Here is a 113,272-nt window from a genome sequence, read left to right as displayed (position 1 = left end):
CGCCGCGCGCTGGCAATTCTGGATCGACCGCGGCGGCACCTTCACCGACATCGTCGCGCGCCGGCCCGACGGCTCGCTCGTCACGCACAAGCTGCTGTCGGAGAATCCCGAGCAGTATCGCGACGCGGCCGTGGCCGGCATCCGCCACCTGCTCGGCCTCGCCGACGGCGAGCCGATCACGCCCGAGCGCGTCGACATGGTGAAGATGGGCACGACGGTCGCGACCAACGCGCTGCTCGAACGCAAGGGCGAACGCACCGCGCTCGCGACGACGCGCGGCTTTCGCGACGTGCTGCGCATCGCGTACCAGAACCGGCCGCGCCTGTTCGATCTCGACATCGTGCTGCCCGATGCGCTGTACGAGACGGTCGTCGAGGTCGACGAGCGGATCGGCGCGCACGGCGACGTCGTCGTGCCGCTCGACGCGCAACGCGCGGAAGCGGCGTTGCGCCGCGTGTTCGAATCGGGCGTGCAGGCGCTGGCCATCGTGCTGATCCACGGCTATCGCTACACCGCGCACGAGCGCGCGCTGGCGGACCTCGCGCGCCGGATCGGCTTCACGCAGGTGTCGGTGTCGCACGAGGTGTCGCCGCTGATGAAGATGGTGTCGCGCGGCGATACGACCGTGGTCGACGCGTACCTGTCGCCGATCCTGCGCCGCTACGTCGAGCAGGTCGCGCACGAGATGCCCGGCGTGAACCTGCAGTTCATGCAGAGCAGCGGCGGCCTGACGCGCGCCGACGCGTTCCAGGGCAAGGACGCGATCCTGTCCGGCCCGGCCGGCGGCATCGTCGGGATGGTGCGCGCCGCGCGCGCGGCCGGTTTCGAGCGCGTGATCGGCTTCGACATGGGCGGCACGTCGACCGACGTGTCGCACTACAACGGCGAATTCGAGCGCGTGTTCGAGACGCAGGTGGCCGGCGTGCGGATGCGCGCGCCGATGATGAGCATCCACACGGTCGCGGCCGGCGGCGGTTCGGTGCTCGGCTTCGACGGCGCGCGGCTGCGCGTCGGGCCCGAATCGGCCGGCGCGAACCCGGGGCCGGCCGCCTACCGGCGCGGCGGCCCGCTGACGGTGACCGACTGCAACGTGATGCTCGGCAAGATCCAGCCCGATCACTTCCCGCGCGTGTTCGGCCCGCATGCGGACCAGCCGCTCGACCGCGACGGCGTGGCCGCGAAATTCGCGGCGCTCGCCGACGAGATTCACGCGGCGACCGGGCGGCGCGACACGCCCGAGGCGCTGGCCGAAGGGTTCCTGGAAATCGCGATCGGCAGCATGGCGAACGCGATCAAGAAGATCTCGGTGCAGCGCGGCCACGACGTGTCGCGCTACGTGCTGACGACGTTCGGCGGCGCGGGCGGCCAGCACGCCTGCGGCGTGGCCGACGCGCTCGGGATGACGCAGGTGTTCGCGCATCCGCTCGCGGGCGTGCTGTCCGCTTACGGGATGGGGCTCGCCGACCAGACCGCGATGCGCGAGCGCGCGGTGGAAGCCGTGTTGTCCGATGAATCGTTGCCGGCGCTGAACGCGGCGCTCGACCGGCTGGCCGACGACGCGGTCGGCGCGCTGCTCGAACAGGGCGTGGCGCCGGAGCGCATCGCGACCGAGCGGCGCGTGCACCTGCGCTACCAGGGCACCGATTCCGCGCTCGACGTGCCGGCCGGCAGCGTCGCCGCGATGCAGCAGGCGTTCGAGGCCGCGTACCGGCAGCGCTATGCGTTCCTGATGCCCGGCACGCCGCTGGTCGCCGAGCTGGCATCGGTCGAGGCGATCGGCCGCTCGGATGCGCCGGTCGAGATCGCGCCGCTCGTGCCGCGCGACACGGGCGCGGCGCCACGCGCGCACAGCGCCGTGCGTTTCCATTCAGGCGGCCAATGGCACGACGCGGCGCTGTACGTGCGCGACTCGCTGCTGGCCGGCGACACGATCGACGGCCCGGCGATCGTCGCGGAGAAGAACGGCACGACCGTCGTCGAACCCGGCTGGCGCGCGCAGATGACCACGCAAGGCAACCTCGTGCTGACGCGCACGACGCCGCTGCCGACGCGCCGCTCGCTCGGCACCGATGCCGATCCGGTGCGGCTCGAGATCTTCAACAACCTGTTCATGTCGATCGCCGAGCAGATGGGACTGCGGCTGCAGAACACCGCGTATTCGGTGAACATCAAGGAGCGGCTCGACTTCTCGTGCGCGATCTTCGACGGCGACGGCAACCTGATCGCGAACGCGCCGCACATGCCGGTGCATCTCGGCTCGATGGGCGAGAGCATCCGCACGGTGATCGAGCGCAACCGCGGCCGCATGCGCGACGGCGACGTGTTCATGCTGAACGACCCGTATCACGGCGGCACGCACCTGCCGGACGTCACCGTCATCACGCCGGTGTTCGCGGACGGCTCGGACACGCCGCTGTTCTACGTCGGCTCGCGCGGCCACCATGCGGACATCGGCGGCACGACGCCGGGCTCGATGCCGCCCGATTCGACGCACATCGACGAAGAAGGCGTGCTGATCGACAACTGGCAGCTCGTGTCGGCGGGCGTGCTGCGCGATGCCGACACGCGCGCGCTGCTCGCGTCGGGCCGCTATCCGGCGCGCAACGTCGAGCAGAACATGGCCGACCTGCGCGCGCAGGTCGCGGCGAACCAGAAGGGCGTCGACGAGCTGCGGCGGATGGTCGGGCAGTTCGGCCGCGACGTCGTGCTCGCGTTCATGGGGCACGTGCAGGACAACGCGGAAGAAGCGGTGCGGCGCGTGATCGGCGCGCTGCAGGACGGCGCGTATCGCTATCCGCTCGACAACGGCGCCGAGATTCGCGTCGCGATCCGCGTCGACCGCGCGGCGCGCCGCGCGGAGATCGACTTCACCGGCACGTCCGCGCAGCTCGACAACAACTTCAACGCGCCGAAGGCCGTCTGCATGGCCGCGGTGCTCTACGTGTTCCGCACGCTGGTCGGCGACGACATCCCGCTGAACGCCGGCTGCCTGAAGCCGCTGACGGTGATCGTGCCGGCGCGCTCGATGCTGAACCCCGAGTATCCGGCGGCCGTGGTATCGGGCAACGTCGAGACGTCGTCGGCGATCACCAACGCGCTGTACGGCGCGCTCGGCTGCGTCGCATCGAGCCAGGGGACGATGAACAACTTCACGTTCGGCAACGACCGCTACCAGTACTACGAGACCATCGCCGGCGGCAGCGGCGCGGGCGACGGCTTCGCGGGCGTCGGCGCGGTGCAGACGCACATGACGAACTCGCGGCTGACCGACCCGGAGGTGCTCGAATGGCGCTATCCGGTGCGGCTCGACTCGCATCGGCTGCGCGCGGGTTCCGGCGGCGCCGGGCGCTGGCGCGGCGGCGACGGCGCGGTGCGGCGGATCCGCTTCCTCGAGCCGATGACCGCGTCGATCCTGTCGAACAACCGGATCCACGCGCCGTTCGGCGCGGCGGGCGGCGAGGCCGGCGCGCTCGGCCGCAACACGATCGAGCGGGCGGACGGCACGGTCGAGACGCTCGAGCATATCGGCCGCGCGCAGATGGCGCCGGGCGACGTGTTCGTCGTCGAAACGCCGGGCGGCGGCGGGTACGGCGCGGCGGGCTGAGCGGCAGGGGGGCGCACGCGGAAAGCGGTGCGGCGGGGCGCCCGCCGCACCGCATTCTGTGGATTCCGGGCGGCGATCGCACCGGTTCCATGCATGCCGCTGCATCGGTCGCGCAGTCCGCCGATATATTCGCTCGCGCCGATCGACGCGATGTTGCAACAGCGCTGGGAATAAGGGCGCGCATTCACGCACGAACGGCAACAAGAATCCCGATTCCGCGCGCGGCGCAATGCGATCCGACCCCGCCGCAGCGCCGTGCCGACACATCGCTGCCGGGATGCCTCGATTTCCCGCAAACCGCCGTCCGGCGGGGCGCTCCGGCGATTCCACCGGCCGGGTTCGACGCGTTCGCGACCGGCTTCGTGCCTCCCGCCGATCACGAAAAATCCGTCATGCCAACCGAGTTCCAATTCCTTGACACCCCGTTCCAAATGTGAGTGCCAATCTTCTTCGTCATTTGATAAGATGGGTTCCATCATTCGTTTGGAAAACCTGCGCGCGAGATGCGCGAACGCCGGTTCGCATTGGTTGGAAACAAGTACGGAACGAGGGCCACTGGCACGGTCATCACGACTGCCCCACCGGGTACGCGCACTGCGCGCCCGGGGATCGGGGGCGGCCGGCTCGCCTCCGTCTACACTGTGCGTTTTTTCTGGATCGGGGCGTGTCCATGGATGACGAAAACGATCGCGCCGTGCTCGAAGCGCATCTCGGTACGCATAGCCCGTGCTGGCGGCTCGGCAGCGACAGCAATGCACTCGAGCTGGCCGCCGTTCGCGGCCTGACCAATGTCGCGGTGGCACTGACCGGCGAGCAGGCCGCGCGGATCCGCGCGCTCACCGGCGTCACGTCGCACCTCGTGCTCGAACTCGCGCTGTTCGGCGATCCGGTCAGCCTCCATCTGGTCGGCAGGAAGGTCGACACCGCCAATTGGGCCGGCACCGCCTCCGCCTATTCCGATACCGCGTCCGTCGCTGGCGACCTCGCGCACGGGCTCGCGTTCGCCGAGCAGGTCGTGTCCGAGGTGAATTCGCTCGTCGTGATCCTCGACCGCAACGGCATGGTGCAGCGCTTCAACCGCCTGTGCGAGGAAGTGACCGGCAAGCGCGAGGTCGACGTGATCGGCCGCAGCGCGTTCGAGCTGTTCATGAGCCCCGACCAGGGCGCGCAGTCGCGCAGCAACATCACCGGCTTTTTCGCGAGCAACCGGGCGTTCGAGGTCGAGCGCTACATCAACACGGTCAACGGCCCGCGCCTGTTCCAGTTCCGCAACAAGTTCGTGCAGAGCGGCAGCGGCGCCGACGAGCAGTTCCTGATCTGCTCGGGCGTCGACGTCACCGAGGAGCGCAACGCGCAGCAGCGGCTCAGCGAACTCGCGAATTCCGACGTGCTGACCGGCTTGCCGAACCGTCATGCAATCAGCGAGCGCATCCGCGTCGCGCTGGCCGCGGACCGCACCGACGTGCGCGGCCAGGTCGGCATCCTGTTCCTCGATCTCGACAACTTCAAGCGCGTCAACGACCACTACGGGCACATCACCGGCGACCGCCTGCTGCAGGACGTGTCCGCGGTCATCGGCGGCTGCCTGCCGTCCGGCGCGACGCTCGCGCGGCTCGGCGGCGACGAATTCCTGGTGCTGTTCGAGCACGGCACGCGGCCGCTGCTCGAGGCGACCGCGCAGATCATCCTCGAGCGGCTGCGTACGCCGATCCACCTCGGGCTGGTGGAGGTCTACACGAGCTGCTCGATCGGCATCGCGATGTATCCGCAGCACGGCGATTCGCTCGAAACGCTGATCCGCAGCGCCGACACCGCGATGTACGTCGCGAAGGAAGAGGGCAAGCATACGTACCGCGTGTTCTCGCTGGAGATGAACCAGAAGGTCGCGAAGTACATGTGGCTCGACACGAACCTGCGCAAGGCGCTCGAGGAAGAGCAGTTCGTGCTGCACTACCAGCCGGTCGTCGACATCGCGACCGGCGACGTGCACGCCGTCGAGGCGCTGATCCGCTGGCAGTCGCCGGATCGCGGGCTCGTCGCGCCGATCGAGTTCATCCGCTTCGCCGAGGAATCGGGGCTGATCGCGCCGCTCGGGCGCTGGGTGATGCGCACCGCGGCCGCGCAGGCCGCCGCGTGGAAGGCGAAGGGGCTCGACGTGCGGATCGCGGTGAACGTGTCCGCGCGGCAGTTGCAGGACATGAACATCGTCGATCAGTTCGCGTCGATCCTCGACAGCGCCGGGTTGAAGCCGAGCCTCGTCGACATCGAGCTCACCGAAAGCAGCTTCATCGAGGACGAAGAAGCGGCGCACGAGCTGATGAAGCAGTTCCGCCAGCTCGGCGCGGAGGTTCACCTCGACGATTTCGGCACCGGCTATTCGTCGCTGTCGCAACTGTCGCGGCTGCCGCTCGATTCGATCAAGCTCGATCGCAGCTTCATCACGGGCATCGACCGCAACCCGCGCTCGCAGGCGCTGGTGCGCTCGGTCGTGTCGCTCGCGCGGGCGCTGGGTTTCTCGGTGGTCGCCGAGGGCGTCGAGACGCACGCGGAAGCCGAATTCCTGAAGCAGATCAACGTCGACCACGCGCAGGGTTTCTACTTCGCGCGGCCGATGCCGGCCCAGGCCTTCGAGGCCTGGCTCGCGGAAACCAGAAAGCTCAGGCTGATCGCCTGAGCCTCCCCGCATGACGGGCGCCGCCGCTTGCGCGGCGGCGCGCCGTTCACGTCACACCGTGCGCAGCTTCGACACGCGCCGGTTCTGCAGCATCACCAGGCGTTCCATGTACGCGAGATCCTTCGGCTCGATCGTGAACGCTGCGTGCACCCATTCCTCGGTGATGTCCATCAGCTCGGAACGCGTGAGATGGAACACGCGTTCGCGGGCGCGCAGCATCGCGCGGATGCCGTTCAGCTTCGGCTTCATCACGTCGATGAAGGTGCGTGTCGCGAGATATGCGTCGCCCGCGTCGAACGTCTGGTCGATCAGCCCGCGATCCTCGTACCACTCGGCAGCATGCGCCTCGCCGGACGAGATCAGCGCTTCCGCGAGCCCGCGGTCCGCCTTGCGCGCGACCAGCGAATAGCCGCCCATGCCCGGGAACAGGTTGAACGCGATCTCGGGGAAGCCGAGCTTCACGCCCTTCTGCGCGAGCATGTAGTGGTGCGCGAGGGCGGCCTCGAAGCCGCCGCCCAGCGCGCTGCCCTCGACCATCGCGATCGAGATCGCCCCGGTGCCGAAGCCCGTGTAGATCTCGTATACGCCGTCGATGCACGAGCGCGCGTAGGCCATCAGCTGGTCGCGGCGGCCGCTGCGGATCGCGTCGACGAAGAAGCTCAGGTCGCCGCCGACGTTGAACAGCTCGGGGACGAGCGAGCCCGTCACCCAGAAGTCGAACGGCAGGCCCGAGTCGCGTGCGACGCGCGCGAGATGGATGATGTCGGTGACGAGTTGCTGGTTGAAGCACGGCCGCGGCTCCGATCGCAGCATCATCCACATGACGTTGCGGCCTTCTTCGTAGAACGCGGTCAGTTGCGTGAGTTCGCCTGCTTCGTAAAACGGACGGCACGCCGGATGGGATTGGAGTTGCATGGTATGTCCTCGAGAGATGTGGTTTTTCAGAGACCGACGCGGCCGGCGACGTGGAAACCTGCCCCCGCACGGCGCCGGCCGCGAGGCACCGCCATTGTTGCGCGCGCACAAATGTCGAATTGCGGGGAACAACGCATGACGGGGGCGCGGGCGGGTATCGCGTCCGGCGCGAACCGTGCGGGTCATGCGGGTGATGCGAACGATGTGGTCGATGTGATCGCCCGGCGGGAGAACCGTGATGAGAGGTGGGCGGGATCGGGCCGGTGGTCGTCCGGGGCGGTGAAGGCAGCGAAGGCAGCGAAGGCGGTGAGGGCGGTGAGGGCGGTGAGGGCGGCCGCGATGACGATGCCGTGCGCGATCCGCGCGATCCGCGCGATCGGCCGGCGGGCGGCGGGCGGTACGGGCACGCCGCTTCGGCCGACGCGCGGCGTGCCGGCCGCTTACGCGGTGAAAGCGACGCCGTGCCGCCGACCGCGTCTCATGGATTGTGCGGACTGGTGCAGCGGCCGGGCGTCGGCTAGCTTTAGAAGATGACGCCGCCGCGCCCGGCGTCCCGGGAGGGGACCGTGACCGCATTCCAGAAGATGTGGCAGCTGCTCGTCGGGAAGCCGCTGGACCCGCTCGATCCGCGCACGCGCCATGCGATCGCGGTGACGCCGTTGCTGGCCTGGGTCGGACTCGGCGCGGACGGCCTGTCGTCGTCGTGCTACGGCCCGGAGGAAGCGTTCCTCGCGCTCGCGCACCACACGCCGCTTGCGCTGTTCCTCGCCTGCGCCACCGCGGCGACCGTGTTCATCATCGCGCTCGGCTACAACCAGGTGATCGAGCTGTTCCCGACCGGCGGCGGCGGCTATCGCGTCGCGACCTCGCTGCTCGGGTCGAAGCCGGGGCTCGTGTCGGGCGCGGCGCTGCTGGTCGACTACGTGCTGACCGTCGCGACGTCGCTCGCGAGCGGTGTCGACGCGTTCTTCAGCCTGCTGCCGGTCAGTGCGCAGGCGTTCAAGCTCACGACCGAGATCGTGCTGATCCTGCTGATGACCGGGCTCAACTTCCGCGGGATGCGCGAATCGATCATGGTGCTGCTGCCGATCTTCATCGGCTTCGTCGTGCTGCATTTCGGGCTGATCGTGTACGGCGTCGCGGTGCACGGCAGCGCGCTGGCGACGATCGTGCCCGACGCGGTGCACGAGGCGCACGGGATGTCGCAATCGCTCGGCGTGTTCGTGATGCTCGCATTGCTGATGCGCGCGTTCTCGCTCGGCGGCGGCACCTATACGGGCCTCGAGGCGGTGTCGAACAACGTGAACATGCTCGCGGATCCGCGCGTGCCGAACGGCAAGGCGACGATGTGGTACATGTCGACGTCGCTCGCGTTCACGGCCGGCGGCATCATCCTGCTGTACATGCTGTGGCACGCACGGCCCGTCGAAGGCGAGACGCTCAACGCGGTCGTGTTCGGCAGCGTGATCGATCATCTCGGGCTCGGCTCCGCGTTCGCGCGCCACGCGCTGCTCGCGGCGGTGCTCGCGTTCGAGGCAGGGCTGCTGCTGGTCGGCGCGCAGACGGGTTTTCTCGACGGGCCGGCGGTGCTGTCGAACATGGCGTCGGACTCGTGGGTGCCGCGCCATTTCCGCGACCTGTCGACGCGCCTCGTGCGGCAGAACGGCATCATCGTCGTCGGCCTGTCGGGCCTGCTGATCCTGCTGTGGACGCACGGCAGCGTCGACGTGCTCGTCGTGCTGTACAGCATCAACGTGTTCCTCACGTTCAGCATGTCGCTGCTGGGGCTGTGCACGTACTGGTGGCGCCATCGCAGCGAGCGCGGCTGGTTCAAGCACTTCTTCCTGTCGGCGCTCGGGTTCAGCGTGACGTCGACGGTGCTCGTCATCACGCTGATCGAGAAGTTCACGGCCGGCGGCTGGCTCACGGTGCTCGTGACGAGCGCGGTGATCGCGCTGTGCGTCATGATCAACCGCCACTACGCGTACACGCGCGCGCAGCTCGCGAAGGAAGACGCGCTGTTCTCGGGGCCGCCGCAGGCAGTCGACGAGGCGACGGCGCCGGGCAAGCCCGACCCGTCGCAGCCGACCGCGGTGCTGCTGGTCGGCAAGCATCGCGGCGCGAGCATGCATGCGCTGCTGTGGGTGAACCGGCTGTTTCCCGGGCACTTTCGCAACGTGATCTTTCTCGCGGTGGGCGAGGTCGATGCGAAGGCGTACGACGGGCATGAGCATCTCGAGCGGCTGCGTCACACGATCACCGAAGCGCTCGACTATTACGTCGCGCACTGCCGCCGCAACGGCATCGCGGCCGACTACCGGATCGCGTTCGGCACGAACCCGGTCGTCGAATTCATGAACCTCGCGTCGTCCACGCTCGATGCCTATCCGAACGCGGTGTGCTTCGCGAGCAAGCTGATCTTCAGGCGCGTGAATTTCCTGACCGCGTGGCTGCACAACCAGACGCCGGTCGAACTGCAGGCGCGGCTGCACGTCGAGGGCAAGCAGATGGTGCTGCTGCCGATGAACGTCGGGTAGCGATGCACGCGGGAGACGCCCGCGCACGCCTGGAAACGATTCAACATGACGTGGCGCGTCAGAACGTTCAGTATCCGAAAGCTATTGCCCGTTTTCCCGGAAAGATTTGATAAGATGCGCGCGCTTCGACGCCATCAACAGAACGACAAATCCTTTCCGAGGGGCTCAATGAAGAACGCAGCATCGTCCGTATTCCATGTCGCGCGCCGTGGCCGCCACGCACTGTTCGCCGCCGCGCTGCTGTCGCTTTCGTCGCTGGCGAGCGCTGGCGGCGACAAGCCGGGTGCGAAAGATCATCCGTTGCTCACGCGTTTCGCCGGCGCGACCATCACCGCATATTCGCAGACGCCGTTCGACGAGGCGTTCCTGCCGAACCAGCCGATCGACGACGAGAGGACCGCCAAGGGCCTGAATCTCGAAGGCAAGATCACGCGGATCTCGTACGCGATCGACGGCGGCCGGTCGACGCTGGAAGTCGAGCGCAACTATCTCGACGCGCTGCAGAAGGGCGGCTTCCAGATTCTGTTCCGCTGCACGGCGGAGCAGTGCGGAAAGAGCGGCGGCAACGACTTCCAGAGCGTCGTGATCAATTCCGGCCGGCTGCGGCAGGCGGGCGGCGGCGACGCGAACTTCGGCGACAAGCACCGCACGATCCTCGCGAAGCTGCCGCGAGCGTCCGGCGATGCGTATGTGTTCCTGCACATCATGGACAATTCGGCATCGAACAAGCGCACGCTCGTCTACGAGGAAGTCGTCGAAGTGAAGCCGATGCAGACCGGGCAAGTCAAGGTGCTCGATTCCGGTGCGCTGCAGAAGGGCCTCGCCGCGACGGGCAAGATCGCGCTGTACGGCATCTACTTCGACACCGACAAGGCGCAGGTGAAGCCCGAGTCGAAGCCGCAGCTCGACGAGATGGCGAAGCTGCTGACGGCGAACCAGGCGCTGAAGGTGTACATCGTCGGCCATACCGACAATCAAGGGCAGTTCGCGCACAACGCCGACCTGTCGCAAAAACGTGCGGAGGCCGTCGCGCAGGCACTGGCGACGACCTACAAGATCGCGCCGGCGCGGCTCGTCGCGAAGGGTGTCGGGTCGCTGTCGCCGGTTGCGTCCAACGGCGACGACGCCGGTCGCGCGCAGAACCGCCGCGTCGAACTCGTGCAGCAATAACGCACGCCGGACCGGGCGCACGCGCTGCGCGAACGAACAGGGCCGCGGCAACGCGACCGTGACGGGCGATGTGACGCCGACGCGCTACGACCTCAAGGGGCAATTGCACGGGCAGCATGCACAGGCCGGCGCATACACGCTCGCGTGGACGTGGCGCGGCAAGCGCGTCGGCGATTGCCATTGAGCGCAACGACGCTCGACGCGCAAGCCGCCGGACCGCGAGCGCCCTTCTGCGCCCGTTGATGTCCTCGAGAAACATGTGCCGCCATTCCGGGGCTGTACGCTTGAAGGGGCTCGACGTGCGCGGCGCGCTTTCCGCTTACGAATGGTGATGCGTATGCGAGCGTGCCGAGCGCTGCGACGAGCGGTGCAGCAGCCGGTCGCGCGTGCGGTCGCGGCTGCGCCGTTCCGCGAAGAACAGCACCGCGAACACGAGGACCGCGAGCATCAGGATGATCGCGACGATAGCGTTTTCCATGTCGCCTCCGGCAGGTAGGGGCCGGTGCCGGTCGTTCCGACCCCGGGCCGCGAACGCGCACACGGCGCAGCGGAAACGGGGGGCAAGAACGAGGGCCAGGCCGCGTTCGCGTCAGCATCGGCATCGCTTCGATCAGCGCGATTCCGAGCCGTGCCCGATCGCGGCGCCGACACGTTCAGGATGCCACCGTTCGAGATGCAGCGCACCGATCGGGATCACGCCCGGCAGCGCGAACGCGATCACGAGATAACCGATTTCGAACTCGTGTCGATCGGCACGATGTCTCCATCCCCATGTCGGCGTGTCGAATTCACCCGATCGTCATGCGTTTCGGCGACCTCGCGCGCGCGCGTTACGCGCCCAAATAATATGTCGCGACATGACATAAATGGCGATCGCGCGGCCAGCAGGGCGCGAAAGTGCGACAGTCATGCCTGCATGACGCATGCGCGCTTCCTCGTGCGCCCGGTGCATGGCGGCGCGGGCCGCCGCCCCGTGGCTTGACGCTCGCGGGCACGTCACCCACACTGGGTTGAACGACGGGGCGCGGCGCGCGCCAATGCGTGCCCGTTGCGTCCCGACCTGAACACGAACGCGCGGAGAGCTTCGACGTGGTGCGTTTTCCGTTCCGATCGACCGGCAGGCTGCCGGGTCGCGCCGCAACGCTCGCGGTTGCCGTGACCGCGATCGCGCTGGCGTTCGTGCGTCCCGCGTTCGCCGACGCGGGCGACGCCGCGCCCGTCACGCTCGTCAGCGACGTCCATGTATTCGTGATCCAGCACGACGGCTCGCTCGACGAGGACGACGATTCGACACTGCGCGCGAACGATGCGAACGGGATCGATGCGATCGCGCAGCGTTACGTGTGGTTCGACAAGAACCTCGAGAAGGTCGACCTGGTCGCGGCCGAGACGATCGATCGCGACGGCGTCGCGCATCCGGTCGGTCCGGAAGGCATCCGCGATGTGCAGGAGCCGCGCTCGGCCGGCGCGCCGACGTTCCAGGACGGGCTGCTGCGCACCGTCGTGTTTCCGGGCGTCGAAGCCGGATCGAGCACGCGCATCGCGTTCCGCAAGTCGCGCACGAAGCCGGTCAACGCAGGTTACTTCGGCTACTACGTCGAACCGTCGCGTGAGCCGGTGGAGAACCAGCGGCTGATCTTCGACGTGCCGGCCGACATGCCGCTGCATGCGGACGCACGCGGTTACGTCGCGCTGCCGCCGGTGACCGCGAACGGCCGCACGCGCTACGCATTCGAATACCGGCACGGCACGTACGACCGGATCGAGAACGGCTCGGTCGGCTATCCGACCTACGGCGACCGGCTCGTGGTGTCCACGCTACCCGACTACGCGGCGTTCGCCGCGCGCTACCGCAACGCGGCCGTCGACCCGGGCGCGAACGATCCGGCCGTCGTGCAACTGGCGCGCGCGCTCACCGCCGGCACCGCCGATCCGCGCGATCGCGCGCGCGTCCTGTACGACTGGGTGCAGGCGAACGTGCGTTACGTCGCGCTTTTTCTCGGCGAGACGGCCGCCGCGCCGCACCGCGTGACCGACATCCTGCGCAACCGCTACGGCGACTGCAAGGACCACGTTGCGCTGTTCGGCGCGTTGCTCGCGGCGGCCGGCATCCGCAGCGAAGCGGTGCTGATCAATCTCGGCTCCGTGTACACGCTGCCGTCGGTGCCCGGTTACGGCGGCGGCGCGATCAATCACGCGATCACGTGGCTGCCCGATCTCGGCGTCTACGCGGACACCACGACGGCCGGCATCGCGTTCGGCTACCTGCCGCCGATCGTGATGGACCGGCCGGCGCTGCTCGTCGACACCGGCGTGCTGTCGCGCACGCCGGCCACGCAGCCGAAGCACCGCGCCGCGCGCGTGGAGATCGATGCCGCGCAACCGGGCGCCGCGCGGTTTCATGCGCGCGTCGAGGACGACGGCTGGACCGCGGAACTCGAACGCACGCTGTTTCGCCGGGCGGCGCCCGACCGCATCCGGCAGCTCGCGAACGAACGCCTGCGGCAAAGCGGGCTGCGCGGCCGCGCGCAGATCGCGACGAGCGATCGCCGTGCGACGGACGGGCCGTTCGACGTCACGTATGCCGGCACGCTCGATCACTTCGTGTGGCCGGACGGCACGACCGCCGTGCCCGCGCTGTCGAGTCTCACGGGCGGCATCGCGACGCAGGTCGAGGGCTGGCTGGCCGAGCCCGTGCGCACGCAGCCGTGGGCATGCATCGGCGGCACGTTCGACGAGACCGGCCAGGTCGCGCTGCCGGCCGACGTCGCGGTGACCGACCTGCCGGCCGATACGGCCGTGCACGACCGTTTCGTCGAGTTCACGTCGCATTACGTATTCGATGCGGCCGCGCACGTCGTGCAGGTCACGCGGAGGATGAAGGCCGAATTCGGCCGCCAGGTCTGCACGCCCGACGAGTTCACCGCGCTGCGCGCGTCGCTCGAACGCATCGAACGCGATACGCAGGCGCAGATCGTCGTGCGGGCCAGGCAACGTTGAAGGTCGGGCGCGGCGCACGCGGCGCCCGGTGCAATCGCGCGTGCGGCCGAAGCCGGCCGGCGCGCAGGAGAGGAACATGACGGAACGGGAACACAAGATCGCCGACCTGTCGAAGGAATTGCTGGGCCGGATCGTGCAGGGTGCGGTGACGAACGGCGCGCCGGTGGATGCGCAACAGTGCGCGGCGCTGGCCGTGGAGTGCGCGACGGCGCTGATCGACGAGCTCGACGCGCGCAGCGGCTGAACGGAATCGTCACGCGCGGCGGCCGATCGTGCGATGCCGGGGCGACCCGGCAGGCGTTCGCTGCGCCGTGCGTTGCGCGTGACGCGTTACACGTCACGCATCGGCGTGCGTGTCGCCTTCGGCACGCACCGCGCCCGGCGGCCTGCCGACCACGCGCTTGAACGCGCGGCTGAACGCGGCGAGCGACCCGTAGCCGAGCCGGTACGCCACCGCTTCGATCGTCTCGCCCTCGCGGGCGATCCACTGCGCGGCGAGCCGCATCCGCAACTCGGTCAGGTAACGCACCGGCGTCATCCCGGTGGCCGCGAGAAAGCGCTCGGCGAATACCGAGCGCGACACGCCCGCTTCGGCGGCCAGTTCCGCGACGCTCCAGTTGCGCCCCGGATCGCGATGCAGCGCGACGATCGCGCGGCCGAGCTTCGGCTCGCGCAACGCCTGCACCCAGCCCGTCGCGTCGCCGCATCCGCACTCGACCCAGCCGCGCACGATGAACGCGGCGACCACGTCCGCGAGCCGTGCGAGGATGCCCGCGAAGCCCGCGCGCGCGGCGCACGATTCGCGTTCCATCGCGTCGAGCATCGGGCGGATTTCCGGGTAGCGCGCGAGCAGCGTGCCGACGTGCATGAATGCCGGCATCGTCCCGACGAGCGGCTGCATGCCGCCGAGATCGAGCTCCATGCACGCGCTGAAGATCAGCGTATCGCCGGCGGCCGGCTCCGTCGCGGCGCACGTCGTCGCGCCCACCGACGCGACCGTGTCGCAGATCTTCGCGGCCGCGAAGCCGCCGATCTCGCGGCACGGCGCGTCCGGATCGGACAGCAGCGCATGCGTGCGGCCGTGCGGCAGCAGGATCGCGTCGCCGGCCTCGAGCCGCACCGTCGTGCCGTCCGCGTCGCGCAGCAGCACGGGCCCGCGCCCGACGAAATGGAACTGCGCGCGGCCCGGCGCATGGCCGAAGCTCAGCCCGAACGGCCGCGGCACCTGGATCCGGCGGTACTGCACGCCGCTCAGGCGCATTCCCAGCAACAACTCGCTGACGAGGTCGTGCGTGTCGGGAATCGGGGGCAGAAGCGGCTCGGACATAGCGAGATTCGGACGATCGATCAACAAGAACGGATTGTATGTCATAGACCGTCCTGCCGCTGTTCCTTACGATACGCCCTCATCAGTACTTTCCCTAACCGACACGGAACCCCGCATGAATCCCGGAATCTCCTCGGCCGCTTCGACGGCGGCCCCCCGTGAACCGGCCTGGGGCGCGGTATTCGCGATGACGCTCGGCGTGTTCGGCCTCGTCACCGCCGAATTCCTGCCCGCGAGCCTGCTCACGCCGATGGCCGACAGCCTCGGCGTGACCGAAGGCGTGGCCGGCCAGGCCGTCACGGCCACCGCGACGGTCGCGCTCGTCACGAGCCTGCTGATCTCGGCGCTGACGCGCACGATCGACCGCCGGCGCGTGCTGCTCGCGTTCTCGGTGCTGCTCGTCGCGTCGAATCTCGCGGTCGCGTTCGCGCCCGGCCTGACGACGCTGCTGATCGGCCGCGTCGTGCTCGGCGTCGCGCTCGGCGGCTTCTGGACGATGGCGACGGCCACCGCGATGCGGCTCGTGCCGACCGCGATGGTGCCGCGTGCGCTGTCGATCATCTTCAGCGGCGTGGCGGTCGCGACGATCGCGTCCGCGCCGATGGGCAGTTATTTCGGGCACCTGATCGGCTGGCGCAACGTGTTCCTGATCGCGGCCGGGCTCGGCGCGCTCGCGTTCGTGTCGCAGGTCATGACGCTGCCGTCGATGCCGCCGAGCGGCACCACGCGGCTGCGCACGCTCGTCGACGTGCTGCGCCGGCCGACCGTCGGCCTCGGGATGTTCGCGACGATCCTCGTGTTCACCGGGCATTTCGCGTTCTTCACGTACCTGCGGCCGTTCCTCGAGCAGGTGGCCGGTGTCGGCGTGAACGGGCTGTCGGCGATCCTGCTCGGCTACGGGATCGCGAACTTCGTCGGCACGTCGCTCGCCGGGCGCGTGCTCGAGCACCGGCTGCGGCCGATGCTGATCGGGATGCCCGCGCTGATGGTCGTGCTCGGCGTCGCGCTCGTCGCGCTCGGCCGCGCGCCGATGATCGACGCGGTGCTCGTCGCGTTGTGGGGGATGGCGTTCGGCGGCGTGCCGGTCGCCTGGTCGACGTGGGTCACGCGCACCGTGCCCGACGAAGCCGAGAGCGCGGGCGGGCTGATCGTCGCGGCGATCCAGCTCGCGATCGCGACGGGCGCGGCGGCCGGCGGCGTCGTGTTCGACGCGAACGGCGCGGGCGGCGTGTTCCTGGGCGCGGCCGCGGTGCTGGCCGTCGCGGTCGCGACGATCGTGACCGGCGTGCCGAAGCGGGTTGGCGTGGCGCCGGCGCTGGCCGAGTGACGGATTACGGCACGCCGATGCGCGCGATCGCGCATCGGCTAGTGGCGCGGCGAGGTCGCGCCAGTCGTGCAACAGCCGGCCCGGTTCATGCGGCGTGGCGTGGCCGAATCGACCGTATCAAGCGGATAGCGGGACAGGACGCCGCCTGGGCGATGTGCGCCGCCGGCATGGCGGCGCGACGCCCGAAGCGTGCTTTCGGCATCTGCTCGCTGTCGATGAAACCGCCGGAAACCTACGCGCTGCGGCTCGCGACCGTCATCGACGGCGCGCTCAGCAGCGGGCAGGCACTGCATGCGCACGGGCCCGTGCGCTTCCTGCAGGAATGCGCGCAACTGCTGATGCGGAAGAAGGGCCGGAAGTGAATGACGTGACGCGCCGCTTCAGCCGCGCGTAGCCGGATCCTCCGACAGCGCGCGCAACTGGCCGCGCAACACATCGACTGCTTCCGGCGCGAACGGCCGTTCGATCTCGGTATGGGTCTGCTGCCAGAGCGGGAACGCTTCGGCCAGCAACTGATGACCGGCCGGCGTGAGTTCGAGCAGGCGGCTGCGCTTGTCGTCCGGATCCGTCGTGATCGTGAGCAGCCCGCGCCGCTCGAGCGGCTTGAGCGCGGCGGTCAGCGTGGTGCGATCCATCGCGAGCAATGACGCGACCGATTTCATCGCGGCCGGCTGCGGCCGGTTCAGCGACATCAGCAACGAGAACTGGCCGTTGGTGAGATCCAGCGGACGCAGCACATCGTCGAAGATGCGCGCGAGATTGCGCGCCGCGCGCTGCATGTGCAGGCACAGGCAGCAATCGCGCACCATCAGCGTCGTTTCGAAAGGGAGCTTTTCTTTGCGTGCCATGTTGCAATTGTGTTGATATCAACCTACTGTGTCAAGGGCGAGGTGCGGTAGCCCGCCGTGCCTGCCATCGGACGGAGGAAGCATGAGTGCTCAACAGCAGTTGTATCTCGCGGTATTCCTCGGCAGCAAGGATAGCCCGGGCATGAAGGCGTGGATGGCGTTGCCGGAGGACGAGCGGCGCACGCGGGAGCGCGAAGGGATCGCCGCATGGCATGCGTGGGTCGAGCGGCATCGCGACGCGATCGTCGAGCCCGGCGGGCCGCTCGGCAAGACCAAGACGATCGGCAAGGGCGGCGTGACGGACACCGCCAATGCGATGAGCGGCTTCACCGTCGTGCGTGCCGCATCGCACGACGCGGCCGCCGCGCTGTTCGAGGGCCATCCGCATTTCACGCTGTTCCCGGGCGATGCGATCGACGTGATGCCGGTGCTCCCGGTACCCGGCATGTGAGCGGCGACAGGCGCTGCATGCGTGGGCGAAGCGGCCGAAGTGATCGAAGCGTTCGAAGCATTCACATCATTCGAAGCACTCGAAGCATTCGAAGCGGCCGATTGGCCGTCGCCTGCGCGCGGCGATTTTTCCCGACATTATCGATGGAGACATTGCGATGAAGCTTTACGGATTCGCCGGCACGCGCACGCAACGCGCGCTCTGGGGGCTCAAGGAACTGGACGCGGATTTCGAGTTCGTGTCGGTCAACCTGCTAAAAGGCGAGCACAAGCGGCCCGAATTCCTGCGCCTCAATCCGGCCGGCAAGGTGCCCGTGCTGGTGGACGGCGACCTCGTGATTCCCGAGTCGGCCGCGATCGTGCTGTATCTCGCGGACAAGTACCCGGAGAAGGCGCTGCTGCCCGTCGATCTCGCTTTGCGCGCGCAGGCCTATCGATGGGTCATGTTCGCGGTGACGGAGCTTGAACAGCCGTTGTGGCGGATTACGCGCCATTCGTTCCTCTATCCGCCGGAAAAGCGCTCGCCGGCCGATATCGAGCTGGCACGCGAGGATTTCGCGACGATGGCCGCGATCCTCGACAGGCATCTCGAAGGGCGCGAATTCATCGTCGGCGACACGCTGACGGTGGCCGATTGCGTGACGGTCTACCTGATCGACTGGGCGAGCGAATGCCACCTGATCGAACCATTCCCGCAATTGCGTGCGTACCTCGAGCGGCTTTATGCGCGGCCGAAGGCGCCGCAGCGGATCGCGGACGCACGCAAGGCGGCGTGAAGCGGCGGTCGGTCATGTCGACGGGCGTGATCGATCGCGGCCGCGCGATCTTGCGGGCTTGCGGTTACGCCACCGCGTCAGGCGCACCCAGCGCGCGACACAGCACCGACAAGTCGCGAACGGTCAGATGCGGCGACGGGGCACGATGCGCAGCATGCTCAGCTTGCGCCCCTGCGTGACGCACGACCCACGCTGCCTGAAGCCCCGCATTCAACGCGCCGACGATATCGAGGTGAAAGTCGTCGCCGACGTGCAGCAGCTCCGCCGCCGGCACGCCGAGCGTCGCGGCGGCTGCATGGAAGATTTCCGGCTCGGGCTTCGCGAACCCGAACGCACGCGCGCTGAGCGTTTCACGGAAGAACTCGCCGCCGCCGGTCAGTTGAAGGTCCGCATTGCCGTTCGTCACCGCGATCAGCGGAAACCGCGCGCTCAACCACGCGAGCGCCGGCAATGCATCGTCGAAGAACTCGACCTGGTTTCGCGCCGAATAGAACACGTCGTAGGCGCGGTCGGTCAGTGAGACGTCTTCGTTCGCGCGCTGCAACGCCAGCCGGATCGATCCGATGCGCAACGCGCGATAGTCGCCGACGAGATCCGGCCGCGAGCGTTCGTATTCATCGCGCAGTTGGGCCAGCGTCTGCGACGTCGGCAGCACGCTCGCGGTATCGGGTGCGTGCGCGATCAGCCACGCATGCAGCGACGCCTCGGCCCGTGCGACGGAAGGGCCGAACGGCCATAGCGTGTCGTCAAGATCGAACGAGATGGCGGAAACTTTGGATAGACGCATGGCGATGGAAGATATCACGCCGTTGCCGTTCACCACGGCCACGGGATCGAGCGTCCCGTGCCGCGCTCGACGGCCTGCCGATACAGGAAGCGCGCCACGGTCAGGTCCTGCAGCGCGAGCCCCGTCATGTCGAATACGGTGATCTCGCCCGGCGAGCGATCGACCGACACGGTCCCGGCGAGCACGTCGCCGATTTCGGTGCGCGGCAGATCGGGCGCCCATTGGCACTCGCCGATGCCACGCGCCTGCTCGTGATCGTCCACGAAAATGCGCGCGCGCTGCAGCAAGCCTTCGGGAAGCTCGCGCTTGCCCGCGGTGTCCGCGCCGACGCAGGTCAGGTGGGTGCCGGGCTGAACCGCGTCCGCATCGAACAGCGGGCCGCCGCCCGGCGTGGCCGTGATGACCACGTCGCTGTCGGCCACCGCATCGTTTCGGTCGCGTGCGACGCGGATGTCGCAGCGTTCGCGGAATGCCGATTCGAACACCGCGTCCGCTTCGCCGCGCGCGTTCACGTACTGCACCGCGCACCGTTGCGGGAGCAGCCTGAGCGCACGGTCGAGCTGGACGCGCGCCTGCACGCCGGTGCCGAACACGCAGATGCGCGTACTGTCGCGGCGGGCCAGCGCCTGCAGGCCCAGGCCGCCGGCCGCACCGGTCCGGGCGGTGGTGATCGCGTTGCCGTCCATGATGCAGAGCGGGCGGCCGGTGGCCGGATCGAACAGCGCGATCGTCGCCTGGTGCGGCTCGCCGCCCAGGCTGCGATTGCCGGGCCAGAATCCGGCCGCCTTGAAGCCGAGCAGATCCTGGCTCGCGACGTCGCCCGACTTGATGCCGAACACGCCGCCGGTATGCAGCTTCTCGCGCACGACCGGGAACACGCGCCCCGCGCGTTGGCTGTGCAGCACGAAGGCTTCGCGGACCGCCGCCATCACGTGTTCGGCTTGAAGGGCCGGTTCGACGACATCCCGGTCGAGAAGAAGGAGGTGGGCGTCTGTCGGCATGGTGGGGGAGCCTGTCGGATGCAATGTGAAACGCGGTTTTATAGTTTGTATAGAATTGGACAAATAGTCAATGTCGGGAGGGCGGTCAGTCGGTCGCGCGCGGCGGCCGGTTGCGTCGCCGGACGTCGGCGTATCAGTTCGCCGCATCGGCGAACGCCACCGCGCCGCCTCTGCTTACCACCCATAGAAGCGCGGCCAGCTCTGCACGATGCCGTCGTCGCCCAGCGCCTGGTATTCCGGATGTTGCGCGCCGGTCGCGCACGCGTGGTTCGGCAGGATCCGCAAACGGGTCCCGATCGGAAACCGCTTCGCGATATCCGTGTCCGGCGTCCCGATGCGGGACACGATGCCGTGCTCCTGATTGGCCGCGCTCATCACGTACTCGCCGAGCACGTCACCGTCTTCGCTACACACCTGCCCGTAGCCGAAATCCCGCGCCTGCCGCTGCGTGCCGCGATCGCGGCTCATCGCCATCCAGCCCGCGTCGACGATGACCCAGCCTTTTTCTTCCTGGTGCCCGATGACGGTGGTCAGCACCGACAGCGCGATGTCGGACAGCGCGCACACGCCGACGTTGTGCATCACGAGGTCGAACAGCACGTACACGCCCGCGCGGACTTCGGTCACGCCGTCGAGACGCTCCGCGGACAGCGCGGTCGGCGTCGAACCGATGCTGACGACCGGGCAGGGCAGCCCGGCGGCCCTGAGGCGCTCCGCGGCGTGCACGGTCCGGCTGCGCTCCTGTTCGGCGATCGCGACCAGCGCGTCGCGGGTGTCGTATTCGTAGCTGGAGCCGGCGTGCGCGAGCACGCCGCCGAGCGTCATGCCGCCGTCGACCAGCGCGCGGCCGACGTCGATCAGCAGGTCGTCGTCGGGGGCGATCCCCGAGCGATGGCCGTCGACATCGACCTCGATCCAGACTTCGAAGCGCTCGCCGTGCTCGCGCCCGAACGCTGCGGTCGCATTCGCGGCCTGCAGGCTGTCGGCGACGATCTTCAGGTCGCAGCCCTGCCGGCGCAACGCGAGCGCCTGGCCGAGCTTCGCGGGAATCATGCCGACCGCGTAGACGATGTCGCGCACGCCGCCCGCGAAGAACTGCTCGGCTTCCTTCAGCGTCGATACCGTGATGCCTTGCGCGCCGGCCGCAACCTGCGCGTCGACGACGTGCTGGCACTTGGTCGTCTTCACGTGCGGCCGGAACCTGACGCCGAGCGCGTCCAGACGCGCCTGCATGCGCGCGATGTTGTCACGCATGCGGCCGACGTCGATCAATGCGGCGGGGGTGTTGAGAAGGAGGGGAATGCCCATGATGCGTTGCCTCGGTGGATTGCCGACAGCGAACACAGTAGGGCGTTTGGCGCGCAGCGTGTTTAACGCATGCCAAATCGAGCATTAAGCAGCATTTAATCCCGGGACCGCGCTCATGCCTTGCCGCGCCACGGCGGCGGAGCGAGGAATTGCGTCGCGGCTTCGAGGAAAACCCGCTGCCGCGCGGAGCGGCCCGTGCGTGACGGCAGCAGCGCGGTCACGGGCGCGGGCGGCAAATGCCAGTCGGGCAGCAGCCTGACCAGCTTGCCGTTCGCCAGCAGCGGCGCGACGTCCCACTCGGAGCGCTCGACGATGCCGAGCCCGGCCAGTGCCCAGTCGGTAATGACGGTGCCGTCGTTCGACGACAGCGCGCCCGTGACGCGAATCACCGCCGATCGTCTGGATTCGCCCTTGCCGTCGCCGGCTTGCGAGAAGCGCCAGCGCGGCACGTCCTCGTCGTTCTCGCGCAGGCACAGGCAGTCGTAGTGCGCGAGGTCGGACGGATGGTCCAGTTGCTTGATGCGCCGCGCGTAACCGGGGCTCGCGCACAGGAAGCGCTCGTTGGGCGCGAGCGGATAGCCGATCCACGACGACGACTTCAGGCTGCCGACATGGATGACCACGTCGGCCCCCGAAGCGCTGGTCAGCGGACTCTCCGACAGGTGCAGCGAGATTTCGAGCTTCGGATGCGTGCGTTGCACGTCGCGCACGATCCGCGCGACGTACTTGCGTCCGAAGCCGAACGGCGCGACGACGCGCAGCGTGCCCTGCACGTCGCCGTGATCGCCCGCGATGTTGCCCGGCAGCGCGTCCACGCGCTCGAGAATCTCCACGGCTTCCCGATAAAGCCGCTGACCTTCGTCGGTCAACTCGATCCCTTTCGGCTGCCGCACGGCGAGCCGGACGTCCAGCCGCGCCTCCATCCGCTGCAGGCGGATCGTGACCGCGGGCGGGGTGAGGTCGAGCAGGCGCGCGGCGGATGCCAATGAACGCGACGCGCCGATCGCGCGCACGAGGCGAAGGTCGTCGAGGTCGAGCATTGCGTGTCCTTTAATGCTGGCGTTGCCGGGCATTAAACATCACATTGCATGAAGCATGTAGCGCTACGCCGCCGCGGTCCCCATGCGGGGGCATGCGTTTCACGTCGCGCGCCCGAATTCGCGCGATTTTGGGGTGAAGGCGGTACGCCGCCGCAAGCCGCGCTGACGCGCCGCAACATCGCGGCCGACACCCGGCCGACCCCCGATAGCCGGCAGTCCGATGCAATCCGGCGCGGCGCAAAACCCGCGCGCCGCTGTGTTCTGTCCCCCAACTTCTGCCCGGTTCGCCCGCCACAGGGCAAAATACGGGTTTTCCGCACCCGAGAGGGCGCGCCCGAATCACGCGCCGGGCGGCGGCAGTGCGCATTCGCACGCCGCCGCCGGGCGCCCAGGCAAGCTGCTCGCCGTGTCGCGAGCCCACAGGAGTCCAGACCCCATGCCCGAATCCAACCTGTCCTTCTTCGGCCGGCTATCGCTGGCCGTCGGCACGTTCTTCTCCGTGATCGGCAACCGCGAGTTCGCGGCCGGCGTGCTGCGCGTGCGCGACGGCGCCCCGGCACCGGTCGCGCCGGCGCCCGTTGCGCCGGCCCCCGCGGCGGCCCCGGCACCCGCGCCCGTGAAGGCGCCGGCCCCCGAGCTGCGCGAAGCGAGCCCGCAAGCCGCGCTGCAACTGCTCGGCCTGCTGCAGCGCGATGCGCGCTTCATCGACTTCGTCGAGGAAGACATCGCCGGCTACGCGGACGCCGACATCGGCGCCGCCGCACGCCTCGTGCACGACGGCTGCCGCGCCGCGCTGCGCGAGCATTTCACGATCGTGCCGGTGCGCGACGAAGCCGAAGGCAGCCGCGTGACGCTGCCGGCCGGCTTCGACGCGACGGCCGTGCGCGTGACGGGCAACGTGGTCGGCGCCGCGCCGTTCACGGGCACGGTCAGCCACCGCGGCTGGCGCGTTGCCGACGTGCGCCTGCCGAAGCTGACGGGCAGCCACGACGCCTCGGTGGTCGCACCGGCGGAGGTGGAACTGTGAACGATCCGCGCTATTCGATCGGTATCGACCTCGGTACGACCCACTGCGCGCTGTCGTACGTCGACAGCGCCGCGAGCGACGGCGAAACGATCACGCAGCAGGTGCTGCCGATCGCGCAGCTGACCGCGCCCGGCGCGCTGGAGTCGCGCGACCTGCTGCCGTCGTTCCTCTATCTTCCGCATGAAAGCGAGCTGACGCAGGGCGACCTGACGCTGCCGTGGACGGCCTCGCGCGCGTTCGCGGTCGGCGAGATGGCGCGCACGCGTGGCGCCGGCACGCCGATCCGCCTCGTGTCGAGCGCGAAGAGCTGGCTGTGCCACCCGGGCGTCGATCGCCGCGCGGCGATCCTGCCGAGCGATGCGCCGCCGGAAGTGGCGCGCGTGTCGCCGCTGGAAAGCTCGATCCGCTACCTGACGCACCTGCGCGAAGCGTGGGACCACGCGCATCCCGACGCGCCGTTCGCCGACCAGGACGTGACGGTCACGATCCCCGCGTCGTTCGACCCGGCCGCGCGCGAGTTGACGGCCGAGGCCGCACGCGCCGCCGGCTATTCGCGCATGACGCTGCTGGAAGAGCCGCAGGCGGCGCTCTACAGCTGGATCCAGAAGAGCGAAGGCGGCTGGCGCAAGCAGGTGCAGGTCGGCGACCTGATCCTGTGCGTGGACGTCGGCGGCGGCACGACCGACCTGTCGCTGATCGCGGTGGTCGAGCGCGACGGCAATCTCGAACTGCATCGCGTGGCGGTCGGCGAGCACATCCTGCTCGGCGGCGACAACATGGACCTCGCGCTCGCGCACGTGGTCGCGCGCAAGCTCGCGCAGCAGGGCACGCAGGCCGACCCGTGGCAATTGCGCGCGCTGACCTACGCGTGCCGCTCGGCGAAGGAAACGCTGCTGTCCGACCCGACGACCGACGCGGTGCCGCTCGTCGTGCCGAGCCGCGGCTCGAAGCTGATCGGCGGCTCGATCCGCACGGAACTGACGCGCGCGGAACTCACGCAGACGATTCTCGAAGGTTTCTTCCCGCAAGTCGACGCGGCCGCGCGCCCGGTGAGCCGCGCGCGCGTCGGCCTGACGCAGCTCGGCCTGCCGTATGCGCAGGACGCGGGCATCACGCGCCACCTCGCGGCGTTCCTCGGCCGCCAGGTCGCGGCGCTCGACGCGCTCGAAGGCGTGCAGCGCATGCTGCCGCAAGGTGCGACGTTCCTGCATCCGACCGCGGTGCTGTTCAACGGCGGCGTGTTCAAGTCGCCGCTGCTCACGCAGCGCGTGCTCGATACGCTCAATAGCTGGCTCGCCGCCGAAGGCGCGCCGGCCGCGCGCCTGCTCGAAGGCGCGGACCTCGATCTGGCGGTCGCGCGCGGCGCGGCGTATTACGGCTACGTGAAGCGCGGCCGTGGCGTGCGCATTCGCGGCGGCACGGCGCGTGCGTATTACGTCGCGATCGAGTCGGCGATGCCCGCGGTGCCGGGGCTGGAGCCGCCGGTGCAGGCGCTCTGCGTCGCACCGTTCGGGATGGAGGAAGGCTCGGATGCGGCGTTGCCGCCGCAGGAGTTCGGCCTCGTCGTCGGCGAGCCGGTGCAGTTCCGCTTCTTCGGGTCGTCGGTGCGTCGCCAGGACCAGGTCGGCACGCTGCTCGACTACTGGTCGCCTGAAGAGCTGCAGGAACTCGAGGAAATCCAGGCCACGCTGCCCGCCGAAGGGCGCACGATCGGCGAGGTCGTGCCGGTGAAGCTGCATGCGCGCGTGACCGAAGCCGGCACGCTCGAACTCGAGGCAATCCCGAGCGGCACGAACGAGCGCTGGAAGGTCGAGTTCGACGTGCGCGGCGCCGCCTGAGCGCGATGAAGCGCTATACGGTCGGCATCGACCTCGGCACGAGCAATACGGTCGTCGCGTACGTCGAGGCCGGCTCCGACGCGATCCGCGTGTTCGACGTCGAGCAGCTGGTCGGCCCCGGCGCGGTGGCCGCGCAGCCGCTGCTGCCGTCGGTGCGTTATCACCCGGCGGCGGGTGAACTGCCGCCGGACGCGCTGCGCCTGCCGTGGGCGGCCGATTCGAAGGCGGGTGCGAAGGCTGATCCGAAGGCCAACGCGAATGCGGCCGGTGCACCGCCGGCCGTGATCGGCCGGTATGCGCGCACGCTCGGCGCGCAGGTGCCGGGCCGGCTCGTCACCAGCGCGAAGAGCTGGCTGTCGCACGCATCGGTCGACCGGCTTGCGGCGATCCTGCCGTGGGGCGCGGCCGACGGCGTCGACAAGGTGTCGCCGGTCGACGCGAGCGCGAGCTATCTCGCGCACGTGCGGGCCGCGTGGGATGCGCGTTTTCCCGATGCGCCGCTCGCGAAGCAGGACGTCATTCTGACGGTGCCGGCGTCGTTCGACGACGGCGCCCGCGCGTTGACGGTCGAGGCGGCCAAACGCGCGAAACTGCCGGCGCTGCGCTTGCTGGAAGAACCGCAGGCCGCGTTCTACGACTGGTTGTACGGCCAGCGCGCGACGTTGCGCGACACCTTCGCCGCGCCGCGCCGCGTGCTGATCTGCGACGTCGGCGGCGGCACGACCGACCTCACGCTGGTCGACGTCGCGCCGGGAGACGATGGCGAACCGGCCTTCACGCGCGTCGGCGTCGGCAATCACCTGATGCTCGGCGGCGACAACATGGACCTCGCGCTCGCGCGCCTGGTCGAGACGCGGCTGACCGAGCCCGGCACGCGGCTGTCGGCCGCGAGCCTGTCGCAGCTCGTCGAGCGCTGCCGCGCGGCGAAGGAGCGGCTGCTCGGCGACGACGCGCCGGCCTCCGTCACCGTGACGCTGCTCGGCGCGGGCAGCAAGCTCGTCGGCGGCGCGCGCTCGGCCGAGCTGACGCGTCAGGAAGTCGAGCAGATCGTCGTCGACGGCTTCTTTCCGCAGGTCGAGGCCGGCGAGCTGCCGCGCCGCGCGCGGGCCGCGATCGTCGAATTCGGCTTGCCGTATGCGAGCGACCCGGCCGTCACGCGCCACGTCGCCGCGTTCCTGAATCGTCATGCGGAAGGCCCGCTGCCCGACACGCTGCTGCTCAACGGCGGCGTGTTCCGCGCGGGTGCGCTGGCCGGCCGTCTCGCGCAGACGCTCGGCGCGTGGCGCGGCGCGCCGCTCGACGTGCTGCACAACGCGCATCCGGACGTGGCGGTCGCGCGCGGCGCGGTGGCCTATGGCCTGGCGCGGGCGGGGCATGCGCCGCGCATCGGCGGCGGTTCCGCGCGCAGTTATTTCCTCGTGCTCGACGATGGCGAGGGCGCCGCGGCGGCGCGCGGTGTCTGCCTGCTGCCGCGCGGTGCCGAGGAAGGCCGCGAGATCCGGCTCGAGGAACGCACGTTCGCGCTGCAGCTCGGGCAGCCGGTGCGTTTCCACCTCGTGTCGACGGTTGCCGACACCGCGTACCAGCCGGGCGATCTGGTCGAGCTGGACGGCGGCGACTTCGTGCGGCTGCCGCCGATCGCGACGGTCGTCGACGCGAAGGCCGGTAGCGATGCGCGCGAAACGCCGGTGAAACTCACCGCGTCGCTGACCGAGGTCGGCACGCTCGAAATGCACTGCATCGCGACCGACGATGCAGCGCGCCGCTGGCGGCTCGAATTCCAGTTGCGCGGCGATGCGCCCGCGCAAGGCGACGATGCCGCGTTCGCGCGCCATCCGCGCGTCGATCACGCGATCGAGCTGATCGACCGCTCGTTCGGCAGCAAGGCCGCGGACGTCACGCCGAAGGACACGCGACGGTTGCGCGCGCAACTTGAACAGGTGCTCGGCCCGCGCGACGAGTGGGACGTCGCGCTCGCGCGCGAGCTGTTCGACGCGTTGCTTGCGCGCGCGCGTCGCCGGCGGCGCTCGGCCGATCACGAACGCGCGTGGCTGAACCTTGCCGGCTATTGCCTGCGCCCGGGCTTCGGCCATCCGCTCGATGCGTGGCGCATCGAGCAGCTGTGGCCGCTGTTCGACGACGGGATCCAGTACGTGAACGACGCGCAGGTGTGGTCCGAGTGGTGGACGTTGTGGCGGCGCGTGGCCGGCGGCCTCGACGACGACGCGCAGACGCAGGTGCGCGATGCGATCGCGTTCCTCGAACCGTCCGACGACAAGCGCCGCAAGCTGCCGTTCGACCCGGCCAAGGTCGGCCCGGCCGACATGACGCGCTTGTCGGCATCGCTCGAACGATTGCCGGTCGAGCGCAAGGTGGAACTGGCCGAGCGGTTGATCGTGCAATTGCAGAAGCCGGCCGAGCGCACGCTGTGCGCGTGGGCGCTCGGGCGGATCGGTGCGCGCCGGCCGTTCTACGGCAGCGCGCACAGCGTGGTGCCGGCCGACGTCGCGAACCGCTGGCTCGACGCGCTGTTCGCGCTGGACTGGAAGCAGGTCGAACCCGCGGCGTTCGCGGTCGCGCAAATCGCGCGGATGACAGGTGACCGCGAACGCGATTTGCCGGATGAAACGCGTGAGGCGGTGATCAAGCGCCTGTCTTCCGCGAATGTGTCGGCCGCGTGGATCGACATGGTGCGCGAGGCGATTGCGTTCGATGAAGCCGACACCGCACGTGTGTTCGGCGAAACGTTGCCGGCCGGGTTGAAGCTGCTGGCGGGGTGATGAACGGGCGGGACGATGCTTCGATCTGATTCGCAGATCGAAGCATCGTCCGGCGACGCATCGGGCTATTCGCGCAGGATGTCCACTCAGGTCGAAGCATCGTCCGGCGGCGCCATCGGGCTATTCGCGCAGGATGTCCGCTCAGGCCGAAGCATCGTCCGGCGGCGCCATCGGGCTATCCGCGCAGGATGTCCGTTCAGGCCGAAGCGTCGTCCGGCGGCGCTTTCGGGCTATCCGCCGCAGGATGTCCGCTCAGGCGTGCGGCACCGGTTCGCGTTACCGCGCCGCCGATTCCATTTCCTTCACGTCATGTGCTGCGGCCCGCCGCGCGAGATGAATGCCCGCGAGCATGCAGCGCACCGAGCCACCGGCCAGTTCGATCGTCGACACGTCGAGCGGCAGCAGCCGCGCGGAGCGTTCGATCGTCGCGCGCTGGCCGCCGGTGAGGCAGTCGAACGCGCGCCGCGACAGCGCGAGCACGCGCCCGTCCTTGCCCGACAACTCAAGCGTATTGCCCGCGAAATTCGCGATCTGCGCATGATCGAGCGCGATCACGGTGCGGCCCGTTTCGGTCAGGCGTTGCGCGATTTCGTCGCGGCGCCGGCGGTCGGCGATCAGGTCGAGGCCGATCATCGCGAACTCGGTGGCGACGCTCATCATCACGTTCGTGTGATAGATCGGGTTGCCGTTCGCATCGGCCGTATCGAAGCAGATCGGCTCGAAGTTGAAGTGCGTGCAGAAGCGTTCGAGCGCGACCGGATCGGCGCGGCGCGAACGCGCGGTGTACGCGATGCGTGCGACGTGGTCGAGCACCATCGCGCCGGTGCCTTCCAGGAACACGTCGTCGTATTCGAGCCCCGAGTAGTCGATCACGTCCTGCACGCGGTATTCCTCTTTCAGCATTTCGACGATGTCCGCGCGCCGCTCGCGGCGGCGGTTCGGGCTATGCATCGGAAACAGCGCGATATGCCCGCCCGGATGAGTCGAGAACCAGTTGTTCGGGAACACGGAGTCGGGCGTGTCGCGCTCGCCGTGATCGTCGAACACGTGCACGCGCACGCCTGCATCGGCGAGTGTGCGCGCGGCGGCCGTGACTTCGTCGCGCGCGGCGGCCCACACCGACAGCGTGTCGTGCGCGCCGCCGACGGCCGTGCGCTGGAACGCGTTGTCGGCCGCGGTCTGCGGATTCGGCAGGAAGCGGTGCGGCCGGATCATCACGACGGCGGCCGGCGCCTGGATCGATACGAGATTCATGAACGTTTGAAGAGACAGGCGGAGAATCGGGCGGCGCGCCGGCCGCCCGGGATGACGATCAGCGTGCGAACGCGGCGACGGCTTCGGTCACGAACGCCGCATGACCCTGCGCGATCGCGGCCGGATCGTCGATCAGCGCGAACAGGTTCTTCGGATCGACGGCCGGCGGAATCAGCGCGATCTCGACGCCCGCGTTGTGCTGCTGCGCGAGCGCATACAGGTAGCGCAGCGCCGAGTAGTCCTCGAGCGCGAAGCCGACCGAGTCGAACACCGTGACTTCATCTGCGCGCTCGCGGCCGGTCGTCTCGCCCTGCAGCACGCGCCACAGTTCGGTCACCGGGAAGTCGGCCGGCATCTGCTGGATCTCGCCCTCGATGCGCGACTGCGGCTCGAATTCGACGAACACGCGGCCCGCCTGCAGCACGCCCGCGTCGAGCTCGGTCTTGCCCGGGCAATCGCCGCCGACCGCGTTCAGGTGCATGCCGGGCTCGATCATGTCGGCCGTGACGATCGTCGCATACGCCTTGTCGGCGGTGACGGTCGTCACGATGTCGGCGCCACGCACGGCGTCGGCGGTCGACGCGGCGCGCACGACGCGCAATTCAGGGTAAGCGGCGAGGTTCTTCACGAGCTTGTCGGTCGCGAGCGGATCGACGTCGAACACGCGGATCTCGTCGATGCCGAGCAGCGTATGGAATGCGATCGCCTGGAATTCGCTCTGTGCGCCGTTGCCGATCAGCGCCATCGTGCGCGCGTCGGGGCGCGCGAGCGCTTGCGCGGCCAGCACCGACGTCGCGGCGGTGCGCAACGCGGTGGTCAGCGTGAGTTCGGCGAGCAGCAGCGGGTAGCCGGTGTCGACTTCGGCGAGCGCGCCGAACGCCATCACGGTGTGCATCCCGCGCGCGGCGTTGACGGGGTGGCCGTTCACGTACTTGAACGCGAACAGCGACGCGTTCGCGACGGGCATCAGCTCGATCACGCCGTCGCGCGAGTGGCAGGCGACGCGCGGCGACTTGTCGAAGTCGGCCCAGTGCAGGTAATCGGCGCGCAGCGTGTCGACGAGCGCGCGCAGGAACGGCGTGACGCCGGTCTGGGCGATCAGTCGGGCGGTGGCGGGTACGTCGAGGAAGCGGGTCATCGGTCTGTCTCCATTTTGCTGCCCGGACGCGTGTCCAGGCGTTCTGGTCGACCGGGGCGGGCGTGTCGGCCCGGGCCCCGGCTCCGTCAAAAGCGGCGTCGCGGCCCATGCGGCCGGTCGTTGGAGTCATTATTTCCGTGAGTCGAGCCAACAAAAAGACGGCAAAAATCGCAGATTTCTCGATAGACTTGGCAGATTGCTGGCCGGATATGGCAGTTTGTTCAAATCATGCTGGTCGAAATGCGTGCCGTCCGGCACGCTGGCGGCCGTGTCACGTTCAACAGGAAGGTCCGTTCATGATTACGCTCGACGACGTCGACCGGCAGCTCATCGCTTTGCTGCGCGACAACGCGCGGATGCCCGTCGTCGCCCTTGCGAAGGCCTTGCGCGTCGCGCGCGCGACCGTGCAGAACCGGCTGACGCGGCTGGAGAAGAACGGCGTGATCGTCGGCTATACGGTGCGGCTCAAGCCGGCCGCCGAGCGGCACCGGATCCGCGCGCTGATGTCGATCGCGGTGCAGGGCAATCGCGGCGCGGAAGTGGTGAAGGTGCTGCGCGGGCATCCGAACGTCGCGTCGATCCACAGTACCAACGGGCGCTGGGATCTGGTCGCCGAGCTGCACGCCGATTCGCTCGAGCATTTCGATCGCGTGCTCGGCGCGATCCGGTTGATCGACGGGATCGCGAATACGGAGACGAGCATTCTGTTGTCGACGCACAAGGCGTGACGCGCGGTGGCGCGCGTCGGCCGGCGTGCTCGCCTGCGCCAGCGCGGCGGCGTGTCAGTCGCCCGCTGCGGATTCGGGAAACACCGGTTCGCCCAGCGTCAGCATCAGCCGGTTCGCCCACGCGAAGATCGCGACGGCGTGCGACAGATCGAGAATTTCTTCGTGGGTGAGCCCTTCGGCTTCGAGCGCGGCGATGTCGCGTTCGTCCACCGTGTCGGGCCGTTCGGTCAGCGCGACCGCATAGCGGATGATCGCGCGTTCGCGCGCGGTCGTGCCGGCTGTCGACGGATCGTCGAACACCTGGTCGATCGCATCGGTGCGTTTCGCGAGCTGCGCGAAGCGTTGTGCGTGCACCGATGCGCAATACACGCAGCCGTTCACGCGCGACACGGCCGTGCTTGCCAGCTCGCGTTCCGCGCGCGACAGTCCGCCGGGACCGTACATGATCGCGTTGAACACGCCGGAGCGTTGCCGCAGGATCTCGGGCAGGTGCACGAGCAGCAGGTAATAGTCGGACGTCTTCGCCTGCGGGTGGCTTGCTTCGAGCACCGCAAGCTGATCGGGCGTCGCGGCATCGAGCGATACTGTGCCGAGCCACGCGCGCCAGCCGAGCGTGTCGGATGTGAAGCCGTGAGTGCTCGTCGTCATGCGGCCTCCTTGCCGGCACGGGCCTGAAGCGCCTGCGCGGCAACGGCGACGCGCAACTGATAGGCGACGAACGCCACGAGCTGCGACAGTGCGACGATCGCGGGTGTCGTGAGGCCGGTCGACTTCAGTGCGTCGAGATCGGATGCGCGCGCATCGACAGGGGAGAGGGTCAGGCGCTTCGCGTGCGCGAGAATCGCGCCGAGACGTTGGGGCAGCGCGTCGAATGCATCGGCATCGACCTGTTCGATGTCGCCGGCCGTGCCGCCCGCGTCCAGCAGTCGTGCGCGATACGTGTCGGACAGCGCGTATGCATTCGACTTCCGCGCGACATACCGCGCCGCATGCAGCCGCTCGACCAGCGAAAGATCGGGCAATCCGGGATCGAACAGCGCGGCTTCGCTCAGCTGCGTATGCAGCAGCACCTTGTCGCGTGCGCGGCGCAGCGCGGCGACGGCATCGCCGTCGCGCAGGCCGGCCACTGCGTCGATCGTGTCCGGCACGGCGGCCGGCGTGATGGAGTCAGTCATCGTTTCGGTGTTCCTTCTTCGTCGGTGTGATCGATGGCGTGCGCTCACGCATCGGCGTCGCGCCATTCGTCGCCTTGCAGCTCGGCATTCGCGAACGCGACGAGCGCGTCGTAATGCCGGTCGCGATCGGCGTCGAACAGCCGGCTCGCGATGCCGCGTGCGAGCCGCCCGGCGCCCGCGCTGATCGCGGGGATGTCGCCCGACAGCTTGCCGTGGCTCAGGCTCGCCGCATGGTTGAAGCAATGGATGCGCGTGACGGCCGGGCAGGCGCCGCGCTCGCGTTCCTGGAACGCGAACGCGGGGCCGAGATCGGGCGACTCGGCGAGCTCGTCGAGCCATGTGTCCGGTTCCGGTTGATAGCGATCCTTCCAGCGCCGCACATGCGGCCCGAACGACGCGAATTCCGCGCGTGTCGTCCAGTCGGAATGAAAGCCCGTCGCGAAGATCAGGAAGTCGACCGTGTAGCGGCCGCGCGGCGTGACGACGTCGAGGCCGTCCGCGTGTTCGACCAGCGTTTCGATCGGGCTGGCTGCATGGAAGTGTGCGTGAGCATGCCGCGACACGCGCAGCACGCTGTCGCGCGGCGGCGGTGTCTGCGACGTCAGCGCGTAGTGCATGAAGCGCCACTTCGTCGCATCGTCGAGATCGGCATAACCGTGCACGAGGCCCGGGCTGCCGATGCCCGTCAGCTTGTTGATGCGCGGAATGTCCGCGCGACGGAAGAACAGGTCGACGCGCGCGGCGCCCGCTTCGAGCGCGGTGCCCGCATTGTCGAACGCGGACGCGCCCGCGCCGACCACGCCGACGCGCTTGCCGGCGAGCGAAGCGAAATCGATCGGCTCGGACGAATGGGCCCAACGCGAGCGCGGCGCGCGTTGCGCGACGGGCGGCACGTACGGGCCGCCGAGCCCGTCGCGGCCGGTCGCCAGCACGACGTGTCGCGCGAGCACGGTCTGCGCCTGGCCGTTCGCGCGCAGGTCGAGCGCGAGCAGGCCGTCGTCGCGCGGACGCAGTGCCGCGAGCGCGGTGTCGTTGCGCACCGGCAGGTCGAGCACGCGGCGATACCAGCGCAGGTATTCCATCCATTGCGTGCGCGGAATCTTGTAGAGCGCGTCCCACGCGTCGCGGCCGTATCGTGCTTCGAACCACGCGCGGAACGTCAGCGCGGGCAGGCCGAGCGCGGGGCCGGTGAGCTGCTTCGGCGAGCGCAGCGTCTCCATCCGCGCGAACGTGATCCACGGGCCTTCGTAGCCGGCCGGTGCACGGTCGATCACGCACTGGTTGTCGATGCCGAGCAGGCGCAGTTCGGCGGATGCCGCGAGCCCCGCCATTCCGCCGCCGACGATCGCGACGTCGAGCACGCGCGTGCCGTCGACGTCGCGCGGCGGCACCCACGACGGCGCGGGCAGGTCGAGCCAGCGCAGGTCCTGGGCGAGGCGGGCTTCGAGTGCGTCGAGCGTGTCGGGTGCGTCGGGTGTGTCGGGCGTCGCCGTCATGCGGCCTCCGGGCGGGTACCGCGTGTGCGTGTGGTTCGTGTGGCGCGTGTCACGCGAGGCGGGCGATCGATGCGCAACCGGTCGCCTCGCAGCAGCGCGTCGTGCACGGATGCATCGTGAAAGGTCACGTCGTCGAGCAGCGCGCGCGTCGTGTTCTGCAGCGCGTCGAGCAGCGCCTCGACGGCGGCCGTGCGCGTCTTGCCGGCGGGCGTCGCGACACCGAACGCGAACGGGATGTCGACATCGAGCGGTCGTGCGACGACGCCGTCCACCGGCAGTGCCACGCCGGTCGCCGGGTCGACGATGCCGATCCCGACGCCTGCGCGCGCGGCCATCACCGCGTTCAGCGATGCATTGGTTTCGATGAACACGTGCGCGTCGACGCGTGCGGCCGCGAATGCCGCATCGATCCGCTGGCGCAGCCGGTGCCGGTTCGCGACCGTCACGATGCGGCGGCCCGCGAGATCGCGCAGCGCGATGCGCGGCTTGCCCGCGAGCGGATCGTCGGCCGGCAGCACGGCGACGCAGGGCGTTTGCGCGATCCAGTGCACGTCGAGCCCCGCATGCGCCATCGGCAGCGTGACGACGCCGATATCGGCCGTGCCGGCGAGCACTTCGTGCACGACGTGTTCGGCCGACTCGCTGCGCAACTGGTAGTGCGGCGCGTGCGCGCCGTCGGGCAGTGCGGCGAGCGCGGCCGGCACGAGCGTGGCCGCGAGTGAAGGCGTGGTCGCGATGCGCACGGGTTCGGCGGTTTCGTCGCCGAGTGCGCGCGCCCGCGCTTCGATCGCGCGCAGGCCGACGAGCGAGCGTTCGACTTCCTCGTAGAGCAGGAATGCACGGCGCGTCGGCGTGACGCGCGGGCCGTGCCGGTCGAACAGCGCATAGCCGAGATCGGCTTCGAGCTCCTGGATCTGTCGCGTGACGGCCGGCTGCGAGCGGCCGAGCAGTTCGCCCGCGCCGGTCACGCTGCCGGCCGACATGACCGCGGAAAAGGCTTCGAGTTGATGCAACTCCATGACGCGTTCCGATGATGCGATTTGCGCATTGTAGGAGTGCGAGCATGCACGATTCATATAATGATTTTTGCTATCGACAGTGCCAGACATGCGAAGGGCACGCGCGCCGGGACGACGAGTCGTGCATGCATGCGCGTCGGCCGGCAGCGCTGCACGACGGCAAACGTCAATCGAATCAATGCGCTGCAGCGCATGCCGATGCGTCGCGCGGGACGCGCCGTGCAGGAGACCGTGGCAGTGATGTTGCGCTTCGCGCCGCGCACGATATCGATATGCGCAAAACTTCGTTGGAACGCCCTGAACCGGATGGTTACATGCCCTCACTCTTTTCGACTGACTGAAGCTGGGGGGACGCATGAACGTTTCGGGGAACGACGCACGCGGCGCATGGCGGCGCGTGCTGGGCACGGTGGCGGCACTGGCTGCCGCATGGGGCTTGTCGACGGGCGGCGCGCTCGCGGCGGGCGTGTCCGGCGAGCCGGTGGTGATCGGCGTGAGCGGGCCGCTCACCGGGCAGGATGCGCAATACGGCGAACAATGGAAGCGCGGCTTCGATCTCGCGCTCGACGAGATCAACGGCGGCGGTGGCATCCACGGCCGGCCGCTCGCGGTCGACTTCCAGGACAGCCGCAGCGATCCGCGCCAGGCGGTGGCGATCGCGCAGAAATTCGTCGCGGACCCACGCATCGTGATCGAGCTCGGCGACTTTTCCAGCGCGACGTCGATGGCCGCGTCGCCGATCTACCAGCGCGGGCAGCTGATCCAGTTCGGCTTCACGAATTCCCATCCGGATTTCACGAAGGGCGGCGACTACCTGTGGAGCACCGCGCTGAGCCAGGCCGAGGAGCAGCCGCTGCTCGCGCGCTACGCGGTGAAGGAGCTCGGCTTCAAGCGGATCGCGGTGCTGTACCTGAACACCGACTGGGGCCGCACCAGCAAGGACATCTTCGCGAAGGCGGTGACGGGGCTCGGCGCGCAGGTCGTCGCGGCCGAAGGCTACCAGCCGGCGGAGAAGGATTTCCGCTCGACGCTCGTGCGGATCGGTGCGTCGAAGCCCGATTCCATCGTGCTGATTTCCTACTACGCGGACGGCGCGCAGATCGTGCGGCAGGCGCGCACGTCGGGGCTCACGCTGCCGATCGCGGCAGTCGGCTCCGTGTATTCGCCGAAGTTCCTCGAACTCGGCGGCACGGCCGTCGAAGGCGTCTATACGGAATCGAACTTCTTCCCGGCCGAACCGCGACCGGAGGTGCAGGCGTTCGTGCAGCGCTATCGCGCGAAATTCCATGCCGATCCCGATTCGTTCGTCGCGCGTGCATACGATGCGCTGATCCTGTCGGCCGAGGTGCTGCGCCGCTACGGCGTGACGCGCCAGGCCGCGCACGACGGCTTCGAGAAAGTGAGCGACGTGCCGAGCGTGATCTTCGGCAAGGTGCGTTTCGATCCGCAGACGCGCCGCGTCGCGGGCGCACGCACCGTGTATCTCGTCGTGAAGCAGGGGCAGTGGGCGCTGTGGGACGGCGCGAAGCCGCAGCTCGCGGCGCGCTGACCCCGACCCGGAACCGCATGCAAATGACGGACGCATCGTGATGGCTTCCTGGCTCGACTACACGCTCAACGGCCTCATCGTCGGCAACATCTACGCGCTGCTCGCGGTGGGGCTCGCGCTGATCTTCGGCGTGTCGCACCTGATCAACTTCGCGCACGGCTCGGTCTACATGGTCGGCGCCTTCATCGGCTGGCTGTGCCTGACGCGCTTCGGCTTGCCGCTGCCGGCCGCGCTCGCGGCGGTCGTCGTCGGCTGCGGCGCGCTCGGCATCGCGATCGAGCGGGTCGGGCTGCGGCCGTTGCGCCACGCCGCGCGCATCGCGCCGCTGCTCGCGACGATCGGCATCAGCTTCATCCTCGACCAGCTCGCGCAACTCGCGTTCGGCGCGGACCCGCGTGCGGTGCCGACGCCGCTGCCCGACTGGCACCTGCGCATCGCCGGCGCGACGCTCGGTGCGCTCGACCTGCTGATCGCCGGCATCGGCCTCGCGGCGGCCGCGCTGCTGTACGGCTTCCTGCGCTTCACGCGGCTCGGCTGGGCCGTGCGCGCGACCGCGCAGGATCGCGACGCGGCGCTGCAGATGGGCGTCGACGTCGATCGCGTGAACCAGACGGTGTTCGCGATCGCGTGCGCGCTCGGCGGTGTCAGCGGGCTGCTGGTCGGCATGTACTACAACAGCATCGATCCGGCGATGGGCTTCCAGGCGACGCTGAAGGGCGTGGTCGCGCTGCTGATCGGCGGGCTCGGCAACGTGCCCGGCGCGATCGCCGGCAGCCTGCTGCTCGGCCTCGTCGAAAGCTACGGCGTCGCGCTGTTCGGCACCAGCTATCGCGACCTGTTCGCGTTCGGGCTGCTGATCGTGTTCCTCGTGTGGCGGCCGAACGGCCTGTTCAGCGGGAAGCGCGCGCTGCCGCCGGAGCCGATGACGGGCACCTTCCTCGCGGCCGCGCAAGCCGTGCGCGTGCCGCGCCCGGTGCTCGTCGTGCTGATCGTGGCGGCGGCCGTGCTGCCGTGGCTCGGTGCATCGCCTTATGTGCTGCAGACGCTGACCAACGCGTGGCTGTACGGGCTGCTCGCGCTGAGCCTCACGCTCGTCGCGGGCACGGTCGGGCAGATCTCGCTCGGCCACGCCGCGCTGCTCGTGATCGGTGCGTATGCGTCGGCGCTGCTGTCGTCGGATCTCGGCTGGTCGCCGGCCGTGACGATTCCGTGCGCGGGCGCGATCACCGCGGTGCTCGGCACGCTGCTCGTCTATCCGGCGTTCCGGCTGCGCGGGCACTACGTGTCGATCGCGACTCTCGGGATCGGCGAAGTGGTGAGTCTCGTGATCCTGAACTGGGACGGCCTCACTCGCGGCCCGCTCGGCATCACCGGCATCGCGCCGCTGCCGTGGGCGACGACCGCGCGCGCCGCGTACTGGTTCACGCTCGCGGTGCTCGTCGCGTTCGCGCTCGTGCAGGTGCGGCTGCTGCGCTCGCATCTCGGCCGCACGCTGCGCGCGGTGCGCGAGGACGACGTCGCCGCACGTGCGCACGGCATCGCACCGAACCGCTACAAGGCGATCGCGTTCGCGGTCGGCGGCGTCGCGGCCGGCGTGAGCGGCGGCATCGCCGCGCACCTGTACAGCTACATCAATCACCAGACCTTCGATTCGCAGGTGTCGATCCTCGCGCTGACGATGGTGATCCTCGGCGGGCTCGGCAACGTGCTCGGCGGCGTCGTCGGCGCGATCGCGCTGATCGGGCTGCCCGAGCTGTTCCGCTGGGCGGCCGACTACCGGATGCTGATCTACGGCCTCGTGCTGCTGCTGCTCGTCCGGTTCCGGCCGCAGGGCCTGCTCGGCACGGTGTGAGGAGGAATGCGATGACCACCACTCGACCCTTGCTCGACGTACGGGGTTTGACGCGCCGCTTCGACGGCGTGACCGCGCTCGACGCGGCAAGCCTGACGCTCGCCGACGGCGAGCTGCTGAGCGTGATCGGCCCGAACGGCGCGGGCAAGTCGACGCTGTTCAACCTGATCGCGGGCGCGGACCGCCCCGATGCCGGCCGCGTGACGTTCGACGGCCGCGACATCACCGGCACGCCGCCGGAACGGCTCGCGGCGCTCGGCATCGCGCGCACGTTCCAGCACGGCCGCGTGTTCGGCAACCTGAGCGTGCTCGACAACGTGCTGATCGGCGCGCACGCGCGGTTGCGCGCGGCGCGGCCGGGCTGGCCGGCGCTCGGCGCGGCGGCCGAGGTGTGGCGCGCGCTCGTGCGGCCCGCGTCGGTGCGGCGCGAGGAAGCGGCGCTGCGCGACGAGGCGCGCGACATCATCGCCGGGTTCGGCGAGCGGCTCACGCCGCGCATCGATCATCCGGCGCACAGCCTGTCGTATGCGAACCGGCGGCGCGTGGAGATCGGCCGCGCGCTCGCGCTGCATCCGCGCCTGCTGCTGCTCGACGAGCCGACCGCCGGGATGAACGAGACCGAGACCGCCGAGATGCTGCAACTGATCCAGTCGCTGAAGACGCGCGGCCTGACGATCCTGCTGATCGAGCACAAGCTCGAACTCGTGATGCGCGTGTCCGACCGCGTGATGGTGCTCGACAACGGCGTGAAGATCGCCGAAGGCGCGCCACGCGACGTGCGGCACGATCCGCGCGTGATCGAGGCTTATCTCGGTCGCCGCCATGCAGGCGGCACGACGGCCGAGCGCACCGTGCAGGCGGCCGCATGAGCGCACCTTCTTCCGGACCCGACACGACCATGACCGACGCACTGCTGAAACTCGAACACCTCGACACGTTCTACGGCCCGGTGCAGGTGCATTTCGACGTGAACGTCGAAGTCGGTCGCGGGCAGATCGTCAGCCTGCTCGGCGGCAACGCGAGCGGCAAGTCCACGACGATGAAGCTGATTCTCGGGCTGATGCGGCCGCGTCGCGGCGTCGTGCGTTTCGACGGCGACGACGTGACCGCGCTCGCGACGCCGCAGCGCGTGCGGCGCGGGATCGCGGCCGTGCCCGAGGCGCGGCGGCTGTTCGGCGACATGAGCGTGCGCGAGAACCTGCTGATGGGCGCCTATACGCGCGGCGATCGTACGGCGGTGGCCGACGACTACGCGCGCGTGCTCGAACTGTTTCCGCGCGTGCGCGAGCGGCTCGCGCAGCGCGCGGGCACGCTGTCGGGCGGCGAGCAGCAGATGCTCGCGATGGCGCGCGCGCTGATGGCGCGTCCGAAGCTGATCTGCATGGACGAGCCGACGATGGGGTTGTCGCCGCTCTACGTCGACAAGGTGCTGGAACTGATCGACACGATCAACCGGCAGGGCGTGACGGTGTTCATGGTCGAGCAGAACGCGAGCCTCGCGCTGGAGATCGCGCATTACGGATACGTGCTGCAGACGGGGCGCGTCGTGCTCGAAGGGCCCGCGAAAACGCTGCTCGACGACGAACGCGTGCGCGATGCGTATCTCGGCGGGGAGGCGGTCGCGGCGTAGTCGACGGAAGGGGCGCCGCGTTCCGCCGATTCATGCGTGACCGGCGTGCGCCGTTGCCGGCCGCGGAAACGTCAGCACCACCGCGAACCCGCCCGCATCGGGAAACGCGAACCCGACGCGCCCGCCGTGCGCCTTCATCACTTCCTGCACGATCGCGAGCCCGAGCCCCGACCCGGTGCGGCGTTCGCTGCCGTCCGGTGCGATCCGCACGAACGGCTGCAATGCCGCGTCCCAATGCTCGCGCGGAATGCCGCGCCCGTTGTCGGTGACGGTCAGCGTCACCGACCGATCCGCGTTGCCCGCGGTGGCGACCGACACGACGATATCGTCCGCATGCCCGTGCAGCAGCGCGTTGTGCAGCACGTTCGACAATGCCTCCTGCAGACTGATTGCATCGCCGTCGATCCACGCATGCGGCGCGTCGCTCGCGAACGCGACGGCCACGTCGCGCGCGTCCGCGAGCGGAATCGTGCGGCCGAGCACGTCCTTCGCGAGCGCGACGAGATCGACGGGCTGCAGCGGCACGACCTCGGTCCGATGAATCACCATCGCATGATTGAGCAACTGCCCGGTGAGACGCCCGACATCCGAGCAGGTCGCGCGCAACGCATCGAGCCGCGCCGCATGACGCGCGGGATCGGCTTCGCCGTCGAGCAGTTCGATCTGCGCGTCGAGCCGCGCGAGCGGCGTGCGCATCTGGTGCGCGGCGTCGGCGATGAAGCGCTGCATCGCGTTGATCCGCTCGGCGAGCCGCCGCATCAGCCCGTTGATCGACCCGATGATCGCGTCGATCTCGCTCGGCGTGTCGACGGCCACCGGCCGCAGGTCGGCCGGGTCGCGCGCGGCGATGATCGCGCCGATCTGTGCGAGCGGGCGCAGCCCGCGCCGGATCGCGAGGCCGCTCGCGCCGATCGCGAGCACGCTCATCAGCAGGATCAGCGTCCACACCTTGATGCTCATGTCGTTCGTCAGCTGTTGCCGCGCATTGGTTGTCTGCGCAACCGTCACGAGCGCCCAGCCCGGCGTGCTTTCTTCCGGCATGTAGCGCGCGATGGTCGCGGTGCGGATCCGGTGACCCTGGTAGACGGCGTTCGCGAACGACGGGCCCTGTTTCGCGGCCGCGAGCGTTGCGGGGCTCGCGAGATCGTTGTAGCCGGCCACGACGACGCCGCGCGAATCGACCACCTTGTAGTAGACGAGGTCGTAGCGCGACAGCGTCGACAGCGCGGCGACGGGCGGGTTCAGCGCGAGCACGCCGCCTTGCACATACAGGTTCTCCGCGACCTGGATCGACGCGCCGGCGAGCAGCTGGTCGTACGCGCGCTCAGCCGCGACGCCCGCGTAGTAGCGCGCGATCGCGGCCAGCGCGAGCGCACCGGTCGCGACGACGAGCGCGATGAACAGCAGCGTGCGCCCGAACAGCGTCTTCGGGAACCAGTCAGTGCGCGGCAATCTGATACCCCATCCCGCGCGCGGTGCGGATCTCGACCGAGCTGCCCTGCAGCTTCCTGCGCACGCGCGTCACGTATTGCTCGACCGCGTTCGCGGTCGGCTCGTTGCCGAAGCTGAACAGCTGGTTCAGCAGTTCGTCCTTCGAGAAGATCCGCTGCGGACGGCTCGCGAGGATCTCCAGCAGCGCGAATTCCTGGCGCGACAGCGACAGCGGCTGGCCGTCGAGTTCGGCAAGCCGGCTGCTGCGGTCGATCACGAGGCCGCCGAGCGTCAGCACGTCGTTCGCATGGCCGCTGTTGCGGCGCAGCAGCGCCTGCACGCGCGCATCGAGCTCGCGGTAGTCGAACGGCTTCACGAGATAGTCGTCGGCGCCGAGGCCGAGGCCGCTCACGCGGTCATCGATCGCCGAGCGCGCGGTGACGAGCAGCACCGGCGTCGTGCTGCCCGACGCGCGCAGGTTGCGCAGCACCGCGAAGCCGTCGAGGCCGGGCAGGTTCGCATCGAGCACGACGAGGTCGAAGCGCTCGACGCGCAGCAGGCCGTTCGCGGTCGAGCCGTCGGTTTCGAGATCGACGGCATGGCCGAGCCGCGCGAGGCGGCTGCGGATCGCCGCGCCGATTTCGGCATCGTCCTCCACGACGAGAATGCGCATGGTGCCGTTTGCAGGGTGAGGGGTTAGGGGTTTTCCCGGGGGCGGGATGTCAGTATTTTCTCAGACTCGCTCGATAACCTGTGTTCAGCCGGAGCAAGCGACGACGGCATTAATACCAGAGGAGACGGCAACATGCAGCATGTCACGGGCACGACGAAGGCGCGGCCGGATGCACGGCGTAGCCTGACGCCGGCTGCCACGTTGCCGCTGGTCGCGCGCCGCATGGAGGCATGCGCATGAAGACGTCGCCGCGCCGCCGCGCGTTGCTCGCCGCCGGCCTCGGCATGCTGGGCGCGCTCGGGGCGCCGTCGCCGGTGCGCGCGAAGCCACGCACGGTGCGGATCTCGAAAGGCTATGGCGTGTTGTACCTGCCGCTGCTCGTGATGGAGAAGCAGCGCCTGTTCGAGCGGCATGCGGCGCGGCACGGCCTGCGCGACGTCGCGGTCGACTGGGTGCTGCTCGACGGCGGCAATTCCGTCAACGACGCGATGATGGCCGGCACACTCGATTTCGCGGGTGCCGGCGCGCCGGGCTTCATCGAGCTGTGGGCGCGGGCGCGCGGGATTCCGAACGTCGAGGTGATCGGCATCAGCGGATTGTCCACGACCTCGCTGTCGCTCAATGCAAACCGTCCGGGCCTGACGTCGCTGCGCGACTTCACGCCGTCCGACCGGATCGCGGTGCCGGGCATCCGCACGTCGCTGTCGGCGGTCGTGCTGCAGATGGTCGCGAGCCGGCAGCTCGGCGCGCGGCATTTCACGCAACTCGACTCGATCACCGTGAACCTGCCGCATCCGCAGGCGATGCAGGCGCTGATCCGCCGCGAGAACGGCGTTACCGCACACTTCACGTCGCCGCCGTTCTCGACCCTCGAATTGCGGCAGCCGGGCATTCATCGCGTCGTGAATTCGGTCGACGTGCTCGGCCCGCTGACGCTCGACGTCGTGTTCGCGCCGAAGCGGCTCGTCGATACGGAGCCCGCGCTGGCCGCGGCGTTTCTCGGTGCGCTCGACGAAGCGAACCGCCTGATCGCGCAGGACCCGCGCGCGGCGGCCGCGCTGTATGCGGCGTCGTCGGGTGTCGCCGTGTCGCACGACGACGTGATGCAGATGCTCGCCACGCCTGACACGCGTTTCTCGGTGCGGCCGAACCAGCTGATGGACTACGTCGAATTCCTGTATCTCGCCGGCACGATCAAGGCGAAGCCGCGCGCGTGGCACGAGATGTTCGCGCCGATGCTCGACGACTACCGGACCGGCTGACGACGGCGGCTATCCGTTCCCGGATCCCGATTTCATCGAACCCTACCGCGCCCGCGCATGCATCGCGCGCGGCGCCGATTCAACCGACAAGCAACCGCTTCACGGAGGAGCCCGCAGTGAATGCCACCGAAACCCTGGACCCCGCGTCCGCCGAAGAGCAGCGCATCATGTCGAAGATGGCGCGGCGCCTGATGCCCATCCTCGTCGTGATGTTCCTGATCGCGTTCATCGACCGGCAGAACGTCGGCTTCGCGAAACTGCAGATGGTGCACAGCCTCGGGATGACCGAGGCCGCGTTCGGTCTCGCGTCGTCGCTGTTCTTCATCGGCTACCTGCTGTTCGAGGTGCCGAGCACGCTCGCGCTGCATCGCTACGGCGCACGCGTGTGGCTCGCGCGGATCATGCTGACGTGGGGCCTCATCACCGTGCTGATGGGCTTCACGACGTCGATGCCCGCGTTCTGTTCGCTGCGCTTCCTGCTCGGGATCGCCGAGGCCGGCTTCTATCCGGGCGTGATCTATTACCTGACGCTGTGGTTCCCGCAGAGCTATCGCGCGAAGGTGCTCGGCATCTTCACGCTCGGCAGCGCGCTCGCGAACATGCTCGGCTCGCTGGTCGGCGGCGTGCTGCTGAGCCTGAACGGCGTGTGGGGGCTCGCGGGCTGGCAGTGGGTGTTCGTGGCGACGGGCATCCCGGCCGTGATCGTCGCGATCGTCGTGTTCCGCGTGCTGCCGGCGTCGTTCCGCGAGGCGCCGTTCCTCGACGAACGCGAGAAGCAGATCGTCGCGGCCGCGCTGGAGCGCGAGAAGCCGGCGCAGGCCGAGCATGCGCAGCCGTGGAAGGCGCTGCTCGATCCGCGCGTGATGCTGTTCGCGGCGACCTACATGCTGATGTCGACGTCGCTGTACGGCGTCACGTACTGGCTGCCGACGCTCGTGAAATCGTTCGGTGTGTCGAGCAGTACGAACGGTTTGCTGAGCATGCTGCCGTGGGCGCTCGCGGTGGTGCTGCTGGTGTGGCTGCCGTCGAAGCTGCGTCGCGCGAAGAGCATCCTGCGCACGATCGCGATCGTCGCGGCGCTCGGCGCGCTCGGCTTCCTGCTGAGCCTCGTGCTGCCGTCGACGCCGCTGCGCTTCGTCGCGCTCGTGCTGGGCGGGGCGTGCATCCCGCTGCTGTATCCGTGCTTCTGGTCGATGCCGCCGCGTTACTTCACCGGCGCGCGTGCGGCGGCGAGCGTCGCGGCGATCAACTCGATCGGCAACCTCGGCGGCTTCTTCAGCCAGAACCTGATGCCGTTCGCGGGCAAGGTGACGGGCACGGCGTTCGGGCCGATGATCGTGCCGATCGTGTGCCTCGCGCTGCTCGGGATCGGCGCGCTCGTCGCGTGGACGCGCTCGGAGCGGGGGATGGTGGCGGCGCGGGTGTGATGGGCGGCGGCGGCCGGGGGCTGCGGTATCGCGCAGTCCCTGCTGCCGATCGGGCCGATGTGCTACCGTGCATGCGTTCCGCATGCATGGAGAGCGAAATGAAAACGACGGCGATGTCCGTGCTTCGAGTCGATCGCAAGTTGCTCGAGGCAGCGGAAAGCGTGTTGGAGGAAAACGAGACGCTGTCCGCGTTCGTCGAATCGACGCTGCGCGCTGCCGTCGCACGCCGACGAACGCAGCGCGAGTTTGTCGCGCGCGGCCTGGCGTCGGCCGATGAGGCGCGGCGTACCGGTGAATACGTCGATGCCGCAGAAGTCCAGGCCAGCCTTGGGACGATGCTGAATGCCGCGCGTGCAGCGACGACAACCGGTTAGACGAGCGGGGTGAGCGACGGGCATGGTCGGTGAATACGTCGATGCCGCAGAAGTCCAGACCTGACCTGTGACGATGCTGAAAGCCGCACGTGTAGCGTTGGCAACTGATTAGACGAGTGGTGGCGATCGACGGGCACGGTCGAACAAATCACGATCCTCACCGTTCGGCATCAGCGGGAAGAGGACTACCACTGACCCCCATGACAGCACAGCGCCGCTACTGCTTCGCCCTTACCTGTTCCGTCCGTGACGTCCCCCGTCCGTCATGCGCGATCGCCACATGCGCCGACGCCACCGGAATATCCACTTCCACCGTCGTTCCTTCGCCGAGCGTCGTATCGATCCGCAGCGTGCCGCCGACGAGATACGCGCGCTCGCGCAGGCCGACCAGCCCGAACGATCCCGACTTGCGCGGCGCACCGGGATCGAAGCCCGCACCGTCGTCGCGAATCGTCAGCGCGATCGTCTCGTCACGGTAGACGAGCGCCACGGTCGCGCTCGACGCGGCCGCGTGCCGCGCGACGTTCGCGAGCGCTTCCTGCGCGATACGGAACACGGCCGTCGCATACGGTTCGTCGAGCAGCAATTCGCCCGGCTCGACGTGCAGCGCACACGCGATGCCGTGACGGTGCTGGAAATCCTCCACGAGCCATTGCATCGCGGCCGCGAACCCGAGGTCGTCGAGCATCAGCGGACGCAGGTCGGACGCGATGCGCCGCGTGGCCGTCACCGCGCCGCGCGCGAGCGCATGCATCGCCGCGATCTTGCGCGCCAGCGGCGCGTCGTCCTGCGGCACGCGGTCGAGCAGCCATTCGAGATCGTTCTTCAGCGCCGCGAGCGTCTGCGCGAGTTCGTCGTGCAGTTCGCGCGCGATGCGGCGCTGTTCGGCCTCGCGTGCGGTCGCGCTGATCGCCGCGATCTCGCGCAGCTCCTCGCGCGACGTCTGCAGCGCCCGCTCCGCGCGCACGCGCTCCTCGACTTCGCGCCGCAGGTCGCGGTTCGACGCGCTCAACTGCGCGGTGCGCGCCGCGACGCGCTGCTCGAGCCGTTCGTTCGCCTCGTTGAGCTGCGCGCTCTTCTGCACGACGAGCAGGTGCTGATAGCGCGCGCCGGCCAGCGCGCGCACCGTCTGCGCATGCAGCCGGCCGTTCTCGAACAGCAGCGCGAACAGCACGACGCACGATGCGACGAGGCCGTAGGTCCGCCCGGCGTAGAAGCCCAGGTCGAAGCGACCGTGGTTCAGCATCGCCGACAGCGCGATGTCGAACAGCCAGGCGACGAGCACGATCATCACCCACAGATCGAGCACCGAATGACGACGCCGCAGCCGCCACATCAACACGAGCGCGGCGAGGTTCAGTGCCCAGACGATCGTGATCGCGTGCGTCATCGTCGACGCCATCCGGTTGCCCTGCATGATGCGCGGCAGCAGGTCGTGGCCGGCGGTCGCGAGCAGCGCGAGCGCGACGGTCGCGCCCGCGGCCGACGCGATGCAAAGCAGGATCGGAATCGCCGCGCGACGCTGCTCGAGCGACGGCGGTCGCGCGCGCGCCGCCGCGCGCAGCAGCACGTACGCGGCGACCGTCAGCGGAAAGCCGCCGTGCCAGAACAGATAGAGCCACGCGGTGGTCTGTTCGCCCGCGCCGAGCAGGCCCGTCGGCGAGAACAGCCCCGGAAAGGTCAGCATGTGCGTGCCGGCCATGAAGCCCGTGAACAGGTAGCCGCCCGCGAGCGCGAGCAGCGATTTCTCGCGCAGGATCGCGTACTGGCCGAGCAGCAGGCCGGCCGTCACCATGTCGTTGATCACGATCGCCGACTGGTACACGGGAATGAAGCCCAACACGCGCGCGAGCGGCACGCCCGCGAACGGCGCGAGGGCGGCGAAGATCACGGCCGACACGATCACCGTCGCGATCGCGAGCCGCCGCTCGCGCCGGTCGGGCGGCAGCGACGACATGAACAGGCGCGACGGATCCGACGCGTCGTCGTCGTCGGGGGCGGCGGAGCGGACGCGGAACGCGGGCATCATGCGTCGTCGACGCCGAGGTCGAGATCGTGGCGCATCGCGTAGCGCACCAGCGCGGCTTCGTGCGGCAACTCCATCTTCTCGAGGATGCGGGTCTTGTAGGTGCTGACCGTCTTCGCGCTCAGCGTGAGTTCCGCCGCGATCCGCGTGACCGTCTGGCCCGCGACGATGCGGCGCATCACGTCGAGTTCGCGCGCGGACAGCCGCTCGTGCGGCAGCATGTCGGCCGGCGTGCGCAGCGTGCGCGCGAGGCTCTCGGCCGCCGACCGGCTCACGTACACGCCGCCCGCCGCGACCTTGGTGACGGCCTCGACGAGTTCGGCGGTCGCGCTGTCCTTCGTCAGGTAGCCGGTTGCGCCGGCCTTGAACGTGCGCGCCGCGTACTGCGCCTCCGCATGCATCGTCAGCACCAGCATGCGCAGCGACGGCGCATGCGTCCTGACCAGCCGGATCAGCTCGATACCGGTCGGCGCGGGCATCGACAGGTCGAGCAGCAGCACGTCGGCGGCGCGACGCTCGGCCAGCGCGAGCGTGGCCGCGCCGTCGCTCGCCTCGCCGACGATTTCGAAACCGCCGGCCGTTTCCAGGATGTGACGCAGTCCGTCCCGCATGACTGCGTGATCGTCAGCCAGCATTACCCTGATCATCTAGCGGTCCTCTTCGGGATGATGCCGCGGGCTGCTCCGCCGGTAGCCGCCGCGGCCGTTCTTCTGACCAATATATTCCGCCGAAACCAAAAATGGTGCACCTGCGGGAAATTTTTGAGATACGAGAGTGTCGAATCTGTCTTGAAGCGAAATAATCGGCGTGAAATGGCACAGGCGATAGGGCCAGATGGGGCGGGTATTCCCGAGGAATGGTCGCCGTCGGGCGGGCGGCATGCGTCGCGGACCGCCCTGATTCAGAGATAAACTGGTGCCCGATTGCACCGTTCCGACCCGAGGAGCCGCCACGATGATCGATCTCGCCGACATCCTGCCGTCCGCGTTGCCCGACGCCGTCGCGTGGGCTGACGCGCAGGCGGCCCACGGGCTCGCGCATGGCGTGCCGCTGACGCCCGCGCAGGCCGACGACGCGCGCACCGTCGGCGTCGCCCGGCCGGAGCGGATCCGCGTCGTGGTCGCCGACCGGCTGCCGTTCCCGGACACGCCGGCGCTGGGCGCGATCGCGCGCGACACCGGCCTGTTGTCACCGGGGACGATCGGCCTCACGCTCGGCCATGCGGTGTTCGTGCTGCGCGGCCACGACACGCGACGCCTGCTCACGCACGAATTCCGCCATGTGCATCAGTACGAGGAAGCCGGGTCGATCGGCGCGTTTCTCGCGCGCTATCTGCACGAGATCGCGACCGTCGGCTACCACGACGCGCCGCTCGAGGCCGACGCGCGTCAGCACGAGTTCGACTGACACCGCCCGCCGGCGCGACCGCGCGCACACGCCGATGAACCTTCCCCACGCCACCGCCGGCCCGGTGCAGACACGCCGCGCCGCCACGCCGCGCGGCCTGCGATGAGCGACACCATCCACGCATGGCTCGGTGCGATCGGCGCGCATCCGGCGCTCGTGCTGGCGATCGTGTTCGCCGCCGCCTGTGCCGAGGCGATCGCGCTGATCGGCACGGTCGTGCCGGCCGGTGCCGTGCTGTTCGCGGCCGGCACGCTGATCGGCGCGGGCGCGCTCGACGGCTGGACGGCGATCGGCGTCGCGGCCGCCGGCGCGATCCTCGGCGACGGGATCAGCTACGAGCTCGGACGCCGCTACCGCGGCGCGATTCGAAACGGGTGGGTCCGGCTGGGCTATGCGGATGCCTATGCGCGCGGCGAGCAGTTCGTGCTGCGCCACGGGACGAAGAGCATCGTGCTCGCGCGTTTCCTGGCGCCGGTGCGCGCGGTCGTGCCGGTCGTGGTCGGCTGCGCGACGCTGCCGCGCCGGTCGTTCTACCCGGTCAATGTCGTGTCGGCGCTGATCTGGGCGCCCGTGCACATCGTGCCGGGCATCCTGTTCGGCGCGTCGGCGGTGCTGGCCGCCGCGATCAGCGTGCGGGTCGCCGCGATCCTGCTCGTGATCGCCGCGCTGGTCGCGCTCGTGTGGATCGGCGTGCGCGTCGCGCTGCGGCGCGGCTGGCCGTTGCTGCGCCGCGCGGCCGGCGCGGCCGGCGCGGCCGTGCATGCATGCGCGCGCCGCTGGCCGCGCGTCGGCGGCTGGCTGCACGACGCGATCGAGAAGGGGCGCCGCCTGCCGGGCGTGGTGCCCGTGTTCGCGCTGCTGTTCGTCGGCTGCGTGTGGCTGTTTGCCGGCATCGTGCAGGACGTCGTCGCGAACGATCCGCTGATGCACGCCGACATCACGGTGTATGCGTTCCTGCAGGACCTGCGCACGCCGCCGGTGGATGCCGCAATGCGCGCGCTCGCGGTGCTGCACGGACACGATACGGGGCTGATCGTCGCGGCCGCGTTCCTGGTCTGGCTGATGATCCATCGCTGCTGGGTGACGTCCGCGTGGTGGCTCGCGACAGTCGGCATCGCGGTCGTGCTCGTGCCGGCGTTCGGCACCGGCCTGCCCGGCATGACGCCCGCGAGCCTGCCGCCCGGCGCGCCGCACGTGCCGCTGCCCGACGCCGACGCGGCGTTCGCGATGCTCGCGAGCAGCGGCATCGGCTGGGTGGTCACGCGCGACCGGCCGGCGCTGTGGCGCATTCCGGTCGTGACCGCGGTCGTGTTGTGGATCGTGCTCGGCGGCTTCGCGCGGCTGTACGTCGGCGATACGTGGTTGTCGGGTCTGCTCGGCGGCTGGAGCCTCGGGCTCGCGTGGTTCGCGGTGCTGGCGGGCGCCTATGCGTACTGGCAGGTGCGCGAGCATGTGCAGCCGCGGGGCGCGCTCGTCGCGGTGCTCGTCGTGCTCGCGACGACCGGCGTCTGGACCGTGCCCGCGCAATGGCAGCTCGAACGCGCCGCGCGTCCGCACGTGGGCGACGTCGTCGCGATGACCGTCGATCAATGGATGCGCGGCGGGTGGCCGCGCGTGCCGACGCGGCGCACCGAGATCGGCGGCGATCGCGAGGAATATCTGCCGTTGCAATGGTGCGCGACGTCGGACACGCTCGATCGCCATCTTTCGCTGGCCGGCTGGCAGCGCGCGACGCCGTGGTCGGCCGCCGCCGCGCTGCGGTGGCTGCTGCCGCAGGGGCCGGCCGACGCGCTGCCCGTGCTGCCGCGCTATACGCACGGCGAAAGTACGCGCCGCGTGTTCGTGCGTGTCGATCCGGCCCGTCCGGACAGCCGCCTCGTGCTGCGGCTGTGGCGTTATCCGTACGCGCTGCAGGATGCGCTCGGCACGCGGCCGCTGTGGTACGGCGCGCTGTATCGCGAGACGCTGCATCGGCCCGCGGGGCTGATGACGGTCGTGCGCACGACGACGATCGACGATGCGGCGACGATCGCGCAGGCGCTGCAGGTCGAGCCGACGCTCGCGCGGCCGCCGGCGGGGACGAGTGGGGCGCCGGCCGCGGTGCTGCTTGTGTGGATGGTGCAGCCTTGAAGCGCGTGCGCCGCGTTATGCGTGCGACGGTTGCGCGGGGACGACGGACAGGCGCAGGCCGACCGTCTTGAGCACCGCGAGCAGGGTTTTCAGCGTCGGGTTGCCGTTGGGCGACAGCGTGCGATACAGCGATTCGCGGCTGATGCCGGCGTCGGCAGCGACCGCGCCGAGCCCGCCATACGCTTCCGCGACCGTGCGCAGCGCGAGCAGCGCGGCCGCGCGGTTGTCGGGGTCGTCGAGCGATTCCATCGCGACGCGCAAATAGGCCACCGCGAGCTCGCGGTCCGCGCCGAGTTCGGCGACTTCCGCGTCGTGGTGCGATACCGCGCCTTTGAGCTTGTTCATGCTTGCCTCCGTTTCCAGTCCAGCCAGTGTTCCTTCGCATGCCTGATATCGTCGGACTGGCTGTGCTTGTCGCCGCCGTACAACAGCAGCACCAGCGCACTGCCGTACCGGCCGAAGTACACGCGATAGCCGGCACCGACGTGGATGCGCAGTTCGATCACACCTTCACCGACGGGTTCGCAATCGCCGAAATTTCCGGTCTGCACGCGACGCAGCCGCTCGCGAATCCGCGCCTGGGCGACCTTGTCGCGCACGGCGTTCAACCATTCGGTGAAAGGCTCGCGACCGTCGGCGCGCTGATAGCGAAGCAGTTCGAACTTGGAGAGCATTGTAGCTTATAAGTTACATGAAGGGCATGGATATCGGCGTGATTGCGTTGTGGGCCCGATGAGGCGGATGACGTGAAACGCACGCGGGCCGACTGCCGAATCGAGACGAAGCACGACGCGAAGGCGCTGCGCGGGAATGCCTGCAGTGCCTTCGTGGCTCGGGGTGTCGGGCGGCGAGACCGGTTGCCCGAATGAAAATCATTCTTTGATTCGGGGCGTCGGATGACGATTCGGCCGAACGGCTGATCTCGTCGGCGCGTACGGGAAACGCGCCGTGCGGGGGAGGAACTGCTCAAACGATCGGACCGCCGGTGCCGCCGCGTGACGCGACGGTCGACCCGGCGAGTCCGGCCTGCGTTACTGCTTCGCCGGCGCGGCCGTCGCGACCTTGTCGAGCGCGGCCGGGATGAACGTGTCGAGCTGCGCGGTCACCGATTCGTAGAAGTCGATCGGCTTGCCCCACGCGTCGGGTACGTCCTTGTGCACGCCGGTCGCGTATTCGGCAAGCGTGAAGACCTTGCCGGCGGCAGACGGATAGAGCGTGAGCACCTTCTCCTTGTGCTTGTCGGTCATCGTCAGGATCACGTCGGAGTGCTTGACGTCGTTCGCATTCAGTTGCACCGAACGATGCGCGGACGTGTCGATTCCGCGCCGCTTCATCAGGATCACACCGTTTTCCTCGGGCTTTTCGTCATACGGATCCTCGTCGACCGCGCGCGAGATCACGGCGATATGCGCGTGCCGTTGCGCGATCAGTTGTCCGGCGATCGCTTCGGCCATCACGCTGCGTCCGGTATTGCCCGTATCGACGAACGCGACCTTCTTCGGTTCCTCCGCGAATGCCGACGTCGCGCACTGGACGCCCAGGCAACAGAGCAGCGCAAGCGTCTTGAGGATGGGGCCTTTTTTCATTGGTGTCTCCGCCAGGGTGGGGTGGTCGTCGCCGCGGCACGACGCCGAGGCTGGCGGAGATCATGCCGGCCGCGCATGCCGGAAAAAAATAAACGGCCGGTTTTGGCAAGAGGGTGTCGCATTGTTGCAAGCGGGTCGATCGAGGCAGTCGCGCTCCGCAGCCTCGATCGCCGGCATCACCGGATCGTCACGTCGCGACCGCCGTCGCCGCCACCCGCCGCGCGGCAAATCCCGCCAGCGTCCGCAACGCGTCCCGCCCCGAGCGCAGATAGAACGCCTGCAGATGAAACACATGCCAGCGCGCGGCATGAATCTCCAGCCGGCACGGCACGCCGCAGGCGAGCGCATGCGACGCGAGTCGCTGCGCGTCCGACAGCAGCACTTCCTGGTCGCCAGCCTGCACCAGCATCGGCGGCAGTCCACGCAGGTCGGTGTCGAGCGGGCCGGGCGCTGCAGCCGAGCCCGCGCCGTGATACCAGCGCAGCCCTTGTTCGAGCCAGCCGCGACGGATCATCGGATCGTCGTGGCGGCGCGATGCGAGCGTGTCGCCGCCGAGCGTCGGGTCGGTCACGGGCGAGATCAGCAGCAGCGCGGCCGCGGCGGGTTCGCCGCGCTCGCGCAGCGCGATGGCGAGCGCCAGCGCGAGCGCGCCGCCGGCCGAATCGCCGGCAATCACGATCCGGTGCGGCGCGTAGCCTTGCGTGCGCAGTGCATCGTATGCGGCCAGCGCGTCGTCGAGCGCCGCCGGGCTCGGGTGCTCGGGCGCGAGCCGGTAGTCGGGCACCCACACCGGCAGGCCGGCTTCGGTCGCGAGCCGCGTCGTCACGCCGCGATGCGTATGCGGGCCGCCGAGACAGAACGCGCCGCCGTGCAGATAGAGGATCGCGCCGCCCGCCTCGCCGCGCTTCGGCGCGATCACTTCGACCGGCACGCCGGCGGCGGACGTCCGGTAGCGCAGCGTGTCGCCTGCGCCCGGCATCAGTGGCGACAGCAGCGCGACGACGCGGCGCTGCATGCGCGCGCCGAACGGCGGCCCGATCAGCGGCCGGAACGCGACGCGCAGAAAGCCGCGCAGCGACGCCGCGGCGAGTGCTTCCACGCGGCCGGCGGGCGGCGCGACGACGGCACCGTGCGTCGTCGTCGGGGTTGATGTGGGTGTCGCCGTGCCGGGCAACGGCTGCGTGAAGCGATACGCGGACAGCCCCGTGAAGCGCGTGATCCATCGATAGGTCAGCGTGAAGCCGGGCCAGTTCGTACTGTTGTGGCCCGACGCGTCGACGTACCAGCTCTTGCAGCCGCTCCACACTGAGCCTTCGAGCCGCTGCTGCACATGCGTGTTGTAGCGCCGGTAGCGGCGCGGATCGACGTCGATCGCGCACGCGCCGTCGCGCCGCATCGCGCGCACGCAGCGCATCACGTGCGCGATCTGGCTTTCGAGCATGTAGACGATCGAGTTGTGGCCGAGGTTGGTGTTCGGGCCATACAGCATGAAGAAGTTGGGGAAGCCCGGCACGGTGAGCCCGAGATACGCCTGCGCGCCGCGCCGCCAGGCGTCGTTCAGGTCGAGCCCGTCGCGGCCGGTGATGCGCATCGGCGACAGGAACGCGGTCGCCGCGAAACCGGTGCCGTAGACGATCGCGTCGACCGGATGGTGCACGCCGTCGTCGGTCTCGATGCCGGTCTCGGTCACGCGCCGGATGCGCTGCGTGACGAGCGCGACGTTGTCGCGGCCGATCGCGGCGAGGTAGTCGCTCGACAGCAGGATCCGCTTGCAGCCGATCGGATAGTCGGGCGTGAGCCGTTCGCGCAACGCCGGGTCGCGCACGTCGCGCGCGAGCAGCTTGCGGAACGGCCGGCCGACCGCGATGTCCATCAGCCCGTGCAGCCGCGTGAACGCAATCGCACGCGACTCGTAGCGCACGTAGATCGACGCGCGATGCAGCTTCATCGCCCACGGCAGCCGGCGGAACAGCGCCCGCTCCCACGGACGATAGGCGCGGTCGGGACGCGGCATCACGTAGGCCGGCGAGCGCTGGAACACGACGAGGCGCTCGACGTCGCCGGCGATCGCGGGCACGAACTGGATCGCCGACGCGCCGGTGCCGACCACCGCCACGCGCTTGCCCGCGAGCGGATAGTCGTGATCCCAGTGCGCGGAGTGGAAGGCGCGGCCGCGAAACGTGTCGATGCCGGGCAGGTCCGGCATCGCGGGGCGGCTCAACTGGCCGGTGCCGCTGACGAGCACGGCAGCGCTGAGCGTCGTGCCGTCGGCGAGCGTGACGTGCCACAGCGCACGGGCCTCGTCATACTGCGCGCGTTCGACGTTCGCGCCGAAGCGCAGGTAGCGTGCGAGGCCGTACTTGCGCGCGCAATGCTGCAGGTACGCATGGATTTCAGGCTGCGGCGCGAACACGCGCGACCAGTCCGGGTTGGGCTCGAACGAGAACGAGTACAGATGCGACGGCACGTCGCACGCGGCGCCCGGGTAGCGGTTGTCGCGCCACACGCCGCCGACGTCGTGCGAGCGCTCGACGATCACGAAGTCGTGAATGCCGGCGCGCTGCAGCGCGACGGCCATGCCGATGCCGGCGAAGCCGGCGCCGATGATGATCGCCGACAGCGGCGCGGCCGGTGCGGCGGGACGGGATGCTTCAGGCGACGACATGGCGGTTTTCCTCGGGCAGGATCGCATCGTGCGGCGCGCACGACGCGGGAACAGTGTCACGATGTGCCGGCACGGCGGCCGGTTCGCGTTCGGTGTCGGCCGCGGCGTGTAGCGGCACACGCCGCACGCCGCGGATCAGGTCGATGGCCTTCTCGGCGATCATGATCGTCGGCGCGTTGGTATTGCCGCCGATCAGCGTCGGCATGATCGACGCATCGACGATGCGCAGCCCCGCTACGCCATGCACGCGCAATTGCGGATCGACGACCGCGAACGCGTCGCGCCCCATCCGGCACGTGCCGACCGGGTGATACACGGTGTCGGTGCGCCGGCGCAGCACGTCGCGGATCTCGTCGTCGGTCGTCACGTTCGCGGTGAACAGGTCGCGCGTGATCCATTCGGCGAGTGCCGGCGCCTCCATCAGCCGGCGCGTGATGCGGAAGCCGGCGACCATGTCGTCGAGATCGCGCGGATCGTCGAAGAACGCGGGGTCGATGCGCGGCGCGGCGAGCGGATCGGCGCTGTGCAGCGTGACCGAGCCGCGGCTGCGCGGCCGCAGCAGGCACACGTGGCACGACAGTCCGTGGCCGGCGTGCAGCCGGCGCGCATGATCGTCGACGAGCGCGACGACGAAGTGCAGCTGGATGTCGGGTGCATCGAGGTCGGCTCGCGTCTTGAGGAAGCCGCCGCCTTCCGCGAAATTCGACGTCAGCATCCCGCGCCGCTCGCGGCGAAAGTGCGCGAACTCGCGCAGCATGCGCAGCCCGCCGCGCGCGGACACGCCCATCGTGTCGACGCTGCGCGCGCGGTAGCCGAGGATGAAGTCCGGATGATCCTGCAGGTTGCGGCCGACGCCGGGCAGGTCGGCCCGCACCGGGATGCCGAGCCCCTGCAGTTCGCGGGCCGGACCGACGCCTGACAGCATCAGCAACTGCGGCGTCTGCAACGCGCCGGCCGCGAGTACGACTTCGCGCCGTGCGCGCAGCGTGCGAACCTCGCCGCGCTGCCGCACCTCGACCCCCGTCGCGCGCGTGCCGTCGAACAGGATGCGCAGCACCTGCGCGTGTGTCTCGACCGTCAGGTTGTCGCGGCGGCCGACGTGCGGCAGTAGGTACGCGCGCGCCGCGCTCCACCGCTCGCCGTGCTTCTGCGTGACCTGATAGAGGCCGACGCCTTCCTGCCGCGCGCCGTTGAAGTCGTCGGTGAGCGGCAGGCCGGCCTGTCGCGCCGCTTCCAGGTAGCGCGCATGGAACGGGTTGCCGGTGCGCAGGTCGCTGACCCACAGCGGGCCGTCGCGGCCGTGAAAGGCGTCGTCGAAGCGCTCGTTGTGCTCGCTCAGGCGGAAGTAAGGCAGCACGTCGTCGTAGGACCAGCCTTCGTTGCCGAGCGCGGCCCAGCCGTCGTAATCGACGCGATGGCCGCGAACGTAGACCATCGCGTTGATCGCGGACGAGCCACCGAGCGCCTTGCCGCGCGGCTGATAGCCGATGCGCCCGCCGAGCCCCGGCTGCGGCACCGTGTCGAATGCCCAGTTGTTCATGCGGGTCGGCAGCATCGCGACCGCGCCGGTCGGCACGTTGACGAGCGCGTTGTCGCCGCGGCCACCGGCCTCGAGCACGCAGACGGTGACGGCCGGGTCCTCGGTGAGGCGCCCCGCGACGACGCAGCCGCCCGATCCGCCGCCGACGACGATGTAGTCGAAAGTCTTGCTCATGAAATCGTCTCCCGATGGTCGATGGGTCAAGCGATGCGCGTGAGCACGCGCAGCAGCAGGTCGAAGGTTTTGCCGTACGGCGGGTGGAACAGCGCGGTTCCGCTGCGACGCGCCTGGTGGAACACGGGCTTGTGATGGCTGAACGTGTCGAAGCCCCATTTGCCGTGATACGCACCGATGCCGCTCGGGCCGACGCCGCCGAACGGCTGGTGTTCCTGTGCGAGATGCCACAGGCAGTCGTTTACCGTGACGCCACCCGACACCGTTTCGCGCAGCACGCGATCGCGGCGCGCGGCGTCGCGGCCGAACCAGTACAGCGCGAGCGGGCGCGGCCCGCGGTTCACGCGCTCGATCGCTTCGTCGAGATCCGCGTATTCGACGATCGGCAGCACGGGGCCGAAGATCTCCTCGCGCATTACGCGCATCGTGTCGCGCGCGCCGAGCACGAGCGTCGGCGCGAACTTGCGCGAGCCGGCGGGGAAGCGTTCGCCGGCCGGATTGACTTCGAGCACGCGTGCGTCGCCTGCGCGCGCATCGTCGACCAGGGCCGCCAGACGGTCGCGGTGGCGCGCGCCGATGATCGCCGTGTAGTCGGGGTTGGCGAGGAGGGTCGGGTAGCGGCGCGCGATCGCGTCCGACAGGCGCGCGGCAACGATCGGTGCGGTGCCCGCCGGCACCAGCAGATAGTCGGGCGCGATGCAGGTCTGGCCGGCATTGAGCAGCTTGCCGAACGCGATGCGCCCGGCCGCGTGTGCGACGTCGCACGACGGATCGAGGATCGCCGGCGACTTGCCGCCGAGCTCGAGCGTGACGGGCGTGAGGTTCGCGGCCGCAGCTTGCGCGACGTCGCGGCCGACCGCGGTCGAGCCGGTGAAGAACAGATGATCGAACGGCAAGCGCGCGAACGCCTTCGCCGTGTCGACGTCGCCGGTGACGACCCGCAGCTCGTCGGCATCGAACGCGTCGGCGACGAGCGTCTCGAGCAGCGCCGACAGCTGCGGTGTCAGTTCCGACGGCTTGACCAGCACGCGGTTGCCGGCAGCGAGCGCCGCAACCGCGGGCCCGAGCGCGAGTTGCAGCGGATAGTTCCACGGGGCCATCACGCCGACGACGCCGCGCGGTTGCGGCGCGATCCGGTTGTAGCCGGGCCGGAAGTGCGCGGCGGTCGGCACGCGGCGTTCGCGCATCCAGTGCCGCAGATGCGCGCGTGCATGGCGCAGGCCGCTTCGAACCACGAATAGTTCGGCGAGCCGCGTTTCGTGCGCGGAGCGTCCGCCGAAATCGGCGTCGATCGCACGCACGAGCGCGGCTTCGTGCGTATCGAGCAGCGCGCACAGGCGATCGAGCCGCGACAGGCGGATCGCGAGCGGCGGGGCGGGATCGCGGGCACATGCCTCGCGCTGGTGTTCGAAGCGGGCGGCGAGGTCGGGTGGGCGACTCGGTCGCATGGTGTCTCCTCCGGGGGCGTTGACGTCGTTCGGGCGACGACTGATGACGCCGATGGTGCGGGCCGCATGGGAAAACACCAATGCTGCTTCGGGACAATTGTTTTAGTATTTGGGCCAAATCGGCGCTTCGAGGGTTTCTCCGCATGAGCTTCTGGGACTTCACCCGGAGTCCGGCCAGCGCGCGGCTGCTGGTCGATTTCGGCGACGAACGCGGCGTGCCGCGCGCGAAGTTGCTGGCCGGTACAGGGCTCGCGGACGCGCAGCTCGACGATCCGAACGTCGAGGTGACGGCCGCGCAGGAACTGCGGCTGACCGGCAACCTGCTGCGCGCGCTCGGGCGCGCGCCGGGCCTCGGGTTCGAAGTCGGGCAGCGCTATCACTTCTCCGCGTACGGCGTGTGGGGCTACGGGCTGATCGCGAGCGCGACCGCGCGCGACGCGCTGGCGCTCGCGATGCGCTTCCTGCCGCTCACGTATGCGTTCACGGTGATCACGTACCGCGAGGAACCGCAGACGGGCGTGCTCAATTTCGGCGCGCCGGAGCTTGATGCCGACCTGAGCCGGTTCCTCGTCGAACGCGACATGGCGGCTGCGGCCGTGCTGCTGCAGGAAATCGGCGGCGGCGATTTCGCGTTGTCGCGCTTCACGATGCAGGCCGCGAGCGCGGCGAGCGCAGCCGCGTTCGCACCCGCAGCGCGCATCGCGGGCGTCGAACCTGCGTTCGGCGCCCGCGCGAACAGCCTCGCATTCGACCGTGCGTTTCTCGACCGGCCGCTGCCGCATGCGAACCCGCTGACGGTCTCGATGTGCGAGCAGATGTGCAGCCAGCTGGTCGAAACGCGGCGCGCGCGGCTCGGCACGTCGGAGATGGTGCGGCAATATCTGACGGCGACGCCCGGCAACGTGCCGTTCTCGCTCGAGGACATGGCGCGGCTGATGAACACGAGCCCGCGCACGCTGAAGCGCCGGCTGCAGGAAGAAGGCACGACGTTCAGGGTGTTGCTCGCGCAGGCGCGCGGCGCGATGGCCGAGACGCTGCTCGGCGATGCGCACCTGTCGCTAACCGAAGTGGCCGAGCGGCTCGGCTTCAGCGACCTGTCGAGTTTCTCGCAGGCGTTCAAGCGCTGGTATGGTGTGCCGCCCGGCACGTATCGCAGCGGCCTGCTGCGCGACGGCGGCTCACCCTGACGCAGGGTCGCGCCACGCGCGCATTCCCCAACCCCTTCACGAGAGGACCCGCATGATCACGCTTCGCCCGATGACCGAAGACGACTTCCCCCGCTTCTGGCCCACGTACCACGCGATCGTCGCCGCGCAGGAGACCTACGCATTCGATCCGGCGCCCACGCGTGAAGCCGCCCGCGCGCTGTGGCTCGATGCGCCGCTTTGCACGTGGGTTGCCGAAGAGGATGGCGTGCTGCTCGGCTCGTACTTCCTGAAGGCGAACGCGGCCGGCCCCGGCAATCACGTGTGCAACTGCGGTTACATGGTCAGCGAGGCCGCGCGCGGCAAGGGCGTCGCGCGCCTGATGTGCGAGCACTCGCAGCAGGTGGCGCGCGAACGCGGCTTCCTCGCGATGCAGTTCAATTCGGTGGTCGCGACGAACGAGGTGGCGGTCGCGCTGTGGCAGAAGCTCGGCTTCGAGATCGTCGGCCGCCTGCCGCGCGCGTATCGTCACGCGCGGCTCGGCTTCGTCGACTGCTTCGTGATGTTCAAGTGGCTCGGCGACGCGGCGGCCGCCGACGCCTGATGCCAAGGTCAGACGGCGAACGCGCCGTCGAACACGATCCGCTCGTCGAACGCCAGCGTGCCGCGCGCGAAGATCAGGTCGAGGTGGTGGCTGCCGTTCGCGCCGCCGCCGAGGCCGAGATGCAGGCCCGGATGGCGTTCCTCGAAGCCGGCGTTGCGGCCGTATAGCCCGCGGATGCCCAGGTTCGTGCCGATGCCGAATTCCTCGATGCGCCGGTGATTGTCGTGCCGGTCGAGGTACGACGCGAAGTCGCGCCGGAAGCCCGCGTCGTCGCTGTCGAAATCGACGATCAGGCTGTCTTCGACATGCAGCGTCGCGAGCCGCTCGGTCACGCGGTACTTGATCGCGAACGGCACGGTGCCGAGGAACGTGCCGCTGAACACGATCGAGCCGTGCAGGTCGGTGACGTGCGTCGCAATCTCGCCGGGCACGACGTCGAGATTGCCCATCCCGTCCACGCTCGTCCATTTCTGGTCCGGCGCAAGCGAGCCGGTCAGCGTGTTGCCGGCTTCGTCGATGAAATGGATCTGCGATGCGCGCGCGGCCGCTTCGATCAGCCGGCCGTTGCGCGCGGCGATGTCGTCGAGCGATTCGGCGAACGCCTCGTCGAGATGCGGGCCGTAATCCTTGAACAGCACCGACTTGCTCCAGTGCCTGACGATCGCGGGACGGATCGCGGCCAGGAACGGCGGGCCGCTCGGCGACGGCGTCGGCAGGCACGACGAGTCGTACAGCAGCACGAACAGGTCCGCATGCGTGAGCGCGGCGGCGATGTCGGCGGGCGGGGTGGTGTCGAGGCAGAGGATCGTCGCGTCGAGCGAGTCGGGCAGGGCGGAAAACGCACGCAACGCGGTGTCGCGGTTGCGGCTGTCGTAGCCGACCAGCAGTTTGCCCGTCTCGCCGCGTGCGAGCTTGTCGCGCAGCGCCGGGTGATACCCCAGCGCACGGTGCAGGTTCAGCATGCGTGTCTCCGGAGGCGGCGGAAGGGCCGCGGCCCTTCCGCGGGAACGGGCTGGCCGCTCAGACCGGCCAGAGCGCGGTGCCGAACGGCACCACGGCATCCTCGACCATCATGTCGACGGCCTCGGGGTGCGTGTCTTCCTGCATCCAGTCAAGCAATTCGATCTGCCGGGTTTCCTGCATGTCAATTCTCCTGTGGTGAACATGAGCGATTCAACATGAAAGCGCGGTAACGGGATTACCGCGGCTCATCCGATGTTTTTTGAATACCGGACGAGTGGCGTCGATATTAGTCTGATGATTTGGTGAATGCAATGCGTGGCGAGGTTTTTAGCCGCGGCGTGCTAAACATGCGGGTTCGCTGCATTTCGCGCGGTGAAGGCGTATGAATCCAATCGCAAAACCCGAGGATTTTTTTCGAATATCGGGGCCGCAATCGATTGATTGATTCATTCAAGCGATTTTTTGAATCGCGAGTTCAATCGCGTCGATCGTTTCGATTTCCGCCATTCACGAACAATGCGCGCGGTTATCGTGGACGCGAACCGGCTTCAGCGGTTTTCTGGCACCATCTGACGACCTCGCGCGCGGGCCGCAGCCGCGCGCCTGCCGCCGTCCCGGCGGCACGATGCGAACCACGATGGAGACACCGCGATGCGCGCAGCGCCGCAACCGGAGCACGCCGGGCCAGCACGACAGGACGCCGGCGCCACCGAACCCGACCGCATGACCGCGTGGCGGCTCGCGATCTGCCTGTCGCTCGGCAGCGCGATCGCGCTCGGTCTCGCGCGCTTCTCGTACGCACTGCTGCTGCCGCCGATGAAGGCCGATCTCGGCTGGACCTTCGCGCAGGCAGGCGCCTTGAACACGGCCAACGCGGCCGGCTACCTGATCGGTGCGCTCGTCTTTCCGTTGCTGTCCCGCCGCTGGCGCACCGGCACGCTGCTGGCGGCCGGCTGCGCGCTGACCGCGGTGCTGATGGCCGCATGCGGGCTCACGTCCGGCATGAACGCGCTGCTCGTCGAGCGGCTCGCGACCGGCGTCGGCAGCGCGCTGATCTTCATCAGCGGCGGCGTGCTGGCCGCGCGGCTCGCGTCCGCAGCGCCGCGCGACGCGGGGCTGCTGCTCGGGCTCTATTACGGCGGCACGGGGTGGGGCATCGTCGCGTCGTCGCTGCTCGTGCCCGCCACGCTCGTGCAGCGCGCGCACGGCTGGCAACCAGCATGGTTCGCGCTCGCGTTCGCATGCGTGCTGTTCTCGGCGATCGCCGTGTCGGCGGCGCGTCGCATCGAGCATGCGCACGCGGCACCGGCCGCGCGGCGTGACGGTGCCGCGCCGGCGGCGACCGCGGGCCCTGCGCGCTTCGCACTCGCGCTCGCCGGCTACGGCCTGTTCGGCGTCGGCTACATCGGCTACATGACGTTCATCGTCGCGCTGCTGCGCGGCGCGGGAATGAGCGGGACGGTCGTGTCCGCGTTCTACGTGATGCTCGGCGTCGCGACCGTCGTGTCGGCGCGGCTGTGGTCGGGGCTGCTCGACCGGATGCGTGGCGGCCAGGCGCTGGCCGTGCTCAACGCATTGCTCGGCGTGGCGACGCTGATGCCGGCGCTGTTCGTGCATCCGGCGGCCGCGTTCGCGTCGGGCGTGCTGTTCGGCGCGACGTTCCTGTCGGCGGTCGCGTCGACGACCGCGTTCGTGCGCCACAACCTGCCGCCGGAAGGCTGGGCGAAGGGCATCAGCGCGTTCACGACGATCTTCGCGTTCGGGCAGATCGCCGGGCCGGTCGCGATCGGCTGGGTGTCCGACAGCGCGGGGCTTGCGCGCGGGCTCGTCTATTCGGCGCTGACGCTGTTCGCGGGCGCGGCCCTCGCGGCCGGACAGCGTGCATTAAGGGCGTCGGCGTAGCCGATCGGGCCTGCAACGACCGGCGAGCGCGACAACGTGAGCGCGACCGTTACCGTTCCCGTTACCGCACGCAGGCCGTGCGCGACACGCGATGAAACGCGCGGCTGAAGTAGATGAGGCTGTCGCCGTCGTTGCGCACGCGAATCGACGTCGCCTCGATGAACATCACCGAATGCGAGCCGACTTCCTTCATCTCGGCGATCCTGCCCTGCAGGCTCGCGAGCGCATCGCGCAGCACGGGGACGTCCTGCTCGCCGCGATCCCACACCGGCAATTCGAAGCGGCGTTCCATCGGCAGCTCGGTCATTCCCGCGAAATGGCGCGCGAGCAGTTCGTGCTCGGCCGGCAGCACGTTGATGCAGACCTGACGATTGCGCTCGAAGATCGCATGCATCGCGCTCGACCGGTTCAGGCACACGAGCAGCGTCGGCGGCGCGTCGGTGACGGAGCAGACGGCGCTCGCGGTGATGCCGCAGCGGCCGTGCGGCCCCGCGGTGGTGATCACGTTGACGGCCGCGCCGAGGTGGGCCATTGCCTGCCGGAAGGCCTGTTGCGCGTCGGTGGGGGCGGCGCGTGCCGGTTGCGGGGTATCGGTCGTTGCGGACATGGGCGCTCCTGGGTGAATGAGGGCGGCGATCGTGCGCGTTGTCGATGCGGCAGCGGATCGTCGACGATGAACCAAGCGTACGTCGCGAAAAAGCCGGCGAACATTCGCACGATTGACGATGAAGATGGCGTTCCCGCCAGCGCATCTAAAGGTTCTACCTAGATGCGCGGCATGACGTGCGAAAAAAAGTGCGATCGGACGTTCGAGCGGTACGTAAAGGGGTATTCAGCGCATTTCCGGCTCGTTATGATGTGCCGCACACCCCGACGAACGACGCTTGCCTCACCCGCGGCGCGTGCGATACCGATACCGATATCTTGCGAGACACCCCGATGACGTCACCCGCTCCGATCGTATACATCGTCGACGACGACAGCGGCATGCGGACCTCGCTCGCGTGGTTGCTCGAATCGGTCGGCATCGCGTCCGAGGGATTCGCGAATGCCGCCGATTTTCTCGCGCGCTTCGACGTGAACCTGCCCGCGTGCCTGGTGCTCGACGTGCGAATGCCGGAGAAAAGCGGATTCGACGTGCAGGCGGAACTGAACGCGCGCGGCGCGACGCTGCCGGTGATCTTCGTCAGCGGACACGGCGACATTCCGATGTCGGTGCGCGCGCTGCAGAACGGCGCGATCGACTTCGTCGAGAAGCCGTACAACTCGCAGCAGATGCTCGAGCGCGTGCAACGCGCGCTGCGGCTCGCGCAGCAGCGGCACGCGGTCGGCCAGCGTCACCGCGGGCTGCGCCAGCGGCTCGATGCGCTGACCGCGCGCGAGAAGGAGGTGCTGCGCGGTGTCGTCGACGGCAAGGGCAGCAAGCAGATCGCGTCGGACCTGTCGATCAGCGTGAAGACCGTCGACGTGCATCGCGCGAGCATCAAGGAGAAGCTCGGCGCGACGTCGATCGCCGCACTGGTGCGCGACGTGATGGTCGTGTGGGGCGACGACGGGGAGTCGTCGCGCTAGCGCGGGGTGGTTCGCACGCGAATCGGGCCGTGCGTGTAAGCGCAGTGCCCGCACGCACCGCACGCACCGCGCACACCGCATACACCGCATACACCGCATACACCGCATACACCGCATACACCGCGCGCTGGTACTGACCAGCACCGGCCGGCATCAGCCTGCACCGCACGCTCGACGCATGCCGCCGCTCAACGCATGTACAACCCGCCGTTGATGTCCCAGCACGCGCCGTTCGCGAAATGCGCGTCGCCCGACGCGAGCAGCACGGCCGCATCGGCGACGAAGCCGGCCGACCCGAGCTTGCCGCCCGGCAGGCTCGCGAGCACCTGCCGCAGCTTGTCCGGCGCGACGCTCTCGTACACGATCGGCAGGTCGAGCGGCCCCGGCGAGATCGCGTTGACGGTCACGCCCTGCGCGGCGAGGTCGCGCGCGAACACCTTGGTCAGCGTCAGCGTGCCGCCTTTCGCGGCCGCGTAGTGCGCGCCCGTCGCCGAGCCGCCGTTCTGCCCCGCGAGCGACGCGATGTTGACGATGCGGCCCGCGCCGCGCGTCGCGAAATACTGGCCGAACACCTGGCAGCCGAACAGCACGCTGCGCAGGTTCACGTCGATCACCTGGTCGAACTGCTCGGCCGTGATCTCCATCGCGGGCACGACCTTCGATGCGCCGGCATTGTTGACGAGCACGTCGATCGCGCCCCAGCGCGCGACGAGCGCATCGCGCGCGGCTTCGAAATCGCGTTTCGACGTGACGTCGAGCGGCAGCGCGACTGCGCGTGCGCCGCTCGCGTCGAGGTCGCGCGCATGCGCGTGAATGGCGTCGACGGCGATGTCGGCCAGCGCGACGCGATAGCCGGCCGCATGAAAGCGTTCGGCGATGACGGTGCCAAGCCCGCGCGCGGCGCCGGTGACGAGGACGACTCGGTCTGACATGGTGCGTGATTCCGTTGGTTCGCGGAACGTGGCCACAGCCGCGCCCGCATCGTGGTTCATGCGGCGAGCGCCGCTTCGAAGTGCGCGGCGACCGCGCACACCTGTTCGTCCGCGCCCTTGCGTCCGACGATCTGCAGCCCGGCCTTCAGCGGCGTTCCCGCGAGCGGCAGCGGCAGGCTGAGCGCCGGATGGCCGCTCAGGTTGAACGGCCGGATCAGCGACGACATCGCGATGACCGATACGCCGTCGCGTGCCTGCCGAAGCGTGATCGGCAGCACGGGCAAGGTCGGCAGCACCAGCACCTCCGCGCGCTCGAGCGCGGCATCGACCTGCGCCGTGAAGCGGGCACGCACGGCTTCCGCTTGCGCGAGCGCGGCGGGGGGCGTCGTCGCGGCCGAGCGCAGCCGCGCATCGAGATCCGCGCCGAGCTTGCCGGTTTCGACGAGATGACCGAATGCACGCGACGTTTCCGCATTGATGACGGCAAGCCCAGCGGTGAACGCATCCTGCATCGCATCGAGCACGACGTCGTACGTACACAGGCCCGACGCGCCAATCGCCGCGTCGAGCGCGGCCGCGATGGCCGGCTCGGCCTCGACGACCACGCGTGCGACCGTGCAGCCGGCAACGGGTGCCGCCGCGCGCGCCCGGTCGAAGCCCGGCGCGATGGCGGCCATCACGGCCGCGAGCGTGCGGATGTCGCGCGCGAACGGCCCGACACAGTCGAGCGTGGTGACGTCCGGCGCGACGCCGCGTCGCGACACGCGGCCGAACGTCGGCTTGAGCCCGGCCACGCCGCAGCAGGCGGCCGGCCCGCGGATCGAGCCGCCGGTATCGGTGCCGAGCGCGGCGTCGACGGCGCCGAGCCCGACGAGCGATGCCGACCCGCTCGACGAGCCGCCCGGGATGCGCGTCGGATCCTGCGGATTGACCGGCGTGCCCGTGTAGTCGTTGATGCCGGTCATGCCGAACGCGAGCTCGTGCATGTTCGCCTTGCCGGCGATCTGCCAGCCGGCGTCGAGCAGCAGGCGGACCACGTCCGCGTGCTGCGAGGCGGGCGCTGCGTCGGCGAGCGCGCGGCTGGCCGCGCGGGTCGGATGGCCGGCGATGTCGATCGTGTCCTTGATCGCGATCGTCGGGCCCGGGCCGCCCAGCGTGAAGGTGTCGATGAAGCCTGTCATGGTCGATGGCGTGCGAGTGCGGTGAAGGGTTCAGGCGTGCGGCGCGGCGGCGAGCGGCCACGGGCCGTCGAGCACGCGCTCGGTGCGGAAATGGCGGATCAGCCAGGTCGCGCCGTCGGCGGCCGGCGCGAAATCGATGGTCAGCCGCGCGGCGATCAGCTCGGCCGTGCCGTCCGCGTAGCGCGACGCCTGCAGCATGATCCAGCGGCCGCGCGCGCTTGCATGGTCGCCGCCGACGTCGATCGACTCCGACGTCAGGAAGTGCAGGTTCGCCGAGAAATGCGGATCGGGCGGCAGGTAGCGGCGCAGCATCGCGACGATCGCGTCCGTGCCTTCGAGGCGGCCGAACTTGCGCGCGTACTGCGGGCCGATGCCTTCCCACACCGCGTCGGCCGTGAATAGCGCGGCGAGCGCCGGCCCGTCGCCGGCATCCTCCGGCACGTCGCACAGCGCCATGTAGCGCGTGATCGTCGCGCGCACCGCGCGTTCGGCGTCGAGCATCGCCACGCGCCGCGCGAGCGCGTCGAGCGCTTTGACGGCTTCGCGTGCGTCGGGCGCTTCGAGCGCGCGCGTCGAATCGGGTCCGGTCATCGCGCGCCTCACGCCGCGGGCTTCGCGGCCGGCGGCACGGTCAGCGCACGGCCGACCCGCGCCTCGATCTTGCCGTAGCGCCACAGGTTGTATTCGCCGACGGGCGTCGTGCGATACAGGTTGCATACCGCGACCGTCGTGTCGAAGTCGGCGACGTCGGCCATGATGTAGAACGTCCACGGCGCGCCGTCGGCCTGGCCGACGACGAGGCGATCGTCATCCATCACGCCGAGCACGCGCACGCCGGGCATCGCCTCGACGGCGGCGAGCATCGCGCCGTACGCTTGCCACACTTCGCCGATCTTCTCGCGCGGCAGGTCGAAGAAGTTTTGCGACACGCCGCAGCAGAACAGCACGCGCAGCGGCAGCGGATTCGAATCGGACATGAAAGGTTCTCCTGAACAATGCGTTGTGCGGCGTCGAAGCGAATCGACGCGGATTACAGATAGCCGGGAAACGGCGTGACGCCGGTGAACACCGCACCCGCGCCGTCGAAGTTGCCTTCGCCGAGAAACGCGTGCTGCGTGACGACCATCGCGTCGCGCAGCAGGCGCTGCAGCGGATGCGTGCGATAGATCGCGGCCGTGCCGCCGAGGCGGTACGCGCGCTCGACGACGCTCGCGCCTTCGCGGGCGATATGCGTGGCCGCGAGCCGCAGCAGGCTGACCTGCTCGGGCGTGACCGGGTTGCCGGCCAGGATCGACTGCCAGACCGAGTCGGTCGCGTCGTAGAAGAACGCGCGCGCCGAGCGCAGCTGCGCTTCGGCCTTCGCGAGCTCGATGCGGAAATACGCGCGATCGGCGAGGCGCGGGGCGCCGGTGGTCGTCTGGCGGCCGCCCGACATCCGGTTCGCGACGTCGAGCGCCGCGCGGGCCAGCCCGAGGTTGACCACGGCGAGCACCTGCGCCGCATACGCGACGGTCGGATAGCGGTACAGCGGCTCGTCGACGGTCGGCTCGCCGCCGCGCACGAAGGTCCACGCGTCGGGCACGAAGCGGTCGTCCACGCGCAGGTCGTGGCTGCCGGTGCCCTGCATGCCGACCACGCTCCAGTTCTCGACGATCTCGACGTCGGCGGCACGGAACACGGCCGTGCGCGGCTTGTTCGGCGCGGCGTCCTGCGCGCCGGGCACCGCGATGCCGACGCCGAGCCAGTCGGCGCCCTTGCAGCCGCTCGCGAATTTCCACGTGCCGTTCACGCGCCAGCCGCCGGGTTCCGCCTGCGCCGGCTGGACCGGGAACAGCCCGCCCGCGAATACCTGGTCGGGGCCGCCCGCGTACAGCTCGGCCTGCGTGGCGAGCGGCAGCGCGGCGAGATAGACGTTGGCCGAGCCGAAGCTCGCGACCCATGCGGCCGACCCGTCGGCGGTCGCGATCCGCTCGATCATGTCGAGGAACGCGGTGGGCGCGAGCGCATCGCCGCCGAAGCGGCGCGGCGTGCCCGCGCGATAGATGCCGGCCTCCTTGAACAGCGCGATCACGTCGCGCGGCACGTGCGACAGGCGGTCGAATTCGTCGCGGCGCGCGGCGACGGTCTCGATCACCGCGTCGAGCGGCGACACCCGCGCGACCGCTTCGCGGACCGCATGCGGCGAGGGGGACGCGGCGTCGATGGCGAGGGCGGCGTTGGGCATGAGTGGCTCCTGGGAATGGGGTTCGAAAGACGATGCAATCAGTCTAGAAACGCCGAAAACACGCAGCAATTGGTGCGTAAGGCCGCGCGACTGGTGTGGCTCCGTGCCGGACTAAAGAAATCTTCAGATGCGGGCCGTGCACGCCGGTGCTATGTTGGACATCCGGCCGCGCGCCGCCGCGCGCCTTCAACCGAATCCGCTCATGAGCTTCCCCGACGAAGACGATTTCCACCGGCTGCTCGACGCATTGACGACCTGCGTGCTGCTGCACGACGCGCAGACCAAGGCGATCGTGTGGGCGAACCGCGCCGCGTGCATCGCGCTCGGCTTTTCTGTCGAGGAGCTGCTGCCGCTGAAGGCGCCTGACATGACGCGTCCCGAACCGAAATACCGGCGCGAGATCGGCGTGGGCGCGATGGATCGCGCGATCGCCGAAGGGCGGCCGCAGGTGTACGAGTGGTGCTATCGGTCGCGCACCGGCGTCGACATGCTGTCGGAGGCAATCGCGACGCACGTGCCGCTGCGCGGGCGCGACGTCGTGATGGTGCAGTTCCGCGACATCAGCGCGGAGGAGGCGATCCGTCAGCAGTTGCGCCGCTACGAGGCGCGGCTGCGCGAATTCATGCAGGACCTCGACGAAGGCATCGCGGTCGTGACGCCGAACGGCGGCGCGCAGTTCATCAGCGAGTCGGGGCGCCGCGTGCTCGGGCTCGCGCCCGACGATGCGCTCGGCGGCGTGCTCGACTACTGCACCGCGGCCGATCGCGACCGGCTCGTCGCGCAGCTGCGCGATGCGCCGTCGACGTGCCCGTCCGAGCCGCCGCGCTACCGCTTCGTGCGGCGCGACGGCTCGGCGTGCTGGCTGCGCATCACGTGCCGGCAAGTCGAGATCGAAGGCGACCTCGACGGCTTGCTCGTGCATTTCCGCGACGTCAGCGACGAAGTCGCGATCGAGGAGGCGCGCCGCGCCGAAGCGCGCATGCTCGAATACGCGGGCCGCTACAACGCGATGGGCGAGATGGCGACGGTGATCGCGCACGAGCTGAGCCAGCCGCTCGCGGCCGTGCGCAACTTCATCGAGGGTGCGGTGCAGCGGCTGAACACGCGCGGCGCCGTCGACGATGCGATCTGGGGGCTGCGCAGCGCGGACCGGCAGGCCGAGCATGCGGCGCTGATCATCAAGAGCGTGCGCGAGTTCATCGTGAAGCGCGAGCCGGTCGTCGCGCTCGCCGACCTGCGCGAGATCCTCGCCGACGTCGCGTATTTCATCGAGCTGCGTGCGAAGGAAGCGGGCGTGACGGTCGCGATCGTGCAGGCCGACAAGCCGCTGCCGATTCGCTGCGAGCGTGTGCTGATCGGGCAGGTGATCCTGAATCTGGCCTTCAACGCGATCGAGGCGTTCGCCGGCTGCGCGCGCGCGCCGTGCACGCTGACGCTCGGCACCGCCGACGTCGGCGGCCACGCGGAGCTGCGGGCGATCGACAACGGGCCCGGTATCGCCGAAGGGGCGCACGACCGGCTGTTCGACGGTTTCTCGTCGTCGAAGGCCGGCGGCAACGGGATCGGGCTGTCGCTGTGCAAGAGCATCGTCACGCGTCATGGCGGGCGCATCGGCGCGAGCCCGGCCGAAGGCGGCGGGCTCGACTGTCGCGTGACGCTGCCGCTTGTCGGTGCGCAGGCGTAAGCGGTGCGTCGCGGCGCAAGCGTAACGGGCGCCATGCACGTCGCGCGCATCACGCACGTCACGCACATCGCAGCCAGGCAGCGACGCGCGGCACACGATCAGCGCCCCAGCGCCCGCGCGGTTTGACCACCGATCCCGAAGTCGGTGTTCGGGATGTCCTTGATGATCACGCGCGTCGCCTGCAATGGCGCATCGAGCACGTTCGCGCCGGCGTCCGACAGCGCCGCGATCAACGCGCGTTTCTGCTCGTCGGTGCGGCCGGCGATCAGGATCGCGACGATTACCGGCAGCGACGGCGGTGCGCCATCGGCGGCCGTGCGGCCGCCAAGGCCGATGTGCGTGGCGGGCAATTCGGTGAGCAGGACACGCACCGATTCGAGCGGTGCGCCGATCGCGTCGACGGTCGCGCCGCTGAGCCGCGCGATCAGCTCGGCCTTGCGCGCGTCGTCGTGGCCGGCCGGCAGGAAAACTTCGAGTGTGGGCATGGTCGTCCGGAAAGGTGAAGGTGGCCGGCTCACCGTTGCGCTGGCGATGGCGAACCGGCGGCCGCTTGCAGCAGGAAGCCGATCTCGCTGCGCGCATCGGTCGAGCCGATCAGGTGGACGACCGTTTCCGCATTCGAGTGTGGGCTGGGTCGTCCGGAAAGGTGAAGGTGGCCGCCTCACCGTTCCGATCGCGCCGAGTGATTCGGCCGAACCGATCGGACGGACGACCGTTTCCGCATTCGAGTGTGAGCATGAGCGTCCCGAAAGGTGAAGGTGGCCGGCTCACCGTTGCGTTGGCGACAGCGAAGCGGCCGCCGCTTACAGCAGGAAGCCGATCGCGCTGAGTGCCTCGGTCGAGTCGATCAGCCGCACGACCTTCTCCGCGATCCGCATTTCGCCGTCCGCGTCGATGTGCAGCTTGTGCGTGACGTCGGCCGCGAACAGCGTCGCGACGCCGCGCTTGTACGCGACGACGACCTGCGCGGATTTCAGCTCGACCATGCCGGCGCTGCTGCTTTCCAGCGTGAAGCGCGACACGGTGCGCACCGTGCGCGCCGCGTCGGTCGCCGACGCCGAGTAACCGGACAGCATCCGCTGCACGCGCTTCTCGCGCATGTCCTGGTCGTCGAACACGTAGTTGAGCGTCGCCGCGAAGTCGGTGGTGTCGGGATCGATCGGCACCACGTAGTGACCGGCTGCATCCCACAGGTCGAGCCATGCGCGATAGTCGCGGCGGTCGAGCAACTCGGCTTCGCGCCACACGAATTCGACCGCGCGGGCGAAGGTCTGCTCGGAAAAAAGGGCGTTGCGGTCGTCCATTACTGTTGCTCCATCATCTTGCGCCATTGCTGGTAGGCCTCGCGCATGCCCGTCTCGTCGGTCGCATGCGCGGTCTTTTCGCCGTTCGCGGCGGTCGTCTCGCGGTTCAGCCCGCGGTTCACGAGGATCGGCACGTCCGGCCCCGCATGCGCGCCGCGCTGCACGCGCTCCCATGCTTCCGCGTCATCGGGGCTGCCGAAGCCGAACGGTCCCTGGAAATGCTCGTGAATCCGCAGCCGCTCGCGATTCGCTTCGTCCGGGCCGCCATCCATCGCGAGCGCGACGTGACGGATCTCGGTTTCGTTCGCGGAGATCGGCCGCAGCACGCGGAAGAACGCCATCGACAGCGCGAGGTTCGGAAACAGGTTCAGGTTGAAGCCGACGCCCATCAGCGAGCGCACGATGCGGCGCACTTCGTCCGGCGTATGGCGCTCGGCGAGCTTCGCCGCGAGCGGCGCGAAGCGTTCGGGCAGCGGCGCGCCGTCGTCCTGGTCGAGATCGATCAGCTCGGGCATCAGCACCGCGAGGCTGTGACCGTTGCCGAGCCCGCGGCAGAACGCGTCCTCGCTCGTCATGAAGCTCGTGATCGCGGCCGCCGTTTCGTCGTCGATCGACTTCATCCACGACTTGTGCACGACGGGGAAGTGATAGAGGTCGGTCGTGTTCTCGAGCTGGATCTTCCAGTTGCCCTTGAACTTGAACTTGTGCTCGCCGTTCGCCTTGATCGGGTAGCCGGCACCCTGCTTCATGAACAGGTCGATCCACGGCTTCGCGCCGCCGAGGAAATCCTCAAGCGGTTCGATGGCGTCGTTGAAGCTCGCGAAGATCAGCCCCTGGTACACGCCCACGCGCAGCTTCACGAGCGGCAGGTCGCCTTTCTCGCACACGCCTTCGTAGCCGTCGCCGTACGGCAGCGCGCGCAGCGTGCCGTCGAGCGCGTACGACCAGCTGTGATACGGGCACGTGAAGCCTTTCGCGTTGCCCTTGTGCGATTCGCACACGGTCGCGCCGCGGTGGCGGCAGCGGTTCTGCAGCACGTTGATCTCGCCGGTCCTGTCGCGCACGACGATCACCGGCTGGCGGCCGATCGTCGTCGTGACGAAGTCGCCCGGGTTCGGCAGCTCGCTCTCGTGCGCGACCCAGATCCAGGTGCGGTAGAAGATGCGGTCGAGCTCGGCCTCGAACAGCGCGGGGTCGTGATACATCGCGGGCGCGATGCGGTCGGGCTGCGCGAAGCCGTGCAACGCGCGGGTGTCGATCGTCTGGGTGGGAATGTCGCTCATCGTCGTCGTGGGGAAAGAGTCGCGAAATCGGGCCGCGTCGCGCGCGGCATCGGGTACCCAGTCTCGTCTTCCGCTACATATCCGTCAAATTGATCTAAAATTGCCAATCAAATAAATACGGCAAATGATGGAGGTCACGATGACATCGGTCGATCATCTCGATCTGAACCTGTTGCGGGTGTTCCAGGCGATCGTCGAGGAGCGCAGCCTGACCAAGGCCGGCGAGCGGCTCGCGCTGTCGCAGCCGGCCGTCAGCTATTCGCTCGGGCGGCTGCGCACGCTGTTCGACGATCCGCTGTTCGTGCGCACGCGCGCGGGGATGCAGCCGACGCCGGTCGCGCTCGAACTCGCGGGGATCGTCGGCAAGGCGCTCGACATGGTGCGCGTCGCGCTGCGCTATGCGGAGCGTTTCGATCCGGCGTCGAGCACGCGCACGTTCCGGCTGTCGCTGTCGGATGCGGGCGAGATGGCGTACCTGCCGGCGATCTGCCAGGCGCTGCGCGAACGCGCGCCGCGCGTGACGCTCAGCGTGCAGCCGCTGCCGGTGGAGGAGATCGAGGAGGCGCTGCGCGCGAGCCGGCTGGACTTCGCGATCGGCAACCTGCCGGAGCTGATGCCGCGCACGCGCCACCAGCTGCTGTTCGAGGAAACCTACGTGTGCATGACGGGGCGCCGGCGCGGGCTGCCGGCCGGTGCGGCGCTGAGCCTCGAGCAGTTCGTGCGCGCCGCGCACGTCAACGTGAAATCGGTCGAGCACAGCCACCATGCGCTCGACGACGCGTTGCGCGCGCAGGGCGTGGGCCGCAACATCGCGCTCGAAGTGCCGCACTTCGTCGCGCTGCCGAGCGTGCTGTCGGTGACCGATCTCTATGCGACGCTGCCGAAGCGGCTCGCGCGGATCCTGAACCGCGACAACGCGTTCCGGCTCTACGAGCTGCCGGTCACGCTGCCGCCCGCGCCGGTCACGATGCACTGGCACGAGCATTTTCACGAGGACGAGGGGATCGCGTGGATGCGCACGCTGCTCGCCGAGATCGTCGAGCGGTTCGACGACGCGTGACGGTCGGGCTGCGTGAGCGCGTCAGAGATCGGGGAGGACTGCTAAAGTATGGGCTTCGAAGTGCTAGGCCTGACGTTGAGAGAGCAACGTTATGTTCTGCAAAGCCGATACGGAGAACAGGATTCATGGCTTCAGTGACGATTGATCTGGGTGCCGGAAAGCGCGCTACGCTCACGCGTGCGTCACGTTCAAGCGGTACCAGCTTGTCCGCCAGTCAACGCAGCGACGTGTCCGAATTAATGTTGCACTGGCCGAAATACAGTGGTCTGACCACGAACGTGCTGACATACCTTCGCCAACTTGGCCTAGACGCACTCCAAGGCACTCCGCTTGATGCGCTCAAGGCTGCCATCGAAAATGGACGCGTGGCGGTACAGATCGAACGACAAGCGGTTGGTGGTGGGGGTTCGGCTGGAGGTTCTCCCACAACTCCGCCATTCCCAAAAGCCAATAGGTTCGCCAGTGTGCCGAGAATGGCCCCGCTACCGGTAGACAAGCCCTTGCCTGGTTGGGCGACACCCAGCGATGTGTCTGCGGGCGAGCTCATGAGCTATCTGCAGAGTGTTGTCTCGGGCGGTGCAGGTGGTGCGGCCGCGATGGCGGGCGGCGCGGGCTTCGCTGATTCGACTTCGCTCAGTGAGGCATCGCCATTCGATTTTTCGCCAGATGCGTTGGGAGACGCGGTTCAAGTCGCGGGTGTCGACCGAGGCGATATGATGGCCTGCGACATCATCAAGGCTGAGTGCAAAGGCTCAGTGTTGCGCGAGTTCCCAGGGCAATATCTGAATTCGACGCTCAACGAGATTCAAGGTGATGCGAGCGATGGCATCAAAGAGGCGCGTAAGGCGCTCAAGTTGCTCAACGATAACCGTTTCAAGAAATAGGTGCCCGACATGACCCCCAACACACTGTTCGATCTGCTCGATCAGCTCGAATCTGCGAAGATCCACTACACCCTGAGCCGCAACCGACCGGATACGGTGCTGGTTTCGATCACGGTGGTCGGGATGCGGGTAGAGGTTGACGTGTTCCGAGACGGGCACACCGAGGTTTGCATCTTTCGCGGCACGGAGGAACCCACGGACGATGCGAATGAGCTCGAACGTATCATCGAAGCAAATCGGGATTGATTGCTGAGCGCCGCGCGCCCGCATCTTCCGACGCATTGCACCGATGATACGGGGCGCATCACAGATCGAGAACGAGCACCGCCGAGCGCGCCCGCGACACGCAGCAGCAGATCACCGTGTTGCTCGCGCGCTCGGCCTTGCTGAGGCAGTGGTCGCGATGATCCGGCTCGCCGTCGAGCACCGGCACCATGCAGGTGCCGCACACGCCTTCGCCGCATGACGTATCGACCTCGACGCCGATGCGCGCGAGCGCGTCGACGATCGACGTGCCGGGCGCGACGCGCACCGCTTGGCCGCTGCGCTGCAGGCGCACTTCGAAGCCTTCCGCCGGGGCGGCATTGACAGCGGCGTCGGCCGCGACGGGTTCCGCCGCGAAGCGTTCGAGGTGAATCGCGTCTTCCGGAAGCCGCGTGGCTGCCGCCGCGACGACGGCATCCATGAACGGCCCGGGCCCGCACGTATAGACGTGCGCTTTCGCGTCGATCGACTCGACGCAGCGGCTCAGTTCGGCCGCGAGCGCATCGGGTGCGATCCCGTAATGGAAGGTCACGCGCGACGCGAACGGTTCGGCCGACAGTTCGTCGACGAAGGCCGCGTGTTCACGGCTGCGCGCGAAGTAGTGCAACCGGTAACGCGCGCCGCGCTGCGCGAGCGCGTACGCCATCGACAACAGCGGCGTGATGCCGATCCCGGCCGCGACCAGCACATGCTCGCTCGCGTCGTCCGCCAGACGAAACAGGTTGCGCGGCGCGCCGATCGACAGCTCGGCACCGACGCGCACGTCGTCGTGCAGCGAGCGCGAGCCGCCGCGCGACTGCGCTTCCTTCTTCACCGCGAACAGGTAGCTGCCGCGCTCGTCGGGGCGGCCGCACAGCGAGTATTGCCGTGTGACGCCGGACGGCGCGGTGACGTCGATATGGGCACCCGGCTCGTACGCGTCGAACGGCTGGCCGTCGACGCGCGAGACCCGGAAACAGCGGATGTCCTGAGCCGCGTCGATCAGCGCGTCGATCCGGACCTGGTGGCGGTTCGCTTGCATGGGGTGTTCCGTGGGGTAGAAGAAACCGGCGCGGCGGATACCGCGCCGTCATGCAACCGAGAATAAGGACGGGCATCGCATAAATCAAATCGATAAAAAAGCGATGCCAGAATCAGTGAGGTGGATGATAGTCGGCGACCAGCATGGCGGCCGCGGCGTCGACGATCGCGCAGGCGGTGCGCCGAACACGCGATCGCTGAACAGCGCGACTTCAGCGTGCGGCAACGGCGCTGCCGCCGTCGACAGTCGCAGCGGCCGAGGCCGACGCCGACGCATGGCCGCGTTCGCGCTCGAGGCTGCGTCGATACTGCCGGCAGCCGACGGCCAGCAACAACGCGGCGAGCGTGGCCGCCGCGACGTTCACGATCGACATCGAATGGCCGACCGCCGCCGGCGCGCCGAACACGCGATCGGTGAACAGCGCGACGACGGTCGTGCCGATCCCGAGCGCGATCAGGTTCGACACGAGCAGGAACAGCGCGGAGATCTGCGCGCGCATCTGGTTCGGCGCGAGCGTCTGCATCGCGGCGGTCGACGTCGGCATCGGGAACGACGCGAAGAACATCGCGACGACGAGCATCGCGAGCGATGCCGGCAGGCTGTCGAGCTGCGTGAACAGCGTCGCGGGGATCACCATGCACGCGGCGCCGATCGCGCCGGCGCGCATCGGCGCATCGGTGCGGCCGCGGCGCAGCAGCCAGTCGTTGAGCCAGCCGCCGCAGAACACGCCGGCGGTATTCGCGACGAGCAGCACGATGCCGAGCGTGTAGCCGGCTTCGACGGCCGTCATCCCGAAGCGGCGGATATAGAACGCGGGCGTCCAGCTCAGCAGGCAGTACAGCGCCATCGCATAGAACGAGAAGCCGAGGTAGTGGCACGCGAAGGTCGCGCGATGCGTGCCGACGAAGCGCAGCGAATCGCGCATCGACACGCGCCGCACGGCGCCCGAGCGGTCCTGCGCGAGCCCCTTGCGCTGCGGGTCGCGCACGGTCGCGGCGAACAGCAGCGCGACGAGGATCCCCGGCAGCCCGACGATCAGGAACGTGACCTGCCACGCATGCACCTGCCCGACGACCGGCAGCGTGAACGCGCTCGCATGCTTGAGCAGCGCGATTACGTAGCCGCCGATCAGGAACGCGACGCCGCCGCCGATGAACGAGCCGAGCGAATACACGGCGATCGCGCGGCCGAGCTTCTCCTTCGGGAAGTAGTCGGCGAGCATCGAATACGCGCCGGGCGACAGCGCGGCCTCGCCGACGCCGACCCCCATGCGCGCGACGAACATCTGCACGAATTGCTGGCTGAGCCCGCACGCGGCGGTCGCGACGCTCCACAGCGCGATGCCGAGCGCGATGATGCGCGGGCGCGCGTAGCGATCGGCGAGATACGCGACGGGCAGGCCCATCACCGCGTAGAACAGCGAGAACGCGAAGCCGTTGAGCAGGCTGAACTGCGTGTCGGTCAGGTGCAGGTCGCGCTTGATCGGTTCGATCATCAGGACGAGCACCTGGCGATCGACGAACGAAAAGACATACGCGAGCATGCAGATGACGACGACATACCATTCGTACGTATAGCGCTTGCCGTCGGCAGCGCGGGCCGTGGGTGCGGACATGCGGATTCTCCAGGAGCGGGCGATGGAAAAGCGCGGCGCGGGCCTCGCGGGCCGGGTGCCGTCGCGGTGCGAAAGCGTGCGGGTGACACGATCGGAGACGCAGCGTAGTCGGCCAAATTCGGCCGCCATAGCCGGAGTGACAGCCGCGCCACACGGACATTTACCGACGCGGATAAAGAAAACACCGAGGCCGTGCGCGCGGGCCGCCGCGCGGCGCACGTGCGGCGGCGCGTGCGCGCATCATGCGGCGCGTCTATAAGCGTTATAGAGCGCATTGCGTCGACGTCCGAAATTGTCGTTCCTAGACTCGGCCCGTTTTTGATCGGCAGCGTTCGCATCCGAATGCGAACGCGCTTCATGTCAAACGGCGCGATGCCGACAAGCGCCGGCATTTCCACGGGACGACCAAGATGAACCATTCGAACGGGCGGGCCGACCGGCTTGCCGTACCGCTTGCCACGCTGGCGGCCGCGCTCCTTGCGTGCGCATCGTTGCCGGCTGTCGCGCAATCGAGCGTGACGCTCTACGGCCGCATCGACACCGCGATCGAATATGCGAACGCCGGGCCGAACCACGTGACGCGCATGGGCAGCGGCAACCTGTGGGCGTCGCAGTGGGGGCTGAAGGGTGTCGAGGATCTCGGCGGCGGCTACGCGACGATCTTCAAGCTCGAGGACGGCTTCAACGCGGCGAGCGGCGCGCTGTCGAACGGCAGCGCGCTGTTCGGCCGCGAGGCGTGGGTCGGCATCACCGGGCCGTTCGGCGGCGTGCAGTTCGGCGAGCTCTACACGATCGTGCACACGACGCTCGTCACGTACAGCCTGCCCGGGCTCGGCGCGGGCCTCGCATGGGGCAACGCGACGAACAACTTCGTCGGCCCCGCGTTCCTGCGCGTGCGCAACTCGCTGCGCTACACGTCGCCGCGTTACGCGGGCTTCATGCTGCGCGCGATGGCCGCGCGCGGCACCAACGGCGCGGCCGGCCAGCCGGCGACGCTCGGCGACACGTACGGCGCGGGCCTCAACTACGTGCGCGGCGGGTTGTCGGTCGACGTCGACTACATGCAGCAGAAGTTCAGCCCGGTGGCGCCATCCGCGCTCGGCGTCACCAGTTCGGCCGCGAACGGCAACTACACGGTCGGCGCGATCTCGTACGACTTCAACGTCGTGAAGGTCGCCGCGCTGTACATGCGGCATCGCGGCGGCCCCGACGTCGCGGCCGCGATCGACAGCCAGAGCGCGTATCCGCACAGCGACACGATGGAACTCAGCGCGACGGTGCCGATCGGGCGCGCGTCGCTGCTGCTGAGCATCGGCCACTACCGGAAGGTCGCCGACAGCGACGGCAACGCCGATTCGTACGGCATCCGCTTCGACTATCCGCTGTCGAAGCGCACGGTGCTGTACACGGGGGCCGCGATGGTGCGCAACGGCGCGCACGCGCGCTTCGTCGTCAATGGCGCGGCGGGCGGCGGCGTCGCGGTCGCGAAACCCGGCGCGACCGCCAGCTCGATCGTCGCGGGCATCCTCACGGCGTTCTGAGCACCGAGGTCGGCCTGCGCCCGCCCGCGCCGCTATGCGCAGGCGGGCGGTTGCGGCGCGAGCCATGCGTCGAACGGCGCCTGCCGGCCGATGTCGAACAGTTCCAGCAGCAGCGCGCGCAGCCAGCGATGGCCCGGGTCCGCGTCGAAGCGCCGGTGCCAGTACGCGTTGACGGCCCATTCGCCCGCGCCCGCGATCTCGTAGAGCGTGCACGGCTGGCGCGCCGCGAACGTGAGCGCGACGGTCTCCGGCAGGATCAGCGCGTAATCGCCGTGTTCGAGCAGCGCCGGCACCACCAGGAAGTCGGGCAGCGCCGCCCGCACTCGCGGCATCAGGCCGTGTCGTTCCAGCAGCTGCATCGATTGCGGATGCGCGGTCACCGCGACGAAGCGCAGCGCGTCCGGCGCGTCGCCATCGAGCACGAAACCGCCGGGCAGCGCGAGGCGCTGCGCGGTGCGGCGCGGCATCAGCAGCACGCAGCGTTCGTGCAGCAGCGCGGTCCGCTGGAAATGGCTCGAGGCATCCGCGAAATGACCGAGCGCGAAGTCGATGCGGCCCGATTCGAGCGCGACGTTGAGCTGGCATTCGTCGACGTGCAGCGTCTCGATCACCGCGCCCGGCGCGCGCCGGTCGAATGCCGCGAGCAGCGTCGGCAGGAACGCGCTCGCCGCGAAGTCGCTCATGTGCAGCCGGAACACGCGCTGGGTGCTGTCCGGCGCGAAGCGCGAGCCTTCGTCGAGCACGTCCTGCAGGATCGCGAGCGCCTTGTCGACCGATAGTGCGAGCCGTTGCGCGCGCGGCGTCGGCTCGACGCCGGTGCCGGTGCGCACGAACAGCGCGTCGCGAAACATCAGGCGCAGCCGGCCGAGCGCGTAGCTCACCGACGGCTGCGTGACGCCGAGCCGCAACCCTGCGCGGCCGACGTGCCGTTCCTCGTACACCGCGCGAAACGTCTTCAACAGGTTCAGGTCGAGGTCCTGCACGCGCAGGCCGTCGGGCGCGTCCGCGTCGTGCGCCGCGGGCTCGGGGCGGGCCGGCGGCCGGCCGGTGGCGGAGTGCGTCATGGTGCTTGCCTCGCGGTGACGGAAGGCAGGTGGCCGTAACGCCGCGCATACGCCTTCGCGAAATGGCCGAAGCCGTGAATGCCGTGCGCGATCAGCACGTCCGTCACGCTGCGCGCGTCGCCGCGCTGCAGCGCGGCGTGCACCGCAGCCAGCCGGCGCTCGCGCACGTAGGTGGCCGGCGTGGTGTTCAGGAACGCGCGGAACGCATGCTGGAGCGTGCGCGGCGCGACGCCCGCGACGGCCGCCAGCGCGGCGAGCGCGAGCGGGTCGCCCAGGTGCGCGTCGACGTGGTCGCACGCGCGGCGCACGTGCGCCGGCAGCGGTGGCGTGCCGCGTGCGAGCGCGGCGCTGTACGAATGCGGCAGGTGCGTGAGCAGCAGCGCCATCAGCCACGCGGTGAGATCGGCGCCGAACGTCGTGATCGACGTGCCGATCCCCGGCTGCGCGCCGAGCCGGCACAGGTATTCGAAGGTCGGCAGCACGAGCGCCGCGCCCGCGCCGTTGCCGCCGGCCGCGAGATCGAACTGCAGCGGCCGCGTGAGCGTCGTGTGCAGCATGTCCTGCAGCTTGCGCTCGAGTGCGCCGCGTTCGAGCCGCAGCACTAGGTTGCGGCAATCGGGGCTCGTGCTCAGGCGGCTCGCGAGCGCCGGCGACGACACCGTCAGCTGGCCCGGCCCGGCGCGTGCGACCACGTCGCCGGCCTGCAGCTCACATGCGCCCGACAGCGTCAGCCGGAACAGGAAATGCCCGGCATCGTCGCCGAACTCGATGCGCGTCTCGCGGCCGTAGCAGAGCTCGAGCAGTGCGCCGTGATGCAGCGGCACCTCGTACAGCTCCGCATGAAACGGATCGCGGCCGTGCGCGGCCATCCGGTGCGGCCCGAGCCGGTGCGCGACCGCGCGTTCGACTTCGTCGGGCGCATGCAGCGTGCCGAGCCGGTTCGGCGCATGTCGGGAAAGGGCGATATCCATGCGGTGGCCTCGTGTCGGATGGATGGATGCGACGTCGTGCGCATCGCCGCGATTGCGTTGCGCGAACGGGCGCGCCGTTGCGCGTTTTGAAGCGACGCGACGTGCGCCGCCGCGTAGTCTCGGCAACACTCACTCACCGGGAGACGACGATGAAGGTATGTGTACTGGGCGGCGGCCACGGCTGCCATGCGGCCGCGATCGACCTGTTCGAGAAGGGCCACGACGTGACGTGGTGGCGGCGCGACCGCGAACCGCATGCGCGGCTGCGCGAGCTCGGCGCCTTGCAGGTGACCGACTATCGCGGCAGGCGTGCCGTGCCGCTCGGCGACGCACCCGGCGCGATCCGCCTGAGCGACGATCTCGCGGCCGCGCTGCGCGGCGCGCGGCTCGTCGTGGTGCCGCTGCCGGCCGTCTCGCACGATGCGCTCGCCGCGCAGGTCGCGCCCCTGCTCGAGGACGACCAGGTCGTGTTCCTGCCGCCCGGCACGTTCGGCAGCGTCGTGTTCGCGCGTGCGGCGGCCGATGCCGGCAACCGCGCGCGCGTCGCTTTTGCCGAGACCGGCACGCTGCCGTACCTGGTACGCAAGCATGGCGACAACGCGGTCGTGATCAGCGCGTATGCGACGCGCCTGCCGACCGGCGTGTTTCCCGCGAACGCGGCGGCCTGGGCGTTCGACGTGTTGCGCGCGGGCTACCCGTCGGTCGAGCCGGTCGAGGATGCGCTGTCCGGCGCGCTGATGAACGCGGGCCCGGTGATTCATCCGCCGCTGATCCTGATGAACGCCGGGCCGCTCGAACACTTCGACGCGTGGGACATCCACAACGAAGGCACGCAGCCGTCGATCCGCCGCGTGACGAATGCGCTCGATGCCGAACGCATCGCCGTGCGCGAGGCACTGGGCTACCGCGCGCCGCATTTCCCGCTGGCGGACCACTACGCGACCGACGGCGACGAATGGATGTACGGGCGCGGCGCGCACGGCAAGCTGACCGACAGCGGCGACTGGCGCGAGAAGATCGATTTGCGCACGCATCGCTACATGCTCGAGGACACCCGGCTCGGGCTGTCCTTCATCGTGTCGTGCGGGCGCCGGGCCGACGTGCCGACGCGCGTTGCGCAGGCGCTGCTGAGCGTCGCGTCGGCGGTGACCGGCCGCGACCTGTATGCGCAAGGGCGCACGCTGGAGGCGCTCGGCCTCGCCGCGCTGTCGCGCGACGCGATGCGCGCGCTGCTCGATGCGGGGTACGCCGCATGACGCCCGCCGCCGACGTGACGCGCGTGCACGTGCTCGGCGCGGGACGCATGGGGCAGGGGATCGCGCTCGTCTTTGCGTTCGCGGGCCTCGACGTGACGCTGATCGACTTCAAGCCGCGCGACGCGCAAGGCCGGCGCGTATTCGAGGATCGCACGCGCGGCGCGATCGCGCGGCCGCTGCATGCGCAGGTGGCTCTCGGCCGGATCGATGCCGACCAGGCCGCGGCCGTCGTCGCCCGCATCGCACTGGTCGCGCGTGAGGGCGCGGCGCCCGCCCTGCGCGACGCCGGCATCGTGTTCGAAGCGCTGCCCGAAGTGCTCGATGCGAAGGCCGACGCGCTGCGCTGGCTCGGCGCACATGTCGATGCGCATGCAACGATCGCGTCGACGACGTCGACGTTCGTCGTCACCGAGTTGCAGCGCCATGTCGCGCATCCGGAACGGATGCTGAATGCGCACTGGCTGAACCCGGCGCTGCTGATGCCGCTCGTCGAGATCAGCCGCAGCGACGCGACCGATCAGCGGGTCGTCGACGCACTGGCCGCGCTGCTCGAACGCGTCGGCAAGAAGCCGGTGATCTGCGGGCCGGCGCCCGGCTACATCGTGCCGCGCATCCAGGCGCTCGCGATGAACGAGGCGGCACGCATGGTGGAAGAGGGCGTCGCGAGCGCCGAGGACATCGACATGGCGATCCGCACCGGCTTCGGCCCGCGTTTCGCGGTGCTCGGGCTGCTCGAGTTCATCGACTGGGGCGGCTGCGACATCCTGTACTACGCGTCGACGTATCTCGCCGGCGAGCTCGGCCCGCGCTTCGCGCCGGCCGACAGCGTCGTGCGCAACATGGCGGCCGGGCGCGACGGCGTGCGTAGCGGCGCCGGGTTCCACGACTATGCGCAGGTCGACGTGCCGGCCTACATGCGGCAGCGGCTCGGCGAATTCGCGCGGCTGCTCGACCACCTGGGACTGGCGCCCGAGTTCGACGGCGCGCGGCGCAGCACCGACGCATAGCGCGGTCGTCGCGGCCGGGTGCGATCGTCGCGCCGCGCGCGCGTGCATGCGGTACCGCAAAACGGTGTGCCGTTCGCCGGCCGGAAGCGTCGCGTGCGCGGCGGCTACGCTCATGCCGCGTCGCCGCGCGTGTCGGCAGCAGGCGCGCCGCGCGTCTCGCGCATCACGCACAGCGTCACGACGGTCACGAGGCCGAGCGCCACGAGGAACAGCGACACGGGCCACGACGCGTGATAGCGCGCGAGCAGTGCGGTCGCGATCAGCGGCGACATGCCACCCGCGAAGATCGACGCGACTTCATGGCCGAGCGCGACGCCCGAATAGCGCACCTCGGTGCTGAACAGCTCGCCGACCAGCGCGGGCAGCGTGCCGATCATCGCGCCGTGGCTCACCGCGGTACCGACCGTCAGCGCGAGCCACACGAGCGGCGTCGCACGCGTGTCGAGCAGCCAGAAGAACGGAAACGCGCACGCGACGAGGCTCAGCGCGCCGATCAGGTACACGGGCTTGCGGCCGATCCGGTCGGACAGCCGGCCCCACGCGAGCATCGCGCCCATTTCGACGATCATCGCGATCATCACGCCGGTCAGCATCACGCCGTTCGGGATGCCGACGTATTTGCCGTAGACGAGCGAGAACGCGAGGAAGATGTACGCACCGCCGTTTTCGGCGACGCGCAGCCCCATCGCGAGCAGGATTTCCTTCGGATGGCGGCGGATGCATTCGACGATCGGCAAGTGCGTGTGCGCGCCGCGCTTGCCGGCCTGCTCGTAGTCGCGGCTTTCCGGCAGGTGGCGGCGGATGTAGATGCCGATCGCGAAGATCGCGATGCTCGCGAGGAACGGCAGCCGCCAGCCCCACGTGCGGAACGCGTCGTCGGGCAGCGCCTGGGCGGCGAGAAACGCGGCCGACGACAGCACGAAGCCGCCGCCGACGCCGAGCTGGCTCCACGCCGCGTAGTAGCCGCGCTGCTCGGGCGGCGCGTTCTCGCTGATCATCAGCACGCCGCCGCCCCATTCGCCGCCGGACGCGATGCCTTGCAGCAGCCGCAGCACGACGAGCGCCGCCGGCGCCCACAGGCCGACCTGCGCGTAGGTCGGCAGCAGGCCGATCGCGAACGTCGACGCGCCCATGATCAGCAGCGTCCACACGAGCGACGCCTTGCGGCCGTAGCGGTCGCCGACATGCCCGAACACGATCCCGCCGAGCGGCCGCGCGACGAAGCCGAGCGCGAACGCGGCGAACGCCGCGAGGCTGCCCGCGAGCGGCGACGCGCCGGGCGGAAAGAACACGTGGCCGAACACGAGCGCGGCGGCCGTGCCGTAGACGAAGAAGTCGTACCACTCCATCGCGTTGCCGGCGACGGAGGCGATGACGATGCGGCGAAGCTGCCGGTCGGCGAGCGGCCGGGCGGCGCTCGGGGATTGCATGGTGTCGGTCGGGTACATGGCGGACTCTGAAGGGGGCGGGTGCGTGCCGTCTCTGCGACGCATGCGGCACTGCGGGCTAGTGTTGTCGGCACCGCCGCCCCGGTCAAATCCGCAGAAAAAGGGGAGTGTCATCACTCCCGCAAATGATGGTCGCGGCGCGCACGGCCGTACCCGCGCACGCCGGTGCCCGTCACCGCTCGATCTGCCGGTTCCAGCGCGTGTCCCACTGCGCGCGGCGGGCGTTGATCGCCGTCCAGTCGACCACCGTCAACTTGCGCACCAGATCGTCGACGTTGCCAAGGCTTTGCTGCATCGCAGCGGGCATCTTCGCGAGGCGATTGGTCGGGATCTGCTTGCCGGCTTCGGCCGCCTTCGTCTGCGCGGGTGCGGACAGCAGGAACTGCGCGAGCTTCTGGGCCAGTTGCGGGTCCGGGTTGTTCGCGACCACGCACAGGTCGACGAGCAGCAGCACCGGGCCTTCCTTCGGGTTCGCATACGCGACCGGAATGCCCTTGTCCTGCAGGTCGCCGACGCCGGTCGGCGTCAGCGGGAACAGGCCGGCCTCGCCGGTCTGCACCATCTCGGAGATCTTCGCCGAGTTCGGGATGTACTCGACGACATTCGGCCCGACCGTGCTCGCCCACTTGCTGAAGCCGGGCTCGACGTTCTGTTCGCTGCCGCCGAGCAGCCGGTTGATCGCGAGAAATCCGTGCAGCCCGAACGTGCTGCTCGACGCGGACTGGAACACGACCTTGCCCTTGTATTTCGGGTCGGCGAAATCCATCCACGACGTCGGCGGCGCCCAGCCTTTCTCCGCGAACAGTTTCTTGTTGTACGCGATGCCGGTCATGCCGAGCTGCACGCCCGCGCCGACGTCGTCCTTCATTCGCGCGAACGGATAAAGCTCCTTCAGTACCGGCGAGTCGTCGAGCTTCTGGCATACACCGAGGCTGACCGCGCGCGCCATCACGCCGTCGTCGAGGAACGCGACGTGGATTTGCGGTTTGTTGCGGTTCGCGAGCAGCTTCGCGAGCACGTCGGACGAGGTGCCGGGCACGACGATGACCTTCACGTTGTTCGCCTTCTCGAAGTCGGGCAGCACCTGGCTCGTATAGGCCTTTTCCATCGGGCCGCCGTTCATGCCGACGTAGATCGTCTTGGTTTGCGCGAACGCCGGCGCGCCGGCGCCTGCGAGGCAGAGGGCGGCAGCCGCCGCGATCGTTCCGAGCAGTTTCATCGTTGGGTCTCCTCTTGACGGAAAGGGGCGGTCGGCGCGGCTTGGGGGAAGAAGCGGCCGATCGAGAATGCATCGAGTGGCGTGGCGGTTTCGCCGGTCGTGACGAGCTCGGCGAGCACTTCGCCGACGCCCGGCGCGAGCAGGAAGCCACCGCCGGAAAAGCCGAACGCATGCAGCAGGTTCGGCGTGGTACGGCTAGCGCCGATGATCGGGTTGTGGTCGGGCGTGCAGCCTTCGACGCCGCTCCACGTGCGGATCAGCAGCGCGTCGCGCAATGCGGGCAGCAGCGCGCACGCATCGCGCATCACCGCGCGCGTCGTGTCGACCGACGGCTGGCCGAACTCGCCGTCGCCGCGGCCGCGCCCGCCGCCGATCACGCAGTTGCCGCGCGCGACCTGCCGGGCGTACACGCCGCCGCCGTACACGCCGAGGTTGTGCGTGATGAACGGCGGCAGCGGTTCGGTCACCCACATGTTCGGGTAGATCGGCTCCATCGGCACGGCTTCGCCGAAGCGCTCGGCGATCGTGTTCGCCCATGCGCCGGCCGAGTTGATCAGCCACGTCGAACTGAACGCACGGCCGCCCGCAACGACATGAAAACGCGTGCCGTCGTGCCGGGCGTCGTCGACCGGCGTGTGCTCGAACACGTCGGCGCCCGCTGCGCGGGCCGCGCGCGCGAACGCGGGCGACACGACACGCGGGTTCGCGTGCCCGTCGGTCGCGCACAGCGAGCCGCCGACCGCGGCGCGGCCGAGCCACGGGTAGCGGCGGCGGAACGCGTCGCCGCGCATCACCTGCAACGGCAAGCCGTGCTCGCCGGCAAGCGTCGCGTAGGCATCGAGCGCATCGAGATCGGCGTCGCTGCGCGCGAGCCGCAAATGACCCGACACGACGAATTCGCCGTCGATGCCGATCAGCTCGGGCAGGCGATCCCAGATGCGCCGCGCGCGCAGCGCGAGCGGCAGTTGTTCGGCGGGGCGGCCCTGGCAGCGCACGCCGCCGTAGTTCACGCCGCTTGCCTGCGCGCCGCAGTCGCGGCGCTCGAACAGCGCGACGCGCAAGCCGTGCCGCGTGAGCGCCAGTGCAGCCGAAGCGCCGACGAGCCCGCCGCCGACGATCGCGACGTCGTAGTGACGGCGTTCACTCATCGCGTGCCTCGTCGGGAATCGCCGCGACATCGTCGCCCACGAGTGCGGCGGAGATCGGGAACGGCTTCACCGGCGGTTGCGCGCGCAACCGGCCGACGTCCGCGAGCGCGCGGCCGGTTTCCGCGGCGAGCACGAGTGCGGTCGCGTCGCCGCACATGCGGCCCTGGCAGCGGCCCATCCCGGCGCGTGTCAGCGCCTTCAGCCGGTTCAGCTCGGTCGCTTCGCCACCGCGGATGCAGCGTCGCAGCGTACCCGCGTCGATTTCCTCGCAGCGGCACACGATCGTGTCGTCCGGGCAGCGCGCGGCGAGTGCGGCGGGCGGCGCGAACGCCGCTTCGAGGCCGGCACGGAACGCGCCGAGCCGGGCGAGCGTGCGATCGAGCGTCGCTACATCGGGCTTGCCGGCCAGCGACGGCGACGACGACGGCATCGCGATACCCGCATCCCCGAGCAGCGCGAGCGCCGCGCGCCGCCCGGACGCCTCGGCCGCGTCGGCGCCTGCGATGCCGGCACCGTCGCCCGCCACGTAGATGCCGCGCACCGACGTGCGGCCGGCCGCATCGCGTTCGGGCAGCCATGCGCGGTTGAGCGGATCGAAACGGAACCGGCAGCCGGCGAGATCCGCGAGCTGGGTCTCGGAACGCAGCCCGAAGCCGAGGCCGAGCGCATCGCAGTCGAGCATCCGCGGCTGCGCGTCGCCGCCGGCCGCGCGCCATGCGAGGCCCGTTACGTGCCGCTCGCCGAGCACGCGCTCGAGCGTGACGCCGGTTTCGATCGCGACGCCGTGCGCGCGCAGCCAGCCGATGTAGTACAGCCCCTTCGCGAATGTGGACGGCATGCGCAGCAGGGCGGGCGTCGCGGCAGCCTGCCGGCGCAGCGGGCTCGTGTCGAGCACGGCCGCGACCTGCGCGCCGGCCTTCGCGTACTGATAGGCGACGAGATACAGCAACGGCCCCGTGCCCGCGAACACGATGCGGCTGCCGATCGCGCAGCCCTGCGCCTTCAGCGCGACTTGCGCGCCGCCGAGCGTATAGACGCCCGCGAGCGTCCACCCGGGTACCGGCAGCATGCGATCGGTCGCGCCGCTCGCGACGATCAGGTGCGAGAACGGCACGGTCGTTTCGCGGCCGTCCTGCAGCGTGTCGACGCGGCCCGCGCCGCACGCCCAGGCGAGCGTGTTCGGCCGATAGTCGACGTGCGGCAGCAACGCGGCCATGGTGCGGTGCACGGCATCGGCCTTCGCGGCCTCGAAGCCGTACAGCGCGCGCTTGCCGCGCGCGAACGCGCCGTCGGCCGGCGGCTGGCGATAGATCTGCCCGCCCCAGCGCGCGTTCTCGTCGATCACGATGGGGCGCAGCCCCGCGTCGACCAGCGCCTCGGCCGCGCGCACGCCGGCCGGCCCCGCGCCGACGATCACCGGCCGCAGTGCGTCGCTCATGATGCGTCTCCGGCCGTGGCGGGCTGCGCGCCGGTGAGAATCCGCATGCCATCGGCGATCGGCGTCGAGCAGGCGCGCACGCGGGCGCCGGCCTCGGTGCGGACCCAGCAGTCCTGGCACGCGCCGATCAGGCAGAAGCCCGCGCGCGGCTTGCCGCTGAATTCGCTCACGCGCACGCGGCGCTGCGCGACGAGGATCGCGGTGAGCACGGTGTCGCCGGCGAGCGCGTGCGCGGGGCGGCCGTCGAGCGTGAACGCGACGGCGGCGCGCTCGCGTTCGGCGACGCGCACGAATTGCGCGCCGTCGTCCGCGTTGTCGGTGGAGCGGGAAACGAAGGTCGTCATCAGTGTTGGCCGATCAGGATGCGGTTCAGGCCGTACACGCGATCGAGCAGCAGCATCGCGCCGGCGGTGATGAAGATGACCAGCGCCGATACCGACGCCATCATCGGATCGATCGATTCGGTCGCATACATGTACATGCGCACCGGCAGCGTGACCGTCTGCGGCGACGTGACGAAGATCGACATCGTCAGCTCGTCGAAGCTGTTGATGAACGCGAGCAGCCAGCCGCCGGTGATGCCAGGCAGGATCATCGGCAGCGTGATGCGGCGGAACGTCGTCCACGGGTCGGAGCCGAGCGAGCACGCGGCCTGCTCGATGCTGCGGTCGAGGCCCGCGACGGACGCGAGCACGAGCCGCATCACGAACGGCGTGATGACGATCATGTGCGCGAGCACCAGCCATGCGAACGAGCCGGTCGCGCCGATCAGCGCGAAGAAGCGCAGCAGCGCGATGCCGAGCACGAGGCCGGGAATCACGAGCGGCGACAGCAGGAGGCCGTTCAAGAACGCGCGGCCGGGAAAGGTCGCGCGGCCGATCGCGAGCCCGGCGGGCAACGCGATCGCGAGCGACAGCGTCGCCGACGCGAATGCGAGCTTCACGCTGTTGGCGAACGCGGTGACGAAGTCCGGATAGTCGAGGATCGCGCGGAACCAGCGCAGCGACAGGCCATGCGTCGGCAGCGTCAGCGTTTCTTCGGGCGTGAACGCGACCAGCACGACGATCGCGAGCGGCGCGAGCACGAACAGGATCACGAGCGTATGGAACGCCAGGGCGAACGGGCCGTTCTTTCTCATCGGGAAGCGCCTCCGAGGCTGCGCGCATAGCGGCGTTCGAGCACGCGGTAGTAGGTGAGCATCACGACGAGGTTCGCGACCAGCAACAGCACCGCGATCGTCGCGCCGAGCGGCCAGTTCAGCGAGCCGAGGAATTCGTCGTAGACGGCGGTCGCCGCGACCTTCAGGCGGCGTCCGCCGAGCAGGCCGGGAATCGCGAACGCGCTCGCCGACAGCCCGAACACCATCAGGCTGCCCGACAGCACGCCCGGCATCAGCTGCGGCACGACGATGCGGCGCAGCGTCGTGAACGGCGACGCGCCGAGCGACAGCGCCGCGTGCTCGGTCTGCGGATCGAGCCGCTGCAGTGCCGTCCAGACGGGAATCACCATGAACGGCAGCATCACGTGGACGAGCGCGATCACGATCGCGAACGTCGTGTATTCCAGCTTGTACGGCCCGAGGCCGACGAGCCCGAGTGCCTGGTTCACGAGCCCGCTCGTGTTCAGCAGCATGCTCCAGCCGAACGCGCGCACGACGACCGACACGAGCAGCGGAGCAAGGATGACGAGCAGGAACAGCGAGCGCCACGGATCGCGCATCTTCGACAGCACGTACGCTTCGGGTGTGCCGATCGCGACGCAGATCGCGGTGGTCAGCGCGGCGATGCCGAACGTGCGCGCGAAGATCGTGTGGAAGTACGACGAGCCGAGCACCTCCGCGTAGTTGCCGAGCTGGAAGGCGGCGATCGGACCTGTGGCCGGGTCGTAACTGTAGAACGTGAGCGCGAAGGTCATCGCGAGCGGCACGAGCACGAGCGCCGCGAACAGTGCGAACGCGGGCGCGCACATCAGCCACAGCGGCGCGTGCGCACGCCACGTCGCGCGCAGCGCAACGCTGCCGGTGCGAAGCGGAACGGCGTCGGCCGCGTTGGCCGCCGCGGTCGCGGCCGCGCCCGATGGCGCGAGCCCGGCCGGCGCGCCGTCGGTCGAAAGCGGACGGGTAGGCTGTCGCATTCAGGCCTCCCGGCGCATCACGCGCACCGCGTCGCTGTGCCAGTCGACGCCGACCGGCGCGCCTTCCGCGAGCGGCTCCGCGCCTTCGTTCTGGCAGCACACGAGCACTTCGCCGAGCGCGCTGTCGACGCGGTACAGCCACTGGCTGCCGAGGAAGAAGCGGCTCGTGACGGTCGCGGCGAAGCGGCCCGCGCCGGGTGCGCACAGTCGTAGCTTCTCGGGACGGATGCACACCGACACGGCATCGCCGATGCGCACGTCGCGCTCGCGCGCCGGCAGGTGCACGGTGCGGCCGGTCTCCGCGAGATCGTGGCCGAGATCGATGCGGATCGCGTCGCCGTCGTGCGCGACGATCGTGCCGGGCAGCAGGTTCGCCTTGCCGATGAACTGCGACACGAAGTGGTTCTCCGGGCGTTCGTACGCGCGGTACGGCGTGTCCGTCTGCGTGATGCGGCCGGCTTCCATCACGACCACGCGATCGCTGATCGACAGCGCTTCCGATTGATCATGCGTGACCATGATCGTCGTCGTGCCGATCTTGCGCTGGATCGCGCGCAGTTCGAACTGCATCTCCTCGCGCAGCTTCGCGTCGAGGTTCGACATCGGCTCGTCGAGCAGCAGCACCGGCGGCTCGATCACGACCGCGCGCGCGATCGCGACGCGCTGCCGCTGCCCGCCGGACAATTCACGCGGAAAGCGGTGCGCGAGCGCATCGAGGCGCACGAGCGCGAGCGCCGCGCGGATGCGCTCGGCGCGCTCCGCCTTGTCGACGCCGCGCATGTCGAGCCCGAAGCCGACGTTCTCCGCGACGCTCATGTGCGGAAACAGCGCATAGCTCTGGAACACGATGCCGAGCCCGCGGCGGTTCGGCTTCATGTGCGTGATGTCCTGCCCGTCGAGCGCGATGCGGCCGCGGGTGACGTCGACGAAGCCGGCGATCATCTGCAGCGTCGTGGTCTTGCCGCAGCCCGACGGCCCGAGCAGCGACACGAATTCGCCTTGTTCGACCGACAGGTTGACGTCGGCGACGGCGGTGAGCGCGCCGAACGATTTCGTCAGATCCGTAAGCGTGAGAAACGACATGGAGCACTCCGGGTTCGCACACCGCATGGCCGGTGCGTCATTGACGCGGACTCTAGCCAGCCATATTTCGGAGCGTCAATTTGGAATTCTGCTCAACGAGATGAATTTCAGAAAAATTCCAGTGAACGGAATGCTTTGCTGGGTCGCCGGAAAATCGTTCCGTTGAATGAAGGGCGGGCAGGTGGTGAAAGACGCGCGTCAATCCCGTGCACACCCGGATGCCGCGCGCATTTTGGCGACACGACAATGGCAGCTGATGTATTCCGTTCAATGAAATCATCGAGGAGAATCCGCATGCAGGAACCGCATTCGCCCGGAACGTCGCGTGCCGTACGCATGCCGGCCGCGGACGAGGACGCCGCCGTCGATGCGGCCGGCGCGCCGGGCACCGGCATGCTGCAGCGTGCGTTCGCGATCCTGCGCGCGCTGGCCGGCATGCAGCAGGACGGCGTGCGTGTCACGCACCTCGCGAAGGCCGTCGGCCTCACGCAGGGCACCGCGCACCGGATCCTGCAATCGCTGATCGCCGAAGGGATGGTCGAGCAGGACGAACAGTCGAAGCTGTACCGGCTGAGCGTCGACTTCTTCGCGCTCGCCGCGCTGGCCGGCAACCCGAGCAGCATGCGCACGCTGTGCCGGCCTGCGCTGCTGCGGCTGTGCGCGAGCCTCGGCGAGACGATCTTCCTGCTCGTGAAGAGCGGCTTCGACGCGGTGTGTCTCGATCTGTGCGAAGGCCCGTTCCCGATCCGTTCGTTCACCGGGGACATCGGCGGGCGCATTGCGCTCGGCGTCGGGCAGGGCAGCCTCGCGATCCTCGCGTTCCTGCCGGAAGCCGAGCGCGAGGAAGTGATCCGCTTCAACGTGCCGCGCATTCGCGGTTACGGCGTGCTCGACGAGGTCTACCTGCGCACCGAGATCGAGCGCGTGCGCGAGCTCGGCTACGCGGGCCGCAACAGCGGCGTGCTCGACGGGATGGCCGGCGTCGCGGTGCCGATCCTCGATCGCACCGGCTACCCGGTCGGCGCGCTGAGCGTTGGCACGCTGGCGTCGCGGCTCGGCGACGACCGGATGCCGATGGTCGTCGAACTGCTCCGGCGCCAGGCCGATGCGATCGGCCCGCGCACGAATCCGTTCGACGCCGCATTGCGGCGGCCGATGCACGGTCTATCCGGGAAAACCGCATAGGCGCGTCGCGCGTTACCGTTTCGTCAGCTTTCTTACGCGAGCCATTCATGTCTGAGCAGAATGCGTCGCGTCCGGCGGGCTTCCATGCTTTCTATCGGCTTGCAGACGCGCGCATTCGCCGCCCGTTTCCCCTTCATCCGTCTCCATTCGATTTTCAACTGCCGCCCAGTTGAACATTTCATTTCTTGATGCGACTGCGGCTGGATACCATCCAGCCACTGTCTATACAAGCCGACCGGCGCGTATGGCCAGCATCAACAAAACACAACATCGACAAGACGGTTTGGAGAGGAGATGACGGAGATGGTGCGAACGATGGGCAGGAAGACGGGCGTCGCGTGCATGAGCGCAGCCATGGCGATGAGTTTCGCCGGCGCCGCGCACGCGCAGTCGACGGTGACGCTGTACGGGATCGTCGACGCCGGCGTGACCTACACGAACAATTCGAAGGGCCATGCGCTGTGGCAGTTCACGGGCGGCAACGAATCGGGCCCGCGCTGGGGCTTGATCGGCAGCGAGGATCTCGGCGGCGGCCTGAAGGCGAACTTCCGGCTCGAGAACGGCTTCAACGTCGCGAACGGCGCGCTCGGGCAGGGCGGCCGGATGTTCGGCCGCTCCGCGTGGGTCGGCCTGAGCGGTGCGAACTGGGGCGCGGTGACGCTCGGCCGCCAGTACAACTCGACGCAGGACATCCTCGGCTCGCTGCAGATGAGCAGCTTCCTCGCGCAGTACTCGACGCACCCGTTCGACAACGACGACATCAACAATAGTTTCCGCACCAACAACGCGGTCAAGTACGTGTCGCCGACGATCGCGGGCCTGCAGGCGAACCTGATGTACGGGTTCTCGAACTCGACGGGCTTCTCGAACGACAACTCGTGGAGCGCCGGCGTCACCTATACGCACGGGCCGCTCAATGCAGGCGCCGCCTATGCGCGCGTGAACCATCCGGCGGCCAGCGCGACGGGCGCCGTTGCGTCCGACAACTACTACCCGGGCTCGGCGTCGGTGTTCGGCGCCGGCCTGTCGAGCGCGGTGCGCCAGCAGATCTGGGGCGCGGGCGGCAATTACACGATCGGCGCGGCGACGCTCGGGCTGCTGTACACGGGCTCGAACTTCGGCCAGGCGACGGGCGGCGCGCTGCGCTTCAACAACTACGAAGGCAGCGTGCGCTACCTGATCACGCCCGCGCTGATGGCCGCGGCCGGCTATACCTATACGAAGGTCGCGCGCGGCGCCGACGACGGTCACTATCAGCAGGTGTCGGCCGGCCTGCAGTACCTGCTGTCGAAGCGCACCGACGTGTACGTGAACGGCTTCTACCAGAAGGCGTCGTCGGGCGTGGGCCACGCGTGGATCGACGGGACCGACGGGCCGTCGTCGACGACGTCGCAGGTGGCGGTGGTGGTCGGCATCCGCCAGAAGTTCTGATGCGCTGACGCGTTCGCGCGTCTTCCGGAGGAGACATAGATGAAATTCAGACTGTTGCTGGCGGCGCTGCCGTTCGTCGGGATGTACACCGGCGGCTCGATCGCCGAGGTGCGGCCGCTGCTGTTCGGCCTGCCGTTCCTGCTCGTGTGGAACCTGATCTGGATGGCGGCGACCGCCGCGATCCTCGCGATCCTGTTCCACCTCGACGAGCGCGACGCGGCCCGCGACGGCCGCACGGGAGACGCGCGATGAACGCCTCGATCATCATCATCGCGGCGTTCGCCGTGTTCGCGCTCGCGATCGGCGTGATGGCGCGGCGCGGCCGCAAGCTCACGCTCGAGCAGTGGGCGGTCGGCGGGCGCGGCTTCGGTTCGCTGCTCACGTTCCTGCTGATGGCCGGCGAGGCGTTCTCGACGTTCTCGTTCCTCGGCGCGAGCGGCTGGACCTACAGCAAGGGCGTGCCCGCGTTCTACATCCTGTCGTACGGCTGCCTCGCGTTCGTGATCGGCTACTGGATGCTGCCCGCGGTGTGGCGCTACGCGAAGGCGCGCGGGCTCGTGTCGTTCGCCGACTACTTCGCGTCGAAGTACGACAGCCGCGCGATCGGCGTGCTGGTGTCGGTCGTGGCCGTGTTCGCGATGGTGTCGCTGCTGATGATCCAGCTGCGCGGCCTCGGCGTGATCGTGTCCGAGATGTCGTACGGGCTGATTCCGCAAGCGGCCGCGATCTGGATCGCCGCGACGCTGATGGCCGTGTACATGGTCGTGTCGGGCATCCACGGTTCGGCGAGCATCGCGATCTTCAAGGACGTGTTGATCCTCGCGATCGCGATCTTCCTCGGCCTGTACCTGCCGATGCACTACTACGGCGGCCTCGGCGAGATGTTCGCGAAGATCGACGCCGCGCATCCCGAACTGCTGCGCATGCCCGAGCACGGCTTCAACCTGAGCTGGTACAACTCGACGATCCTGCTCACGTCGCTCGGCTATTACCTGTACCCGCACGGCTTCACCGCGATCTACGTCGCGAAGGACGAACGCGCGCTGCGCCGCAACGTGATCCTGATGCCGCTGTACCAGGTGCTGATCGCGTTCCTGTTCCTCGTCGGCTTCGCGGCCGTGATGACGGTGCACGGGCTCGAAGGCGCGCAGACCGATCTGGCGCTGCTGCGTCTCGTGAAGCAGACGTTCCCCGCGTGGTTCGTCGGCATCGTCGGCGGCACGGGCCTGCTGACCGCGCTGGTGCCGGGCTCGCTGATCATGCTGAACGCCTCGACGACGATCGCGCGCAACATCTACCGCGAAGGCTTCGCGCCGAACGCGACCGACCGCGAGGTGACGCGCGTCGCGCGGATCGCGCTGCCGATCTTCACGCTGGTGGTTGTCTACTTCGTGCTGCGCGGCGGCGCGACCTTCGTCACGCTCGCGATCTTCTCGTCGAGCCTGCTCACGCAGCTCGTACCGATGCTCGCGTCGAGCTTCCTGAAGCGGCCGTTCGGCACGCGGGAAGGCGCGTTCGCAGGGATCGTCGCCGGTGCGATCGTGATCGCGCTGACGAACTACTACGGCGTGACGCTCGCGTCGCTGTTCCCCGGCGCATCCAGCACGCTGACGTCGATCAACCCCGGACTCGTCGCACTCGCGGTGAACGCGGTGGTGTTCATCGCGATCAGCGCGGCACAGCGCAAGCTGAAGGCGCGCGTGGCTGCGCCGGCCCGCTCCGCGTGACGACCCGATCGGCGTGCCGCCGCCGAACCGCCGGGCGACTGCCCGGCGGTTTTTCCGTGCGGCGGCGCCCGGCCCCTTCTAACTACAACAGGACACCGAAACGATGACGACCGAGAACAAGGCCGACGACCGGCGTGAAGCGATCGACACCCTGATCGCGAATGGCTGCGTGATCACGATGGACCCGCAGCGGCGCGTGATCGAGAACGGCGCGGTTGCCGTGAGGGGCGACCGCATCGTCGCCGTCGGCGACACCGCCGAATTGCACGCGCGCTTCCGTGCCGCGCGCACGATCGACGCACGCCGCAAGGCCGTGCTGCCGGGCCTGATCGATGCGCATGCGCACGCGGGCCACGCGATGCTGCGCACGATCGGCGGCGCGGACGGCGATGCGTGGTCGGCCGCGGCCGAGACGATCTATACGCGCGCGTCGGACGAGGCGTTCTGGGAAACCGAATCGCATCTCGCGGCGCTCGAACGGCTGAAGGCCGGCGTGACGACCGGCGTGTCGCTGCTCGGCGGCGGCAACTCGATCATGCGCGTTGACGATCCCGTCTACGCGCGGCGTCATTGCGATGCCGTGGTGCGCACCGGCACGCGCTCGATCGTGGCCGTCGGCCCGTCGCGCCCGCCCGCGCCGCGTGCATACACGCGCCACGCGCCGGACGGCGGCGAGACGCGCGACATCGATTTCGACACGATGTACGACGTGTGCGAACGCATCGTCGACGAATGCCACGGCGACGCCGACGGGCGGATCCGGATCGCGATCACGCTGCCGGTGTACGGGCCCGAGCACGACCCGGAACTCGCGCAGTACGAGCGGGATTTCCGCGATCAGGCCGCACGCTACGGCGCGCTAGCGCGCGAGCGCGGCCTGACGTTCACGCAGGACGGCCATCGCGCGGGCACGCTCGCGTTCGCGCATCGCGAGCTCGGGCTGCTCGGCCCGACGTCGTTCATGTCGCACAGCATCGACCTCACCGACGCCGATATCGCCGCGTGCGTGGAAACCGGCACCGCGATCGTCCACAACCCGAGCGCGATCATGTCGATCATCGGCCGCTGCCCGGTGCCCGAGCTGATCGATGCGGGCGTGACGGTCGCGATCGCGTCGGACGGCGCGGCGCCCGATCGCGGCTACGACATGTTCCGTCACATGTGGCAGTGCATGCACTACCATCGCCGCCATTTCCGCGACCCCGACGTGCTGCCGCACGGGAAGGTGCTGGAGATGGTGACGATCGACGCGGCGAAGGCGCTGTCGCTCGATCACGAGATCGGCTCGCTCGAAGCCGGCAAGCTCGCCGACATCATCCTCGTCGACCTGTTTCGCCCGCACATGATGCCGATGAACATGCCCGTGTATCGCGTCACGTGTTTCGCGAACGCGGCCGACGTGTGCATGACGATGGTCGGCGGCCGCGTGCTGATGGAGGATCGGCGTGTGCTGTCGGTCGACGAGAACGCGATTCTCGAGCGCGTGATGGAGGTCGCGGAGACGATGATCGAGCGCAGCGGGTTGCGTCGCCTGCTCGACGAACCGAAGACGCTGTGGGGGCGCAGTCACTACTGAGCGAGGCCGCGCGGGCAGGCATTTGCGCGGTGCGATGTCGGCGAGGCCGGTCCTTTCGGGGCCGGCTTTTTTTCTGGTTTCGCCGCCGACGGACATGCTAGGATTTCTCTCAAACAACTTCGGAGACAGCTATGCCGTTCATCTGCGAAAACGTTGAATGTCGTGCCGTGCTGGCGCGCGGGCAGGTCAAGTCTCGCCAGGATGATGCGGGATGGTGCTTCTACTGCCCGGACTGCAAGGCCAGGAACGAGTTGATGGCGATCGGCACGGCCGGTGGCTCCGTCGAACTGGTTCAGCCGGAGCGAGCGAGCCCGCCGCACAAGGTCGTCGCGACGGCCCGGCCACTGGACGACGGCAAATACGCGGCGCAGTTGCGCGTTCAGCGGGCGCTGGCGGTGAGGGGAACCTACGCGGCCGAAGAGCACTGGGAGCAGCTCGGTGTATTCCCCGATGCGCAGGAGGCTGTCGAGCATGCGAAGTCGTTCGCAACCGACCTGCTGGAGCGGGCGGTCTAGTCACACACGGCACACCGCACACCGGCGATCCACCTGTTTCCCGTCACGACACCGGGCTGCGGCCCGGGTGGCGTGACGGGCCGGCCAGCCCGCGACGGGCCGGGCCGTTACATCACGCCGCCGCCGCTTCTCGCAGACGGAATTGCGCGACGGCATCGCTGAGCCGCGCGCCCTGATCCTCGAGCGACAACGCCGCTGCGGCCGCTTCCTCGACCAGCGCGGCATTGCGCTGCATCGTCTGCTCCATCTGGATGACCGCGGCATTCACCTGCTCGATGCCGGCGGACTGCTCGTCGAAGGCGATGCTCGTTTCGCCCATGATCGCGTTCACGCGCTCGACCGCGACGACGAGCTCGGTCATCGCCGAACCGGCGAGTGCGACGAGACCGCTGCCGTCTTCGACGCGCTGCGCGGAATTGCCGATGAGTTCGCGAATCTCCTTCGCCGCCGATGCGCAGCGCTGCGCGAGCCCGCGCACCTCGGTCGCGACGACGGCGAAACCGCGCCCCTGTTCGCCCGCGCGCGCTGCTTCGACGGCGGCGTTCAACGCGAGGATGTTGGTCTGGAATGCGATGCTTTCGATCACGCCGACGATGCCGGAAATCCGCGCGGAGCTGTGCGAGATCGCCGACATCGTCTCGACGACGCGCTGCATCGCGTCTCCGCCCTTTGCCGCGATGCCGGCCGCTCCCTCGGCGTAAGTGCGCGCATCGCGTGCGTTGTCCGCGTTCTGGCGTACGGTTGCCGTCAGTTGCTCCACGCTCGCCGCGGCTTGCTGCAGCGAGACGGACTGCTGCTCGGTGCGGGCGGACAGGTCGACGTTGCCGCTCGCGATCGTGCGCACGTCGCCGACGATCGTCTCGGTGCTCGCGCGCACCTGGCTCACGGTTTCGACGAGGCCGTCCTGCATGCGCTTCAATGCATTCAACAGATACGCCATTTCGTTTTCGCCCGGAATGACGACCGCGCCGGTCAGGTCGCCTTTCGAGATCCTGTCGAAATGCGCGACGGCGAGATGGATCGGCGCGATGATCGCTTTCGCGAGCACGCGCTGCGCCAGGAAGCCGACGACCAGCGCGAAGGCGGCGACCGCCGCCATGGCCCACACGATCCGGTGGAAGCGTTCGCCGGCCGCGTCGTAGCGCGCCTTCTGGCGCGCGACCTGGAACGATTCGAGCGCATCGATCGCTTCCTGGTAGGCGGTGAAGAGTGCCGGCGGCGCGGTGCGGTGCGTGTCGAGGAAGTCGAAGGCGTTGTCGTGGTCGAGTTGCGACATCGCTTTCAGGAAGACCTGATCGAGCAAGGTGCGACGGCGCTGCTGCAGCGTATCGAACAAGGCCTGCTCGTCGGCGTCGCGCGCATGCAACCGCGAGTACGCGTCCAGTTCGTCGTCGCTCTGCTTGAGGAGCGTGTGGAGCTGCGCGATTTCCGCCTTCGCGGCCTGGCCGGCGCTGATGATCTGCGCGACGTCGCTGACGCGTTCGCGCAGCACGAGCATGCGCTCCGAGCTGGTTTTCAGGTGCAGCAGCGACGCGGTGTCGTCGCGGTACATCGCTTCGAGCGAGCCGTTGCCGGCGTAGAGCGCGGCGATGCACGCGCCGACGACCAGGACGAGCAGCGCCGTATAGCCGGCGACGGTCGCGACGAGGCCGCCGCGGATGGTGAGTTTTCGCATGACGTTCCCTTGCCGGCGGCCCGACGGGCGGCCGACGGCGGATGTGGATTCCGGATCACGAACGACGACGGGTGCCGCGTTGAAAGACGGGGCGCCGGGACTGCGAACGGGTTAACGGCGGACCGGGCGCGGAGGTTTTATCTGCACGCGACGCGAATCTGGATGATTGCGACAGCGGGGGGCGGAGGGTGGATGCACGCGCGTGAAGCGCGCCGCGCCGATCGTCGAGGCCACGTCGCATGCGCCGCTCGGGATGCACGCGAATCGTCCGTGGCCCCGGCCATCTGCCGGTCGCCGTCGGCCAGTCGCGACCGGATCTCGGCGATCGACCGATCGCGCTGATGCGTGGCGAACTGCCGTGTGTTGCCCTACGGATCCCCGGCCATCGCTCGCCTGTCGCCGTATCGCGTGTCGGCCGTCGCCTCCACGCGGCCGTCAGCCTCCGGTCCTGAACCCCAGTGCCGCAGCCTTCGCGCGCAACTCGGCGAAGCGGTCGACCGCCGGATTGGTTGCGGGATTGGCCGCCGGATTGGCCGCCATTTGCGACGGATCCACGCCGGTAACCGAACCGGGCGACGACGGCGCGGTCGTCCCCGGACACGTTCCGCCGAACGGACCTTGCGGGACCGTGAACGCCGGCGCGTCCGTGCGCGGCGCGTCGTTGAAATCGAGCGCGTAAGCGAGATTGAAGGTCGCCGGATCGCTGCCGCGCACGCCGAGCGGCTTCAGCCCGAAACGCCATTGCAGCAGCGCGTGAATCGAGCTCGGGTCGAACGGGTAGCGCGTCACCGAGCCTGCCCGCACGCGCGGGCCGAGCAGGGCGAGCGGCACGCGAAAGCCGAGCTTGCCGTCGTTGCCGAGCGCGAGCTCGTTGTTGCTGATCGGCCGGATCGGCGGCACCGCGTGCTCGAGAAACCCGCCCCACTCGTCATATACGACGATCATCAGCGTGCGGTTCCAGGTGGGACTCGTGCGCAGCGCGTCGTACACCTGGTTGAGAAACGCCTGCCCGTCGCGGATGTCCGCATGCGGATGGTCGTCCGCGGACGCACCTTGCAGCTCGCCCGCGAAAACCGGGTCGACCATGCAGAACGGCGGCAGCGTTCCCGCCGCCGCATTCGCCAGGAAATCCGCGAACGCATGCGAGATGCCGAGATAGCGCGTGCCATACAGCGCGGTGAACGGCACGTCGTGGTAGTAGTAACTGCAACCGATGCCGGCGTCGCCCAGGTTGTCCCAGATCGTGCGCAGCGACGAATTGTCGGGGGTGTCGGTGAGGCGGTCGGTGGCGCCGCTGTGCAGGTAGAGGCGATTCGGAAACGTATTGGTCAGCACGCCGCTGAAGTAGAAGTCGCCGATGGTGTAGCTGCTTGCCGCCGCGCTGAAGAACGGCAGGTCGGCCGACGTGTAATAGCCGATGGGCAGCAGGTCGCCCTGGGTCAGGCTCGTCCCGGGCGTCAGGAGCCAGCCGTTCATCTCGCCCGCAGCCAGTTGCGTGCGCGCGCCCTGGTAGGTGTGGTTCGGGTCGTGGTACGCGCATGCCTGATAGCCGTAGGCGGGATTCGCCGACAGCGGAAACGGTGCGTTGGTCCCGCCGAACGCGTCCCTGAACTGCCGATTGGCGGGCATCCCCTCGGCACCCGGCACCCAGCTCATGAAATGGTCGAACGATCGATTTTCCATCGTGACCAGCACGATGTGATCGATGCCGGAACTCGCCGGATCGGGCAACGCCGGCCGCGGCAGGCTGTAGCGATTGCCGCCGTTCGGCGACGGCGTGTCGCCGATCGATGGGGCGCGCGCATTGCCGTCCACGGCCGATATGCCGTCCCCTCCGCCGCCGCAACCCGGCAGTGCGACACTGCCGGCCACCGCGGCAACGCCGGCGAGAAAGCGGCGGCGATCGTAGCGGCGATATGCATTCGTCTCGTCCATGACAACGTCTCCTTCGTTATTAAATGCGGCGCTGGCCAGCCGATCGCGCATCGCGGCAGCCGCGAAGCGACGCGCGCTCGCCGTTCGAACAGGCGAGCAGGCGAGCGGGCGCAAGGCGCAAGCTTCGTGCCTGTTGCTGAACAGGTGGCACTTCGTCGGTGATTGCGAATAGCGAAGCCGTCGTCAGACGATGGGTCGATGCCATTGCACCGGGCGTGGGTCGAAAGGAGTTGACGAACCGGTTCCGGAAAAGAAGAAAGGGGGCGTCGCACTCGCATGCGCCGCCCCCTTTGAGCCACCGGCCGCAACCGGCCGAGTCCGTCAGTTGTAGATATCGAACGAGAAATACTTCTTCGCGATCCGCTGATACGTGCCGTCCTGGATCAGGCTGGCGAGCGCCTGGTTGATCTGCGTGCGCAGCGCGTCGTCGTCCTTGCGCACGCCGATCGCGGAACCGACGCCGAGCGTCTTCGGATCATGCAGCGGCGGCCCCGCGAACGCGAAGTTCGTGCCCTTCGCGGTCTTCAGGAAGCCGAGATCGGCCTGTACCGACGACTGCAGCGACGCGTCGAGACGACCGGCAATCAAATCCTGATAGACGAGGTCCTGCGTCTGGTACGTGCGCACGATCACGCCCTTCGGTTCCCAGTACGTGCGCGCATAGGTCTCCTGCGTCGACCCCTGTTCGACGCCGACGCTCTTGCCGGCCAGCGACTCGGCCGTCGGCTGCAGGTTCGCGCCGCGTCGCGCGACGAGGCGCGGCGGCACGTTGTTGATCTTGTCGGTGAACGCGATCTGCGCGAGGCGCTTCTCGGTCACGCTCATCGACGACAGCACGCCGTCGAACTTGCGCGCCTTCAGCGCCGGGATCATCCCGTCGAAGGCGTTCTCGACCCACACGCAGCGCACCTTCATGCGTTCGCAGATCGCGTTGCCGAGATCGATGTCGAAGCCGACGAGCGTGCCGTCGGGTGCGAGCGATTCGAACGGCGCGTAGCTGGGATCGACGCCGAGGCGCAGGACGGCCGGGTCTTTCGCGGCGGCGGCGCCGGCCGTCAGCGCGAGCGCGACGGCGATGACGAGCTTTTTCATGATTGTCTCCTTACCGATTGATGTCGTTCTGGGGTGAAGCGAATGGCGGCCGATGGGCGTGACGGCCCGCGCCCGGCCATGCGCGGGCGGCTGGACGAGCGCCGCAAGCGGCCGGCGATCGTCCGGATCAGGGAATCCGGTGCTGCGGTGTCAGCGCGCGGCGCCGGTGACGCGCGCCATGCTGCGCCGGTAGCCGGCGGGCGAGAACGTGGCGTTCAGCGCGGCCATCGACGCGATCACGCCGAGATGCATCCACCACGCGATCGCGAAGCCGCCGCCGGCGTCGCGCAGCCAGCCGATCAACCACGGGCTCGCGGCGACGGTCAGGAAGCCGACGCCTTGCACGAACGCGGCGAGCGCACCCGCGAGCCGCGCATCGGGCAGGTGATCGAGCGTGACGATCAGGCTCATCGAGAAGAAGCCGCCGAGCCCGATGCCGACGCTCGCGACCCACATCCACGGCGCGAGCGCGGGCATCGTCGCGAAGCCGGCGAAGCCGGCCGTCTGCAGCGCGAGCGTGAGCCACAGCACCGGGCGGCGATCGTGCGAACGTTTCGCGAACATCGGCATCGCGAGCGCGCCGGCCGCCTGGAACAGCGCCATCCACGCGAGCAGGTTGCCGCTCGCCTGCGGGTTCATGCCGACGCTGCGATAAAACGCGGGCAGCCACGCGACGAGGCTCGCATAGCCGCTGTTGCTGAGGCCGAAGAACAGCGCGAGTTGCCATGCGCGCGGAATGCGTACGAACGCGGCGACGGGCGCCGATGCCGCCGCCGCATGCAGCGCGTCGCGCGGCGCCTTCGCGCGCCACAGCGCGAGCGTGACGAGCGCGGGCACGGCCCACACGGCGAGCGACAGATGCCAGCCGCCGCGCGCGGCGAGCCACGGACTCGCGACCGCGCCGAACGCACCGCCGCCGACCAGCGCGGCCGAATAGAGGCCCATCGCGAGCGGCAGCCGGTCGACGAACCAGCGCTTGGCGAGGCCCGGCGCGAGCGACTGCACCACGGCGACGCCCGCACCCGCGACGATTGCCGTGACGGCCAGTCCGGTGCTGCCGTCGCTCCACAGGCGCGCGGTACAACCCGCGGCGATCAACGCCAGCGCGGCGAGCAGCGCGCGCTGCTCGCCGACGCGCCGCGCGAGCCCGACGCCGAGGCCGGCGACGACACCCATCAGCACGAACGGCAGCGTGGTCAGCAGCGCCGCCGCGCGGAAACCGAGGCCCGTGTCGGCACGCACGAGGTCGAGCACGGGGCCGAACGCGGTCAGGAACGGACGCAGGTTGAGCCCGGCCAGCACCAGCAGCGCGAGCGCGCCATAGGACACGGAAGCCGCGTGCGGGCGGGAAACGGCTTGCGCGGTGCCGGGGTCGGTCATCGGAATGCTCCAGAGGGGGCCGGTGGCCCTGTGATGCGATGCCGAAAGGGTAAAGGCGCGCTCGTCCAGGTGAAAATTAAATATTCGACTGGCGATCAGTGCGGTTTGCGATGGGACGGCGCCGCGTGACGGGGCCGGATGGGCAATGTGCAGCGCGCGTGCATGACGGGCGCGCAGGATGCACGCCCGTTTCCGCGATCCTTCATTCGACCGGATGCAGATCCTGCAGCAAGGTCGGCACGAGCTCCGACACGGTCGGGTGGATGTGCATCGTGCGGCTGATCGTCGTGTACGGCGCGCCGGCGGCCATCACGTCGAGCATGCCGTGCACGACCTCGTCGCCGGTCACGCCGAGGATCGACGCGCCGAGAATCGCATGGCTGTCCGCGTCGACGATCACCTTCATGTAACCCAGGCTCTCGCCTTTTTCCACCGCACGGCCGACGCGCGTCATCGGCCGCGTGCCGACCAGCAGCCGGCGGCCGGTCTGCTTTGCTTCCGCGAGCGTCATGCCGATGCGGGCGAGCGGCGGATCGATGTACATCGCGTACGCGTTGATGCGGTCGGACACCTTGCGCGGATCGTTGTCGAGCAGGTTGGCCGCGACGATCTCGTAGTCGTTGTACGCGGTATGCGTGAACGCGCCGCGCCCGTTGCAGTCGCCGAGCGCCCAGATGCCGGGCACGCTGGTGCGCAGCTGGTCGTCGACCGTGATGTAGCCGCGCGCGTCGGTCGCGACGCCGGCCCGCTCGAGCCCGAGATCGTCGGTGTTCGGCACGCGGCCGACCGCGAGCAGCAGGTGCGAGCCCGCGACCTCGCGGCGGCCGCCGGTGCAGTCGAGGCCGACCGCGACGCCGTCGCCGTCGCGCCGTGCGCTCAGGCAGTTCGCGTCGAGCTGCACGTCGATGCCTTCGTTCTCGAGAATCTCGCGCACGGCCTGCGACACGTCCTCGTCCTCGCGGTGGATCAGGCGCGCGCCTTTCTCGACGATCGTGACCTTCGAGCCGAAGCGGCGGTACATCTGGCCGAATTCGAGCCCGACGTAGCTGCCGCCGATGATCACGAGATGCTCCGGCAGGAAGTCGACGTCCATCATCGTCGAGTTGGTCAGATAGGGCACCGAGTCGAGGCCCGGCATCGGCGGGATCTGCGCGCGTCCGCCGACGTTGATGAAGATGCGTTCGGCCTCGAGCACGTCGTCGCCCACGCGCACCGCATCGGGCCGCTCGAATCGGGCATGACCCTGAAACACCGTCGTGTGGTCGAGCCCGCGCACCCATTGCTCGACGTTGTGGTTCGAGCGGCCGGAGATCCGGTCCTTGCGCGCCTTCACGGCCTTCATGTCGACGCTGACGGGGCCGACCGACACGCCGTACTCCTGCGCGCGCCGCGCGAGTTGCGCGGCATACGCGCTCGCGATCAGCGTCTTGGTCGGGATGCAGCCGGTGTTCACGCAGGTGCCGCCGAAGCGGCCGCGTTCGACGATCGCGACTTTCATGCCGGCGCCGGCGAGCCGTGCGGCGAGCGGCGGCCCGGCCTGGCCCGTGCCGATGACGATCGCATCGAAGTGTTGCGTCATGACGTCCTCCTGCGCTGGTTCAACGTGGGAAGGGACCACGCGCAAGCCGCATGCCGCGCCGGCGCGCGCCCGAACGACGACGAGCGCCTATGGTAGACCGGTTGGCGGGGGGAGGCGAGTCGCGCGGATGCGGGCGACGCGGAACATTGTTCATGACGGCCGGCAGGCTTCATGGCCGGCGGCAACGCGGCTGCGCGCCGGTTGAGGATTGCGCTGCGCGGGTCCTTCAGTCCTTGCGCCGCCATTGGCCGAACGATACCGGCCGGTGCGCATCGGCGCGCGTGACGGTGACTTGGTCGGGCTGCTCGTCGAGCGGAAACGATTCGGTGTAGATCTCGCTGGAGAACAGCCAGCCGCGGGTGCGCGGGTCGTAGCGGAACGTCACGAAGTCGCTCCAGTGTTGCCCGCAGGCGACGAAGTTCTGCACGGTGAAATAGCGGCCTTTCACCGCGAGGCCGCTGTCGGCGGCGTCTTCGGGATCGAACGGATCGCACTGGCCGCCTTCGTTCGCGCGCAGGACGACGTGGTCGTTGCGCGCGGCGAGCCGGTACGCGCGATCGGGCTGCTCCTCGAAGATCAGCAGCGGGCGCGGCGACGGCTGCGCGCGCGTATCGGCTTCGCGATGCACGACGACGAGCAAGCTGCGCCGTCCGTTGCCGAGGTCCGGCCCTTCCTGTACAACGAGCGGCCGGTAGCCGGACGGCAGTTGCGTCGCGACCGATGGCGGCAGGTCGCCGGCGCGTGCGCCGGACGACAGTGCGGCGAGCAGCGCAACCAGGGCGCAGCGTGCGGTGGCGATCATCACAGATCCCGCCCGAGGAACTCGGTGCCTGGCACCGGATTGAACGCGACCGGCGGCGCGGGCGTGAAGCCGAGCGAACCATACAGTTGCCGTGCGGCGACGAACTCGGGCAGCACGTCGAGGCACATCCGCGCATAGCCGGCCGCCTTCGCGTCGCGCAGCAGCCGTTCGACGAGCTGGCGGCCGACGTTCAGCCCGCGCGCGTCTGGGCGCACGTACACGCGCTTCATCTCGCACGTCGTCGCGTCGATTTCCCGAAACGCCGCGCAGCCGACCGCGCGCTCGCCGTGCCATGCGAGCAGCAGTTGCCCGCGCGGGGCTGCGTATTTGCCCGGCAGTGCGGCGAGCTCCGGCTCGTAGTCCTGGAACGCGAGGCTGACGGTGGGGCTTGCGATGTATTCGCGGAAGATCGCTTCGACGACGGCGGCATCGTCGGGATAGCGGGCGGCGCGGATCTCGATCATGGGGCGGGGCGCGAGGGCGGGAACGGCAGCCAGCATAGCAGCGCGCGGGCGCTTTCGGCGGGCGGCGAAGCGTGCCAGAATCGTCGGCTTCAGCGTCGGCGATCGATGCAATGCGACTCGATTCTCGACGCGACACGCAGGCGCCGGCGTTTCGGCGCCGCCGACCAAGGAGACTTCGATGACTGCATCGGCTGCCGTACTCGCCATTCTGGCCGCGCTGTGGCTTGGCGCAATGATTCCGGGACCGAGTTTCGTGCTGGTCGCCCGCAATTCGATCGGGCTGTCGCGCCGCGACGGGCTCGCGACCGCGCTCGGCATGGGTGTCGGCGGGATCGCGTTCGGCGGCGTCGCGCTGGCCGGGCTCTATACGCTGCTGCAGGCGGTCGAATGGCTGTACGTCGGGCTCAAGGTGGCCGGCGGCGCATACCTGATCTACATGGCGTCGAAGATCTGGCGCGGCGCCGACCGGCCGATCGCGATGGACGACCCGCAGGCCGTCGTCGCCGGCAGCGCGCGCAAGTCGTTCTGGACCGGCCTCACGACCCAGCTGAGCAATCCGAAGACGGCGATCTGGTACGGCAGCATCTTCGCGGCGCTGTTGCCGCAGCATCCGCCGCTGTGGTGCTACCTGGCGCTGCCGCCGCTCGTGTTCGGCGTCGAATTCGGCTGGTACACGATCGTTGCGCTGTGCTTTTCGACCCGCCGGCCGCGCGAACTCTACCTGCGCGCGAAGAAGTGGGTCGACCGCGTCGCGGCCGGCGCGATCACGCTGCTCGGCCTGCGGCTGATCCTGAACGCGCCGAAAGCGGGGATCTGACGGCAGGCGGTGCCGCTCGCGCGCACCGTCGTTTCATTCCCGACGGGCATGCCGGCGCGGCCGGTCATTCCGTCCGGTGGCGGGACGGTCCGAGCCGGGCGATTCTTTTGGGCCCATCCGCCCCGTCCGCCCCGTCCATCAGCCCATCCGCTCATCAGCCCATCCGCCCATCCGCCCATCCGCCCAATCCGCCCAATCCGCTCAATCCGCCCGCGCGAGCGCGCGTCACACCGCCGGAAACCGCTCCAGCAGCGCCGCGAACCGCGCCTCGTCCGGAAACGCCTTCACTTCATACCGCACCGGCCGATGCGCGGTGGCTGTCATCAGGTCGCCGCACGCGTCCCGCAGCGCGGCCATCGGCACGTGCGCCGACTGCCGCGTCGCTTCCCGGTAGAGCACGACGATGTCCGTCTCGGGCAGCAGCGTCGGCACACCGTCGCTCCACACGCTGACACTGAACAGTTCGCCGTTCTGCCGTCGATACACGGTGTAGGTCGCCACGAAGATGTCGGTGCCGTCCCGCTTGTGCAGCTCGTCCAGCTGCGTGCGCTGATCCTGGTAGTCGCCGGCGAGTTCGTCCACGCGCAGCGCGTGCAGCTTCGCCTCCAGTCCTGCCGGGATGAAGTTCCGCCACGCGGCGCCGTCCCAGCGCAGCATCAGCGGCGGCAGCGGACGCGGCTGCGCGCGCGCGTGTTCGGCAAGTTCGACCATCGTCGCGAGACCGGCCGTGTTGCGGTCGCCGGTGAGCAGCAGCACGGCCCGGTTCGGCGCCATCACGACCGGCGCGCCGGAGATCGGCTGGCGATGCAGCAGGTCGGTCAGCAGCAGCCGCGACGCGTCGTAGTAGTCGCCGAACTGCGACAGGAACACGCCGTCGCGCAACGCGACCCACGGTGCCGACGACGCGCCGCGCAGGTTGTCGATCGCGATGTCGCAGGCGGCGTCGAAGCTGACGCCCCATTCGGCGAGCCGCGCGCTCGTCAGCCGCGCGACGCTGAATTCGCCGTCGTACGCGATGCCGATCTCGAGGTTCTCGCACAGTGGCCGGAACGCCACCTCCGACGCTTCGGGCTGTCCGGCGAGCTGCAGCGCGACCGTGCCGCGCTCGGTCGCGCTGCGGATCACGGGGCGCAGCCGCGCGCGCACGTCCGCGAAGTTCGCCGGAATCTCGTGCTGCATCATCGCGTTCGCCTGGCGCAGCAGCGTCGCTTCGCGCTCGGTGGGCTTCGCGTCCGCGTAATCGCGGAACAGGTTGTGGAGGTTGATGATGTTCGACGGGGCATCGGCTTGCACGAGACGGCCCTTGTCGTGCTCGTGAAGCCACTCGCGCGTGTCGCCGGTCGCGCGCAGCGCGGCGATCAGGCGTTCGGCGAAGTCCTGCCGGCTGGGCGGTTTGCTGAAGCGCTCGCGCAGGCGCGCGACGAAGTCGGAAATCATCGTATGCGGTCGGGCGGGCCCGTCTGTTATTGATCTCTCGTTGTCATGGGCGGCGCCACCCGTCTCCCTTGGGGGCGCGCGCTGCGACCCGCCGATATCGGCCGGATACCCGGAATGCGGCCGGTGGCGGCCCGCGCGCCGGCTGCATGGCGGCGCGGGCCCGCGTCGGACGCGATTCGCGTGGCGGGTGTCGCGATGGTACCGCACGTCCGTGATGGAAACGCGTGTGGGTGAATGTTTGTTGATGCACAGGTGAGAGCCCGAACCCCGAACCGGCCCGCCCGCCCGCGCCGGCTCTGGAACGCGGCCCGACTCGTCGCCTGACCCGCGCCGGCGCTGGCGAAAACCCCGACAACCGCCCCGCGAGCCTTGTACGGCGGGCGTTCGCGCCGGTTGCGCGGCGTGCCGTGCCGGGCCGCTTCCCCGATTCTGGCGGCCGACCTCCCGACGACGTGTAAACTGCTGCCTTTTTTGACGGTTTGCAGCATGGTGCAAGCACCCCCGCGCCCGGCACTGAGCGGCCCGACGCTCGTCCGGCTGCTCGCGCGCCTGACCGATGCCGACGTCGCGGAATCCCGGCAGACGCTGTCGGACCGCCTGAGCCAGTGGCTCGGCTGGACCGACGCGATCACGCTGTCGTCCGCGCTGAATGCGAGCCCGCCCGGCGTCGCGGCCGGCGTGCGCGGTTACGACGCCGAGCGCGACTGCGCGCGCGTGCGTCACGACCTCGCGCAGGCGATCACGGCCGCCCACCGTCCGCGTACGCGGCGGCGCCCAGGCGAAATGCCGCCGCCGCCCGCCGACACGGCGGACTTCGCGGATTTCCGCCAGAGCTGTCTGTCCCTGCAGCAGGAAATGGAAACGGCGATCGGCCAGTTGCGCGGCCGCCTGCGGGTCGCGCTGGCCGCGCGCGCGTCCGGGATGGCGCGGCTCGCGGCGCTCGACGCGATCATGGAGCGCGTGCTCGGCGCGCGCGAGCGCAGCCTGCTGTCCGCCGTGCCCGCGCTGCTCGGCACGCGCTTCGAGCGGCTGCGCGACGCGGAACGGCAGGCGCTGGCCGACGCGCAAGCGGCGGCCGCTGCCGATCCCGACGGCGACGCACCGCCCGCTGTGGCGATCGTGCCCGGCACGTGGCTCGACACGTTCCGCAACGAGATGCAAAGCATCCTGCTCGCCGAACTCGAAGTCCGGTTTCAAACGGTAGACGGGCTGCTCGCGGCCCTTCGTACCTGCTAATCCCTACGCTATGTCCAGAATTCGTCTTGATCTCGTTGTCTTCATCGCCGGCCTGCTCGCAGTGTGCTGGATCGGCGTCGGCTATGTCGCGTCGAACCCGCTCGCGACGGCCGTCACGCTGCTGATCGGCGCGTGCTACGTCGCCGGTGCGTGGGAGCTGCGGCGCTACCGGCAGGCGACCGCCACGTTGTCGCGCGCGGTGGCCGGGCTGACCGAACCGCCGGCGCAGCTCGACACCTGGCTCGACACGCTGCCCGCGGGCCTGCGCGGCGCCGTGCGGGCACGCGTCGAAGGCGCGCGCGTCGCGCTGCCGGGCCCGTCGCTGACGCCGTATCTCGTCGGCCTGCTCGTGCTGCTCGGCATGCTCGGCACGCTGCTCGGGATGGTCGTCACGCTGAAGGGCACGGGCGCCGCGCTCGAAAGCGCGACCGACCTCGACGCGATCCGCGCGTCGCTGATCGCGCCGGTGAAGGGCCTCGGCTTCGCGTTCGGCACGTCGATCGCGGGCGTCGCGACGTCGGCGATGCTCGGCCTCCTGTCCGCGCTCGTGCGCCGCGAACGGCTCGACGCGGGCCAGCAACTCGACGCGAAGATCGCGACGACGCTGCGCGTGCATTCGTCCGCACACCAACGCGACGAATCCTTCCGGCTGCTGCAGCGCCAGGCCGACGTGATGCCGGCCCTGGTCGACCGGCTGCAGACGATGATGACGACGCTCGAGGCGCGCAGCGTCGCGCTGCACGATCGCCAGATCGAAAGCCAGCAGGCGTTCTTCGATCGGACCGAGCGCGCGTATGCGGGCCTGGCGTCGAACGTCGGCGATGCGCTGAAGGAAAGCGCCGCCGAGAGCGCGCGCGTCGCCGGTGCCGCGCTGCAGCCGGTCGTCGCGGCGACGATGACGGGGCTCGCGCAGGAGATGGCCGCGTTGCGCGACACCGTGACGGGCGCCGTGCAGCGTCAGCTCGACGGGCTGACCGACGGTTTCGAGAAGACCACCGGGAACGTGACGGCCGTCTGGAACCGCGCGCTCGACGAGCAGCGCCGCGCGGGCGACGCCGTCGCGCAGCAATTGCAGACGACGCTCGGCCAGTTCACCGACACCTTCGCGCAGCGGTCGACGGACCTGCTCGACGGCGTCGCGACGCGCCTCGAATCGACCGAAAGCCGGCTGTCCGACGTGTGGCGCGATGCGCTCGCGCGCCAGGAGCAGGTCGGCGCGACGCTGGCCGGCCAGCATGCGCAGGCGCTCGGCGAAGCCGCCGCGACCTTCGAGCGGCATTCCGGCGCGGCGCTCGCCGCGATGCGCGAGTCGCATGCGGGGCTGCAGACGCAACTGGCCGCGCGCGACGAGGAACGCCTGGCGGCGTGGAATGCGTCGCTGACGGCGATGGCCGCGAAGCTCGGCGACGAATGGCAGCGCGCGGGCGCGCACAGCGCGGGCCGTCAGCAGGAAATCTGCGATGCGCTGGCGCAAACGACGCGCGATCTCGCGGCACAGGCGTCTACGTTCGAACAACGTTCGAGCGATCTGCTGTCGACGATCCGCGAGTCGCATACGGGCTTGCAGACGCAACTCGCGGCACGCGACGAGGAACGTCTGTCCGCATGGAACGACTCGCTCGCCGCGATGGCGACGAAGCTCGGCGACGAATGGCAGCGCGCGGGCGCGCACAGCGCGGGCCGTCAGCAGGAAATCTGCGATGCGCTCGCACAAACGACGCGCGATCTCGCGGCACAGGCGTCTACGTTCGAACAACGTTCGAACGATCTGCTGTCGACGATTCGCGATTCGCACACGGGGCTGCAAACGCAACTGGCCGCGCGCGATGAGGAGCGCCTGTCCGCATGGAACGACTCGCTCGCCGCGATGGCGACGAAGCTCGGCGACGAGTGGCAGCGCGCGGGCGTGCACAGTGCGGGCCGTCAGCAGGAAATCTGCGACGCCCTTGCACAAACCACGCGCGATCTGACCGCACAAGCAGCGACGTTCGAGCAACGTTCGAACGACCTGTTGTCGACGATCCGCGATTCGCACACGGGGCTGCAAACGCAACTGGCCGCACGCGACGAAGAACGCCTGTC

The 113,272-nt window shown here is 69.3% G+C and carries 101 protein-coding genes (2 of these 101 cut by a window edge); 45 read left to right on the top strand and 56 right to left on the bottom strand.

Annotated elements, in window-relative coordinates; translation table 11 throughout:
- From DIE17_RS11490 to pdeR, 3 genes are all read left to right on the top strand, one after another.
- On the top strand, window positions 1-3,604 hold the 3' portion of the coding sequence (locus tag DIE17_RS11490) for a hydantoinase B/oxoprolinase family protein (RefSeq protein WP_124920833.1). Its footprint begins 35 nt before the window's first position; the window shows 3,604 of its 3,639 coding nt (coding positions 36-3,639); its start codon lies beyond the left edge, outside the window; the stop codon is at window positions 3,602-3,604.
- A gap of 89 nt (window positions 3,605-3,693) precedes the next feature.
- Entirely contained in the window at window positions 3,694-4,041 is a 348-nt protein-coding gene (locus DIE17_RS11485) for a hypothetical protein (RefSeq protein WP_124920832.1), read from the top strand.
- 233 nt (window positions 4,042-4,274) lie between these two features.
- Complete coding sequence (gene pdeR, locus DIE17_RS11480) at window positions 4,275-6,278, top strand: cyclic di-GMP phosphodiesterase (RefSeq protein ID WP_124528956.1); 2,004 nt, start codon at window positions 4,275-4,277, stop codon at window positions 6,276-6,278.
- Window positions 6,279-6,329: 51 nt separating this feature from the next.
- Here pdeR and DIE17_RS11475 read toward each other — a convergent pair whose 3' ends face one another.
- Together DIE17_RS11475 and DIE17_RS11470 are read right to left on the bottom strand one after the other, a co-directional pair.
- The gene (locus tag DIE17_RS11475; protein ID WP_124920831.1) at window positions 6,330-7,193 is read right to left on the bottom strand and encodes a crotonase/enoyl-CoA hydratase family protein; all 864 of its coding nucleotides are present in this window, start codon (window positions 7,191-7,193) and stop codon (window positions 6,330-6,332) included.
- Window positions 7,194-7,375: 182 nt separating this feature from the next.
- A complete protein-coding gene (locus DIE17_RS11470; protein WP_124920830.1) occupies window positions 7,376-7,600 on the bottom strand; it encodes a hypothetical protein in 225 nt (74 codons plus the stop codon).
- A gap of 159 nt (window positions 7,601-7,759) precedes the next feature.
- Here DIE17_RS11470 and DIE17_RS11465 point away from each other — a divergent pair, with 159 nt between their 5' ends.
- From DIE17_RS11465 to DIE17_RS37910, 3 genes are all read left to right on the top strand, one after another.
- On the top strand, window positions 7,760-9,730 hold the full coding sequence (locus DIE17_RS11465; RefSeq protein ID WP_124920829.1) for an APC family permease: 1,971 nt from the start codon (window positions 7,760-7,762) through the stop codon (window positions 9,728-9,730).
- Between the two features lie 168 nt (window positions 9,731-9,898).
- Entirely contained in the window at window positions 9,899-10,900 is a 1,002-nt protein-coding gene (locus DIE17_RS11460) for an OmpA family protein (RefSeq protein WP_124920828.1), read from the top strand.
- 58 nt (window positions 10,901-10,958) lie between these two features.
- Window positions 10,959-11,084 carry a hypothetical protein gene (locus DIE17_RS37910; RefSeq protein WP_260439219.1) on the top strand — a complete coding sequence of 42 codons (126 nt, stop codon included), beginning with the start codon at window positions 10,959-10,961 and terminating at the stop codon, window positions 11,082-11,084.
- A 135-nt stretch (window positions 11,085-11,219) separates the two neighbouring features.
- Here the strand turns inward: DIE17_RS37910 and DIE17_RS37360 are convergent, their stop codons facing one another.
- Window positions 11,220-11,378 carry a hypothetical protein gene (locus tag DIE17_RS37360; protein WP_185500344.1) on the bottom strand — a complete coding sequence of 53 codons (159 nt, stop codon included), beginning with the start codon at window positions 11,376-11,378 and terminating at the stop codon, window positions 11,220-11,222.
- 611 nt (window positions 11,379-11,989) lie between these two features.
- Between DIE17_RS37360 and DIE17_RS11450 the strand changes: the two genes are divergently transcribed.
- Window positions 11,990-13,900, top strand: a complete 1,911-nt coding sequence (locus DIE17_RS11450) for a DUF3857 and transglutaminase domain-containing protein (RefSeq protein ID WP_124520395.1) — start codon at window positions 11,990-11,992, stop codon at window positions 13,898-13,900.
- A gap of 76 nt (window positions 13,901-13,976) precedes the next feature.
- Window positions 13,977-14,144 (top strand): hypothetical protein, encoded by a 168-nt coding sequence (locus DIE17_RS37355; RefSeq protein WP_185735364.1) that lies wholly within the window; start codon window positions 13,977-13,979, stop codon window positions 14,142-14,144.
- Between the two features lie 93 nt (window positions 14,145-14,237).
- On the opposite strand, the gene DIE17_RS11445 is transcribed toward DIE17_RS37355, so the two are convergent.
- Complete coding sequence (locus DIE17_RS11445; protein ID WP_124920827.1) at window positions 14,238-15,272, bottom strand: AraC family transcriptional regulator; 1,035 nt, start codon at window positions 15,270-15,272, stop codon at window positions 14,238-14,240.
- A gap of 70 nt (window positions 15,273-15,342) precedes the next feature.
- Here DIE17_RS11445 and DIE17_RS11440 point away from each other — a divergent pair, with 70 nt between their 5' ends.
- Entirely contained in the window at window positions 15,343-16,554 is a 1,212-nt protein-coding gene (locus DIE17_RS11440; RefSeq protein WP_124920826.1) for an MFS transporter, read from the top strand.
- Window positions 16,551-16,916, top strand: a complete 366-nt coding sequence (locus DIE17_RS37905) for a hypothetical protein (protein ID WP_260439218.1) — start codon at window positions 16,551-16,553, stop codon at window positions 16,914-16,916. The genes DIE17_RS11440 and DIE17_RS37905 overlap by 4 nt, the downstream gene beginning before the upstream one ends.
- 18 nt (window positions 16,917-16,934) lie before the next feature.
- On the opposite strand, the gene DIE17_RS11430 is transcribed toward DIE17_RS37905, so the two are convergent.
- Complete coding sequence (locus tag DIE17_RS11430) at window positions 16,935-17,402, bottom strand: MarR family winged helix-turn-helix transcriptional regulator (protein WP_044847277.1); 468 nt, start codon at window positions 17,400-17,402, stop codon at window positions 16,935-16,937.
- Between the two features lie 82 nt (window positions 17,403-17,484).
- On the opposite strand from DIE17_RS11430, the gene DIE17_RS11425 reads away from it, so the two are divergent.
- Both DIE17_RS11425 and DIE17_RS11420 read left to right on the top strand, forming a co-directional pair.
- Window positions 17,485-17,853, top strand: a complete 369-nt coding sequence (locus DIE17_RS11425) for a hypothetical protein (RefSeq protein WP_124487701.1) — start codon at window positions 17,485-17,487, stop codon at window positions 17,851-17,853.
- 157 nt (window positions 17,854-18,010) lie between these two features.
- Window positions 18,011-18,628: a glutathione S-transferase family protein gene (locus tag DIE17_RS11420; protein ID WP_124487700.1), complete on the top strand. Its 618-nt coding sequence runs from the start codon at window positions 18,011-18,013 to the stop codon at window positions 18,626-18,628.
- 64 nt (window positions 18,629-18,692) lie between these two features.
- Here the strand turns inward: DIE17_RS11420 and DIE17_RS11415 are convergent, their stop codons facing one another.
- From DIE17_RS11415 to DIE17_RS11400, 4 genes are all read right to left on the bottom strand, one after another.
- Window positions 18,693-19,415 (bottom strand): HAD family hydrolase, encoded by a 723-nt coding sequence (locus DIE17_RS11415; RefSeq protein ID WP_124520420.1) that lies wholly within the window; start codon window positions 19,413-19,415, stop codon window positions 18,693-18,695.
- A gap of 29 nt (window positions 19,416-19,444) precedes the next feature.
- On the bottom strand, window positions 19,445-20,416 hold the full coding sequence (locus DIE17_RS11410; RefSeq protein WP_124520393.1) for an ornithine cyclodeaminase family protein: 972 nt from the start codon (window positions 20,414-20,416) through the stop codon (window positions 19,445-19,447).
- A 174-nt stretch (window positions 20,417-20,590) separates the two neighbouring features.
- Window positions 20,591-21,724 carry a DSD1 family PLP-dependent enzyme gene (locus DIE17_RS11405; protein WP_124920825.1) on the bottom strand — a complete coding sequence of 378 codons (1,134 nt, stop codon included), beginning with the start codon at window positions 21,722-21,724 and terminating at the stop codon, window positions 20,591-20,593.
- Between the two features lie 113 nt (window positions 21,725-21,837).
- Window positions 21,838-22,764 (bottom strand): LysR family transcriptional regulator, encoded by a 927-nt coding sequence (locus DIE17_RS11400; protein ID WP_124920824.1) that lies wholly within the window; start codon window positions 22,762-22,764, stop codon window positions 21,838-21,840.
- 436 nt (window positions 22,765-23,200) lie between these two features.
- Here DIE17_RS11400 and DIE17_RS11395 point away from each other — a divergent pair, with 436 nt between their 5' ends.
- Genes DIE17_RS11395 through DIE17_RS11385 form a run of 3 tightly spaced genes read left to right on the top strand, consistent with a single transcriptional unit; the run spans window position 23,201 to window position 28,409 of the window.
- Window positions 23,201-23,791 carry a DUF2760 domain-containing protein gene (locus DIE17_RS11395; RefSeq protein WP_124521975.1) on the top strand — a complete coding sequence of 197 codons (591 nt, stop codon included), beginning with the start codon at window positions 23,201-23,203 and terminating at the stop codon, window positions 23,789-23,791.
- A complete protein-coding gene (locus DIE17_RS11390) occupies window positions 23,788-25,629 on the top strand; it encodes an Hsp70 family protein (protein WP_124920823.1) in 1,842 nt (613 codons plus the stop codon). Before DIE17_RS11395 ends, DIE17_RS11390 begins: the two co-directional genes overlap by 4 nt.
- A 5-nt stretch (window positions 25,630-25,634) precedes the next feature.
- Window positions 25,635-28,409, top strand: coding sequence for an Hsp70 family protein (locus DIE17_RS11385; RefSeq protein WP_124920822.1), 2,775 nt, complete (start codon window positions 25,635-25,637; stop codon window positions 28,407-28,409).
- 276 nt (window positions 28,410-28,685) lie between these two features.
- Here DIE17_RS11385 and ctlX read toward each other — a convergent pair whose 3' ends face one another.
- Both ctlX and DIE17_RS11375 read right to left on the bottom strand, forming a co-directional pair.
- Window positions 28,686-29,663 carry a citrulline utilization hydrolase CtlX gene (gene ctlX, locus DIE17_RS11380; RefSeq protein ID WP_124920821.1) on the bottom strand — a complete coding sequence of 326 codons (978 nt, stop codon included), beginning with the start codon at window positions 29,661-29,663 and terminating at the stop codon, window positions 28,686-28,688.
- Window positions 29,664-29,721: 58 nt separating this feature from the next.
- The gene (locus DIE17_RS11375) at window positions 29,722-30,801 is read right to left on the bottom strand and encodes an ornithine cyclodeaminase (RefSeq protein WP_044845387.1); all 1,080 of its coding nucleotides are present in this window, start codon (window positions 30,799-30,801) and stop codon (window positions 29,722-29,724) included.
- A gap of 296 nt (window positions 30,802-31,097) precedes the next feature.
- Here DIE17_RS11375 and DIE17_RS11370 point away from each other — a divergent pair, with 296 nt between their 5' ends.
- A complete protein-coding gene (locus tag DIE17_RS11370; RefSeq protein WP_044845386.1) occupies window positions 31,098-31,529 on the top strand; it encodes an Lrp/AsnC family transcriptional regulator in 432 nt (143 codons plus the stop codon).
- A gap of 54 nt (window positions 31,530-31,583) precedes the next feature.
- Here DIE17_RS11370 and DIE17_RS11365 read toward each other — a convergent pair whose 3' ends face one another.
- From DIE17_RS11365 to DIE17_RS11350, 4 genes are read right to left on the bottom strand one after another with little or no spacing between them, the layout of a single operon-like run.
- Window positions 31,584-32,177 (bottom strand): peroxidase-related enzyme, encoded by a 594-nt coding sequence (locus tag DIE17_RS11365; RefSeq protein WP_124920820.1) that lies wholly within the window; start codon window positions 32,175-32,177, stop codon window positions 31,584-31,586.
- Window positions 32,174-32,704: a CMD domain-containing protein gene (locus DIE17_RS11360; protein ID WP_124920819.1), complete on the bottom strand. Its 531-nt coding sequence runs from the start codon at window positions 32,702-32,704 to the stop codon at window positions 32,174-32,176. The genes DIE17_RS11365 and DIE17_RS11360 overlap by 4 nt, the downstream gene beginning before the upstream one ends.
- A gap of 44 nt (window positions 32,705-32,748) precedes the next feature.
- On the bottom strand, window positions 32,749-34,200 hold the full coding sequence (locus DIE17_RS11355; RefSeq protein ID WP_124920818.1) for an NAD(P)-binding domain-containing protein: 1,452 nt from the start codon (window positions 34,198-34,200) through the stop codon (window positions 32,749-32,751).
- On the bottom strand, window positions 34,197-35,219 hold the full coding sequence (locus DIE17_RS11350; protein WP_124920817.1) for a LysR family transcriptional regulator: 1,023 nt from the start codon (window positions 35,217-35,219) through the stop codon (window positions 34,197-34,199). The genes DIE17_RS11355 and DIE17_RS11350 overlap by 4 nt, the downstream gene beginning before the upstream one ends.
- A 355-nt stretch (window positions 35,220-35,574) precedes the next feature.
- On the opposite strand from DIE17_RS11350, the gene DIE17_RS11340 reads away from it, so the two are divergent.
- The 4 genes from DIE17_RS11340 to DIE17_RS11325 are packed head-to-tail and all read left to right on the top strand — an operon-like array spanning window position 35,575 to window position 40,250.
- Window positions 35,575-36,768, top strand: coding sequence for an ABC transporter substrate-binding protein (locus tag DIE17_RS11340; protein WP_044845382.1), 1,194 nt, complete (start codon window positions 35,575-35,577; stop codon window positions 36,766-36,768).
- 40 nt (window positions 36,769-36,808) lie between these two features.
- Window positions 36,809-38,620, top strand: a complete 1,812-nt coding sequence (locus DIE17_RS11335; protein WP_124920816.1) for an ABC transporter permease — start codon at window positions 36,809-36,811, stop codon at window positions 38,618-38,620.
- A gap of 11 nt (window positions 38,621-38,631) precedes the next feature.
- Entirely contained in the window at window positions 38,632-39,489 is an 858-nt protein-coding gene (locus DIE17_RS11330) for an ABC transporter ATP-binding protein (protein ID WP_044845380.1), read from the top strand.
- Window positions 39,486-40,250, top strand: a complete 765-nt coding sequence (locus DIE17_RS11325; protein ID WP_044845379.1) for an ABC transporter ATP-binding protein — start codon at window positions 39,486-39,488, stop codon at window positions 40,248-40,250. The genes DIE17_RS11330 and DIE17_RS11325 overlap by 4 nt, the downstream gene beginning before the upstream one ends.
- Window positions 40,251-40,280: 30 nt before the next feature.
- Here the strand turns inward: DIE17_RS11325 and DIE17_RS11320 are convergent, their stop codons facing one another.
- Window positions 40,281-41,702, bottom strand: a complete 1,422-nt coding sequence (locus DIE17_RS11320) for a sensor histidine kinase (RefSeq protein ID WP_124487686.1) — start codon at window positions 41,700-41,702, stop codon at window positions 40,281-40,283.
- Window positions 41,689-42,354: a response regulator transcription factor gene (locus DIE17_RS11315; protein WP_124521995.1), complete on the bottom strand. Its 666-nt coding sequence runs from the start codon at window positions 42,352-42,354 to the stop codon at window positions 41,689-41,691. Before DIE17_RS11315 ends, DIE17_RS11320 begins: the two co-directional genes overlap by 14 nt.
- A gap of 236 nt (window positions 42,355-42,590) precedes the next feature.
- Between DIE17_RS11315 and DIE17_RS11310 the strand changes: the two genes are divergently transcribed.
- The 3 genes from DIE17_RS11310 (at window position 42,591) to DIE17_RS11300 (ending at window position 45,417) form a co-directional block, all read left to right on the top strand.
- On the top strand, window positions 42,591-43,616 hold the full coding sequence (locus DIE17_RS11310) for an ABC transporter substrate-binding protein (RefSeq protein WP_124920815.1): 1,026 nt from the start codon (window positions 42,591-42,593) through the stop codon (window positions 43,614-43,616).
- Between the two features lie 116 nt (window positions 43,617-43,732).
- Window positions 43,733-45,043: an MFS transporter gene (locus DIE17_RS11305; RefSeq protein WP_044845376.1), complete on the top strand. Its 1,311-nt coding sequence runs from the start codon at window positions 43,733-43,735 to the stop codon at window positions 45,041-45,043.
- 98 nt (window positions 45,044-45,141) lie between these two features.
- On the top strand, window positions 45,142-45,417 hold the full coding sequence (locus tag DIE17_RS11300) for a YlcI/YnfO family protein (RefSeq protein ID WP_124487682.1): 276 nt from the start codon (window positions 45,142-45,144) through the stop codon (window positions 45,415-45,417).
- Window positions 45,418-45,634: 217 nt separating this feature from the next.
- On the opposite strand, the gene DIE17_RS11295 is transcribed toward DIE17_RS11300, so the two are convergent.
- Both DIE17_RS11295 and DIE17_RS11290 read right to left on the bottom strand, forming a co-directional pair.
- Complete coding sequence (locus tag DIE17_RS11295) at window positions 45,635-47,446, bottom strand: sensor histidine kinase (protein ID WP_185735363.1); 1,812 nt, start codon at window positions 47,444-47,446, stop codon at window positions 45,635-45,637.
- Complete coding sequence (locus DIE17_RS11290) at window positions 47,443-48,090, bottom strand: response regulator transcription factor (RefSeq protein ID WP_044845374.1); 648 nt, start codon at window positions 48,088-48,090, stop codon at window positions 47,443-47,445. Before DIE17_RS11290 ends, DIE17_RS11295 begins: the two co-directional genes overlap by 4 nt.
- Window positions 48,091-48,397: 307 nt before the next feature.
- On the opposite strand from DIE17_RS11290, the gene DIE17_RS11285 reads away from it, so the two are divergent.
- Window positions 48,398-48,850, top strand: a complete 453-nt coding sequence (locus tag DIE17_RS11285; protein WP_124920814.1) for a hypothetical protein — start codon at window positions 48,398-48,400, stop codon at window positions 48,848-48,850.
- Between the two features lie 102 nt (window positions 48,851-48,952).
- Window positions 48,953-50,980 carry a VTT domain-containing protein gene (locus DIE17_RS11280; protein ID WP_124920813.1) on the top strand — a complete coding sequence of 676 codons (2,028 nt, stop codon included), beginning with the start codon at window positions 48,953-48,955 and terminating at the stop codon, window positions 50,978-50,980.
- Between the two features lie 15 nt (window positions 50,981-50,995).
- Here the strand turns inward: DIE17_RS11280 and DIE17_RS11275 are convergent, their stop codons facing one another.
- The 6 genes from DIE17_RS11275 to DIE17_RS11250 form a co-directional block, all read right to left on the bottom strand.
- Complete coding sequence (locus DIE17_RS11275; RefSeq protein ID WP_044845371.1) at window positions 50,996-51,325, bottom strand: addiction module antidote protein; 330 nt, start codon at window positions 51,323-51,325, stop codon at window positions 50,996-50,998.
- Complete coding sequence (locus DIE17_RS11270) at window positions 51,322-51,654, bottom strand: type II toxin-antitoxin system RelE/ParE family toxin (RefSeq protein ID WP_044845370.1); 333 nt, start codon at window positions 51,652-51,654, stop codon at window positions 51,322-51,324. The genes DIE17_RS11275 and DIE17_RS11270 overlap by 4 nt, the downstream gene beginning before the upstream one ends.
- Window positions 51,655-52,011: 357 nt before the next feature.
- The gene (locus DIE17_RS11265; protein ID WP_124487679.1) at window positions 52,012-52,566 is read right to left on the bottom strand and encodes a protein tyrosine phosphatase; all 555 of its coding nucleotides are present in this window, start codon (window positions 52,564-52,566) and stop codon (window positions 52,012-52,014) included.
- Window positions 52,567-52,753: 187 nt separating this feature from the next.
- Window positions 52,754-55,231, bottom strand: coding sequence for an alpha/beta hydrolase fold domain-containing protein (locus DIE17_RS11260; RefSeq protein WP_124487678.1), 2,478 nt, complete (start codon window positions 55,229-55,231; stop codon window positions 52,754-52,756).
- Window positions 55,218-56,945: a GMC family oxidoreductase gene (locus DIE17_RS11255; protein ID WP_124520377.1), complete on the bottom strand. Its 1,728-nt coding sequence runs from the start codon at window positions 56,943-56,945 to the stop codon at window positions 55,218-55,220. The genes DIE17_RS11260 and DIE17_RS11255 overlap by 14 nt, the downstream gene beginning before the upstream one ends.
- 26 nt (window positions 56,946-56,971) lie before the next feature.
- Complete coding sequence (locus DIE17_RS11250) at window positions 56,972-58,393, bottom strand: coniferyl aldehyde dehydrogenase (protein ID WP_124920812.1); 1,422 nt, start codon at window positions 58,391-58,393, stop codon at window positions 56,972-56,974.
- 143 nt (window positions 58,394-58,536) lie between these two features.
- On the opposite strand from DIE17_RS11250, the gene DIE17_RS11245 reads away from it, so the two are divergent.
- Together DIE17_RS11245 and DIE17_RS11240 are read left to right on the top strand one after the other, a co-directional pair.
- Window positions 58,537-59,580, top strand: a complete 1,044-nt coding sequence (locus DIE17_RS11245; RefSeq protein WP_124487675.1) for an AraC family transcriptional regulator — start codon at window positions 58,537-58,539, stop codon at window positions 59,578-59,580.
- Between the two features lie 52 nt (window positions 59,581-59,632).
- Window positions 59,633-60,142 (top strand): GNAT family N-acetyltransferase, encoded by a 510-nt coding sequence (locus DIE17_RS11240; protein ID WP_044845369.1) that lies wholly within the window; start codon window positions 59,633-59,635, stop codon window positions 60,140-60,142.
- A gap of 8 nt (window positions 60,143-60,150) precedes the next feature.
- On the opposite strand, the gene DIE17_RS11235 is transcribed toward DIE17_RS11240, so the two are convergent.
- On the bottom strand, window positions 60,151-61,104 hold the full coding sequence (locus DIE17_RS11235) for a leucyl aminopeptidase (RefSeq protein WP_124487674.1): 954 nt from the start codon (window positions 61,102-61,104) through the stop codon (window positions 60,151-60,153).
- 58 nt (window positions 61,105-61,162) lie between these two features.
- Entirely contained in the window at window positions 61,163-61,285 is a 123-nt protein-coding gene (locus DIE17_RS37900; protein WP_006752127.1) for a hypothetical protein, read from the bottom strand.
- A gap of 471 nt (window positions 61,286-61,756) precedes the next feature.
- Between DIE17_RS37900 and DIE17_RS11230 the strand changes: the two genes are divergently transcribed.
- A complete protein-coding gene (locus DIE17_RS11230; protein WP_124487673.1) occupies window positions 61,757-63,007 on the top strand; it encodes a YbfB/YjiJ family MFS transporter in 1,251 nt (416 codons plus the stop codon).
- Window positions 63,008-63,068: 61 nt separating this feature from the next.
- Here the strand turns inward: DIE17_RS11230 and hpaC are convergent, their stop codons facing one another.
- Window positions 63,069-63,614: a 4-hydroxyphenylacetate 3-monooxygenase, reductase component gene (hpaC, locus tag DIE17_RS11225; RefSeq protein ID WP_124520373.1), complete on the bottom strand. Its 546-nt coding sequence runs from the start codon at window positions 63,612-63,614 to the stop codon at window positions 63,069-63,071.
- Between the two features lie 332 nt (window positions 63,615-63,946).
- Between hpaC and DIE17_RS11220 the strand changes: the two genes are divergently transcribed.
- Window positions 63,947-64,579 (top strand): response regulator transcription factor, encoded by a 633-nt coding sequence (locus DIE17_RS11220; RefSeq protein ID WP_124893120.1) that lies wholly within the window; start codon window positions 63,947-63,949, stop codon window positions 64,577-64,579.
- 188 nt (window positions 64,580-64,767) lie between these two features.
- Here the strand turns inward: DIE17_RS11220 and DIE17_RS11210 are convergent, their stop codons facing one another.
- Genes DIE17_RS11210 through DIE17_RS11190 form a run of 5 tightly spaced genes read right to left on the bottom strand, consistent with a single transcriptional unit; the run spans window position 64,768 to window position 68,916 of the window.
- On the bottom strand, window positions 64,768-65,511 hold the full coding sequence (locus tag DIE17_RS11210; RefSeq protein ID WP_124667055.1) for an SDR family NAD(P)-dependent oxidoreductase: 744 nt from the start codon (window positions 65,509-65,511) through the stop codon (window positions 64,768-64,770).
- 56 nt (window positions 65,512-65,567) lie between these two features.
- Complete coding sequence (locus DIE17_RS11205; RefSeq protein ID WP_124920811.1) at window positions 65,568-66,692, bottom strand: amidase; 1,125 nt, start codon at window positions 66,690-66,692, stop codon at window positions 65,568-65,570.
- 30 nt (window positions 66,693-66,722) lie between these two features.
- Window positions 66,723-67,283, bottom strand: coding sequence for a nuclear transport factor 2 family protein (locus DIE17_RS11200; protein ID WP_124920810.1), 561 nt, complete (start codon window positions 67,281-67,283; stop codon window positions 66,723-66,725).
- 8 nt (window positions 67,284-67,291) lie between these two features.
- Window positions 67,292-67,669: a hypothetical protein gene (locus DIE17_RS11195; protein WP_011356094.1), complete on the bottom strand. Its 378-nt coding sequence runs from the start codon at window positions 67,667-67,669 to the stop codon at window positions 67,292-67,294.
- 53 nt (window positions 67,670-67,722) lie between these two features.
- Window positions 67,723-68,916: an acyl-CoA dehydrogenase family protein gene (locus DIE17_RS11190; protein WP_124920809.1), complete on the bottom strand. Its 1,194-nt coding sequence runs from the start codon at window positions 68,914-68,916 to the stop codon at window positions 67,723-67,725.
- 127 nt (window positions 68,917-69,043) lie between these two features.
- On the opposite strand from DIE17_RS11190, the gene DIE17_RS11185 reads away from it, so the two are divergent.
- Window positions 69,044-70,600, top strand: coding sequence for an ATP-binding protein (locus tag DIE17_RS11185; protein ID WP_124920808.1), 1,557 nt, complete (start codon window positions 69,044-69,046; stop codon window positions 70,598-70,600).
- 98 nt (window positions 70,601-70,698) lie between these two features.
- On the opposite strand, the gene DIE17_RS11180 is transcribed toward DIE17_RS11185, so the two are convergent.
- The 3 genes from DIE17_RS11180 to DIE17_RS11170 form a co-directional block, all read right to left on the bottom strand.
- Window positions 70,699-71,085: a 2-hydroxymuconate tautomerase family protein gene (locus tag DIE17_RS11180; RefSeq protein WP_044845361.1), complete on the bottom strand. Its 387-nt coding sequence runs from the start codon at window positions 71,083-71,085 to the stop codon at window positions 70,699-70,701.
- 318 nt (window positions 71,086-71,403) lie between these two features.
- On the bottom strand, window positions 71,404-71,904 hold the full coding sequence (locus DIE17_RS11175) for an aromatic-ring-hydroxylating dioxygenase subunit beta (protein ID WP_124920807.1): 501 nt from the start codon (window positions 71,902-71,904) through the stop codon (window positions 71,404-71,406).
- A complete protein-coding gene (locus DIE17_RS11170; protein WP_044845359.1) occupies window positions 71,904-73,187 on the bottom strand; it encodes a Rieske 2Fe-2S domain-containing protein in 1,284 nt (427 codons plus the stop codon). The genes DIE17_RS11175 and DIE17_RS11170 overlap by 1 nt, the downstream gene beginning before the upstream one ends.
- A gap of 139 nt (window positions 73,188-73,326) precedes the next feature.
- Here DIE17_RS11170 and DIE17_RS11165 point away from each other — a divergent pair, with 139 nt between their 5' ends.
- The 3 genes from DIE17_RS11165 to DIE17_RS11155 all read left to right on the top strand — a co-directional run bounded on the left by DIE17_RS11165 (window position 73,327) and on the right by DIE17_RS11155 (window position 75,377).
- Window positions 73,327-74,247, top strand: coding sequence for a LysR family transcriptional regulator (locus DIE17_RS11165; protein ID WP_124920806.1), 921 nt, complete (start codon window positions 73,327-73,329; stop codon window positions 74,245-74,247).
- Window positions 74,248-74,372: 125 nt separating this feature from the next.
- Complete coding sequence (locus tag DIE17_RS11160; RefSeq protein WP_185640867.1) at window positions 74,373-75,131, top strand: hypothetical protein; 759 nt, start codon at window positions 74,373-74,375, stop codon at window positions 75,129-75,131.
- Window positions 75,132-75,140: 9 nt separating this feature from the next.
- Window positions 75,141-75,377 (top strand): hypothetical protein, encoded by a 237-nt coding sequence (locus tag DIE17_RS11155; protein ID WP_124487663.1) that lies wholly within the window; start codon window positions 75,141-75,143, stop codon window positions 75,375-75,377.
- A 58-nt stretch (window positions 75,378-75,435) separates the two neighbouring features.
- On the opposite strand, the gene DIE17_RS11150 is transcribed toward DIE17_RS11155, so the two are convergent.
- Both DIE17_RS11150 and DIE17_RS11145 read right to left on the bottom strand, forming a co-directional pair.
- Complete coding sequence (locus DIE17_RS11150; RefSeq protein ID WP_124920805.1) at window positions 75,436-76,416, bottom strand: PDR/VanB family oxidoreductase; 981 nt, start codon at window positions 76,414-76,416, stop codon at window positions 75,436-75,438.
- A 211-nt stretch (window positions 76,417-76,627) separates the two neighbouring features.
- A complete protein-coding gene (locus tag DIE17_RS11145) occupies window positions 76,628-78,031 on the bottom strand; it encodes an MFS transporter (protein ID WP_124920804.1) in 1,404 nt (467 codons plus the stop codon).
- A 410-nt stretch (window positions 78,032-78,441) separates the two neighbouring features.
- On the opposite strand from DIE17_RS11145, the gene DIE17_RS11140 reads away from it, so the two are divergent.
- The gene (locus DIE17_RS11140) at window positions 78,442-79,572 is read left to right on the top strand and encodes a porin (protein ID WP_124920803.1); all 1,131 of its coding nucleotides are present in this window, start codon (window positions 78,442-78,444) and stop codon (window positions 79,570-79,572) included.
- Between the two features lie 32 nt (window positions 79,573-79,604).
- On the opposite strand, the gene DIE17_RS11135 is transcribed toward DIE17_RS11140, so the two are convergent.
- Together DIE17_RS11135 and DIE17_RS11130 are read right to left on the bottom strand one after the other, a co-directional pair.
- A complete protein-coding gene (locus DIE17_RS11135) occupies window positions 79,605-80,636 on the bottom strand; it encodes a LysR family transcriptional regulator (RefSeq protein WP_044845355.1) in 1,032 nt (343 codons plus the stop codon).
- Window positions 80,633-81,607: an AraC family transcriptional regulator gene (locus DIE17_RS11130; protein ID WP_124571146.1), complete on the bottom strand. Its 975-nt coding sequence runs from the start codon at window positions 81,605-81,607 to the stop codon at window positions 80,633-80,635. Before DIE17_RS11130 ends, DIE17_RS11135 begins: the two co-directional genes overlap by 4 nt.
- A 149-nt stretch (window positions 81,608-81,756) precedes the next feature.
- On the opposite strand from DIE17_RS11130, the gene DIE17_RS11125 reads away from it, so the two are divergent.
- Both DIE17_RS11125 and DIE17_RS11120 read left to right on the top strand, forming a co-directional pair.
- On the top strand, window positions 81,757-82,863 hold the full coding sequence (locus tag DIE17_RS11125) for an NAD/NADP-dependent octopine/nopaline dehydrogenase family protein (protein ID WP_124920802.1): 1,107 nt from the start codon (window positions 81,757-81,759) through the stop codon (window positions 82,861-82,863).
- Window positions 82,860-83,870, top strand: coding sequence for a 3-hydroxybutyryl-CoA dehydrogenase (locus DIE17_RS11120; RefSeq protein WP_124920801.1), 1,011 nt, complete (start codon window positions 82,860-82,862; stop codon window positions 83,868-83,870). Before DIE17_RS11125 ends, DIE17_RS11120 begins: the two co-directional genes overlap by 4 nt.
- A gap of 110 nt (window positions 83,871-83,980) precedes the next feature.
- Here DIE17_RS11120 and DIE17_RS11115 read toward each other — a convergent pair whose 3' ends face one another.
- From DIE17_RS11115 to DIE17_RS11080, 8 genes are all read right to left on the bottom strand, one after another.
- Window positions 83,981-85,318: an MFS transporter gene (locus DIE17_RS11115; RefSeq protein ID WP_124522032.1), complete on the bottom strand. Its 1,338-nt coding sequence runs from the start codon at window positions 85,316-85,318 to the stop codon at window positions 83,981-83,983.
- Window positions 85,319-85,490: 172 nt separating this feature from the next.
- Entirely contained in the window at window positions 85,491-86,537 is a 1,047-nt protein-coding gene (locus tag DIE17_RS11110; protein ID WP_124522034.1) for an ABC transporter substrate-binding protein, read from the bottom strand.
- Entirely contained in the window at window positions 86,534-87,685 is a 1,152-nt protein-coding gene (locus DIE17_RS11105; protein ID WP_124920800.1) for an NAD(P)/FAD-dependent oxidoreductase, read from the bottom strand. Before DIE17_RS11105 ends, DIE17_RS11110 begins: the two co-directional genes overlap by 4 nt.
- The gene (locus tag DIE17_RS11100; protein ID WP_124920799.1) at window positions 87,678-89,123 is read right to left on the bottom strand and encodes an NAD(P)/FAD-dependent oxidoreductase; all 1,446 of its coding nucleotides are present in this window, start codon (window positions 89,121-89,123) and stop codon (window positions 87,678-87,680) included. Before DIE17_RS11100 ends, DIE17_RS11105 begins: the two co-directional genes overlap by 8 nt.
- Window positions 89,120-89,467, bottom strand: coding sequence for a (2Fe-2S)-binding protein (locus tag DIE17_RS11095; RefSeq protein ID WP_124520356.1), 348 nt, complete (start codon window positions 89,465-89,467; stop codon window positions 89,120-89,122). Before DIE17_RS11095 ends, DIE17_RS11100 begins: the two co-directional genes overlap by 4 nt.
- Entirely contained in the window at window positions 89,467-90,261 is a 795-nt protein-coding gene (locus DIE17_RS11090; RefSeq protein ID WP_124920798.1) for an ABC transporter permease, read from the bottom strand. Before DIE17_RS11090 ends, DIE17_RS11095 begins: the two co-directional genes overlap by 1 nt.
- Window positions 90,258-91,256 carry an ABC transporter permease gene (locus tag DIE17_RS11085; protein ID WP_124667038.1) on the bottom strand — a complete coding sequence of 333 codons (999 nt, stop codon included), beginning with the start codon at window positions 91,254-91,256 and terminating at the stop codon, window positions 90,258-90,260. The genes DIE17_RS11090 and DIE17_RS11085 overlap by 4 nt, the downstream gene beginning before the upstream one ends.
- Window positions 91,257-92,339, bottom strand: coding sequence for an ABC transporter ATP-binding protein (locus DIE17_RS11080; protein WP_044845344.1), 1,083 nt, complete (start codon window positions 92,337-92,339; stop codon window positions 91,257-91,259).
- 294 nt (window positions 92,340-92,633) lie between these two features.
- Here DIE17_RS11080 and DIE17_RS11070 point away from each other — a divergent pair, with 294 nt between their 5' ends.
- The 6 genes from DIE17_RS11070 to DIE17_RS11045 all read left to right on the top strand — a co-directional run bounded on the left by DIE17_RS11070 (window position 92,634) and on the right by DIE17_RS11045 (window position 98,773).
- Window positions 92,634-93,524, top strand: coding sequence for an IclR family transcriptional regulator (locus DIE17_RS11070; protein WP_044845343.1), 891 nt, complete (start codon window positions 92,634-92,636; stop codon window positions 93,522-93,524).
- Window positions 93,525-93,839: 315 nt separating this feature from the next.
- Complete coding sequence (locus DIE17_RS11065) at window positions 93,840-94,955, top strand: porin (protein ID WP_409333447.1); 1,116 nt, start codon at window positions 93,840-93,842, stop codon at window positions 94,953-94,955.
- 39 nt (window positions 94,956-94,994) lie between these two features.
- Complete coding sequence (locus DIE17_RS11060; protein WP_124528938.1) at window positions 94,995-95,207, top strand: DUF3311 domain-containing protein; 213 nt, start codon at window positions 94,995-94,997, stop codon at window positions 95,205-95,207.
- A complete protein-coding gene (locus tag DIE17_RS11055; protein ID WP_044845341.1) occupies window positions 95,204-96,682 on the top strand; it encodes a sodium:solute symporter in 1,479 nt (492 codons plus the stop codon). The genes DIE17_RS11060 and DIE17_RS11055 overlap by 4 nt, the downstream gene beginning before the upstream one ends.
- Before the next feature lie 103 nt (window positions 96,683-96,785).
- Complete coding sequence (locus tag DIE17_RS11050) at window positions 96,786-98,258, top strand: amidohydrolase family protein (RefSeq protein ID WP_124667037.1); 1,473 nt, start codon at window positions 96,786-96,788, stop codon at window positions 98,256-98,258.
- Window positions 98,259-98,389: 131 nt separating this feature from the next.
- Window positions 98,390-98,773 (top strand): hypothetical protein, encoded by a 384-nt coding sequence (locus tag DIE17_RS11045; RefSeq protein WP_124522053.1) that lies wholly within the window; start codon window positions 98,390-98,392, stop codon window positions 98,771-98,773.
- A gap of 112 nt (window positions 98,774-98,885) precedes the next feature.
- Here the strand turns inward: DIE17_RS11045 and DIE17_RS11040 are convergent, their stop codons facing one another.
- The 7 genes from DIE17_RS11040 to DIE17_RS11010 all read right to left on the bottom strand — a co-directional run bounded on the left by DIE17_RS11040 (window position 98,886) and on the right by DIE17_RS11010 (window position 107,700).
- Window positions 98,886-100,448 carry a methyl-accepting chemotaxis protein gene (locus tag DIE17_RS11040; RefSeq protein ID WP_124667036.1) on the bottom strand — a complete coding sequence of 521 codons (1,563 nt, stop codon included), beginning with the start codon at window positions 100,446-100,448 and terminating at the stop codon, window positions 98,886-98,888.
- A gap of 435 nt (window positions 100,449-100,883) precedes the next feature.
- On the bottom strand, window positions 100,884-102,383 hold the full coding sequence (locus DIE17_RS11035) for an alkaline phosphatase family protein (RefSeq protein WP_124920852.1): 1,500 nt from the start codon (window positions 102,381-102,383) through the stop codon (window positions 100,884-100,886).
- Between the two features lie 321 nt (window positions 102,384-102,704).
- Window positions 102,705-103,475 (bottom strand): ABC transporter substrate-binding protein, encoded by a 771-nt coding sequence (locus DIE17_RS11030; protein ID WP_124667034.1) that lies wholly within the window; start codon window positions 103,473-103,475, stop codon window positions 102,705-102,707.
- 150 nt (window positions 103,476-103,625) lie between these two features.
- Complete coding sequence (locus tag DIE17_RS11025) at window positions 103,626-104,855, bottom strand: cyanate transporter (RefSeq protein ID WP_124571154.1); 1,230 nt, start codon at window positions 104,853-104,855, stop codon at window positions 103,626-103,628.
- 202 nt (window positions 104,856-105,057) lie between these two features.
- Complete coding sequence (locus tag DIE17_RS11020) at window positions 105,058-106,434, bottom strand: FAD-containing oxidoreductase (protein ID WP_044845334.1); 1,377 nt, start codon at window positions 106,432-106,434, stop codon at window positions 105,058-105,060.
- Between the two features lie 226 nt (window positions 106,435-106,660).
- Entirely contained in the window at window positions 106,661-107,236 is a 576-nt protein-coding gene (locus DIE17_RS11015; RefSeq protein ID WP_124487641.1) for a hypothetical protein, read from the bottom strand.
- Window positions 107,236-107,700: a GNAT family N-acetyltransferase gene (locus tag DIE17_RS11010; protein ID WP_044845332.1), complete on the bottom strand. Its 465-nt coding sequence runs from the start codon at window positions 107,698-107,700 to the stop codon at window positions 107,236-107,238. Before DIE17_RS11010 ends, DIE17_RS11015 begins: the two co-directional genes overlap by 1 nt.
- A gap of 178 nt (window positions 107,701-107,878) precedes the next feature.
- On the opposite strand from DIE17_RS11010, the gene DIE17_RS11005 reads away from it, so the two are divergent.
- A complete protein-coding gene (locus DIE17_RS11005; RefSeq protein ID WP_044845331.1) occupies window positions 107,879-108,517 on the top strand; it encodes a LysE family translocator in 639 nt (212 codons plus the stop codon).
- A 225-nt stretch (window positions 108,518-108,742) separates the two neighbouring features.
- Here DIE17_RS11005 and DIE17_RS11000 read toward each other — a convergent pair whose 3' ends face one another.
- On the bottom strand, window positions 108,743-109,954 hold the full coding sequence (locus tag DIE17_RS11000; protein ID WP_124487640.1) for a hypothetical protein: 1,212 nt from the start codon (window positions 109,952-109,954) through the stop codon (window positions 108,743-108,745).
- A gap of 486 nt (window positions 109,955-110,440) precedes the next feature.
- Between DIE17_RS11000 and DIE17_RS10995 the strand changes: the two genes are divergently transcribed.
- On the top strand, window positions 110,441-111,190 hold the full coding sequence (locus DIE17_RS10995; RefSeq protein ID WP_124487639.1) for a DUF3348 domain-containing protein: 750 nt from the start codon (window positions 110,441-110,443) through the stop codon (window positions 111,188-111,190).
- A gap of 10 nt (window positions 111,191-111,200) precedes the next feature.
- Window positions 111,201-113,272, top strand: partial view of a DUF802 domain-containing protein gene (locus DIE17_RS10990; RefSeq protein ID WP_124667033.1) — the 5' portion only. It continues 976 nt past the right edge of the window; 2,072 of the gene's 3,048 nt are visible here — the first part of the coding sequence; the start codon lies at window positions 111,201-111,203; its stop codon lies beyond the right edge, outside the window.

It is taken from the genome of Burkholderia sp. Bp9099, assembly GCF_003857805.1.
GTDB lineage: Bacteria > Pseudomonadota > Gammaproteobacteria > Burkholderiales > Burkholderiaceae > Burkholderia.
The sequence above is the reverse complement of the archived record's forward strand: the minus strand, read 5'-3'. Positions and strand labels throughout refer to the sequence as shown.

Coding starts and splice junctions, on each gene's coding strand:
- DIE17_RS11185 (WP_124920808.1), top strand. CDS start 69,044: ATGCGGGCCGTGCACGCCGGTGCTATGTTGGACATCCGGCCGCGCGCC.
- DIE17_RS11370 (WP_044845386.1), top strand. CDS start 31,098: ATGATTACGCTCGACGACGTCGACCGGCAGCTCATCGCTTTGCTGCGC.
- DIE17_RS11220 (WP_124893120.1), top strand. CDS start 63,947: ATGACGTCACCCGCTCCGATCGTATACATCGTCGACGACGACAGCGGC.
- DIE17_RS11265 (WP_124487679.1), bottom strand. CDS start 52,566: ATGAAAAAAGGCCCCATCCTCAAGACGCTTGCGCTGCTCTGTTGCCTG.
- DIE17_RS11235 (WP_124487674.1), bottom strand. CDS start 61,104: ATGCTGAACCTGCACCGTGCGCTGGGGTATCACCCGGCGCTGCGCGAC.
- DIE17_RS11335 (WP_124920816.1), top strand. CDS start 36,809: ATGGCTTCCTGGCTCGACTACACGCTCAACGGCCTCATCGTCGGCAAC.
- DIE17_RS11100 (WP_124920799.1), bottom strand. CDS start 89,123: ATGAGCGACGCACTGCGGCCGGTGATCGTCGGCGCGGGGCCGGCCGGC.
- DIE17_RS11315 (WP_124521995.1), bottom strand. CDS start 42,354: ATGCGCATTCTCGTCGTGGAGGACGATGCCGAAATCGGCGCGGCGATC.
- DIE17_RS11070 (WP_044845343.1), top strand. CDS start 92,634: ATGCAGGAACCGCATTCGCCCGGAACGTCGCGTGCCGTACGCATGCCG.
- DIE17_RS10995 (WP_124487639.1), top strand. CDS start 110,441: ATGGTGCAAGCACCCCCGCGCCCGGCACTGAGCGGCCCGACGCTCGTC.
- DIE17_RS11200 (WP_124920810.1), bottom strand. CDS start 67,283: ATGACCGGACCCGATTCGACGCGCGCGCTCGAAGCGCCCGACGCACGC.
- DIE17_RS11060 (WP_124528938.1), top strand. CDS start 94,995: ATGAAATTCAGACTGTTGCTGGCGGCGCTGCCGTTCGTCGGGATGTAC.
- DIE17_RS11460 (WP_124920828.1), top strand. CDS start 9,899: ATGAAGAACGCAGCATCGTCCGTATTCCATGTCGCGCGCCGTGGCCGC.
- DIE17_RS11240 (WP_044845369.1), top strand. CDS start 59,633: ATGATCACGCTTCGCCCGATGACCGAAGACGACTTCCCCCGCTTCTGG.
- DIE17_RS11005 (WP_044845331.1), top strand. CDS start 107,879: ATGACTGCATCGGCTGCCGTACTCGCCATTCTGGCCGCGCTGTGGCTT.
- DIE17_RS11140 (WP_124920803.1), top strand. CDS start 78,442: ATGAACCATTCGAACGGGCGGGCCGACCGGCTTGCCGTACCGCTTGCC.
- DIE17_RS11325 (WP_044845379.1), top strand. CDS start 39,486: ATGAGCGCACCTTCTTCCGGACCCGACACGACCATGACCGACGCACTG.
- DIE17_RS11150 (WP_124920805.1), bottom strand. CDS start 76,416: ATGCAAGCGAACCGCCACCAGGTCCGGATCGACGCGCTGATCGACGCG.
- DIE17_RS11035 (WP_124920852.1), bottom strand. CDS start 102,383: ATGGACGAGACGAATGCATATCGCCGCTACGATCGCCGCCGCTTTCTC.
- hpaC (WP_124520373.1), bottom strand. CDS start 63,614: ATGTCCGCAACGACCGATACCCCGCAACCGGCACGCGCCGCCCCCACC.
- DIE17_RS37900 (WP_006752127.1), bottom strand. CDS start 61,285: ATGCAGGAAACCCGGCAGATCGAATTGCTTGACTGGATGCAGGAAGAC.
- DIE17_RS11120 (WP_124920801.1), top strand. CDS start 82,860: ATGACGCCCGCCGCCGACGTGACGCGCGTGCACGTGCTCGGCGCGGGA.
- DIE17_RS11400 (WP_124920824.1), bottom strand. CDS start 22,764: ATGCTCGACCTCGACGACCTTCGCCTCGTGCGCGCGATCGGCGCGTCG.
- DIE17_RS11280 (WP_124920813.1), top strand. CDS start 48,953: ATGAGCGACACCATCCACGCATGGCTCGGTGCGATCGGCGCGCATCCG.
- DIE17_RS11000 (WP_124487640.1), bottom strand. CDS start 109,954: ATGATTTCCGACTTCGTCGCGCGCCTGCGCGAGCGCTTCAGCAAACCG.
- DIE17_RS11395 (WP_124521975.1), top strand. CDS start 23,201: ATGCCCGAATCCAACCTGTCCTTCTTCGGCCGGCTATCGCTGGCCGTC.
- DIE17_RS11360 (WP_124920819.1), bottom strand. CDS start 32,704: ATGACTGACTCCATCACGCCGGCCGCCGTGCCGGACACGATCGACGCA.
- pdeR (WP_124528956.1), top strand. CDS start 4,275: ATGGATGACGAAAACGATCGCGCCGTGCTCGAAGCGCATCTCGGTACG.
- DIE17_RS11405 (WP_124920825.1), bottom strand. CDS start 21,724: ATGGGCATTCCCCTCCTTCTCAACACCCCCGCCGCATTGATCGACGTC.
- DIE17_RS11080 (WP_044845344.1), bottom strand. CDS start 92,339: ATGTCGTTTCTCACGCTTACGGATCTGACGAAATCGTTCGGCGCGCTC.
- DIE17_RS11055 (WP_044845341.1), top strand. CDS start 95,204: ATGAACGCCTCGATCATCATCATCGCGGCGTTCGCCGTGTTCGCGCTC.
- DIE17_RS11105 (WP_124920800.1), bottom strand. CDS start 87,685: ATGAGTGAACGCCGTCACTACGACGTCGCGATCGTCGGCGGCGGGCTC.
- DIE17_RS11485 (WP_124920832.1), top strand. CDS start 3,694: ATGCATGCCGCTGCATCGGTCGCGCAGTCCGCCGATATATTCGCTCGC.
- DIE17_RS11230 (WP_124487673.1), top strand. CDS start 61,757: ATGCGCGCAGCGCCGCAACCGGAGCACGCCGGGCCAGCACGACAGGAC.
- DIE17_RS11045 (WP_124522053.1), top strand. CDS start 98,390: ATGCCGTTCATCTGCGAAAACGTTGAATGTCGTGCCGTGCTGGCGCGC.
- DIE17_RS11445 (WP_124920827.1), bottom strand. CDS start 15,272: ATGACATACAATCCGTTCTTGTTGATCGATCGTCCGAATCTCGCTATG.
- DIE17_RS11250 (WP_124920812.1), bottom strand. CDS start 58,393: ATGCGACCGAGTCGCCCACCCGACCTCGCCGCCCGCTTCGAACACCAG.
- DIE17_RS11440 (WP_124920826.1), top strand. CDS start 15,343: ATGAATCCCGGAATCTCCTCGGCCGCTTCGACGGCGGCCCCCCGTGAA.
- DIE17_RS11180 (WP_044845361.1), bottom strand. CDS start 71,085: ATGCCCACACTCGAAGTTTTCCTGCCGGCCGGCCACGACGACGCGCGC.
- DIE17_RS11375 (WP_044845387.1), bottom strand. CDS start 30,801: ATGACCCGCTTCCTCGACGTACCCGCCACCGCCCGACTGATCGCCCAG.
- DIE17_RS11275 (WP_044845371.1), bottom strand. CDS start 51,325: ATGAACAAGCTCAAAGGCGCGGTATCGCACCACGACGCGGAAGTCGCC.
- DIE17_RS11065 (WP_409333447.1), top strand. CDS start 93,840: ATGGGCAGGAAGACGGGCGTCGCGTGCATGAGCGCAGCCATGGCGATG.
- DIE17_RS11175 (WP_124920807.1), bottom strand. CDS start 71,904: ATGGACGACCGCAACGCCCTTTTTTCCGAGCAGACCTTCGCCCGCGCG.
- DIE17_RS11365 (WP_124920820.1), bottom strand. CDS start 32,177: ATGACGACGAGCACTCACGGCTTCACATCCGACACGCTCGGCTGGCGC.
- DIE17_RS11050 (WP_124667037.1), top strand. CDS start 96,786: ATGACGACCGAGAACAAGGCCGACGACCGGCGTGAAGCGATCGACACC.
- DIE17_RS11420 (WP_124487700.1), top strand. CDS start 18,011: ATGAAGCTTTACGGATTCGCCGGCACGCGCACGCAACGCGCGCTCTGG.
- DIE17_RS11165 (WP_124920806.1), top strand. CDS start 73,327: ATGACATCGGTCGATCATCTCGATCTGAACCTGTTGCGGGTGTTCCAG.
- DIE17_RS11425 (WP_124487701.1), top strand. CDS start 17,485: ATGAGTGCTCAACAGCAGTTGTATCTCGCGGTATTCCTCGGCAGCAAG.
- DIE17_RS37360 (WP_185500344.1), bottom strand. CDS start 11,378: ATGGAAAACGCTATCGTCGCGATCATCCTGATGCTCGCGGTCCTCGTG.
- DIE17_RS37355 (WP_185735364.1), top strand. CDS start 13,977: ATGACGGAACGGGAACACAAGATCGCCGACCTGTCGAAGGAATTGCTG.
- DIE17_RS11155 (WP_124487663.1), top strand. CDS start 75,141: ATGACCCCCAACACACTGTTCGATCTGCTCGATCAGCTCGAATCTGCG.
- DIE17_RS11195 (WP_011356094.1), bottom strand. CDS start 67,669: ATGTCCGATTCGAATCCGCTGCCGCTGCGCGTGCTGTTCTGCTGCGGC.
- DIE17_RS11340 (WP_044845382.1), top strand. CDS start 35,575: ATGAACGTTTCGGGGAACGACGCACGCGGCGCATGGCGGCGCGTGCTG.
- DIE17_RS11125 (WP_124920802.1), top strand. CDS start 81,757: ATGAAGGTATGTGTACTGGGCGGCGGCCACGGCTGCCATGCGGCCGCG.
- DIE17_RS11255 (WP_124520377.1), bottom strand. CDS start 56,945: ATGAGCAAGACTTTCGACTACATCGTCGTCGGCGGCGGATCGGGCGGC.
- DIE17_RS11145 (WP_124920804.1), bottom strand. CDS start 78,031: ATGTCCGCACCCACGGCCCGCGCTGCCGACGGCAAGCGCTATACGTAC.
- DIE17_RS11385 (WP_124920822.1), top strand. CDS start 25,635: ATGAAGCGCTATACGGTCGGCATCGACCTCGGCACGAGCAATACGGTC.
- DIE17_RS11160 (WP_185640867.1), top strand. CDS start 74,373: ATGGCTTCAGTGACGATTGATCTGGGTGCCGGAAAGCGCGCTACGCTC.
- DIE17_RS11295 (WP_185735363.1), bottom strand. CDS start 47,446: ATGATGCCCGCGTTCCGCGTCCGCTCCGCCGCCCCCGACGACGACGAC.
- DIE17_RS11410 (WP_124520393.1), bottom strand. CDS start 20,416: ATGCCGACAGACGCCCACCTCCTTCTTCTCGACCGGGATGTCGTCGAA.
- DIE17_RS11260 (WP_124487678.1), bottom strand. CDS start 55,231: ATGTCGTCGCCTGAAGCATCCCGTCCCGCCGCACCGGCCGCGCCGCTG.
- DIE17_RS11115 (WP_124522032.1), bottom strand. CDS start 85,318: ATGTACCCGACCGACACCATGCAATCCCCGAGCGCCGCCCGGCCGCTC.
- DIE17_RS11010 (WP_044845332.1), bottom strand. CDS start 107,700: ATGATCGAGATCCGCGCCGCCCGCTATCCCGACGATGCCGCCGTCGTC.
- DIE17_RS11110 (WP_124522034.1), bottom strand. CDS start 86,537: ATGAAACTGCTCGGAACGATCGCGGCGGCTGCCGCCCTCTGCCTCGCA.
- DIE17_RS11210 (WP_124667055.1), bottom strand. CDS start 65,511: ATGTCAGACCGAGTCGTCCTCGTCACCGGCGCCGCGCGCGGGCTTGGC.
- DIE17_RS11085 (WP_124667038.1), bottom strand. CDS start 91,256: ATGCGACAGCCTACCCGTCCGCTTTCGACCGACGGCGCGCCGGCCGGG.
- DIE17_RS11025 (WP_124571154.1), bottom strand. CDS start 104,855: ATGACCGACCCCGGCACCGCGCAAGCCGTTTCCCGCCCGCACGCGGCT.
- DIE17_RS11310 (WP_124920815.1), top strand. CDS start 42,591: ATGAAGACGTCGCCGCGCCGCCGCGCGTTGCTCGCCGCCGGCCTCGGC.
- DIE17_RS11270 (WP_044845370.1), bottom strand. CDS start 51,654: ATGCTCTCCAAGTTCGAACTGCTTCGCTATCAGCGCGCCGACGGTCGC.
- DIE17_RS11170 (WP_044845359.1), bottom strand. CDS start 73,187: ATGAGCGACATTCCCACCCAGACGATCGACACCCGCGCGTTGCACGGC.
- DIE17_RS11475 (WP_124920831.1), bottom strand. CDS start 7,193: ATGCAACTCCAATCCCATCCGGCGTGCCGTCCGTTTTACGAAGCAGGC.
- DIE17_RS11350 (WP_124920817.1), bottom strand. CDS start 35,219: ATGGAGTTGCATCAACTCGAAGCCTTTTCCGCGGTCATGTCGGCCGGC.
- DIE17_RS11285 (WP_124920814.1), top strand. CDS start 48,398: ATGATCGATCTCGCCGACATCCTGCCGTCCGCGTTGCCCGACGCCGTC.
- DIE17_RS11190 (WP_124920809.1), bottom strand. CDS start 68,916: ATGCCCAACGCCGCCCTCGCCATCGACGCCGCGTCCCCCTCGCCGCAT.
- DIE17_RS11330 (WP_044845380.1), top strand. CDS start 38,632: ATGACCACCACTCGACCCTTGCTCGACGTACGGGGTTTGACGCGCCGC.
- DIE17_RS11245 (WP_124487675.1), top strand. CDS start 58,537: ATGAGCTTCTGGGACTTCACCCGGAGTCCGGCCAGCGCGCGGCTGCTG.
- DIE17_RS11300 (WP_124487682.1), top strand. CDS start 45,142: ATGAAAACGACGGCGATGTCCGTGCTTCGAGTCGATCGCAAGTTGCTC.
- DIE17_RS11205 (WP_124920811.1), bottom strand. CDS start 66,692: ATGACAGGCTTCATCGACACCTTCACGCTGGGCGGCCCGGGCCCGACG.
- DIE17_RS11015 (WP_124487641.1), bottom strand. CDS start 107,236: ATGATCGCCACCGCACGCTGCGCCCTGGTTGCGCTGCTCGCCGCACTG.
- DIE17_RS11030 (WP_124667034.1), bottom strand. CDS start 103,475: ATGAAAAAGCTCGTCATCGCCGTCGCGCTCGCGCTGACGGCCGGCGCC.
- DIE17_RS11430 (WP_044847277.1), bottom strand. CDS start 17,402: ATGGCACGCAAAGAAAAGCTCCCTTTCGAAACGACGCTGATGGTGCGC.
- DIE17_RS11090 (WP_124920798.1), bottom strand. CDS start 90,261: ATGAGAAAGAACGGCCCGTTCGCCCTGGCGTTCCATACGCTCGTGATC.
- DIE17_RS11135 (WP_044845355.1), bottom strand. CDS start 80,636: ATGACGCACTCCGCCACCGGCCGGCCGCCGGCCCGCCCCGAGCCCGCG.
- DIE17_RS11130 (WP_124571146.1), bottom strand. CDS start 81,607: ATGGATATCGCCCTTTCCCGACATGCGCCGAACCGGCTCGGCACGCTG.
- DIE17_RS11040 (WP_124667036.1), bottom strand. CDS start 100,448: ATGCGAAAACTCACCATCCGCGGCGGCCTCGTCGCGACCGTCGCCGGC.
- DIE17_RS11020 (WP_044845334.1), bottom strand. CDS start 106,434: ATGACGCAACACTTCGATGCGATCGTCATCGGCACGGGCCAGGCCGGG.
- DIE17_RS11095 (WP_124520356.1), bottom strand. CDS start 89,467: ATGACGACCTTCGTTTCCCGCTCCACCGACAACGCGGACGACGGCGCG.
- ctlX (WP_124920821.1), bottom strand. CDS start 29,663: ATGAATCTCGTATCGATCCAGGCGCCGGCCGCCGTCGTGATGATCCGG.
- DIE17_RS11355 (WP_124920818.1), bottom strand. CDS start 34,200: ATGACGGCGACGCCCGACACACCCGACGCACCCGACACGCTCGACGCA.
- DIE17_RS11290 (WP_044845374.1), bottom strand. CDS start 48,090: ATGATCAGGGTAATGCTGGCTGACGATCACGCAGTCATGCGGGACGGA.
- DIE17_RS11415 (WP_124520420.1), bottom strand. CDS start 19,415: ATGCGTCTATCCAAAGTTTCCGCCATCTCGTTCGATCTTGACGACACG.